Here is a 115343-nt window from a genome sequence, read left to right as displayed (position 1 = left end):
CAGGATCGCCACCGGGAATACGATGAAGGCAGCCTTGCCCTGGGTCGCCTGCTGGTAGCTCAGGTCGGTCCATTCGGTGACCATGCCGGCCGGCAACACCTGCCCGGCAATCTCGGTCAGCTTGTTCATCGCTTCGGCCGAGGACAGCATGCGCGGATCGGCTTCACCGGCCAGATCAGCTGCCGGGTAACCGTTGAAGCGCAGCACCGGGTCCGGGCCATAGGTTTCCTTGACGGTCACCATCGAACCGATCGGCACCATCTCGCCGCGATCATTGCGGGTACGCAGCTTGCCGATATCTTCCACGCTGTCACGGAACTGGCCATCTGCCTGTGCGATCACCTGCCAGGTGCGGCCAAACTGGTTGAAGTCGTTGACGTAGGCCGAACCCAGGTAGGTCTGCAGCGTGTCAAACAACTCGGTCAGCTGCACGCCCTGCGCCTTGGCCTTGACCCGGTCCACTTCCGCATCCAGCTGTGGCACGTTGGCCTGGTAACTGGTGATCGGATAGGCCATGCCCGGCGTCTGTGCGACGGCGCCCTGCATGCTCTGCACCGCGTTCTGCAAGGCGCCATAGCCGAGATTGCCGCGGTCCTCGATGAACATCTGGTAGCCGTTACCGTTGCCCAGACCAAGGATCGGCGGCGGCATCATTGCGAAGGCAAACCCTTCCTGCAGCCCGGCGATCTTCTGGTTGATCTCGGCATTGATCTGCGCAGCAGTACGGCCTTTGCGTTCGTTGAATGGCTTGAGCGGAATGAAGGCCACACCGGTGTTTGGTGTATTGGTGAACTGCAGCGCATTCAAGCCGGGGAACGAGATGGTGTGGGCGACGCCATCGGTTTCCTGGGCAATCTTGGCAACCTTGCGCAGCATTTCATCGGTACGCGCAATGGAGGAGCCTTCCGGCAGTTTCACACCGGCGATCAGGTACAGCTTGTCCTGGGTCGGAATGAAACCCGGCGGCACCAGCTTGAAGATCACGCCGGTGCCCACCAGCAGCACCGCATACACCACGAACACCGCACCGCGACGGCCGAGGATGCGCGATACGCCACGCTCATACTTCTCCGAGCTGGTCTTGAAGAAGCGGTTGAACGGACGGAACACCCAACCAAACAACTTGTCGATCAGACGGCTGGGCGCATCCTTGGCCGCACCATGCGGCTTGAGCAGACGCGCGGCAAGCGCCGGCGACAGGGTCAGCGAGTTGATCGCCGAGATCACCGTGGAAATGGCAATCGTCACCGCGAACTGCTTGTAGAACTGGCCGGTAACGCCGGACAGGAAGGCCATCGGAACGAACACCGCACACAGCACCAGCGCAATCGCGACGATGGGGCCGGACACTTCCTTCATTGCCTGATGCGCAGCGGCCGTTGGCGACAGGCCTTCCTCGATATTGCGCTCGACGTTCTCCACCACCACGATCGCGTCATCGACCACGATACCAATCGCCAGTACCAGGCCGAACAGACTCAGCGTATTGATCGAGAAGCCCAGCAGGTACAGCGCAGCGAAGGTACCGACCACCGACACCGGCACTGCGATCAGCGGAATGATCGACGCACGCCAGGTCTGCAGGAACAGGATCACCACCAGCACCACCAGCGCGATGGCCTCCAGCAAGGTGGTCACCACCGCCTTGATCGAGTCACGCACGAAGATGGTGGTGTCGTACACCGCCTCGTACTTCACGTCGCCCGGGAAGGTCTTCTGCAGCTCGTCCATGGTGCCGATCACGGAATCACGGATCTCCAGCGCATTGGCGCCCGGTGCCTGGAAGATGCCGATGCCGACCGCGTTCTTGCCATCCAGCTGCGAGCGCAAGGTGTAGTCGCCCGCGCCCAGTTCGATGCGGGCGACATCGGACAAGCGCACCGTTTCACCGTCAACACCGCTCTTGAGCACGATGTCACCGAACTCCTGTTCGCTGCGCAGACGGCCCTGCGCGTTGATCAAGGTCAGGAACTGGCTATTGGGCATCGGCTCGGCGCCCAACTGGCCGGCCGATACCTGCACGTTCTGTTCGCGCATCGCGCGCACCACGTCACTGGCAGTCAGTCCACGCGCGGCGACCTTGTCCGGGTCCAGCCATGCACGCATGGCGTAATCGCCGCCGCCGAAGATCTGCGCGTCACCAACACCCGGAATACGCGCCAGCCCGTCCTTGACGTGCAGGCGTGCGTAGTTGCGCAGGTACAAGGTGTCGTAGTTACCCTTGGGCGAAGTGAGATGCACGACCATCAGGAAGGTCGGCGACTGCTTCTGGGTGGTCACACCCTGGCGCCGCACGTCCTCGGGTAAACGCGCCTGCGCCTGGGCGACACGATTCTGCACCTTCACCGCTGCTTCATCCGGGTCGGTGCCCGGACGGAAAGTGACGGTCATCTGCAGCACGCCATCGGAACCGGCCACCGACTTGAGGTACATCATGCCCTCGACGCCGTTGATGGCCTCTTCCAATGGCGTAGCCACCGTCTCGGCGATCACCTTGGGATTGGCGCCCGGGTACACGGTACGCACCACCACCGACGGCGGCACCACTTCCGGGTACTCACCAACCGGCAGGAACGGAATGCTGACCAGGCCAGCGGCGAAGATCACGATCGACAACACCGCCGCGAAGATCGGCCTGTCGATGAAGAATCTGGAAAAATCCATGGGAAATCCTTGGAAAAGCTGGCGTCAGGCTGCAGCCGCCCTGCCCGCTCCCAACAGGAGCAGACACGCACGGACGGCAGCCACGCCGGCAAAGGTAGTTGGCGGCTTAGTTGATGCTGCTCACGGCCTGGGTGGCTGATGCCGCGACGCGCTGCATCGCCACCGGCTTGGCCTGCACCGGCATGCCTGGCATGAACACCTTCTGCACGCCGTCGACGATCACCTTGTCGCCAGCGGCCAGCCCCTGCTCGACGATGCGCAGGCCCTCGGCATTGCGACCAAGCTGCACATCACGACGCTGCGCCTTGTTGTCCTTGTCCAGCACGAACACGTACTTGCGGTCCTGGTCGGTCAGCACCGCCTTGTCGTCTACAAGTACCGCCTGGAACTGGCCACTGCCCAACAGCTGCACGCGAGCGAACAGGCCCGGAGTGAACTGGCGACCGGCGTTATCCAGCAGTGCCCGTACGCGGATGGTGCCGGTGCTGCGGGTGATCTGGTTGTCGAGGAAATCGACCTTGCCCTCATGCGGGTAGCCCTGCTCACCGCTCAAGCCGACCTTCACCGGCAAGGCCTGATCGCGTTCGCTGGGGCGCTCGCCATCGCGTGCCATCTGCGCGTAACGCAGATAGGTGGATTCGTCCGCATCAAAATAGACGTGCACGGTATCCAGCGACACCAGCGTAGTCAGCACGCTGGCGGCATCACCGGCGGTGACCAGGTTGCCAGCGGTCACCATCGCCCGGCCTGCACGGCCATCGATCGGTGCACGCACCTTGGTGAACTCCAGGTTGAGCCGTGCCGCATCCAAGGCCGCCTGTGCTGCCTGCACCTGCGCAGCGGCCTGATCGGCGCTGGCGCGGCGTTGTTCGGCGGTTTCGGCAGCAATGGCCTGTTGTTCGGCCAGTCGACGGGCGCGCTCGGACTCGCTGCGTGCCAGACCTGCCTGCGTGCGTGCGCGGTTCAATTCGGCCTGCGCACGATTGAACTCGGCCTGGTAGCTGCGCGCATCGATGGTGAACAGTACGTCGCCCTTCTTCACCTCATCGCCTTCGACGTAATTGACCTTGTCGATGTAGCCGGACACCCGTGGACGCAGCTCAACGCTCTGCACCGCCTCGATGCGACCGCTGAACTCATCCCACTGCGCGACCTGCTTGATCAGCACCGGCGCGACGCTTACTTCGGGTGCCGGCGGCGGCCCATTCTCGGCATGGCCGCCGCTGCAGGCGACCAGGACGGCCAGACTTAATGCCGACATGCCTGCCAAGGCAACGCGGCGCAGCGTGGGGGAGGGGGAGATACCTTTCATTTCGTGCTCCAAGGGGGAGGTGATCAGGGAATTGCAGGACTACAAAGCGGAGCGCGACAGCAACCAGGCACTCGTCCGCACATGCGCGGATTTGCGCAACGGCGCTCTGACCGGTCGGAACGATGTCGGTTGCAGCGGGATCACTGTCCCGTCCGCGGAAATTTTTGGACCATTGATGGGACAAAGCGACACAGAAGGCGCCGCAACACCGCCGCCCCAACCGAGCGGTCGGTTCCCTGGGCTTCCGCCCGCCGGTTGCCGACCAGGGACTCAAACTGCAATGGATTCAATCGATTGCCAGCCGACCTTGAAGGCAAAGCGTTGCGGTAACTGGGTTCACGGCGTGGCGCCGGCAGTGCCATGGGGGAGCGCATACGCATGACGGCAAGTCCAGAATGGGTACAGGCGTACAAGGTAGGCCTCAAATCCATACTTGATTAGTACGGATTGAAGGGAATAATCATCCCGTCGCCGGCACAATTCCGCTGCCGCAAGAGTCCTCTCCCATGGCCAACGATCTCAACGACACCCTGATCTTCGTCAAAGTGGTTGAACAAGGCAGCTTCACTGCGGCTGCGCGCCTGCTCGGCCAACCCAAGACTACGGTCAGCCGCAAGGTACAGGAGCTGGAAACGCGTCTTGGCGCGCGCCTGCTGCACCGGACCACGCGCCGCCTTGGCCTGACCGAGGCAGGGACCGTGTACTACGAACATTGCCAGCGCATCGCCCGCGAACTGGACCAGGCCGAAAGTGCGGTCAGTCAGCTGCAGTCCGGCCCACGCGGCTGGCTGCGTTTCACGGTGCCGTACTCAATTGGCACCTGCTGGATTGCCCCACTGCTGGGCCAGTTCCAGAGTGAGTACCCCGAGATCCGGGTCGACATGCACCTGGGCAACGAAACCCTGGACCTGATCGCCGGCGAAGTGGATCTGGCGCTGCGGGTTGGCCCCCTGCCCGACTCCAACCTGATCGCTCGCAAGCTCGGCAGTCTGCGCACCCAGGTATTCGCCAGCCCGGCCTATATCGCCGTGCACGGCGAACCCCAGCATCCGGACGAGTTGCAGTTCCATCGCACGCTTGCCATCCGCAAGGCCCACCACGGCCAGAACCAGCGCTTTACCTGGACCTTGGCTGAAAATGGCGGGGAAATGCGCGAATTTCCGGTCACTCCGCTGATCGTCGCAAATGACCCCTCGGCCCTCAACGCGGCCCTGGTAGCGGGTGAGGGCCTGATGCTGAGCAGCGATGTCATGGCCAAACCCTTTGTCGAGTCCGGCATGGTGCGGCAGATATTGCCCGGCTGGACCGGCCCGGACTATGACTTCAACGCAGTGTTTGCGGGCGGCCGCCTGGTCTCACCCAAGGTCCGCGCATTCATCGATTTCCTGGTCGCCAAGCTCAACTTCGACGCCAATTACATGATGCTGCAATGCCCCAACGCCAAGCGTCTGGCGGACATCGAGCAGGAATATCAGCAGCGCTCGAAGGGACACCCCAAGCTGCGCGTGGTTGAAGCGCTCAGCGCCTGAGCACCGCGCTAGGCACCAAACAGAAACGGCGGCCATGAAGGCCGCCGTTTCTGTTTGCATCTAGCGATGCAGCGCCGGTTCGTAGCCCGGGTAAGCGAAACGCACCCGGGACGCTGTCCAAGCATCAATACAAGATCAATAACCGCGGTAATACGGCCACAACGGCACGATCTGCACTTCCTTGCAGCCGTCATAGCGACTGCAGCTGCCGAAGTAACCCGGCCCGGAATAGCGCTGGCGCGCATCGCGGTTGTAAGGGCTGTTGTAGAAATCGGGACGGGAGAAATGACCGGAACCGTAGTAGCGGTAAGGTGTTTCGCCAATGCTCGACTCGGTGCGGAAGGTCTGCGCCAACACCTGCGCGCCATCGTTGCCGACATAGCCGTTCTCGTTGTCGTAGCGGACCAAACGGTAGTAAATGGTCTCGCCGCCCTGCTTGCGGCTGTGCAACTGCTCCATCTGCCCACCGCCGGCATCGGCATACGCCTTGCCGTTCTCAAACAGCACTTCGCTGGGATTGACGATTTCCTCCTCCAACGGAGGCGCCGCTCCCGCGCTCGCTGCTACTGCCAACAACATGGCGGCAACCGCCAGCTTGTTCCACGCCTTACCCATAATGCGCATGACCACCCTCCTTGATTGGGCACCTGCCGCTACCGGCAGCCCGCCGTGATTGCCCGGCCAACACCCCTGGCCGCGCCGTCATTGCTACCTGTTGCCATCACGGCGGCAGCATTGCCGACCTGCCCGCGATGACCGATTGGGACGAATCCGCGTTCATTATAGGTGCAAGCCGCCGCCCAAGCCGTGAAACCGGTTCGGTACTCAGCGCGCAGGCATGGCCTGTCGGTAACCGGCCAATGCCCTGCTGATCACCTGCCGGGCCTCGGCAGCGTCACCCCAGCCATTGAGCTGGATGTCTGCACCGCCAGGCAATTGCTTGTAGGTACGGAAGAAGGCTTCGATGCGCTGGACCTCGATTGCCGGCAGATCCTGCAGGGAGCGTACGTTGGCATAGCTTGGGTCAACTGCATCCACCGGCACACCGACGATCTTCTCGTCGGCCTGCCCCTTGTCGATCATGCGCAATACGCCCAGAGGACGGAAGCGCACGACCGCACCGGGTTGGATCGGGAAACGGGTCAACACCAGCGCATCCAACGGATCTCCATCGCCAGCCAGGGTCCGCGGCATCGAACCATAGTTGGCCGGATACGTGACCGGCATCGACAAAAAGCGATCCACCCGCAGCTCGCCGTGCTCGCCGAGCTCGTATTTGATCGCACCGCCGGCGGGGATCTCCACCGCCAGCAACGCTTCCTGCGGTGCATTGGCGGGCTGCGGCAAGGTGAAGGGGTGCAGCAGTTCACCCGCCGCCAACAACGGCGAAGCCATCGCCAGCAATACGCCGAATAGAACTGCCTGCATCGTCTTCATCTGCTCACTCCCAGCAACGGTCATCGCGGCCTTTGGGCGAGACTGCACGCGGGCAATCTCGCTGCGGGATGCGCCCTTCGGTGATCTCGCTGAACTGCTTGTCACCCGCGGCACTGCGGCTGATCCGGAATGCGTCATACAGCCGCCCCGTCGCCGTACGCGCCTCGTAGCGCAGGCCCTTGTCATCCAGCCGCAGCACCTGGAACAACTGCGTGTCCTCGGCGGTGGGCTTCATCGTCGCGCGCGCTTCCGGCGACAAGCGGTACTGCTTGGGACCGGCGACGGATGAGATGTACTGCGGCAACGCCGCAGCTGCATCGGCACGACGACCGTAGGTGTGATCATGGCCCTGCAGCACCAGATCGACCCTGTGCCGCTGCAGCACCGGGCGGATCTCGCTGGCAAGCACCGAGGTGTCGCGTTCGGCACGCAACGGATACAGCGGCTGATGCACGACCACGATGTTCCAGGGCTGCTGGCTGCTTTCCAGTACGCCGTCCAACCAGCCTGCCTGCGCTTTGGCGGTGCCCAGATCCAGCGCCGACGTGCCATCCAGCACCACCACGCGCAGTCCCTGGTAATCGAACCAATACGTCGTACTGGCAGCAGCAGCCGCGCCATTGCCCGGCAATGCGAAAGTGACCGGCCAATGCTTGCCCAGCACACGCCGTTCCTGCGGCGTGTCCTCGAACTCCTCGAAGTACTCGTGGTTCCCTGCGGCCGGTGCGACCGCCATGCCCGGCAGCAGCCAGCCACCGGCGGCAAACCACTCGCCCCATTCGTTGTCGTCCTCGCCATCACCGCCACTGACCAGATCACCTGCAAACAGCGTCAGCCGCGCATCCGGTGCGGTCTGCCAGCCCTGTCGTATGACCCGGCTGACATGACTGAGGTTCTTGTTCTGGGTATCACCGAAATACAGCACGGTCAGCGGCTGGCCAGCACCAGCAGCGGTACGGAAGTGCTGCCATGCACTCCAGGTGCCCTGCCCCTGCACCCGGTAGGCATACAGCGTGTCGGCCTGCAGGCCATCGATCAGCGCACGATGATGCTGGCTGCTGCCGTTTTCGGTCTGCAGCAGCTGGCTGCTCGCAGTGAGCTGTCGCACCTGCCCCATGTCCGGCGAGTCGCCAGCCACGGTGATTTCCAGCAACGCCGGCTGTGCCAGTGGCGCGGTGCGCCACGCTACCGCGAAACCGCCGCTGGCATCCTGTGCTGGCGACGCGACGATACGGTCAGGGAAGTCACTGGCCGCGTAGTGCCGGCTCCCCGCCGGCACCTGCGTATTGGGCTCGGCAGCTGGAGCGGCCCCCACCGCTCCAGCTGCGCCCATCAGCGCTGCGCTGATCAGCGCCAGCAGCGGCAGCCGCTGGCGACAACGTCCCCGCGCCATCACTGGCCACAGTCCTGCGGCAGCGACAACGCCTTGGCGATGTCACGCCAATCGAAGGCCACCACGCCTTGATCGTCGTGCACCGCGTACAACGCCCCCTGCGGGAAACGTGCCGACACCTGCTGGCTGTTCCAGATGCCGTCGGTATTGGCCACCGTATTGCCGTGGAACGAGCCCACCGGCGCCAGTGTCTTGCGATCGAACAGATGGAAGGTACTGCGCTGTTTGCCCTGCTCGGTGGTGATCCACCAGCCGCCATCACCGCAGGTACGCAGCATCACGCCTTCGGCCTGGGCCTTGAACAGGCCGCGACCAAAGGTCTCCCCTGTAAAGTCGCCTGCCAGGTTGTAGACCTTGAACTCGCTGGCATAGGTTTCGTCTTCTTCGGCGATCAGCAGGCGGTCATTGGCCGGGTCGCCCCAGATCGACTCGACCACACGCAGCGCACCCTTGGGCGAACTGTCGCCGATGCTGCGTATCAGCCTGGCCTGCACCGCGTCACCCTCGACCTTGACGTGATAGCGGCGTACACGCTCGTTCAAGCGATCAAGTGCCGGCAGGATGTCGTTGCCAGCAGCGTCCTCGCCATCGTCGTAGGAATCAGTGACGTACAAGTCATAGCCGCCCTGCACCGGATTGACCCACAGGCCATAAGGCTTGCGCAGATCATTGCCGGCGAACACGCCCAGCGGCTTGAAGTCCGGCAGCTGCAACACCTGCACGCGGTGGTTGTCGCGTTCGACGATGAACACCAGGTCATCCTGCACGGCAATGCCATTCGGGCGATCGAACTGCCCCAGCGCGGTGCCGGTGCTGCCGACGTCACGCAGATGCTTGCCGGTCTGGCCGTCGTACACCACCAGCTTGTCGGTGGCCTTGGCGGTAGCGATCAGCCACAACCGGCCATCAGCGCCGCGCCAGCTTGCCGGCGAATCAATATTGTCAGCCGGGGTCATCGGAGTCAGGAAGGCTTCGGCCACCAGGCTGGACGGGACGGCGGTCGCGCCCTCGGCGAGGTCGGCAGCAGTCGGCGGCGTGCTGGACTTCGGCACCGGCTGGCAGGCGCTCAGCACCAAGGCAACGGCGGTAGCGAGCAGCGCGGCCCTCACAGCGCCACCTTCACGCCGATCGCGTAGGTACGGCCGTATTCCTCGTTCTGCAGGGTGCGCGAGGACACGCCCTGGTACAGCTCGAGCGGCTCATCCAGCAGATTGGAAGCTTCCAGGTACAGGCTCACGTTCTTGCTCAGCTTGTAGTCGAAGCTGAAGTCGAGCTGGGTATGCGGCGCGACATAGATGTCGAATGCACGGCTGTCGCCGATGGTGTCCAGGTACTCGCTGCGATAGACACCGGCCAGGCGGGTACTGAGGCCGCCCCATTCATAGCCGATATGCGCGCTGTAGATGTTCTTGGACGCACGCGGCAAGTTGAAATCGTCGCGTTCACGTCCAGCGATACCCGGGTCGAAGTCGGTATCCAGCCAGGTGCCGCTGGCACCCACCAGCAGGCCCGACCAGGCGCCAGGCAGGAAGCTCAGCTGCTGCTGCCAGTTGAACTCGGCACCGAACACCTTGGCCTTGTCGCCATTGATGGAACGGGTCACATCGAAGCCCGGATACTCGGGATCATTGTCCGTCACCGTTTGCACGATGTAGCCATCGATGGACTTGTGGAACAGGCCGAGCGAAATGATGCCGCTCTCGCCCAGGTAACGCTCGAAGGAGAAATCCAGGTTGGTGGACTCGTACGGATCCAGGTTGGGATTGCCGATGCGCGCTTCCTCGTCGTCCCGGTTCACGGCCAGACGCGGCGAGACATCACCGAACGACGGGCGCGCCACGGTCTTGTTGAGCGAGCCGCGCAGCACCCAGTCGTTGTTGGTGTCGTAGCGCAGGTGCAGGCCTGGCAGCACGCTGGTATAGCTGTTGTTGGCGATGCGTGGGGTCACCGTGACGGTCTTGCCGTCACTGGCAACATCAACATCGTTGCCGGTGGCGTTGAACTGCGTGTTCTCCACGCGCACGCCGCCGATCACCCGCAGCGCACCGATATCCCAGGTACCCATCGCATAGGCCGAGAAGATGTCTTCATTGGCAACATAGTCCTCTTCCAGCGAGGTCATCCTGTTGCCAGCAACGTCGCCTGACTTCGCACTGTACTTGCTGCCATTGGCTGCCCACCAGGCGCGCATCGCCGCCGAACTCATGCCTTGGCCGAGACTGCCACCGCGATGATCCAGGGTCTTGCCATTCCAGCTGGAAAGATCAACCGCCGGGCCGCTGCGCAGCTCGACCTCATCCACGTTGACATCGCGCTCGCGCCAGCGCCCCAGCACGCCGAACTTGTAGCTGGCCTTGTCACCATCGAAACGGATATTGACCTGCGCACTGCGCTCGCTGTCGTCGATCTGCTTGGGCGAGAGCACCACGCGATCAAACACATAGTTGCCGTTGTCCATCCAGCCGCTGTCGCTCAGGCTCAAGCCGGGAATGCCGCTGTTCTGGTCCAGTGTTGCCGACAGGTCACCGCCGTCATAGTCAAACCGCGCTTCCATCTCGTCGTTCACGCGCTCACGGGTCTTGGTATAACCCACCTTGTAGTCGAGCACGGCAGCGCTCAGGCGGTTCTCGCCGCCCAGACTGACCGCGAGCGTGTTTTCTTCCTTGGTGCGATAGCGCATGCGCTTGCTGATGGCATCGGCCGGCAAGTCGTCCACCTGGTAGCGGCCGTCACCAAGGGCGGTGATTTCACCGTCGCCGAGACCGAAGATCGTGCGCTGGCGGGTTTCGGCATCGTCGAACCGGCTGTATAGCGTGCGCAGGTAGTAGCGGTTGGCATCATCGGGCCGCCAATCGAAATTCAGGTTGGCACCGGTGCGCTCACGCTCGATGGTGTACTTGCGGCGCTGGATCTCCACCGCTGCCAGATCATCATCGGCGCCGCCGTCGTAGTTGTCGTATTCGACTTCGGTGTTGTCGGATTCAAACGTGCGCTTCTGGTAGTTCACACCCAAGGCCACACCGAAGGTTTCCCCAAACACTTCGCTGTAGTTGAACGCGGCCTTCGGGCTGGTCTCGCCCGAAAGTTCCTGGTGGCTGCCTTCCAGCTTGCCCTTCAAGGAGCGACCATCACGGTCGAATGCCGACGCCGACTCCACCACCACCGCGCCACCGATGGCGTCCCCCGGCATGTCCGGTGTGGCCGACTTGATCACCCGCAAGCGTTCCGTGGACTCCGAAGGAATCACATCCAGCGGTGCTGCACGTGACGAATCCTCGGGCGTGCCAATGGCGATGCCATCGATGCTGACGCTGTTGAGGGCCGCATCCAGGCCGCGGATGACCACGAAACGTCCCTCGCCCTGATCGCGGGTGACGCTGACACCTGGCAGGCGCTGCAGCGACTCGGCGACATTCATGTCCGGGTAGTCGCCCATGGAGTCGGAGGCAACCGCATCCTGCACGCCATTGGCATCACGCTTGAGCTCCACCGCCCGGATCTGCGCTTCGCGCTGCGCACGGACTTCAATGCGCTCAAGGTCGATGGCCGCAGCCGCCCCACTGGCCAGCGTGGATGCACCATCGGCCGTGCTGGCCTGCTGCGCATATGCAGGTGCAATGGCCATGCAGGCCACCGCGCTCGTTACCGCCACCACCAAGACGCTCTTGCGCACTACTGCCCCCAATCTGTGTAAAAGATGGGTGTGCACGGTATGTCCGTCCGGTTACGCGACAGTTACAGTGACACAGCGGGAATGTTTCAGTCTGTTACCTGCCGGGTACAGCACGGGCAGGCACAACCAGGCGTGCAATGCGTCACCTGCTTGGCCCCCGCTGCAGCGGCACGATGGTTTGCCAATCGTTGCCCGGACGAGGCGGGCCGCAGGCGGCATTCCGCATTGCCTGACGCCGCAGTCACCTGATACGGATCACGCCAATCCTGCTGACGAAACCTTCCACCTGCATTTCGTAGACGCCATCTGCCTTTCGGGTGAGACATACCCTGGGGTCATCCTTCGACCCGGAAGAATGCCCTCCACGCACCTGCCGCCAGACCTGTCCATTGGCAAGTGCGAACTCGGTTTTCCCGCTCCATCCGTTGAACCTGCCCTTGATCACCGATTCGATACGGATGGCATTCTCGATACGGGCTGAAGCGGAACGCTCCACCGTGCGTATCCGCAGCACCTCGGCGCCCACCCCCATCTCATTGCTCGACGGGCATACGATCACCTCGCCCCGGGGCCTGTCCATGTAGCCGGGGCCAGCCGTGACTTCCCACACGCTACGATCGGCCAAGGCAATGATCTCGCCCTGGCGTCCATCCAGACGATCGGGTGCAAGCACGCTGGCCACATGGCACTCCCCGCCCCAACCCAGGCGTGGCAGCAACACCCCCACGACAGCCATCCATGTCATTGCCCGCATGTGTGCTCCTGTTGGACCGCGCGCGTCATCAGCGCTGTCGTACCGTGACCGTGGCAGACACGCCTTCAACCGACATCTCATGACCACCAGCCCGCCGCCTCAACGTTACCCGCGGAGAGCTGCCAAACGCGCGCTGCACGCGCCCGTCGGTCTGCTGCCAGATCTGCCCGTTCTCCAACAGGAACAAGGTTCTTCCCGTCCATCCTTCAAAGCGGCCTTTTATGCGGCTTTCAATGTCATGGGAGCCAGCAACCGACGCCGCACGGGAACTTCGCGCACTTGCCATGGAGTCAACATCCACGTCCGGGTACGCCATCGCATCGGGGGCCCGGACATAGCCGAACTCCGCGTCGTAACGGACCATCCGGTAGTACGCCCCGTCCTGCTGTCGACGCCGCAGCGGCTCCAGGCGACCATGCCCCAGATCGATGTACGCCACGCCGTTGCGAAAGATCACTTCGCCGGGGTTGACCACCTCCTGCTCCAATGGCGGCAGCACCGGCAGGGCGTTCCCATGCCCCGTCCACATTGCGAGCAGCAACACTGCCAGCCTGGCAATCCCCGGGTTGCACATGCGCCTGTTTTCCTTGGGCTCCCTCTTCGACTCCACAAGGTACACGCACCGGGGCGCTAAAATGGCAGCCCCCTCCTGCTCGATCACTCCCATGAAAATCGTCGAAGTCCGTCATCCCCTGGTCCAGCACAAGATCGGCCTGCTCCGCGACGCCTCCATGAGCACCAAGGATTTCCGTGAGGTGGTCAATGAACTGGGTACCTTGCTGGCCTACGAGGCCACCGCCAACCTGGAAACCGAGAGCCACACCATGGACGGCTGGGCCGGGCCGGTGCAGGTGCAGCGCATTGCCGGCGCCAAGATCACCGTGGTGCCTATCCTGCGTGCAGGCCTGGGCATGCTGACCGGCGTACTGTCGCTGATTCCCGCCGCGCGCGTAAGCGTTGTCGGCCTGCAACGCGACGAAGAAACCCTGCAGCCCGTACCCTACTTCGAGCGCCTGACCGGCCGCCTGGAAGAACGCGATGCATTGATCCTGGACCCGATGCTGGCCACCGGCGGCACCTTGATCGCCACCATCGACATGCTCAAGCGGGCCGGCGCCCGGCGCATCAAGGGCATCTTCCTGGTCGCCGCACCGGAAGGCCTGAAGGCACTGGAAGCCGTACATCCGGACGTGGAGGTATATACCGCCGCCATTGACGAGCGCCTCAACGAAAAGGGATACATCATGCCGGGCCTGGGCGACGCCGGTGACCGCATCTTTGGTACCCGGATCGGTTGACCCTCGCAACCTGCCCGTTGAAGATCGCCACGATCACCCTGCCCGAAAGGTGGATACGATGAAACGCGCACTTTTCCTGGCCCTGGCAGCGGCACTGGCAGTTGCCATGCCCACCGCCAGTGGCGCCGACAAGGTCACCACCACGCCCGTCCAGTTTGCCAAGGGCACGAGCAGTTTCAGCACCACCCACAGCCTGCAGGGCTACGACAGCGTGAACTACACGCTGGCTGCCAAAGCCGGGCAATCCATGCGGATAAGCCTGACCGGCAACAGCAACGTCGGTTTCAATATCTACGCCCCCGACGACATTCCCGGCGTTGCCACGGCTCTTGGCAGTGGCAGCGAGGGGCAGGACTGGCACGGCGTACTGTCCGCCTCCGGAACCTATACCGTGCAGGTGTATCAGGTGCGTGCGGCGGCCCGCCGCGGCAGCCGCGCGACCTATGCGATCAGCTTCGCGATTCACTGACGGCATTCCTGCGGGTGCTTGCCACGGCAATGCAGGCGTCATCACACGGGTGGAATGAAGGGCGGCTCAAGCGCCCTTCTCCGCTGCCAGATCACGGATCGCCCCGTATCTGCACATCAACGGCGCAGCCAACGTTCATCCGCGGGAGTGGGTGCCGCCAATACCTCCCGCGCCTGCTCATCCTGCAGCAGTTGCGCCCGCAGGAATGCGGTCCCCAGATCGCGAGCACGCTCGAACAGGAGTTCCGGTTCTCCGCCGATCAGATTGTGATCGCCGCCGGCAAGCACCACGCCGGTCTTGTCGCCGGCAGGCGCCGTTTCCACGGGATAGAGATGGTCCACCGGGTCACTGACGAAGCCCGGCACCAGGTCCTTGTCCCCCGTGACCAGCAACAGCGGCACTGCCAATGAGGCATACGACTGTTCGTTGATCAGGCCCGGAATGCGCCCCGGGGAGGAAAAACCAAGCACAGCCACGACCGATGGGTCACGCAACGGCCCAAGCCCGCTCAGGGCGCCGCCCAGCGCTGCCGAAATCAAGGTCCCCAGACTATGGCCGGTCGCGGCAACCGGCTTTCCCGGCCAATGTGCAGCCGCGTAAGTGCTGACCGCGCGCATGTCGGCAAACCGTTCGCTCAAACCCTGCTGCAGCGAGAAACGCTCACGCTCCGGATACTTCATCGAATCCACATGCAGCGGCGCCAACACCACGAATCCGGCATCCGCCCACGACCGCAGCAGGCGATCGTAGCGTTCGGGCCAGGCCCCATGTCCGGATGAGAACAACACGACGCCGCGCACCTGTGTCGGTTCCCAGATCGCCAGCGTGGTGGAGCGCTCGGCACTGACCTGTAGCGGCAGTACCTGGCTGGGAGCCGCCAGCGCGATAGCCGCCGGCCCCAACAGCATGAGCACGGCGAGTCCGGCACGTTGCAGCAGAGAATGAAGTTTCAAGACATTGCCCCGATCTGGATGATGGGACCAATGTCGGTTTTGAAGACTTCCGGAATCAGTGCCGGAAGTCAGTTTTTTCAGCTGCCGTTGGTCAGTTCAGGCGGCCAGGGTCCGCGCCTTCAACTCGCCGACTTCATGAGCGGTCGCAAAGCGCCCCTTCTCATCACGCACCACCTGCGCCATTGCGCACTGCGGATCATGGGTGAAGAACAAATGCACGTTGCGCGCCAGTTTGTCCTCAAGGAACGCCCGCTTCTCGTCGATCAACAACTCGGCATTGCGGTCATAGCCCATGGTGATCGGCACATGTACCCAGGAGCGCCCCGGGATCAGATCCGCGCAGAACACCACGCCGCCGCGCGGCTGGCCGTTGACCCGCTCGGGGCCGACGATCTCGGCCAGCATCAAGCCTGGCGTGTGACCGTCACTGAAGCTGAAACGCACCGATTCGCCCAGCGCTTTCGAATAGGCGCCGCTGACGATCTCAAGGCGTCCACTGGCTTCCAGCAACCCGCTCAATTCGGGAATGAAGCTGGCCCGATCACGCGGATGCGGATGCTTGGCCCGCTCCCAATGTTCCGCGCCGATCACGAAGGTCGCATTGGGAAACAACAGCTCCGGCTCGCGACCTTCCGACCACGGTGCCAGCAAGCCCCCTGCGTGATCGAAATGGAGATGACTCAGCACCACCACGTCGATGTCTTCATGCTCGAAGCCTGCTTCACGCAGCGAATCGATCAGCACATGGCGCGGCTCCTGTACACCGTAGCGCTCACGCAACTTGGGCTCGAAGAAAGCACCGATGCCGGTTTCGAACAATACGGTCTTGCCCCCCAACGGACTGGCCAGCAACGCCCGGCATGCCAGTTCAATGCGGTTGGCGTCATCGGCCGGCGCCCACCGTTCCCACAATGCCTTGGGGGCGTTGCCGAACATTGCACCGCCATCGAGTTTTTGCGAGTTACCGCGAATCGACCATAGTTTCATATGAAAAATTCTACCCGCAGCGCGTTAAATATTCGCAAGGAATCGGCGCCGGATAATTGACGGGCGGTCGATGCAGATAGGAAACGCGCTGTTATGTGATGTTTGGCGGCGGCGGGGCGCCGAAGGGCCGTGGTTTGGGTTTTTGTTTGGGTTTTTGTTTGGGTTTGGGTTTGGTCCTGCCCCTGCTCTCATGCCGTCATTCCCGCGAAGGCGGGAATCGCTCTTGCCCTTCGCCTTTCGATCTTCGCTCTTCGCCCGTTTAACTCAGCCCTCACCCGCCCGTTCCCCCAAGCGGAGAAGCAACTGCAAGAACCAGAGCAGGAGCGATTCCCGCCTTCGCGGGAATGACGACTGTAAAGCGAAGCCAAAGCGATTCCCGCCTTCGCGGGAATGACGACTGTAAAACGAAGCCAAAGCGATTCCCGCCTTCGCGGGAATGACGGCAAAGATCAAGAGCCAACGCCTTTCCCGCAGCCAAATAAAAACCCCGCCGAAGCGGGGTTTTCTGGTGTCCTCAGTCAGCCTTGCCCGACTTGCGAACCTCGGCACTACCCACCGGGTTGCGCGGATCGCTGCCGCCACTGAGCACATTGCTGCGCCGATCCCACTCCACCGTCTGCAGGTTGCCCCAGACATGGCTGGAACCGCGTCCGCCTTCGGCCGAGTCGCCCGGCAGTTCAACCTTGTGGCCCATCGCCTGCAGCTGCCTGGCGACCTCCGGCGAGAACGCGCCGGTTTCCGCCGAAATCTCATCCGGCAACCACTGGTGGTGATAGCGCGGCAAGGCGGCTACCTGCTGTGCGTCCAGACCGGCGTCATAGCCGAGGATGCCAAGCAGGACCATGGTGATGATGCGGCTGCCACCCGGCGTACCAATCACCACGACCTTGTCATCGTTTTCCATGAAGGTCGGCGTCATCGAGCTGAGCATGCGCTTGCCCGACTTCGGCGCATTGGCCTCGTAGCCCATCACGCCAAAGGCGTTGGGGGTACCCGGCTTGAGCGCGAAGTCGTCCATCTCGTTGTTCAGCAGCACGCCGGTGCCCGCCGGAATGAGGCCCGAGCCATACAGCAGGTTCACCGTCTGGGTGCCGCCAACGCGGTTGCCTTCGCTGTCGATGATGGAGAAATGCGTGGTCTCGTCGTCTTCCAGCGGCGTCGGGTTGCCCGACAGCAGGTCACTGGGGGTGGCCTTTTCCGGATGGATGGTGGCGCGCAGGCCCTGCGCGTAGTCGCGGCTGGTCAGCACCTTCTGCGGGATGTCGACGAAGTCCGGATCACCGAGGAAGAACGTACGGTCGCGATAGGCACGACGCATCGCCTCCACCACCAGGTGGGTGCTGTGTGCCTGATCCATCTTGGCCAGATCCCAGGGCTCCAGGATCTGCAGCATCGAGGCCAGCGCGATACCGCCGGAGGATGGCGGCGAGGCCGTGGTGATCTTCCAGCCACGGTAGTTGAACACGATCGGCTCACGGGTCTTGACCGTATAGCCGGCCAGTTCCTCGGCAGTCCAGCGGCCACCGGCCTGCTTCACGCCGGCCAGCAGCTTGCGCCCGGTCTCGCCGCGGTAGAAGCCATCAAAGCCGTTGGCGGCCAGCAGCTGCAGCGTATGCGCCAACTCCGGCTGCTTGAAGATATCGCCCTCGGCAATCGGCTTGCCGTTGCGCAGGTAGACCTCACGGGTCCCCGGGTAACGGTCCATGACTTCGCGGCGGGTGGCATAGCCACGGGCCATGCGTGCATACACCGGGAAACCATCGGTGGCCACGCGGATTGCCGGTGCCAATGATTCGCGCAGCGGCAGCTTGCCATGCTCGCGCGCCAGCTTCACCAGCGCTGCCGGCAGACCTGGGATACCGGCTGACCACGGGCCATTGACCGAACGGTCGCGGTCCAGCTCACCATTCTTGTCCAGGAACTGCTCGGGCGTTGCGGACTCGGGCGAGGTTTCACGCGCATCCAGCATCAGGTCCTTGCCGGTCTTGGCGTCGTGCAGCAGGAAGAACCCGCCACCGCCCAAACCCGAGCTGATCGGCTCGACCACGGCCAAGGTGGAGGAAACGGCTACCGCGGCATCGAACGCATTGCCGCCCTTGCCAAGGATTTCCATGCCGGCCTGGGTGGCCAGCGCGTGGCCACTGGCGATCGCCGCGCCATCGGGATGTGCGGCACGCGCCGGCGCGGTATCGGCTGCCCACGCAGCCGGTGGCAGCACCAGTGCGAACAGCAGCAGGGAACGGGCAACGAGTTTCATGCCGTTGGATTCTCCGATTGGTAAAACTCAGGGTGATCACGACGCAGGCCGGCCAGCTTGGCCAGCAACTGGTCTTCGGTTTCGACGATCTCCGGGTCCGGGTCGATGCATTCGACCGGGCACACCACCACGCATTGCGGCTCATCGAAATGACCGACACATTCGGTACAACGGGCCGGATCGATCACATAGATCGTCTCGCCCATTGCGATGGCCTGGTTGGGACAGGCGGGCTCGCAGACGTCGCAGTTGACGCAGAGCTCATTGATTTTGAGTGACATTGTTGCGGTGTTCCCGTCGGAGCGGGGCTTGCAACCGGCGACTGCCGGTTCATCGGTCCTGCTGTTCATGGCCTGCCAGGGGCAGCGCCGACAGCAAGCTTACCGGATACTGGTTTTGCCGGGGCCCAAGACATTGCTTCCACAGCGTTCTGCGTGTGTGAATGCCGGCTTTGTTGGGGCCGGGCCTGCGCAGCGTTGGTCTGTTTACGCCAGACGGGAGCTGGGGCAACGGCAAGAGCGACCCCCGCCTCCGCGGGGATGACGCGCTGGCAAAGGCGGAGCCGCTACGCGCCCCCGCGCCCGCTGGAACAGGGCTCAAGCCAGAGCAGACCTGCAACAGAAGCCAAAACCCGAGCCAGAGCAGTAGCTAGAGCAACAGCCAGAGCGATCCCCGCCTTCGCGGGGATGACGCGCTGGCAAAGGCGGAGCCGCTACGCGGCCCCGCGCCAGTGCGTCACTTGGCTTCGACGAAGATGTAGTCGGCGCCGGTCGGCTTGACGATGGTCTGCACGCGGGCGTTGTCAGCGGCATCGCCGATGAACACCACACGCACGCCCTTCATCGAGTCAGCCTGCACGTCCTTGAAACCGGTTTCGATCAGGTCGGCCATCTTGGCCGAGTTCGACGAACCGAAAGCCAGCATGTTGCCCGGCTGGATGCCACGGCCGATGGCGGTGGTGGCGCTCTCGACCTGGCGGTCGTACTTGGCGGCGAATTCCGGATCCGATGCCGGCGGCAGGTAATACAGGAACGGGCTTGCAGTGATGTTGCCCATGTTCTGCACCGCAACTGCCTGCAGGTACTTCTTCCAACCCGCGTCGTCATCCTTGGCCGGGGCGACCAGCGCCTGCTGCGCTTCGACTACCGGTGCTTCTTCTTTCTTGCAGGCCGTTACAGCCAGCACCATCGAGGCGGCAAGCAGCACGCGCATCGTGTTCTTCATGATCGTTCTCCCGTTGAAAAGTGGTGTTACTGAAAAGATTCACTGCCCGCGCGCTTCGCGGGCCTTGCGCAACGCCTCAAGCACAGTGGCCGGCACGAAACCGGAGACATCCCCGCCCAGCCGCGCGATTTCACGCACCAGCGAGGAGGAAATGAAGCTGTGCTGCTCGGAGGGGGTAAGGAACAGCGTCTCCACCTCCGGAATCAGGTGGCGGTTCATGCTCGCCATCTGGAATTCGTACTCAAAATCGGACACCGCACGCAGACCACGCAGCAGCACCCCGCCGTGCACCGAGCGCACGAAGTGGGCCAGCAAGGTGTCGAAGCCGACCACTTCCACGTTGTCGTGGTGTTGCAGCGCTTCCACCGCCAACGCCACACGCAGCTCCAGCGGCAGCGTCGGCCCCTTGGAGGGGCTCTGCGCCACGCCGACCACCACCTTCTCGAACAGCGGCGCGGCGCGGTTCACCAGGTCGATGTGACCATTGGTGATCGGGTCGAAAGTGCCCGGGTATACGGCGATGCGGCGATTGGCTGAAGTCATGCGGGTTCGGTCGCGTTCATGTCGCCGCGAAGTGTAGCAGCGGCCCGGCGGTAGAGGGCATAGGCCACCTCACGGGTGTTGCCCTCGCGCCATAGCTGCCATTCGGCAGGCAGCTGTAATGCCGCATCAACCGGCGCCTCAAGGTACAACCAGGCGTCGGCGGCCAGATGCCTGGGCAGGCGTGCGATCACCTGGTCCCACAAGCCGTCGGCAAAAGGAGGGTCCAGAAACACCAGATCGGCCTGCGCGGGCGGCGCACTGCTCAGCCATTGCAGGGCATCGCCGGCAATCACCTCGACCAGCTCCCCTGCCTCCAGCCTACCAACCACCCCGCGAAGGGCGGCCACCAGCCGTGGATCGCGCTCCACCAGCTGTGCCGACGCCGCACCGCGCGATACCGCCTCCAGCCCCAGCGCGCCGCTGCCGGCAAACAGGTCCAGGACACGTGCGCCCGGCAATTTGGGCATCAACCAGTTGAACAGGGTCTCGCGGACCCGGTCGCTGGTCGGACGCAGACCCGGCAATTCAGGCACCTGCAAACGGGTATTTCGCCATCGGCCACCGACGATGCGCACCTGGCCGGTGCCGACCGGCGCCTTGCCTCGGGCCGGACTCATCCGGCCCGCACCGGCAAAACCAAGGACAAAACGCGGCAAATCAAATACATCGGCAACCCGGGTTCACCAGCTTCAAGTGCTGCAGATGATAGACCAGCGCCCACCCCGGCCGCGCCTGACTTGAAATCGGCCCATTCACCCTTACCCAAGCTGCAGCCGTCGCGCAGCTGCGCGCCCCATCAGCAACGGAGCACCCGACCGATGACCAACCCGAATCACAAGGAAACCCGCGGTTTCCAGACCGAGGTGAAGCAGCTGCTGCACCTGATGATCCACTCGCTGTACTCGAACAAGGAAATCTTCCTGCGCGAGCTGGTGTCCAATGCCGCCGACGCCGCCGACAAGCTGCGTTTCGAAGCGCTGACCCAGCCCGAGCTGCTCGAAGGCGGCGCGCCGCTGCGCATCCGCATCGAGGCCGACCCGGCCGCGCGCACCCTGACCATCGACGACAACGGCATCGGCCTGAGCCGCGATGAGGCCATCGCCCACCTCGGCACCATCGCCAAGTCGGGCACCGCCGAGTTCCTGAAGAACCTGTCCGGTGACCAGAAGAAGGACTCCAACCTGATCGGCCAGTTCGGCGTGGGCTTCTATTCGGCCTTCATCGTGGCCGACCAGGTCGACGTCTACAGCCGCCGTGCCGGCCTGCCGGCCAGCGAGGGCGTGCATTGGTCGTCCAGGGGCGAAGGCGAGTTCGAGGTCGAGACCATCGACAAGCCCGAGCGCGGCACCCGCATCGTGCTGCACCTGAAGGAAGGCGAAGACAGCTATACCGATGGCTGGCAGCTGCGCAGCCTGATCAAGAAGTACTCCGACCACATCGGCCTGCCGATCGAGCTGCAGAAAGAACACCACGGCGACGACGCCGACAAGCCGGCCACGCCGGAGTGGGAGACCGTCAACCGCGCCAACGCACTGTGGACCCGCGCCAAGTCCGAGATCACGGACGAGGAGTACAAGGAGTTCTACAAGCACATCGCCCACGACCCCACCGATCCACTGGCCTGGACCCACAACAAGGTCGAGGGCAAGCTGGAGTACACCTCGCTGCTGTATACCCCCGGCCGCGCCCCGTTCGACCTGTACCACCGCGACGCGCCCAAGGGCCTGAAGCTCTATGTGCAGCGCGTGTTCGTCATGGACCAGGCCGAGCAGTTCCTGCCGCTGTACCTGCGCTTCATCAAGGGCGTGGTCGATTCCAACGACCTGCCGTTGAACGTGTCGCGTGAAATCCTGCAGTCCGGCCCGGTGATCGACTCGATGAAGTCGGCGCTGACCAAGCGTTCGCTGGACATGCTGGAGAAGCTGGCCAAGGACAAGCCGGAGGACTATGCGGGCTTCTGGAAGAACTTCGGCCAGGTGCTGAAGGAAGGCCCGGCCGAGGATTACGGCAACCGCGAGAAGGTCGCCGGCCTGCTGCGCTTCGCCTCCACCCATGACAGCAGCGGCGAGCAGAGTGTCGCGCTGGCCGATTACGTCGGTCGCATGATCGAAGGCCAGGACAAGCTCTATTACCTGACCGGCGAGAGCTACCAGCAGGTCAAGGACAGCCCGCACCTGGAGGTGTTCCGCAAGAAGGGCATCGAAGTGCTGCTGATGACCGACCGCATCGATGAGTGGCTGATGAGCTACCTCAACGAGTTCGATGGCAAGTCCTTTGTCGATATCGCCCGTGGCGACCTGGACCTGGGCAAGCTGGAGACCGAAGAGGACAAGAAGGCACAGGAAGAAGTCGCCAAGACCAAGGAAGGCCTGGCCACGCGCCTGAAGGCCGCGCTGGGCGAGGAAGTGGCCGAAGTCCGCGTCTCGCACCGCCTTACCGATTCGCCGGCGATCCTGGCCATCGGCGAGCAGGACCTGGGCCTGCAGATGCGCCAGATCCTGGAAGCCAGCGGCCAGAAGGTGCCGGACAGCAAGCCGGTATTCGAGTTCAACCCGGGCCACCCGCTGATCGAGAAGCTGGATGCCGAGCCCGACATGGACCGCTTCAACGACCTGGCCCACGTCCTGTTCGACCAGGCCGCGTTGGCCGCTGGCGACAGCCTGAAGGACCCGGCCGGCTACGTCCGCCGCTTGAACAAGCTGCTACTGGAACTGTCGGCCTGACGACCCGCACCCTCCCTTAGCGCAACGAAGGGAGGGCTGCCCTGTAGTGCCGAGCCATGCTCGGCAGGGGCTTTCCCGGCAACTCCTGTAGTGCCGAGCCATGCTCGGCAGAGGCTTTCCCGGCAATTCCTGTAGTGCCGAGCCATGCTCGGCAAAAGCTTTCCCGGCAATTCCTGTAGTGCCGAGCCATGCTCGGCAAAAGCTTTCCCGCTAAAGCCACAAAGCTGCCCTCCCCCCAACCCTTCTCCCGTGAACGGGAGAGGGGCTTCAATCAACAACGGCCCGTAGTGCCGAGCCATGCTCGGCAGAAGCTTTCCCGCTGAAGCCCAAAGCCGCCCTCACCCCAACCCCTCTCCCGTGAACGGGAGAGGGGCTTCAATCAACTGCCCTTGCGCTAGCCTCATGCCGGCCAAGTGACCGCCGGTGGTAACATAGACATCTGATTTCAGGCCTTTTTCCTCCATGTTCAGCTTTTTCCGCCGCAAAAAGACCGACGACGCCCAACAGTCCGCCAAGCCGTCCACGCTGAGCCCCGAGGAACTGGCCGCCGCCTTCCCACAAGCACCCTCGGCACAGGCCCCCCTGCCAGCAGAACCGTCGCCGGCCGAAGTACCCGTGGCAGCACCGGCAACTGAAGTTGCCGCCGCACCCGTAGCCACGCCTGAGCAGGCTGTCGAAGTCGAAGTCGAAGCCGCGCCTGTCGCCGCAGCGATGCCGGCCGCAGCCCCCATTGCCGCCGAATCACCCTCGCCTGCAATCTCGCCTGCGATTGTCGAACCTGTCGTCGTCGCCCTTGCCGCCCCGACACCTGCACCTGCAGCACCCGCACCCGCACCCGTTGTGGCCGAGATCAGCAACGCCAACGACTCCGACGCAGCGCTGATTCCAGCCAACGCCGCACCTGCTGCCCCGGCCGGCAAGCTCGGCTGGCGCGACCGCCTGCGCAACAGCAGCTTCGCGCGCAGCTTCGGCGGCCTGTTCTCGCGCAACCCCAAGCTCGACGACGACCTGCTCGACGAGATTGAAACCGCCCTGATCACCGCCGACGTCGGTGTGCCGGCCACCACCGCGCTGGTGGAAAACCTGCGCAAGCGGATGAAGTCGCGCGAGTTCGCCGACGCCAACGCCTTGCTGGCGGCACTGCGTGCCGACCTGATCGCACTACTGCAGCCGGTCGCCAAGCCGCTGGTCATCGACACCAATGCAAAACCATTCGTGATCCTTACCGTCGGCGTCAACGGCGTCGGCAAGACCACCACCATCGGCAAGCTGGCCAAGCGCTTCAAGGACCAGGGCCATAGCCTGATGCTGGCCGCCGGTGATACCTTCCGCGCCGCCGCCGTCGCCCAGCTGCAGATCTGGGGCGAGCGCAACGGTGTGGCCGTGGTCGCCCAGGGCCAGAACGCCGATGCCGCATCGGTCGCCTTTGATGCCCTGCAGGCCGGCAAGGCGCGCGGCACCAGCGTGCTGATCGCCGACACCGCCGGCCGCCTGCACACCCAGACCGGCCTGATGAACGAGCTGAGCAAGATCCGCCGCGTGCTGGGCAAGATCGACGAGACCGCGCCGCATGAAGTGCTGATGGTGATCGACGGCACCACCGGCCAGAACGCGCTCTCGCAGCTGCGCCAGTTCCACGCCGCTGCAGGTGTAACCGGCCTGGTGGTCACCAAGCTGGACGGCACCGCCAAGGGCGGCGTGGTATTCGCACTGGCCCGCGAGTTCGGCATCCCGATCCGCTTCGCCGGCATCGGCGAGCGCCCGGAAGACCTGCGCGTGTTTGATCCGGAAGCCTTCGTCGACGCGCTGCTGCCGCAAGCGCTGGGCGCTTGATCTGAAGCCCCTCTCCCGTTTACGGGAGAGGGGTTGGGGTGAGGGCAAGCTCTACAAGCAGAATCAAAAGCTCCCCTCATCCGCCCCTTTCGGGGCACCTTCTCCCGCAAGCGAGAGAAGGGAAACGCGCAATCGCAAGCCTTCGCGAGCCCATGCCCAACTTCCCCAGCCAACTCCTGACCTGGTTCGACCAGCACGGCCGCCACGATCTGCCCTGGCAGCATCCGCGCTCGCCCTACCGGGTGTGGCTGTCGGAAATCATGTTGCAGCAGACCCAGGTCGCCACGGTCATCCCGTACTTCCAGCGCTTCGTGCAGTCCTTCCCGACGCTGGCCGACCTTGCCGCTACCGACAACGATACGTTGATGGCGCATTGGGCCGGCCTGGGCTACTACGCGCGCGCGCGCAACCTGCATGCCGCAGCCAGACAATGCGTCGAGCTGCATGGCGGCGAACTGCCGCGCGATTTCGATGCCCTGCTTGCCCTGCCCGGCATTGGCCGCAGCACCGCCGGCGCCATCCTCAGCCAGGCCTGGAACGACCCGTTCGCGATCCTCGATGGCAACGTCAAGCGCGTCTTGACGCGCTATCACGGCATCAGCGGCTTTCCCGGCCTGCCCGCCATCGAGAAACAACTGTGGGCGCAGGCCCAGGCCCATGTCGCACAGGTACCGGCCGGGCGCATGGCCGACTACACCCAGGCGCAAATGGACTTCGGCGCCACCCTGTGCACGCGGGCAAAGCCCGCCTGCATCCTGTGCCCGCTGCAGAACAGTTGCGCCGCGCATGCGCAGGGTCTGGTCGATGCACTGCCAACCCCCAAACCCAGCAAGGTGCTACCCGAACGCGAGGCCAGTGCGCTGCTGCTGGAAGATGCACAAGGCCGCATCCTGTTGCTCAAGCGCCCTCCCACCGGCATATGGGCCTCGCTGTGGACCTTGCCGCAGGCCGAGACCGACACCGAACTACGCGAATGGTTTGGCGCCACGGTGAAGGGCGATTACGACAACGCCGACGAGCTGCCGCTGATCGTGCACACCTTCAGCCACTACCGCCTGCATCTGCAGCCACTGCACCTGCGCAAGGTCGCACTCAAGTCCAAGGTCGGTGACAATGCCGATCTACGCTGGGTAGCGCGTGACGAACTGGCCGCACTCGGCCTTCCCGCCCCCATCCGCAAACTGCTGGATCGTCATCCGGCGCATTGATTCGACAGGACCCCACCATGCCCCGCTCCGTCTTCTGCCAATACGAACAACGCGAAACCGAGGGTCTGGATTTCGTGCCCTATCCGGGCGAACTGGGCCAGCGCATTTTCGCCAACATCGGCAAGCAGGCCTGGGCCGCATGGCTGGCGCACCAGACCATGCTGATCAACGAGAACAGGCTGTCGCCGCGCGACCCCAAGCACCGCGCCTTCCTCGAGGAAGAGCTGGTGAAGTATCTGTTCGCCGGCGGCGCGGAAAAGCCGGCCGGCTACGTCGCGCCGGAAGCGGAATAAAGCCGGACCCCTGTAGTGCCGAGCCATGCTCGGCAGGGGCATTCCCCGCGCCCCTGTAGTGCCGAGCCATGCTCGGCAAGGGCTTTACCGGCGGCGGTTGATCCGTGCATGAAGGCCCCTGCCGAGCATGGCTCGGCACCACAGGGGGGCTTCAATTCGTTTCGCGGCCCTGATCTGCGGCACGCTCGGAAATCTTGGCTTCACGCAGCTCCTTTTCAGAGGAGCGCAAGGCCTTCACGTCCAGCGGCTGGATGCTTTCGATCCGGCATGGCACATGGGCCATCGGCCCGGCACCATGCACGATGACGCGGTCAAACCGTGCCGACACCTGCCCCAACATATTGGTCACGGTGATCGCCGGCGAAAACGACAGGTCCGTACACGGCCCGCTCAGATTCAACAGCCAGGCTTCATTCGGGCGTGTCCATACCGCCAACGCGCTATCACCGAGCTCGGTCCAGCCGTTGAGCGAGCCGAAATACCGGAAGCTGTTGACCGGCTCACCAGCATGCGCGCGATACAGCTCAAGGCGCTCGGCGCTGGTCAATTTGCCGGTGGTCGCACACCCGCCAAGAACAACGGCAAGCAACGTCGCAACAAGTACTTTCTTCATGGCAGCAATCCTCTTTGAAGGAAACAACCTGGTTCCATGACCGCAAGCACCAACCAGAGCATGGTAGTCCCTTGGCGATCAGGGGACTACATCCGCCAAATACCGCCTAGACCCCACTGCTGGCCAGTTCATGCAACCGCCCCTGGCGCAACTCCAACACACGGTCCAGCTTGCGCGCCAGACTGCGGTCATGAGTGACCAGAACCAGGCTGGTGCGGTGGACGCGGTTCAACTCAAGCATCAGATCGAACACGGTCGCGGCGGTCTTGTCGTCCAGATTGCCGGTGGGCTCGTCGCCAAGCACGCAGCCTGGCTGGTTGACCAGGGCACGCGCGACCGCGGTACGTTGACGTTCGCCTCCGGACAGCTCGCCCGGCTTGTGATCCAGGCGGTGGCCCAGCCCAACCGATTCCAGCAGCGCCTTGGCGCGGACGCTGGCACCGGCCGGGTCACTGCCTCCCAGCATCACCGGAATCATCACATTCTCAAGCGCGGTGAATTCCGGCAGCAGGTGATGAAACTGGTAGACGAAGCCCAGTGAGCTGTTGCGCAGCTTGCCGCGCGCGGCATCAGACAGCGCCGACATCCGCTGACCGGCGACATAGACCTCGCCGGCAGTGGGAATATCCAAGCCGCCCAACAGGTGCAGCAAGGTGCTCTTGCCTGCGCCCGAGGCGCCCACGATGGCCACGGTTTCGCCCGCGGCCACGTTCAAATCCAGGCCGTCGAACACCGGCGTGTGCATCTTGCCTTCGGCGTAGGTCTTGCCCAGTCCCTCGGCGCGGATTACCGATTCCATCAATGCGTTCTCATTCATAGCGCAGCGCCTCCGCCGGCTGGGTGCGGGCTGCGCGCCACGCCGGGTACAGGGTCGCGGCAAAGCTCATCAGCAGCGCCACCACGGTGATCACCACGATGTCGCCGGTCTGCATGTCGGTCGGCAGGCCGGTGATGTAGTACACATCTTCCGGCAGCAGCTTGATGTTGAAGATGCTCTCGATCAGGCCAAGGATGCGTTCCAGATTGAGGGTCAAGGTGATGCCGCTGATCACGCCGACAATGGTGCCGAACACACCGATCAAGGTGCCCTGCACCATGAACACCTGCATCACTCCGCCCGGCGTCAGGCCCAGGGTACGCAGGATGGCGATATCAGCCTGCTTGTCGGTGACCAGCATCACCTGCGAGGACACCAGGTTGAATGCGCCCATCGCTACGATCAGCGACAGCAGGATGCCCATCACCGTCTTTTCCATGCGCAGCGAGTGGTAGAGATTTGCGTTCTCCTGCGTCCAGTCACTCACCCGGTAGTAACCGTTCAGGTTGACCGCCAGATCGCGGGCCACGGTATAGGCCTGGTCCATGTCGTGCATTTTCAGGCGCACGCCGGTAACACCGTCCATGCGCAGCACCCGCTCCATGTCCTGCATGTTGGTGAAGGCGACGCCGCGGTCGACTTCATTGGAGCCGGCCTCGAAGATGCCGCTGACCTTGAAGCGCTTGACCCGCGGCATGGCGCCCATCGGCGTGCCCTGCACCTCGGCCAGCGTCGCCACGACACTGTCGCCGACATCCACGCCCAACCAGATCGCCAGCTCCTTGCCGACCACCATGTTGAATTCGCCGGGCTGCAGGCTGTCCAGCTTGCCCTTGGTCATCTTCTCGGCCAGCACCGAGACCTTGGATTCCTGCGCCGGGTCAACGCCCTGGATGATCGCGCCCTGCACCCGCAGGCCGCTCAACATGCCCTGGATCTCGATATACGGCGCGGCACCGGCCACGCGCGGATCCTTGGTCGCCACGTCGATGGCGTGCTGCCAATTGGCCATCGGCTCGCCGTCGGCGCTGACCGTGGCATGGGCCGACATCTGCAGCAGGCGGTCGCGGATCTCCTTCTGGAAGCCACTCATCACCGCCAACGTGGTGATCAGCACCATCACCCCGAGCGCGATGCCGAGGATGGACGCCATGGAGATGAAGGAAATGAAGCCGTTGCGGCGCTTGGCGCGCAGATAGCGCAATCCGATTGCGACAGGTAAGGGTTTGAACATGCGTGTCTGCCCGTGAACTGGCAGCTATGGTGCCACTCCCGGCGGCTGGCGGGAAACGCCATGTGCCTTTACGGCCAGTCGCAGTTCACGTCGCCGCGCACGCGGCAAGGTATCCGGCCAGAACAGCAGCTGCCGGCACCGCCGGCCCGATCGCCAGCGCAACACCAGCAGCGGCCCCCGCTCCAGCAACTCGACCCGCTCCATCGGCATTCCATCGACGCTGGGCACTGCCGGCGGCGACGGTATCAGCAGTTTGCATCCGGGCCTGCGCGACTCCGTCCGCGCCTGCATCAGCCCCACAGCGAACACGCACGCGGCCGACGGCCAGGCCAGCGCGGGCGGCAGATCACAGTTCAACAGGGAAACGGCGGCGAGCGCCGCCAGGCCTGACAACGCGCCGGTCAACCAGCGCGACGGGCGCCACTCATACCGGAAGGGAGCGGATGTAACTGATGAGCGCTGCCTGCGACGCATCCGGACAGGCCTCGTAGCCCATGGACCAGCGCCACAACTTATCGTCTTCGGTCTCCAGCAACTGCAGGAAAACCTCGCGTTCGGCGGCAGGTGCATCCAGCCAGCGGCGGTCAAGATAACGGCCGAACAGCTGATCAAGCTCACGCATGCCGCGCCGGCAGCGCCAGCGCAGCTTCTTCAACAGGATTTCGTCTTCGGTCTGCATGGCTCTGAGCTCAAGCCCCTCTCCCGTTTACGGGAGAGGGGTTGGGGTGAGGGCAGCTCCTGGAGGAATTCATCCAGACCGCCACTCAACATTCAACAAAGGCAGCGTCAAAAGCTCCCCTCATCCGCCCCTTCGGGGCACCTTCTCCCGCACGCGGGAGAAGGGAGAACAACTGCACATCAAGAGCTGGAACCCCAGCTTGCGCCGGGGCAAGCCCGCATCAAGCGCGGCGCGCCATCATCAGCTTCTTGATCTCGGCAATTGCCAGTGCCGGGTTCAGGCCCTTCGGGCAAGTGCGTGCGCAGTTCATGATGGTGTGGCAGCGGTACAGTTTGAACGGATCTTCCAGATCGTCCAGGCGTGCGCCGGTGTCTTCATCGCGCGAATCGATGATCCAGCGATAGGCCTGCAGCAGGATCGCCGGGCCCAGGTAACGCTCGCCGTTCCACCAGTAGCTCGGGCAGCTGGTCGAGCAGCAGGCGCACAGGATGCACTCGTATAGGCCGTCCAGCTTCTTGCGGTCGTCCGGCGACTGCAGGCGTTCGCGGTCTGCCGGTGCCGGGGTCTGGGTGCGGATCCACGGCTTGATCGAGGCGTACTGCGCGTAGAAGTGGGTCAGGTCCGGAACCAGGTCCTTGACCACGTCCATGTGCGGCAGCGGGTAGATCGGCACCTCGGCCTTGCCGCAATCGGCGATGGCGCGGGTGCAGGCCAGGGTGTTGGTGCCGTCGATGTTCATCGCGCACGAACCGCAGATGCCCTCGCGGCAGGAACGACGGAAGGTCAGGGTCGGATCAATCTCGTTCTTGATCTTGATCAGCGCGTCCAGAACCATCGGGCCGCACGCATCGAGATCGATCTCGTAGGTGTCGGTGCGCGGATTCTGGTTGTCGTCGGGGCTCCAGCGGTAGATCTTGAAGGTACGCGTGTTCTTCGCACCGCTCTTGGCGGGGAAGTGCTTGCCCTTGGTCAACCGGGAGTTCTTCGGGAGTGCAAATTCAGCCATGTTCGTAAGTTCCCCGGATCAGTAGACGCGCGGCTTCGGCGGCACCACGGACACGTCATCGCTGAGCGTGTACATGTGCACCGGGCGGTAATCGAAGCTGCACTTGCCCTTGTCGTCGACAGTGACCAGCGTGTGCTTCTGCCAGTTGACGTCGTCGCGGTCCGGGTAGTCCTCGTGCGCGTGGGCGCCACGGCTTTCCTTGCGCTGCTCGGCCGAGTTGATGGTCGCCACCGCGTTGAGCAGCAGGTTGTTCAGCTCGTAGGTTTCGATCAGGTCCGAGTTCCAGACCAGCGAGCGGTCGGAAACCTTGACATCCTGGAACGAGTCGAACACTTCGGCCATCTTCTGGCAGCCTTCTTCCAGCGACTTGCTGGTGCGGAACACCGCTGCATCGTTCTGCATGGTGCGCTGCATGCGGTCACGGATGACCGAGGTCGGCGTATCGCCATTGGCATGACGCAGCTTGTCCAGCAGGCCCAGCGCCTTGTCGCAGGCGTCGGACGGCAGGGTCTTGTGCGGCGCACCCGGCTTGATCGTCTCGGCGCAGCGGTTGGCCACGGCGCGACCGAACACCACCAGGTCGAGCAGCGAGTTGGAACCCAGACGGTTTGCACCGTGCACGGACACGCAGGCCGCTTCGCCGATGGCGTACAGGCCCGGCACCACCGCATCGGGGTTGTCGCCGACCTTGCGCACCACTTCACCGTGGTAGTTGGTCGGGATGCCGCCCATGTTGTAGTGGACGGTCGGGATGACCGGGATCGGCTGCTTGTGCACGTCCACGCCCGCAAAGATGCGCGCGCTTTCGGCGATACCCGGCAGCTTCTCGTCGATCACGCCCGGGCCCAGGTGGGTCAGGTCGAGCAGGATGTGATCCTTGTGCTCGCCGACGCCGCGGCCTTCGCGGATTTCGATGGTCATCGAACGCGACACCACGTCACGCGATGCCAGATCCTTGTAATGCGGTGCGTAGCGCTCCATGAAGCGCTCGCCACTGCTGTTGCGCAGGATGCCGCCCTCGCCTCGCACACCTTCGGTGATCAGGCAGCCGGCGCCATAGATGCCGGTCGGGTGGAACTGCACGAATTCCATGTCCTGCAGCGGCAGGCCGGCACGGGCCACCAGGCCGCCGCCGTCACCGGTACAGGTGTGCGCCGAGGTGGCGCTGAAGTAGGCACGGCCGTAGCCGCCGGTTGCCAGCACCACACCCTGCGAACGGAACAGGTGCAGGGTGCCTTCGGCCATGTCCAGGGCGAGCACGCCGCGGCAGACGCCTTCGTCGTCGAAAATCAGGTCGAGTGCGAAGTACTCGATCATGAACTGCGCGTTGTGCGCCAGCGACTGCTGGTACAGGGTGTGCAGGATGGCGTGGCCGGTACGGTCGGCGGCAGCGCAGGTACGCTGCGCGGACGGGCCTTCACCGTACTTGGTGGTCATGCCACCGAACGGACGCTGGTAGATCTTGCCTTCTTCGGTACGCGAGAACGGAACGCCGTAGTGTTCCAGCTCGATGATGGCCGGGATGGCCTCACGGCACATGTACTCGATGGCGTCCTGGTCGCCCAGCCAGTCCGAGCCCTTGATGGTGTCGTAGAAGTGGTAGCGCCAATCGTCCTCGCCCATGTTGGCCAGCGCGGCGGAAATACCGCCCTGCGCTGCCACGGTGTGCGAGCGGGTCGGGAAGACCTTGGTGATGCAGACGGTCTGCAGGCCCTTCTGTGCCAGGCCAAACGTTGCACGCAGGCCAGCGCCACCGGCGCCGACGACGACCATGTCGACCTTGTGTTCAGTAATGTTGTAAGCGGACATGTATCAGTTCCCAAACGCGATGCGGGCGACCGCAAAGATGCTGACGATGGCGCCGAGCACGGCGACGAACTTGACCGTGGTCTGCAAGGCCAGGGCCATCAGCGAGTTGTGGATGTAGTCCTCCAGGACCACCTGCAGGCCAAGCTGGGCGTGCCAGAACATGGCGACCAGGAAGCCGCCCAGCAGGATCGCGTTCCACGGCTTGGAAATGGTTTCCACAGCGGTAACGTAATCGGCACCCATCAGGCTCAGCACCAGGCACAGGAACCAGATGGTCAGTGCGACCAGGGCGGTTGCAGTCAGGCGCTGGTGAACGAAGTGCTCGGTGCCGGACTTGGCGCTGCCAAGCCCACGCGCGTTCTTCAACGGGGTACGGTACTTGCTCATGCGCCAGCTCCCATGCAGACGTAGGCCCAGATCAGCGCGGTCAGCACCAGCGAGGCGATCACCGACATCCAGCTGCTGCGAATGAAGGTGGCCTTGGCGTAGCCGATGGCGAAGTCCTGCACGATATGACGAATGCCATTGCACAGGTGGTAGGCGAAGCACCAGCTCCAACCGAACAGGATCACCTTGCCGTACCAGGCACCGGCATGGGTGGTGAAGCAGTTCCAGGACTCAGGGCCCATCATCAGGGCGAACAAGCCGCCTGCGATGATCAGGGAACCGACAGTCAGAATGATGCCGGTTACTCGATGCAGGATCGAGGTGGCCATCTGGATCTGCCAGCGATACACCTGCAGGTGCGGAGAAAGGGGGCGGGGTCTGTTCGCCATTCGCTGACTCGTATCTCGGCTGGGCGGCTCAATGCCGCGTTGGCTCAACGCTGCTCAGAAATCGATGCAGCGCCCGTTTTTCTCCCAATCGCCATACCGCACCGGATCAAGTCCGCCGCGGCCGCCTATTTCCTGGGGCACCGGAGTCACCTCGGGAAGCGGCTGCTTCGCGGGGACCAACGGGGCTTCAGCTTCGGGCTCGGGAGTGGGGGTTGTTTGGCCTATCATTAGTGGTCTCGCAACGCACAAATTTTAGTCCTCAGTCACGTGTCTGACAACCTCGCCCCTGCTTTCACCGGTTTCCGCACACTTTCCAAGGCTCAGATCGTGAGCCTTGCGGGAGCCGATGCGGTCGCTTTCGCCCAAGCTCAGTTCGCCAATGACGTGCCCTCGCTGGCCGACGGTCACTGGCAATGGAGCGCCTGGCTGACCGCCAAAGGCCGCGTGCTGTCTATCTTTCAGCTGCTACGGGTGGACGCACAGACCCTGCTGCTGATCTGCCACGACGGCGGTGCCGAGGCCATGGCCGAGCAGTTGCGACGTTTTGTATTCCGCCGCAAGGTCGTCATCAGCCATGCCAGCGCGCTGGCAGTGAACGCGGCGCTGGATGTGCCCGCCGCGGCGCATGGCGCGCAATTGGCGCAGCTGGCCGATGCGGTCATCGAGCTGGATGTGGGTAGTGCGGAGGTTCCACGCACCCTGCAGATCAGCAGCGTGGCCGCTGCCGTCGACGACACGGCTGAATTGGCCTGGCGCCAGTCCGACCTGCGTTTCGGCCTGCCGCGCCTGGATGATGCCCAGCGCGAGCAGTGGACGCCGCAACAGCTCGGACTGGACCGACTGAACGCCTATAGCGTCAAGAAAGGCTGCTATCCCGGCCAGGAAATCGTTGCCCGCACCCACTTCCTGGGCAAGGCCAAACGCTCGCTGGCACTACTGGAATGCGCATCATTCGCAAATTCTGGTGCCGCGGTCCAACATGGCGAAAGCAACATCGGCACCATTGCAAGCGTGGCTGGCCCGCTTGCACTGGCTGTACTGCCCCTGGAATTGCCGGAAGGGCAGCTTCTGGTCAATGGCGAGGCCGCCAGCATCCAGCCGCTGCTGGAAGGCCTGGCCCGCTGAGACCCTGTAGTGCCGAGCCATGCTCGGCTGAGGCTTTACCGGTAGAGCCTCTACCGAGCATGGCTCGGCACTACAGGGCATTTCCGGTAGAGCCTCTGCCGAGCATGGCTCGGCACTACATGGCATTCCCGGTAGAGCCTCTACCGAGCATGGCTCGGCACTACATGGCATTTCCGGTAGAGCCCCTGCCGAGCATGGTTCGGCACTACATGGCATTCCCGGTAGAGCCCCTGCCGAGCATGGCTCGGCACTACATGGCATTCCCGGCAGAGCCCCTGCCGAGCATGGCTCGGCACTACCGGTCAGGTTCCGGCTTCGATGCGATTGCCACTGGCCACTTCAAAAAAATGCAGCTTCGGTGCGCTCACCTCAACTGCGATCTCCTGCCCAACCTGCGGCAGCTGCTGCGGCGGCACCCGCATGACCAGCGCCTGCTCGCCATAGCGCAGATTGACGAAAATCTCGTTGCCTACCGGCTCCAACCCTTCGATGCGCGCCTTGAATGCCGCCGCACCACTGCCCGGCTGCAGATGCTCAGGCCGCACGCCTACAACCAACGGCTTGCCAATCCACTCCGCGCCCAGCGCGACAGCGCCCAACGCCACTTCGCCGCCCTCGTCCAGCCGCAGCACCGCAGCACCCGCGGCATTGCGTTGCACCTGCCCACGCAACATGTTCATCGCGGGGCTCCCGAGAAAACCCGCAACAAACAGATTGACCGGCCTGTCATACAGCGCCATCGGCGTGTCTATCTGCTGGATCACGCCCTCGTTGAGCACGACGATGCGCTGCCCCAGCGTCATCGCCTCGACCTGGTCATGGGTGACATAGATCATCGTGGTACCGAGCTTGCGATGCAGTTGCGCGATCTCGGTGCGCACCGAATGACGCAGTTTCGCATCCAGATTGGATAGCGGTTCGTCCAGCAGGAACACCTCCGGCTCGCGTACCAGCGCACGGCCAAGTGCAACGCGCTGGCGCTGACCACCTGACATCGCGCGCGGCAGTTTGTCCAGCATCGATGTCAGGCCTAGCGAATCGGCGGCATCCTGTACACGACGCTGCACCTCGGCCTTGTCATGCCCACGCAGCTTCAAGCCGAAGCCCAGGTTCTCTGCAACAGTCATATGCGGGTAGAGCGCGTAGTTCTGGAACACCATCGCGATGTCCCGATCCTTCGGCGCGACGTCATTCACCACCCGCTCGCCGATGCGCAGGCTACCGGCCGTGATCTCCTCCAGCCCCGCCACCATTCGCAGCAGTGTGGACTTGCCACAGCCCGATGGCCCCACCAGCACCATCAACTCACCATCGGCGATGTCGAAACTGGCGCCGGCCACGGCCACCTGACCGTTGTCATACACCTTGCGCACACTGTCGAATTGAACCTTGGCCATCACTACCTCGTCGCGAGTCGAAACCTGGCGCTGCAGAACACTTGCGTTACAGCAAGAGAACAGTTTCCTGCAATCGTATACATCCGAAACATTGTGCACGGTAAGCATATTCATATGGCACCATCGCAGTCGCTCTTACATGGCACCTGCGCTCCGCTGCACGGACCCGCTTCCGCCTTCTTGGCATGCTGCATTGCACAAGCCCAGGTTGCCCACGCCCGCCCCCTCGCGCCGATGGACGCGGACGTCCCCATCGCGGCGCAGGCCTTGAAGACGAACAATTGACAACGATGTCATCCGCACCCGAAACTCGCGCAATGCACGACACCCTCTTCCTGTTCGGTGCCACAGGCGATCTGGCCCAGCGTTATCTGTTCCCGTCCCTGCTACGCCTGCTTGGCGACGGCCTACTTCCTGAAGATTTCCGCGTCCGTGCGCTGGCCTTGTCGCCGCATGACACCGAGAAGTTCCGCGACATCCTGCGCCCACGGCTGGAAGCCGCGATGCCCCATGCCAGCCAGGAGGACATCGGCAACCTGCTCAACCGCATCGACTATCGCTCGGTGGACCTGCGCAATGCCGAATCGGTCGCCGAGGCGGTCAAGGACCTGGTGCACCGCAAGTGCGTGAGTTATCTGGCGATCCCGCCGGGCCTGTACATCTCCACCTGCGAAGGCCTGGCACTGGGCGGCGCGCTGGCTGCACCCAACCGCCTGATGCTGGAGAAGCCGATCGGCTCGGACAGCGACAGTGCCGAGGAGATCCTGCAGTCCATCGGCCAGCTGATCGACGAAGACCGCGTGTTCCGCCTGGATCACTACCTGGGCAAGGCGGCGGTGCAGAACCTGATGGCACTGCGCTTCGGCAACACCTTGCTGGAAGCGGTGTGGAACCGTAACTACATCGCCTCGGTGCACATCCTCGTCGCCGAGAGCGACGGCGTGGATGGCCGCGACTCCTATTACTCACGTTCCGGCGCCCTGCGCGACATGGTGCAGAGCCATATCCTGCAGCTGCTGTGCCTGGTCGCGATGGAGCCGCCGGCATCGCTGGAAGCCGATCGCATCCGCGACGAGAAGGTGAAGGTGCTGCGCGCCCTGCGACCGCTCGACGCCAAGCACGCGGCCAAGGACAGCGTGCGCGGTCGCTACACCGCCGGCACCATCAACGGCCAGCCCGCGCAGGCCTACCAGCCGCCGGAAGGCAGTGAAGCGGAAACCTTTGTCGGCGTCACCGCACATATCGACAACTGGCGCTGGGCCGGTGTGCCCTTCCATCTGGTTACCGGCAAGCGCCTGCCCGAGCGCACGACCCGCATCGAGGTCAACCTCAAGCCGGTAACGCATTGGTTGTTCGAGCGCCCCGACCGCAAGAACGCAACCCCCAACCGCCTGACCTTCCAGTTGCAGCCGCAGGAGAACATCCAGCTCGGCCTGATGAGCTCGCTGGCCGGCCCGGAATGGGGCGCACTGGAACTGCAGCCGCTGGAGCTGGAACTGTCGGTTCCCACCGGCCTGCACCGTCGCATCGCCTACGAACGCCTGTTCCTGGATGCGTTCAACGGCAACCACGCCCTGTTTGTGCGCGATGACGAAGTACGCGCGGCCTGGGCCTGGATCGACAGCGTCAGCGACGCCTGGAAGGCTGCCGACCTGCCGATGCAGCCCTACCCCGCCGGTGGCTGGGGCCCGCAGCTGGCGCAGGATTTCCTACCCGAATCCATCGCCGCCGACGCCGGTCCGGAGCAGGGGCTGTGAGCCCCAGCGCTGACCTGATACTGGTAGCGGATATTGGTGGCACCAACGCGCGCTTCGCCTTGGCCGACCGTTCCGCCACCACGCCGCTGGATCAGGGCAGCATCGACGAGTATCCGGTGGCGCAGTTCGCGTCACTGGCCGATGCCGCCGCGCATTACCTGCAGCAGCGTGGTGCGAGCGCCACCAGCGGCGTGTTCGCGGTCGCTGGCCGCGTGGATGGAGACGAAGCGCGCATCACCAATCACCCGTGGGTCATCTCGCGTGCGCGTACTGCCGAGCAGCTCGGCTTCGGGCAGCTGCACCTGATCAACGACTTCGTCGCCCAGGCCATGTCGATCGCCCTGCTCGGCGTTGACGATGTGGTGCAGGTTGGCGGTGCCGGTTGGCAACCCGCCGCCGAAGGCGAATCACGCAACTACTGCGTGCTTGGCCCCGGCACCGGCCTTGGGGTTGGCGGTCTGGTGGTACGCGATGGTCGCAACTACCCACTGGCCACCGAAGGCGGCCATGCCAGTTTTGCGCCGAACTCCCCCGAGCAGATCCGCATCCTGGAGATCCTCTCGGCACAGTTCGGCCGTGTCTCCAACGAGCGCCTGGTCTGCGGCCCCGGCCTGGTCAATATCCATCGTGCGATCTGCGAGATCGCCGGCACCGACCCGGGCCTGCTGCAGCCGGCCGACGTCAGTGCCCGCGCTGCCGACGGCGATGCATTGGCAAGCCGTGCGGTTGAAGTGTTTCTTGAAATTTTCGGCGCCGTCGCCGGTGACGCAGTACTGGTGCAAGGCGCCTGGGACGGCGTGTTTCTCACCGGCGGACTGGTTCCGCGCCTGTTGCAGCAGCTGCAGCATTCCGGCTTCCGCCAACGCTTTGAGAGCAAGGGCCGGTTCGCCGCGACGATGTCGCAGATCCCCTCGATGGCCATCATCCACCCCTGCCCCGGGCTGCTGGGTGCCGCCGCTTATGCGCTGGACATGCAGCGCGCAACCCCAGGAGTGTCCGCATGAACGCCGCTGTTTCCGACCGCATCACACTTGTCCGCCACGCTGACGAAGAGGCCTGGACCGAAAGTGTCGCCAAGGAAATGGCAGCGCTGTTGAGCGCGGAAATCGCGCAACGCGGGCGCGCCCGCATGTTGCTGTCCGGCGGCACCACCCCGGCTCCCATCTACGAAACCTTGTCCGACCAGGGCCTGGAATGGGCACGGGTCGAGGTGGGCCTGGCCGATGAGCGCTGGCTCTCCCCGCAGGACAAGGACAGCAACGCCTGGCTGGTGCGCGACAGCTTCCTGCGCCATGCCGAAGGCGCGCATTTCGACCCGCTGGTGCGCGTTGGCCTGCCCATCGCCGAGTGCGTGCATACCGCCAATCTGCTTGCCACCCATTCGCAGCCGGCTTGCCTGGTGGTGCTGGGCATGGGCAATGACGGTCATACCGCGTCGCTGTTTCCCGGCTCGGCGGACCTAGCACAGGCACTGCAGAGCAAACATCCCTATGCTGCTTTGGATGCGACCGGCTGTCCCGTCGCCAAGCATTGGCCACTGCGTATCACCCTGACCCCGCATGGCCTGGCTTCGGTCAACCAGCGCCTGCTGCTGCTACGTGGCAAGCAGAAGCTCGATGTGCTCAACGCCGCGCTCGCCTCCGGCGATGTCCTTGCCTACCCGATCCTTGCCGCAATCAATGCGCCCGGCAACAAGCTGCGCGTGCATTGGGCACCGTGACCCGGCGAATGCGGACTCGGGAATTGGGAATGGATAGCCCAGGTTGTTCCCCATCACCAGCGGCCTGATCCGACCGCAAACCCATCGTCCGAGCACTACCAGCAACCTCCCCCCATTCCCAGCCATAAAGCCATGCATCCTAAAATCCAAGCCATCACCGATCGCATCCGCCAGCGCAGCGCCCCGTCGCGCGCGGCTTATCTGGCCGGGATTGATGCCGCGCTGCGCGAAGGTCCGTTCCGCGCACGCCTGAGCTGCGGTAACCTGGCCCATGCCTTTGCCGCCTGCGGCCCGACCGACAAGGACCGCCTGCGCGGTGACGTGACGCCCAACCTCGGCATCATCACCTCGTACAACGACATGCTGTCGGCGCACCAGCCGTTCGAGCATTACCCGGAGTTGATCCGCAATGCCGCACGCGAGCTCGGCGCTACCGCCCAAGTTGCCGGCGCGGTACCGGCGATGTGCGACGGCGTCACCCAGGGCCGTGGTGGCATGGAGCTGTCGCTGTTCTCGCGCGACGTGATTGCACAGGCAACGGCAATTGGCCTCAGCCACGACATGTTCGACGCCACCATCTATCTGGGCGTCTGCGACAAGATCGTGCCCGGCCTGTTGATCGGCGCCCTCGCCTTTGGTCACCTGCCGGCGGTGTTCGTGCCGGCCGGACCGATGACACCGGGCATCCCGAACAAGAAGAAAGCCGAAGTCCGCGAGCGCTACGCCGCCGGCGAAGCCAGCCGCGAAGAACTGCTGGAAGCCGAATCCGCCTCGTACCACGCGCCGGGCACCTGCACCTTCTATGGCACCGCCAACTCCAACCAGGTGCTGCTGGAAGCGATGGGCGTGCAGCTGCCGGGCGCCTCGTTCGTCAACCCGGAACTGCCGCTGCGCGACGCCCTCACCCGCGCCGCCACTGCACGCGCACTGGAAATCAGTGCACTGGGCAATGATTTCCGCCCGTTTGGCCATCTGATCGACGAACGCGCCATCGTCAACGCCGTGGTCGCCTTGATGGCCACCGGCGGCTCGACCAACCACACCATCCACTGGATCGCCGTCGCCCGTGCCGCAGGCATCGTGCTCACCTGGGACGACATGGACGAGCTCTCGCAGATCGTGCCGCTGTTGGCCCGCGTCTACCCGAACGGCGAAGCCGACGTGAACCGCTTTGCCGCTGCCGGTGGCCCGGGTTTCGTGTTCCGCGAACTGATGGACGCCGGCCTGATGCATGCCGATGCGACCACGATTGCAGAAGGCGGCATGCGCGCCTTCGCCCAGGAGCCGCGCCTCACCGACGGCAAGGTCAGTTACGTGCCCGCCGCTGAGGTCAGCGGTGACGAGGAGGTGGTGCGCCCCGCCTCCAATCCGTTCGAGGCCCAGGGCGGCCTGCGCCTGCTGCGCGGCAATATCGGCCGCTCGCTGATAAAGCTGTCGGCAGTGAAGCCGCAGTACCGCACCATCGAGGCGCCGGCCGTGGTCGTCGATGCGCCGCAGATCCTGAACAAGCTACACGCTGCCGGCGCGCTGCCGCAGGACTTCGTCGCCGTGGTGCGCTACCAGGGCCCACGCTCCAACGGCATGCCGGAACTGCATTCGCTGGCGCCGTTGCTGGGCCTGCTGCAGAACCAGGGGCGTCGTGTTGCACTGGTCACCGATGGCCGCCTGTCGGGCGCCTCCGGCAAGATCCCCGCCGCCATCCACGTCACCCCCGAAGCAGCACGCGGCGGCCCGATCGCACGCATCCGCGAAGGCGACCTCATTCGCCTGAACGGTGAAGCCGGCACGCTGGAAGTACTGGTCGATGCCGACGAATGGGCTGCGCGCGGCGTTGCCGCCAACACCGCGCCGGCCGGCTCGGACATGGGCCGCAACCTGTTCGCGATGAACCGCCGCATCGTCGGTCCTGCCGATCAGGGGGCGATCTCCATTTCCTGCGGCCCGGCCCGTCCCGATGGCAGCCTGTGGGACTACGACGCCGAATACGAGCTTGGCCACGACCACGCCGCAGCCGCTGCCCCCCACGAAGCCAACGACGCCTGAGATCCAGGATTCGCGAAGACTTTTATCAAAGAGGACTCCATGAACATCGCCCAATACCAGGACCGCGCCGAGCAGCTCTTGAGCGCCGCCGGCATCCTGCCAGTCGTTACCGTGCACACCCTCGACCAGGCGCGCGCGGTCAGCGCCGCCCTGCTCGAAGGCGGCCTGCCCGCGATTGAACTGACCCTGCGCACGCCGGTAGCAATGGAAGCGCTGGCCATGCTCAAGCGCGAACTGCCGGATGTGGTGGTTGGCGCAGGTACTGTATTGACCGTCGAGCAGATGCAGCGCTCGATCGACGCCGGTGCTGATTTCATCGTCACCCCGGGTACGCCCGCGCACATGGCCGACGCCTTGGCTGCCGCGCCGTTGCCGGTGGTTCCAGGCGCGGCCTCGCCGACCGAGTTGCTGGAACTGGTCGCGCGCGGCTTCCGCATCTGCAAGCTGTTCCCGGCCACGGCCGTCGGTGGCCTGGCAATGATCAAGGGCGTTGCCGGTCCGATCCCGGAGCTTAAGCTCTGCCCCACCGGCGGCATCACCGAAGCCACCGCAGGCGATTACCTGTCGCAGAAGAACGTGGTCTGCATCGGTGGCTCGTGGATGGTGCAGGACAGCTGGATCCGCAACGGTCAATGGGACGAAGTGAAGAAGTCCGCCGCCGCTGCCGCCGCCATCGTCAAGCAGGCCCGCGCTGGCTGACACAAAGCAGCTTCTTTTGTAGGAGCGGCGTAAGCCGCGAAGCCGACAGCATCGAAACCACCTGCATCCACTTCCCCAGGTTCCGACCAGCAAGCGGGTACCGTGCCAGGCGTGATCTGCACGCAGCATCAGCTTCGCGGCTTACGCCGCTCCTACAAGCATTTTCCCGGAAAGCCCCTGCCGAGCATGGCTCGGCACCACATCATTGCTCCCGACCTTTGGCCGCAAGCCAACGGGGGCGTGTTGGTTTCTTTTTTCAGACCCGACGGAAGTTCTTCCTCTCCCTCTCGTCGACTGGCCTGCGCCTCGGTATTCGAGGCGCAGTTTTTATTCCTCAACGCTTGCTGCGTTCACTGCGACGCAACTCGGCGGGAATTTCGATCTCGACTTTCGCAGGCAGGCTGCCGACATGCAGCTCATTGCCCAGCCACTGTGCCGGTTCGCCATTGATCGTCGCCTCTCCAGGCGAGCCCTCATAAGGCCATTGCAGCAACAGCCCAGCCGCTGGCAGGCGCAATCCTTCCGACACCTGCAAGGTCAGCTGCTTGTCACTGCGCTGCAGCGTGTAGCTCAACATCCCGTGCGAGGTATTCAAATCCTCTATGGCGATGCCCTTGCCGGTCAGCCAGCTGGCGGGCACGCCCGCAGCGAGCACGATCGGGCCGTCGACATCACGCTCGTACGCGAACATATCCAATGCCGAACGCACGAAATCCGAAGCCACCCAGGCATGCGGCAGGTCACCGACAAAGAACGGCTGGCGCGGCGTCGATGACACCACTTCGGCCCACTGGTTCCATGCCGGCGGCGCACGGTCCTTGAAGAAGAACTCGGTGGCTTCCCAGGCCCGTGCACGCCAGCCCAGGCGCACGAAGGCGCTCACGTTGCGCCACTCGTAGGGCGTGTAGTCCTTCCATTGCCGCTTGCCGTCTCGGCGTTCGACGAAGTTCTGCCAGTAACGCTCGAAGGTATTGTCCAGGGCGGGCTGCGGCAACCTGCCCTGCTCCCCCCCTGGCGCCAACGCGATCGTGGTGGAGGTGGCGTCGAAGTCACCCAGCTCCACCGAGCCGGGCAGATAGTCGATCTTGTGTGCCGCCATTGCCGCCCGCAGTGAATCATCCAGGTCCTGGCGGAACTGGTCACGCGACGCAGCCATGGTCAGCGCTTCGCTTTCCAGACCCAAAGCAGCGGCCATGTCGGCTGCGTCCTTGTAACCGCGCAGCGCCCAGAAGTTGTCCCAGTACGAATGCACCGGCTTGGCCGAATAGCCTTCGTGGCTGATTGAAGCCGGCATCATGCCGTAGAAGCCGGCATTGCGCGCACGGTTCTCCTCGGTACGCTCGCTCAGCCGCAGCTGCTCCATGTAGTTCCAGGCCTTCTGCACATGCGGCCACATCTGCTGCAGGAAGGCTGCGTCACCAGTGTGCCGCCAGTACTCCGCAATGGTGTAGATCAGCTCGCCATGACTGTCGTTCTCCGGCACCGGGTCGCTGCCGCGTGCATCCACGCAGCATGGCACCATGCCGCTCTCGAACTGATATGGCGCATACCAATCCACGTACTGGCGCACCGCATCGGCGCGCCCCATCCGCAACAGGCCTTCGGAAATCATCGCGCCATCGCGGATCCAGCTGCGCGCATAGGAACGTGTACCGGGCTGCAGGCTGGGTCCAACCCGTGAGATCAGCAAATGGGCGAGCGCGGTCCGCAGCGTATTTGCCAACGGCTGACCCGCCTCGGGCACGCGCAGCTTGAGCTGGTCGAGCTTCTGCCGCCACATCGTAGCGACCTGTTGCTGCGCCTTGTCGGCATCGAACCTGGCCGGCATCTGCCAACTGCCAGTCTGTGGCAGCACCAGCACTACTTCGCGACGCTGGCCCGGCTCCAGTTTCCAGTTGTAGACCAAAGCACCCGAAGCCAAGCCGGTGGCGTCGCGAACCTCCTGCGTGGTTGGCAAGTTCTTGTCAGCCAGATGGGTGACATCCAGCTTGCTGTCGAAACTGCTGGCAAAGCCCGTATCTGCCGGAAGCGAGGTATACACGCGCGGCTGGCCATTGACGCTTATCTGCCCGGTCCGCACGGCCAGATTGTCGATACGACTGACGCCACCGATCGTGTTGAGAAACTGGCTGGGTGGATTGACCTGGAACGGCCGCACCGCCAGCGCCAACCGGTACTCGTGCGCGACCTTGTCCGTATTGCGCAGCTCGTAACGCGCCACCAGCTGCGCCTGCTCCGGCCGGCCCTGCACGAAACCGCTCACGTTCAAACCAAATTGATCGTGCTGCCAGGCCACCGCCGGCATCGGCAGATACCCGTCCTGCAGACTCTGGCTGGACTTCACCTCCGCCCACCCGAGCACCTTGCCATCGAGCACGACGAACGGCTCGATGCTGAAGCCACCCTTCACCGCCTCCAGTGCGCCGTCCTCGCTGATCAGCGCCTGCTCGCGGCCGCCATCCAGGCCCAGAATGGTCCAGTACGGCTGCTCCCCACTGAAGCCACGCGGCAAGGAACCGCGCGGCAGATCAGCGGCGATAGAGCGGATGAAATCATTCGGTGTATTGGCAAACGATAAAGGCTTGAGGCTGATATCGCGGATGCCATAACGCCAGTTCGGCCCATCAACCAGATCGAAGCGCAGGTAGCGCGCCTCGGTTTCCGGCAATGCCAACCAATCCCTGCCGCCGCTGCCGCTGGTGACTTCACGCAGCGTCTTCCAGTCGCGGCCATCCGTGGACGAACGCACCACGTAGCGCGACGCTTCCAGGCCCGGTGCCCATTGCACCACCGCCCCGCCGAACTCGCGCACCTTGCCCAGGTCCAGGCTGACTGTCTGCTGCTTTACGCCGCCACTGATCCACAGCGTATCGGGCTTGCCATCAGCGATGCGCTGCTGCAGGGCGGTGGCGGTATCGGCGATCACCGTGGTGGTCAATGCCGAGTTGTCTTCCTTCGGCAGCGGCTGCAGGGTCAGTTGGTCAAAGCAGACCGTGCCGCGGCCGCCGACCTTGCTGTAGATGGTGAACTCCACTGCCGCACTGCGGCGCAGGGTCTTGTCCTGGTCAGGCCCCCAGGCTTTCTCGATATGTCGCTTGCGGTAGCTGATGCGGGTCCAGTTCTTCGGGAAGGTGAAACCTGGCCGATTCACCCACCAGACATTGTCGCCACTTGCATCGACCAGCTTGAACTGCAGGTCGTTGGCCGGCGAGTCACCGCGCAGGTCGAAAGACAGCTGGTAATTTTCCGGCCAGGTCACATCCAGCGGACGGCGGATACCGACGTAGCCGGAAACCTCATGGAAGTCATAGTCCAGGCACAGCGCGCGGCCGTTGTTGCCGGCAACCGGGCGCAAGGAGCCACTGACCTGCGGCGAGGTGATCAGCTGCCACGCAGCAATATCGTCGAACTTGGCCAACACGGCAGCGCTGGCCGGTTGCACCCACGCCAGTAGCAAACACAGCAGACCGAACGCGTAACGCATATTCATCACCAGAATCCTGATTCACCACCGGCAACAGCAGCCGGATTTTCGCAAAGATCAACGCCATTCGCGGCGGTATGTTTCGTACGGAAGTGCAGCGCTACGGCCCGGTGGCAGCTCGTTCCGCATCAACCCTTGACGCTGCCCAGCAACAGACCCTGGATGTAGTAGCGCTGCAGCACCAGGAACAACAACAGCACCGGCAGCACCGTCACCACGGCACCGGCCATCATCATTTCCACGTCCATGATGTGCTCGCGCGACAGGCTGGCCAGCGCCACCGGCAAGGTGTAGTGCTCCTGGTCGGTCAGCACGATCAGCGGCCACATGAAATCGTTCCACGCCCCCATGAAGGTGAAGATCGCCAGCGTCACCAGCACTGGCTTGAGCATCGGCAGCACGATCTGGAAGAAGATCCGCGCCTCGCTGGCACCGTCGATACGCGCCGCTTCCAGCAGTTCGTCGGGAATCGAGCGTGCGTACTGGCGCACCAGGAAGATACCGAACACGCTGGCCAGTGCAGGAACCACCACGCCACCAAAGGTGTTCACCAAGCCCATCTGCTTCATCAGCAGGAACAACGGCAGCATCGCTACCTGCGCAGGGATGACCAACGCAGCCAGCAGCATCTGGAACAGCCGCTCGCGGCCGGCAAAGCGCAGCTTGGCAAAGGCATAGCCGGCCAGGGTATTGAACAGCAGCGACCCCAGGGTGATTGCAATCGACACCAACAGGCTGTTGACGAAGTTGTTGCCCATGCCAGTGCGGGCGAACAGCGCCTGGTAGTTGGCCAACGTGGTGTGCGCCGGCAGCAACGGCGGCGGAAACTGCGATGCCTGCCCGCTGGGCATGAACGACACCGACAGCATCCACGCCAAGGGTGCCAGGCTGATCACAGCCAACAGCAGCAGGCCGCCGTTCACCCACCACGCGTGCCAACGCGACTGCCCGATCTCCCGGCTTGTACCTACCCGGCTCATACCAGTTCCCTGCGTTTACCGAAGCGCAACATCAACGTGGTCACCGCCAGGATGATCAGGAACAACAGGAAGGCCACGGCCGAGGCCCGGCCAAGGTTCCACCACTTGAAGCCTTCCTCGAACATGAAATACAGCACGCTCACCGTGCTTTGCAGCGGGTCCCCGCGGGTCATCACATAGGGCTCGGCGAACAACTGGAAGTAACCGGACACGGTTATCACACCAACCACCAGCAGCACCGGCCCCAGCATTGGCAGGGTGATATGCAGGAACTGCTGCCAGCGCGAGGCACCGTCGATGCGCGCCGCCTCGTACAGGTCCTTCGGGATCGCCTGCAGGCCGGCCAGGAAGATCACCATGTTGTAGCCGAAGTTCTTCCACACCGCGAAGCCGATGATGGTCGGCATCGCCCAGTTCGGGTCGCCCAGCCAATCGATCGGATTGATACCCATCTGGCCCAGCCCCCAGTTCACCAGCCCGTAGCGGGTGTGGAACAGGTAGCGCCAGATCACCGCCACCGCCACCAGCGTGGTCACCACCGGCGCGAACAATGCGGTGCGGAACAGCGCCTTGAAGCGCGCGGCCGGGGCATTGAGCAACAGCGCCGCCCCCAGCGAAACGGCTATCGACAAGGGCACCCCGGCCACCACGAAGTACGCGGTATTGCCCAGCGACTTCCAGAACATCGGTGTCTGCAGCAGGTCGATGTAGTTACCCAGACCATTGAAGCGCAGGTTGTGCGGGTCAGCCAGGGCATAGAGATCGAAGTCGGTCAGGCTCAAGGCCAGCGCCGACAACACGGGCAAACCAAAGAACACACCGATCACGATCAGCGCCGGTGCGGCAAAGATCCAGCCAGCCAGCGAGCCGCGCCTCATGGTGCCGCCTTCGCGGCTGCATCGGTCTGCTGCTCGACGATCCAACGGCGCTTGGCGAGGATGTCGTCCACCTGCTGATCCAATTGTTCGACCGCCTTGTCCTGCGGCAAACCACCACGCACCACCTGCTCGGTCACCACCCGCATCTGCTGGGCGATGCGCTCCCACTCCAGAACCTTGGGTGTGGGTTTGACGCGCTCCAGCTGGTCGGCGAATGCGGCGGTCAGTGGATCATCCTGCAGCTCCGGCGACTGCCAGGCGCTGCGGCGCGGCGGCAGGTCACCGATGATCTTGTAGAAGCGCTGCTGGATCGCCGGCCGCGACAGGAACTCGATCAGCTTCCACGCCGCCTCTTTCTTCTGCGAGGAACGGAACACCACCAGACTGGTGCCACCGGCAATGCCCGCGCCAAGCCCGTCAGGACCAGGCAACGGCGTGGCGCCCCACTCACCTTCCAGGCCAGGTGGCTGGCGCTGACGGAACTCGCGGATATTCCACGGGCCCGACAGATAGAACGCGGTGAAGCCACGGAAGAACTCATCCCAGACGTTGGAAATCTGGGTCTCGGACATCTTCGGCGCCCAGCCCTGCTCGAACATGTTGTCGTAGAAGGCCAGCGTGCGGCGGAAACCGGGACTGCGGAAGTTGCCGCGGGTATCGCCATCGCGCAGCAGCGAATCCTCCTGCTGCAGCGCGAATGACAGTTGTGGCTCGAATTCGTTCAAGGGCATCAGCACCGGATAGCCACGCGTGCCCATGATCTTCTTCAGCGCCGCGTTCGCCTGTTCCCATTCGGCCCAGGTCTTCGGTGGCTGTGTGTAACCGGCCTGGCGCAGCAGGTCCTTGCGATAGAACAGCAGGCGCGTATCCACGTACCACGGGATACCAACCAGCTGACCATCGACGATATTGGTGTCCCAGATACCGGCGAAGTAGTCGGACTGATCGATGACGGTGGAGGTATCGACCAGTGGCTGCAGCGGCGTCAATGACTGCAGGGTCGCGAATTCGGCGATCCAGGTATTGCCCAGCTGGCAGACATCGGGAAGTCCGTCAGCCGCATACGCCGTCAACAGCTTCTCGTGCGCTGCGGTCCACGGAATGTTCTGCACATCAACACGGATTCCCGGATTCTCCGCCTCGAACTCGCGCACCAGTTCGCCGACCACTTCCGCTTCGCGGCCCATCGCCCAGAACCGCAAGGTCGTTTCCTGTGCAGGCTTGGCGCAGCCTGCCAGCACCAGCAGTGACAGCAGTGACAGCGCGCGGATCATTGCCTGCGCTTCACTGCTTCTTGCCCATCGGCGCCGCCGGCTGTTGGCTGGCGGCCTTCTGTTCTGCCGCTGCCGCCGCGCGCGACTCGGCAATACCCGCGGCCCGTGCAGATGCGGCCTGTTCGTCCTTCTGCAGCGGCTGGAAGCTGTCCTCCGGCGCCAACCAGCCGCCGGTAAAGCCAGCCCGTTCCAAGCCTTTGCGGATGTAGGGATTCTTCTTCATCACCTCCCATACGAACTCATCGCGGTAGTTGGCGATGCCGGCCAGGATCGGCCCTTGGTCGATGGCGATGTAGTCGCTGGCCACCCAACCACGCTCGGGAATCAGGCGCCCGGTCTTGAGCGGAATGTCGTAACCGAAGCTGGGATTGAAGGAATCCAGGAAACCGTAGCTGGAGTACAGGTAGTCGCCATAGCGCTTATGCATTTCCACCGTGGCCGGGATGACGACCTCCGGCGCGAACGGCAACGAGGAGATCGCTGCCGATGGCACGATGGTGCCATCGTCGAAGTTCTCGCGCAGGCCCGCGCCGCGCGCCGAGTAATGGCGGAACTGGCGCTGCTCGCCCTTGTACTCCTGGGTGGTGTTCTGCGGTCCATCACCTGCGGTCAGACCCCAGACATTGGCGCTGTAATCCTTCCACTGCATCGGGTTCTCGATCGCGTACTCGCGCTGGGCCAGGGTGGCGCGGCGACTATTGAGGAAATAGTCGATGCCGCGCTCGCGCATGTACGGGTCCTGGATATCGCGGAAGTCGATCCAGACATGACTGTATTGGTGGCCGAACAGTGGCCCGAACGACAGGTACTCCTGCCCTTGGTACACCCCCCAATCGTTGTCATAGGTACGCGACCACACCGTCCATGCGTCGGGCTCAACCGGATGCGTCGGTGAACCCAGGGCCAGCACGTACAGCATCATCGCTTCGTTGTAGCCCATCCAGTTGTGCTGGATGAAACCGCTTTCCGGGAACCAGCCCATCGACACCAAGGGCTTGTTGCGTTGCAGCCACTGCCAGTCCACGCGCTTGTAGATCGTGTCGGCAATCTGCCGGATCTCCTTTTCGCGCGGATCGTCCTGATCGTAATAACTCTGCGCAAACAGCACGCCCATCAGCAACAGCGCGGTATCCACGCTGGAAAGCTCCACCCAGCTGTCATAGCGGCGGCCTTGCTGCATGTCCAGGAAGTGGTAATAGAAACCCTTGTAGCCGCCCTTGCCGGTGCGCTGCGGACCACTGGGCAGGTCACGGAAGAACTTCAACGTCACCAGGGTGCGCTCCACCGCCTGGTTGCGACTGACCCAACCGTTCTCGATGCCGATCGGATACGAGGTCAACGCAAATCCCACCGAAGCGATGCTGGCGAACGGCCGCGACGGATAACGGTCCGGCGTCAGCCCGTTCTGTTCGTTGGTGGTGTCCCAGAAAAACTGGAAGGTACGGCGCTCGATGTCGTCGAACAACGGCGGCAGTTCCGGTTTCATCGGCCGCGGCGGCAGATCCGCCTCGATCAGGATCACCTGCGGCAATACCTTGGGCATCGGCGGCTCCGGCGCCTTGCCACAGCCTCCCAACAACGCCAGCCCGATACCGGCGAGAACACAGGCCAACAATTGCGGGGTACGTGACTTGCTCAAGGCGACATCCATCTTGAAAACATTGCACCACGTTCACGTGGCGAAGGCTTGCTGCATATAGGAAACGTCCCGGCCAAGCATGTGCCAGCCGGGACGATGACGCTTACCAGTCCAGGCCAAACGACAGCTTGAAGGTGCGGGTCGCGTACTGATCCCAGCTGTTGACCACGCCATTGTTCCAGTTGATGCCGTAACCACCCCAGTTGGTCCAGTTGAAGACGTTGATGACATCGGCACGGACCTTGAGCTTCAGGTCGGTGCCGGTATCCCAGGTTTTGGTCAGCGACATGTCGAACTGCTTGAACGCGCTGCCGCTCGCCTCCCAGCTGTGCGGGCGCTCGTAGCCGCCATAGGCCGCGGTACCGTCGATATCCCAGCGCTTGATCTTGCTGGCCAGGGTCAGCTTGCCGGACGCACTCATGCCCCACGGCAGATCGGTGAAGCCGCTGACCACCAAGCGGTGCTTCGGTGCCCAGGCGCCGTCGAACCAGCCACCCTGCTGGAAGTACCAGCCGTAGACCGGATCCTTTTCGTGGATGTTCTGCTTGGCATCGGTATAGGTGTAGGCAAGGTTGATGTTCCACGGACTTTCAGCCGTATACGGCTTGTCCAGGCTCAGCAGCAATGCGGTGTTCTTCGATTCGAAGCCATTGGTCGCCACGATCAGCGAGCCGAGGCCCGGCAGGCCGGGGGCACTCCAGGGGCTCCCATTGGGACCATAGGCAGCACCATCTGCATAGCGATTGCCACGCGAGATCAGCAGGCCATCCTTGTACCGGGTGTGCTGGAGGGTGGCCGAGCTGTTCCAGTCCTGCCCGATCATGTTGAAGCTGCTGCGGATGCCCAGGCTGAACTGGTCGGAGTACGGCGTCTTCAACTTGTTGTCGAACATCCACACTTCGCGACCGGCCTCGGTCGAATCGATCAACGACATCAGGTAATCGCGGTCAAGCAGCTGTGGGCTCCACTCCAGGCAGTCACCGCCTACCACGCAGGCATGACCCGGCGAGTTGATCTTGAAACGACGGGTCGGGAAGGTTGCCTTGCTGCGCTCCAGCTGCAGGTAATCGAACAGGTTACGGTCATAGGAACGACCGACGCCGCCGAACAGCACCAGGCGCTCATCACCACTCAGGTCATAGGAGAAACCAAGGCGCGGCTGGATGGCGTTCTTGAACGGCTTGCGGTTGTTTCCGGTGCTGATGTAACGGTTGACGTCGATACCGCCCAGCGCAAGCGTCTGCGCGTAAGTCTGCCCGGCTGCGGCATTGGGGTCCTGGCTCGCCAACGAGGCCAGCACATCCGGCGCGGTGGCGAAATCCAGGTACGACGGAGTCTTTTCATAATCCCAACGCAGGCCGAGGTTCAAGGTCAGGCGCTCGGTGACATCCCAGTCGTCCTGGATGTAGATGCCGAACTGCTTGTTCTTGGAAGTGACCGAGCCGCCATCGGTGCCGCCGGCCGGACTGCCAAAGCGCACGAAGTACGGAACGACGCCGCCCTGGTTGATGTCGTAGTAGAACTGCGGGTTGTAGGGTTGCTGTTCGATGGTGTCCAGATCGACCTGCTTGTACTTCACGCCGAACTTCAGCGTGTGCCCTTCCCAACCGAAGAAAGTGGTGTCGTTCTGGAACGACCAGCCCTTCTGGCCCTTGTCCTGCAGGCCACCTTCGCCGGCGCCGATGCGATAGATCTGCTTGCCGTCATCGCCACTGCCATCGGTCAGCACGGCACCGTTGCCGAAATTCACCGGTGCCTTGGTCCAGAACGCCTTTTCATAGGTGAGGTGCGAATCGCTGAGCCAGTTGGTGCTGGAGTACTGCCAGCGCAGGTCGTAGCGATCCTCGGTTACGCCGGTATCGGTGCCGTAGCTGCGTGCACTCTGCCCACCCACGTTGCCGATCTCGCTTTCCTCGCGGCGCTTGTAGGTGAATTCGAGCAGGTTGGCATCGTTCACCGACCAATCCAGCTTGCCGAAGTACAGGTCTTCCTTGAACGGCGTTGCGGTGGCACCAAGCTGGTCACGCCAGGCCTGCGGCAGATCGCCGGGCGAACGGCCCTCACCGGGCTTCAGATCCTGCGGCGCGTTGTATTCCTTGGCCTCATAGGTGACGAAAAAGTGCGCCTTGTCCTGCACGATGGGGCCACCGAAGCTGGCACCGTACTGTTTTTCACCGGAACGGGTCTTGCCGACGCCGTTCTTCTCGCTCTCGCGCGGCTCGCGCCAAGCCTGGTTGGTGTAGTCCCAGAAGAACGAGCCCTTGAACTCATTGGTACCGGACTTGGTCACCGCGGTCACCGCCGCCGAACTGATCTGGTCGTACTCGGCCTTGTAGTTCGAGGTGATGACCTTGTACTCGCCGATGGCCAGCTGCGGGAACGGATTACCGCGGCTGGCATCCTGACCGGTGATACCGCCCTGGGTGACGTAGTTCTTCTGTCCGACGCCATCGATGTAGACGTTGACGTTGTTGGCGCTCTGCACGCCACCACGCAACTTGGTCGAACCGTTGGCAGGGTTCTGCTCGAACGCCATGCCCGGCACGGTGTCGGCGAACGCCAGGAAGTTGCGCGTGCCCTGCGGCAGCGCCTGGATCTGCTGCGGCGTGATGTAAGTGGCGATTTCCGAGGTCTTGGTCTCGATCGGTGCCTGCGCGGTTACCTGCACCGCATCCAGCGTGGTTGCCGCCCCGCCACCGGTTTCGGCGACGCCGCCCACGCCCAGGTTGACCGTCGCGGTCTGCCCGACCTGCACGGTGATGTTCTGGCTGCTGCTCTTGCCGCCGGCATTGACGTCGACCTTGTAGGTACCCGGCGGCAGGCCGGCCAGCGAGTAGCTGCCATTGCCACTGCTCTGCACGCTGCGGCTCAAGCCGGTAGCGATGTTGGTCGCAGTGATCTGTGCCTGTGCGGCGGGGGCCGAGTCAGCCATGACCTGGCCACGGATGGTGGCACCGGTGCTCTGCGCGAATGCGGGTGCAGCGCCCAGCAGCAGGCAGGCAGTCAGCGCGCTGCTGAGCAGCTTGCGTGCGGGGGTGGGTTTGCGAGCATTGTTGTTCATTCTTTACCTCTCCCGAAGCGGCGGCATAGGCCGCAAGGAACGTTTTTGTGGGGAACCGTCCCGGTCTATCGCCGGGTCAAGGAAGGTCGCACACGGCAGTGGAGTCGCGTACGACCAAGGTTGGGACCAGGGTTACGGCTGGCACTGTCTGCGCCTGCCCGCTATCGATCATCTGCACCAGGTGCAGCATCGCCCGCTCGCCCAACTCGGCGATGCTGACCTGCATCGTTGTCAACGCGGGGTGAACAAAACGCGCCAGGGGTATGTCATCAAAGCCTGCCAGCGCCACTTGTGCGGGCACGTTTACGCCTGCCTGCGAGAACGCGTACAGGCAACCCAGGGCCATCATGTCGTTGGCGGCAAACACCGCATCGGGCAGTGCCGGGGCTGCCAACAGCGCCAATCCGGCCTGATGCCCGGAGGCTTCGTCGAAATTGCCGGGCAGTTCGATGGCCTCCACCTCGCCATCGAAAGCCGCCATCGCCTCACGGAAACCAAGCAGGCGCTGCTGCGCATCGTGGTTGTGTACGGGCCCGGCAATGAAAGCGATGCGGCGATGGCCGGTTTCCAACAGATACCGGGTCATGCTCAGTGCGCCGGCATGGTCGTCGATGCTGAACACCGGATACTGCGCCTCGGCCAACGGCGTGTTGATCAACACCGTCGGCAGCGCAGGGGGCAGGTTGTCGACCAGGAAATCGGAGTCACCTGCGTAAGGCGACAGGACCAGCAGGCCATCAACGCGTCCACGCATGGCCTGTAGCACCGAGCCTTGTTGTTGCTGGTCGCCGTGATAGCTGGACACCAGCAGATGCCGGCGATGGGCGCTGGCCACGCCATCGATGCCGCGCATCAGCTCGGAAAAGAACTCGCCGTAGAGGTCGGGAAGTACCACACCGACTGTCTGGGTAGTGCGGCTACTGAGGCTGCGAGCGGCCGCATGCGGGGTATAGCGCAGCCGGCTGGCCACTTCCAGCACCAGCTTGCGCACCGGTGCGGCGACGTTGTCATGGCCATTGAGGGCGCGCGACACGGTCGCGACGGAGACGTTTGCCTCACGGGCAACATCCTTTATCGTGATTGCCGACTTCACCACTGGCCTACCCTCCGCAGTACAGGGTCGGGCGGACTGTAAACGTTTTCAAACGCGTTTGTAAACAGTTCGTTAGTTCAATTTGACGCTTCCGGACAACGGCTGTCCTGCCGGCTTCGGCAGGCACCCCGCAGCGCCCCTGGCCGTTCAGCCGGCGCCCCCGCGCTCCTGCGGCGTCAGCGCCTTGATCGACAGTGCGTGGATGTCGGTCTCCATCATGTCACCGAGCGCAGCATAGACCGCGCGGTGGCGTGCCAACGGCAGCTTGCCGGCAAAGGCATCGCTGACCACCGTGACATTGAAGTGCCCCCGCCCATCACGGGCACCGGCATGACCGGCATGACGGTGGCTGTCGTCCTCAACCTCCAGCTGCTGCGGTGCCAGGGCGGCCTGCAACGCCGCACGGATCCGCTCGACCCGGTTCATGGCAGCACCTTGCGGAAGGGGCGCACATCCACGCGCAGATAGACCCCGGCAGCCACATAGGGATCGGCATCCGCCCAGGCGCGCGCCGCCGCCAGGTCCTCGAAGCTGGCAATCACCACGCTGCCGCTGAAACCGGCCGGACCCGGGTCTTCGGCGTCAATCGCAGGACAAGGACCAGCCAAAAGCAGCCGCCCCTGGTCAACCAATGTCTGCAGCCGCGCCAGATGCGCCGCCCGTGCCTGCAGCCGCGCAGCCAGCACATCCTCTCCGTCATAGCCTTCAATCACGTACCACACTGGCCTTTCTCCGCTTGTCTGCTGAATGGAAGGATGCCAAGTCTAGCGTCACAAGGCTGGACACCGCCCTGCCCGGGCGATTACTCTTTAGTCCATTGCACGCAGCCGGCCAGTAGCCGCTCGGTGCGGTGGCGGGCCCAGACCCTGCCACCCAACCACCGAAGCACATCACTTCCCGGACCGCGTAGACGACCTCCTCGTTATGACGTTGCCGCTGATCCTGCGGCGCGCCTTGTTGTTCATGTGTGGAAGCGCGCCGAACAAGCGCGAGTAGCTCGCTATACAGGTGCTGGAACCCTTCCGGGCGGGAACCCGGGCGCGTCCAGCTCGCAATACCCCGAATGTCGACCTGATGACTTCCGAACTCGCGCACGACGCGAACCCGCCAGCGCCGCATCCCCTACCTCAGCAGCAGGAAATGCCGCTGGCGATGGTGCATGGCCAGCCGGTACTGCAGATCCCCCAGGATCTGTACATCCCGCCGGATGCACTGGAAGTCATCCTCGACGCCTTCGAGGGCCCGCTGGATCTATTGCTCTACCTGATCCGCCGGCAGAACCTGGACATCCTGGATATCCCGGTCGCCGAGATCACCAAGCAGTACGTGGAATACATCAACGTCATGCAGGAGCTGCGCTTCGAGCTGGCGGCCGAATACCTGGTGATGGCAGCCATCCTTGCTGAAGTGAAGTCGCGGATGTTGCTGCCGCGCCCACCCAGCATTGAAGGCGAGGAAGCAGACCCGCGCGCCGAGCTGGTGCGCCGCCTGCAGGAGTACGAACGTTTCAAGCAGGCCGCCGAGGATATCGACGCCCTGCCGCGGCAGGACCGCGACACCAGCCTGGCGCACGCCTTCGTGCCGGAGCGGGTGCTGGTCAAGACGCCGCCGCCGGTGGAACTGAAGGAAATGCTGTTGGCGCTGCACGACGTACTCAAGCGCGCCGAGCTCTTCAGCGGCCACGCGATCAAGCGCGAGGCATTGAGCGTGCGGCAACGCATGGGCGATGTGCTCGGCCTGCTGGAAGGCGACCGGTTTTATCGCTTTGAAAGCCTGTTCACCGCAGAGGAGGGCAAGCTCGGCGTCCTGGTCACCTTCCTCGCGATTCTGGAGCTGGCCAAGGAACAACTGCTGGATCTCGTGCAGGAAGCCCCGCTCGCCCCGATTTACGTGAAGTCCCTGGCCACTGGCAACACCAACGCACCGCTGCAGTTTTCCAGCGAGTTCGATGACGCTGATACCCCCGCCTGAGCAACCGACCCAACGCATGGATCAACCGCTGATCAACCGTATTGTCGAAGGTGCCCTGCTTGCCTCCAGCCAGCCGGTGACCTTGGCGCAGCTGCAGGGCCTGTTTCCCGAGGATGAACCGGCGCCGCCGGGCAGCATCGAACGGGCACTGGAACTGCTGCGCGAAGGCTGTGCCGGGCGCGGGGTGGAACTGGTCGAAGTGGCCTCGGGCTACCGCTACCAGATCACCAGCGAGGTGCATGGCTGGGTGTCCCGGCTGTGGACCGAGCGCAAGACCCGCTACACCCGCGCCACCCTGGAAACCCTGGCCCTGATCGCCTACCGCCAGCCCATCACCCGCGGCGAGATTGAACAGGTACGCGGCGTGGCGGTGAGCAGCAACATCATCCAGGCACTGGAAGAACGCGAGTGGATCCGGGTCATCGGCCACCGCGACGTCCCGGGCAAGCCGGCGCTGTTCGGCACCACCAAGGGCTTCCTGGATTATTTCGGGCTCAAGCGCCTGGACGAACTGCCGCCGCTGTCCGAACTGCGCGATATCGGCGAGCTGGAACCGCAATTGCCGCTGGATGGCGACGGCCAACCCGCAGCCCCGCTGACCGCAGCCGCCGCCGCGCCGCAAGGCCTGGATGCCGCCAACGACAGCGATCCGATACCCGCATCCGAATCCAAGGATTCGGGCGCAACCACACCCCATACCGCCCTCACCGGCGAACCCGACGCCGCGCCGGGAGAGCGCGCGGCGGAAGTGGAACAAACTGAAAACAACGCCGTCGCGACGACGACCGTGGCTGTTGACGTAGCCGATTCCGAACCAGAGGCCGACGCGGAAAACGCCGGCCGGAGCCAAACAGATGAGTGACACCCCCCGTAAACCTTCGTTGAACAAGCTCTCGCTCAAGCGTGAAGCCGCCACCGAACAACAGCCCAAGCTCGAAGAGCGCCTGCACAAGGTGCTGGCACAGGCCGGCCTGGGCTCGCGCCGCGCACTGGAACAGCGCATCGCCGACGGCCTGGTCAAGGTCAACGGCGAAGTCGCACAGACCGGCATGTCGATCAAGAGCGGCGACAAGATCGACCTTGACGGTCGCAGCTTCGTCGCCAGCGCGCTGACCGACCCGTCGCGCGTGCTGATCTACAACAAGCCTGAAGGCGAAGTCACCACGCGTGACGACCCCGAAGGTCGCCCGACCGTATTCGAAGCGCTGCCGCCGTTGAAGGGCGCACGCTGGATCGCGATCGGCCGTCTCGACATCAACACCACCGGCCTGCTGCTGGCTACCACCGACGGCGAGCTCGCCAACGCGATGATGCACCCGTCGTTCGAGGTCGAGCGCGAGTACGTGGTGCGCGTGCGCGCGCCGGAAGGCGAGGAGAAGGTCTCCGACGCCATCATCGAGCGCCTTGGCCGCGGCGTGCTGCTGGAAGACGGCGGCGCGAAGTTCGACGAGATCGAGCGCATTGGCGGCACCGATTCGCATGACTGGTTCCGCGTGGTCGTCAAGGAAGGCCGCAATCGCGAAGTGCGCCGCCTGTGGGAATCGCAGGGCTGCCAGGTCAGCCGCCTGAAGCGTACCCGCTACGGCAAGATCGAACTGCCGCGCGAGTTGCTGCGCGGCCAGTCCTCCGAATTGAGCACCCAGCAGGTTGACGCGTTGCGCGCCCAGCTCAAGCTGGAAGAAGGCACGCCTTCGGCCCTGACCCTGCAGCCGGTGATCGGCCAGCGCAAGGCTGCCAAGACCACCCTGCGCGTCTCGCGCGAAGGCGGCCGCGGCAACGCCTACGTCAACGGCCACAACAGCGCCGATGAAGGCCGCGAACTGCGCCGCTTCGACAACGTACGCGAAGACCGTGGCGGCCGTGGCCGCGGCGGCAAGAGCGGCGGCGGCTTCAAGGGCGGCCTGACGGTCAGCGGCGAAGCTGCTGCCAAGCAGTCGCAGAAGCCGTTCAAGCAGCGCAAGCCCGCCGGTGACCGCAGCCTGCCGGACGGCAACCCGGCCGCGTTCCGCACCTGGTATGTGCCGGACGGTGTCAGCACCGGTCCGAGCGGCCACCGCAATGCAGGTCCGGGCGCAGCACGCGGCCCGGGCGGCAATCGTGGTCCCGGTCGCGGTCCGGCCGCCGATGGTCAGGCCCGCCCCTACGGCAAGCCGCGTCCGGGCGGTGCCCCGGGTGCCAGCCGCGGCGGCCCCGGCCAGGGTCGTCCGCAGGGCGCAGGCGGTCAGGGCGCAGGCCAGGGTCAGCGCAAGCATCCCTACGGCCATCCGGGCAATGCACCGAGCTTCCCCTCCGATCACGCCACCCCGAGCTACAGCCCGTACGGCGCACGCCCGGCCGGCGGCCGCCCGAGTGGTGGCAACCGCGGCCCTGGCGGTCCCGGCGGCCGCCCCTCGGGTGGTCCGCGTCCGGGCGGTAACCGTCCCGGCGGCGCAGGTCGTCCGGGTGGCGGTCGTCCCGGTGGTGGCAACCGCGGTCCGCGCGGCGCCTGATCTGCGGCTCAACTGACGCGCTTCACCGCGCAACGCAGGTAAACAACGCCCGGTGCACCCAGCACCGGGCGTTTTGCGTTCTGGAGCAGCCGGCCAACGACAGGTGAACCGGTAGAGGTAAAATTACCAAAAATGGGAAATTTGGTATATTTTCCACCCATACAACTGGATGCCGCCATGGACCTGTCCCTGAATCTGTTGGATCTGGAAAAGACGCCCGCCAGCGACGTCAAGGCAAAAGGCTGGCCGGACCTGATGCGCAAGGTCGCCAGGCTTGGTGCCGTGGTGGTTACCAACCACAACCATCCGCAGGCGGTGGTGGTTTCCGCCGAGGAATACCAGCGCCTGGTCACCCAAGCTGCCGGCGTCACCGAGGCGGCACAACGCGCACAGTCGCTCAAGCAGTTGCAGGCCGAATTTGATGCCCATCTTGCTGTGCTTGATGACGGCAAGGCCTTGGACAAGGCCTTGAGCCGCCCGGCACGTCGCGGCCTGAAAATCATCCCTGGCAAATCGCGCTGACCGATGGCGCGCATCCTGGTATTGGCCGGCGTCAATGGCGCCGGCAAGAGTTCGCTGCTGGGCATGATGCTGGCGCACGACGGTGCCACCTGGTTCAACCCGGACGCCTTTACCCGGCAACTGGTCGAACGCGACTGGCCACTGGCGGAAGCCAACGCCTGCGCGTGGCAGGAAGGCACCCGACGCCTGCGCGATGCGATGCAATCCAATCGCGACTACGCCTTCGAAACCACACTCGGCGCCAGCACCATTCCCCGGTTGTTGCGCGAAGCCTGCGAGCAGCATGAAGTAACCGTCTGGTTCTGCGGCCTGGATAGCGTAGACCTGCATCTGCAACGTGTTGCCGAGCGCGTTGCTGCCGGTGGCCACGACATACCGGAGGACAAGATCCGCCAGCGCTACGACAGCTCGCGTATCAATCTGATTGAACTACTCCCACACCTGACCACATTGCACGTCTACGACAACAGCCGGCCACCCGATGCCGATGGCCTGGTGGAACCCTTGGTGGTCCTGGAAGTGGATAGGGGGCGGATCCTCTGCCCGGTCAGCCAGGAAGAGTTTGCACAGGTGCCCGAATGGGCCAAGCCGATAGTGTGGGCTGCGCTCAAGGCATTTCCAGCAGCTGCGGAAGATTGAGGCGCAAGGCCAGAAGCTTGGTGACGTGCCCTGCGCTGTGCATGGCTTGAACCGCAACCCTTGCACGTCCATCGCCCCGCATGCAGGGGGAGCGGGAGCGACAGATCGGTAGTTTGCGACGGGGGCGGAGCCTATCGGCTGCACACGCTCCCTCACTGCAAGAGCTCCCCTCATCCGCCCCTTTCGGGGCACCTTCTCCCGCCAGCGGGAGAAGGAAGCAGCGCACAAGCACCACTCTTGCCCAGCGACTTCTGTGCCTGCTTCAACGGTATCAGTCGCTCGGCTTTGGCCGCTGATTCGGCCTTGGACTTTGCCTCGGCCTTGGACGTTGCCTCGGCCTTGGACGTTGCCTCGGCCTTGGACGTTGCCTCGGCCTTGGACGTTGCCTCGGCCTTGGACTTTGCTTCGGCCTTGGACTTCGCCTCGGCCTTGGACTTTGCTTCTATGCTTTCCCTTCTCCCGCAAGCGGGAGAAGGTGCCCCGCAGGGGCGGATGAGGGCAGGCTTCTGCTCTGCCGCCAGCCACCCTCGATCCAGGAAATCAGCGCCGTTCGATCACGAACTTGCCGAAACCAATGCCAAGGCTCCAGCCACGCCCGGTTCCGGCCAACGCCAACGAGATGTCACCCTTGGTCATTGCCTGCGCATCCGTGGCCCGCGAAGCGCTGGCGTGCACCTCGGCCGCTGCATAGGTGCCCAACAAATCGTTGAGCGTATAAGCCCCGGTAAAGCGGCCGCGACCATCGGTGATGGTGGTGCGCCCCACGGTCAGGCCGCCGCCCTTGGCGGTGATCTTGACCGGGATGCTGGCACCGTTGTCACAGGTAATCGTGCCGGTACCGCTGGAAGTCTTGTAGAACGCCGACCAACCGCTCAGGTTGTAGCGCAATTCACAGTCGATATTGCCTGCTGCCTGCGCCGCCGGGACCATTCCCAAGCCGAGCAACGCCATCATCGCCATCTTCTTCATCGCGCATCCTCTGCTTGATTGAGCCCGCTCCGAGCCTGACAGCCAGCCCGCCCATTGCAAAGAGCGGACGGGCACGGCGCGCGGCCAGCGTTCAGCGAACCACCACCGGACCAGCCAGGGTGAACGTATCGGCATCCAGCATCGCCGGGAAGCGCTCGCGATGCGTCGCCAGCGCCTGCGCCGAGATCGTCGTGGTGACCACCTGCTCACGCTCACGAATCTCCAGCTGCGGCTGGCCGAGGAAATCGATCACCGCGCTGTCGCCGGAATAATGCAGACCATTGCCGTCCACGCCAATGCGGTTCACCACCGCCACATAACAGAGGTTCTCAATCGCCCGGGCACGCGCCAGCGTCTGCCACGCATAGGCACGCGCCGACGGCCAGTTGGCGACGAAGATCTGCAGGTCGAAATCCATCTGCCCTGCCCGCTCCACATCAAAGCGGTTGCGGCAGAACACCGGGAAACGCAGGTCGTAGCAGATCTGCGGATTGATCCGCCACCCCTTCCATTCCACGCACAAGCGCCCGTTGCCGGCGGCATAACGCTTGTGCTCGCCGCCAAAGCGGAACAGGTGGCGCTTGTCGTAGTAGTGCAGTTCGCCATCAGGCGTAGCCCACAGCAGGCGGTTATAGACGCTTCCATCAACCCGCAGTTGCACGCTGCCGGTCACTACCGCACCCAGCGCGCGCGCCTGTTCGGCGATCCATGCAACAGTCGGGCCGTCCATGTCTTCGGCCTGGTCAATGGCGTCGTTGGAGAAGCCACTGGTAAAGGTCTCCGGCAGGATCACCAGATCGGTGTTTCCCGCCAGCGGCGCCAACAGCGCACCGTAATAGTCGCGGTTACCCGCAGGGTCGTGCCAGCGGGTGTCACCCTGCACCAGGGAAATACGCAGGTCCTGCATTGTCGTCATCGTCCTGAAAGCCATGAAGAAAGAACAGCGCTGGTCGCCATGGCCGCGCCCAGTACCGGCACCCACCATTGCAGCCGCGCGATCCAACGATTGACCGGCAGGCACCGCTCGATATCATCAAGCAACGCCAGATATTCACGGGTATAGCGACCAAAGCTGCCACGAAACGCCAGGCGCCCCTCATCCACCGACACGCCACGCGCATGCAGGCCGGGCTGAACCACGGAAAGGAAAAAATAGCCCTTCACCGCAACCGCAAGCAGGAACGTGCCGAACGCCACGAGGAAAACGACCAAACCGGTATCCATGGTGGTTTCAAACATCAGAGCGCGCGCAGGCGCTCGATGGCTGCATCCAGCGTCGCATCGTTCTTGGCGAAACACAGCCGCACCAGACGCTGGCCGGCCGGCGGGATTTCGTAGAACGGCGACAACGGAATCGCGGTAACGCCCTTCTCGATGGTCAGCCAGCGCACGAACTCATGGTCCGGCAAGTCACTGATCGCCGAATAATCCACCAACTGGAAGTAGCCGCCCGGCACCGGCAACGGCTTCAACCGCGTACCCAGCAACTGCTCGCGGAAGCGATCACGCTTGGCCTGGTAAAAAGCGCCCAGCTCCAGGTGATGCTCGGGCTCATCGCGGATCATCGCGGCAAAACCGTATTGCGCCGGGCTGTAGGTGGTGAAGGTGTTGTACTGGTGGACCTTGCGGAACTCGGCGGTCATTGCCGGCGGCGCGATGGCGTAGCCAATCTTCCAGCCGGTGCAGTGGTAGGTCTTGCCGAAGCTCGAGATGACGAACGCCCGTTCGCGCAGTTCCGGGTAACGCAATGCCGACTCGTGACGCGCGCCGTCGTAAATGATGTGTTCGTACACTTCATCGGAGATCAGGTAGATGTCAGTGCCGCGCAGCACGTCGGCCAGCGCCTGCATGTCATCGGCAGTCAACATCGCGCCGGATGGGTTGTGCGGCGTGTTGACCATCAACATGCGCGTCTTCGGGGTGATTGCCGCGCGTACGCGGTCCCAATCCACTGCGAAGGTCTGCGGGTCCAGCGGCACGTGTACAGCGCGCGCGCCAGCCAGGTCGATCGCCGGCTCGTAGCAGTCATAGGCCGGGTCCAGCACGATGACTTCCTCACCGGCCCGTACCACGGCATGGATGGCATTGAAGATCGCCTCGGTGCCGCCGGAGGTGACGGTGATCTCGCTGTCGGGATCCACCTGCGCGCCATAGCAGTCCAGCGCCTTCTGCGCGATCGCCTGCCGCAACGGCGCAACACCGGTCATCGGCGCGTACTGGTTCAGGCCCTCACGCATGGCCTTGGCGGTTTCGTCGATCAAGCGCTGCGGGGCGGAAAAGTCCGGAAATCCCTGGCCAAGATTGACCGCGCCGTGTTCGGCGGCCAGCTGCGACATCACGGTGAAGATGGTGGTGCCCACCTTGGGCAACTTGGTCTGCGGATGCATGGATAGGTACGTGCCGGGGGAGAAAACCCCGAGTGTACGCAAAGCCAGCGCTCCCGGCTGCCAATCAGCAGCTCAAACCGTGCCTGCACGGTGCGGGGCAACGACGGCCCGGCGCTATACTGCGCGCCCCGATGCGCTGCCCAGCCTGCGCCACCTCCCAAGGACGGAAGCGCCCGATCCGATGATTGAAACCGCGAACATCCCGCCGCTGCTGGCCGCACGCGACCTGCGTTTCACCCGCAATGACGATCCGGTATTCGGCCCGCTGGACCTGCATGTCGACGCAGGCGAAGCGCTGCTGGTGCAAGGAAGCAATGGCGCCGGCAAAACCACCCTGCTGCGTGTCCTGGCCGGGCTGCTGCGTCCGGAGCAAGGCCGCATCGAGATCGACGGACGGCCGGCGAGCAGTACCGACCGCTCCCGCTACATCGCCTACCTGAGCCATCTGAGCGCACTCAAGCAAGACCTTGGCACCCTGGAAAACCTGCATTTCCTGTGCGGCCTGCAAGGCCGCCGAGCGCGGCAGATGCCAGGCAACGCCTTGGCCATCGTTGGCCTCGCCGGATATGAGGACACCCTGGTACGGCAATTGTCCGCCGGGCAGAAAAAGCGCCTGTCGCTGGCCCGCATCTGGCTGTCGCCCGCCCCGATCTGGCTGCTGGATGAGCCCTACGCCAATCTCGACCTGGACGGGATCAACCTGGTCAACCGGATGATTTCCGCGCACCTGCGCAGCGGTGGCGGCGCCCTGGTAACCACGCACGGGGCCTATGCGGCACCACCGGTGCGCAACCGCACGCTCACCCTGGCCAGCCCTGCAGCACAGGAGGACGCGGCATGAGCCTGCCCGGTCCGCAGCCAACCCTGCTCTCCGCTGCCCGCGCCTTGCTCGCCCGTGACCTGAAGCTGCTGTGGCGCCGGCGGGGCGATGCCGCGCAGCCAATCCTGTTCGCACTATTGGTGGTTGCCCTGTTCGCCCTGGCCCTGGGGGCCGCGCCCAAACAACTGCAAAGCGTTGCCTCGGCGGTGCTTTGGCTGTCCATCCTGCTGGCCGGACTGCTCTCGCTGGACACCTTGTTCCGCAGCGACGCCGAAGATGGTTCGCTTGAGCAATGGCTGTTATCGCCGGTGCCACTGGCCTGGTTGGTGGCGGTGCGCGTGTTCTCGCATTGGCTGACTACTGCATTCCCGCTGGTACTGGTCAGCCCCTTGCTGGCCGAGCTGATGCATCTGCCGCGTGCGCAGTTGCCCGTGCTGCTTGCGGCACTGGCACTGGGCACCCCCTTGCTGAGCCTGCTGGGTGCCGTGGTCGCTGCGCTGACCGTAGGCATGCGCAGGGCCGGCATCCTGCTGGCGCTGCTGGTGCTGCCGCTCTACGTACCGGTACTGGTCTTCGGGGCCGGCGCGGTCGCGGCAGCCGCACAGGGCTTCGATGCCAGTGGCGCACTGCTGATGCTGGCGGCCGGCTTGCTGGTCAGCGCGGTGCTCGCCCCGCTGACCGCGGCAGCCGCAATCCGCATCGCCAACTCCTGAGCGCAAAACAGCGCTATTCTTGACGGTGACTTCACAAATCACACCAAGCACATGGCTGAGCGGCCCCACACGGAAGTCCCGAGCGTAGACAAGCCTACCTTGCCCCCCCGTCCCGTGGTCGAGCTGCAACGCCGCGGTGAACTGCGCGTGGAGAAGTTCCTGGCGGCCGCCACCGAAGTCTTCAATGAAAAGGGCTATCAGGCCGCGCGCCTGGCCGACATCGTCAAACGCGCTGGCGGCTCGATGGCGACGCTGTACCGTGCCTTCGGCGACAAGGAAGGCCTGATCCATGCGTTGATGGAGCAGAGCATCAACGACTTCGGCCGCAGCCTGGATACCTTGCTGCAGTCTCCGTTGCCGCCTACCGAGGCTTTGGAAGAGGCCGCCAGCCAGATGGCCGAGGAAGTCCTCTCGCCCGCCCGCCTGGCCTGCCATCGCGTGGTCATTTCCGAGGGCATGAACCAACCGGGGTTGCGTGATTGGTTCCATGCCCATGGCGTGGCCCCCATGGAGGTGCGGCTCAGCCAATACTTCGCCCGCGAAACCGCGGCCGGGCGGATGTACATCGAGAACCCCGAGCAAGCCGCACACTTCTTCTACATGGTGGTGATCGGCGGCTTGATCCTGCGCTCGGTCAATGGCCGCGTGATTGCCAGCGACCTGCCCCGCGCGCAGGAGCAGGCCCGCGCGGCGGTGCGCCTGTTCATGGCCGGGGCCCTGCCGCGAAGCTGAGCCACCTATTCCGCGTCCGGCGCCGTCGAAGGGCTGGCACGCCAGCCCTGCCACGCTGTCGCCAAGCGAATCATCTGGCAACTTGGCCCCCTGCAAACACCTCGCAGGCGATTGCAGCATTACCTCTTCCACGGGGCAGCCCCCGCCGCGCGGCGCTGGGACGTGCGGAGAAACCCTCTTCTTCAACGAACTCCTGGCTACCCGCCCGTTGCCTGAATTTGCGGTATCTTGCGCTAGTCTGAAAACAGCAACGGTGGTGCAAGCCGCACCACCCAGCCGGCCGGGCCGCCAATTGCGGCCCGGTCATCGTCTTCCTCAGCGAGCGAGCGGATGTTCAAAGGTTTAGTTGGTTGGTTTCACAAGCTGGGCTCCCCGCCCTACTTCGACACCTTCGCCGCCCGTTGGTCCACCTGGTGTTACATCGCCGCACTACCGCTGTTCGGCTTCGGCCTTTGGCAGGCCTTGGCAGTGGTGCCTGCCGACTACCAGCAAGGCGACAGCTTCCGCATCCTCTACATCCACGTCCCGTCGGCGTGGATGAGCCTGTTCGTATTCGGGTTGATGGCGTTCTACAGCGCCATCGCGCTGATCTGGCGGATCAAGCTCTGCGAGATACTGGCCATGGCCTGCGCGCCCATCGGCGCCGCATTCACCCTGATCACCCTGCTCACCGGCAGCATCTGGGGCAAGCCGATGTGGGGCACCTGGTGGGATTGGGACCCGCGCCTGACCACCGAACTGATCCTGTTGTTCATGTACCTGGGCGTGATGGGCCTGTACGGCGCCATCGATGATCGCCGCGCCGCCGCCCGCGCCGCTGGCCTGCTGGCGATTGTCGGGGTGGTGATGCTGCCGATCATCCGTTACTCGGTGGTGTGGTGGAACTCGCTGCACCAGGGCCAGACCATCCGCGTGTTCGGCGAGTCCAGCATGGACAGCAGCATGATCCTGCCGCTGTGGATCATGGTGCTGGCCACCAAGTTCTGGTTCGTCGGCTCACTGTTGGCGCGCGCCCGCGCCGACAACCTGCGGCGCGAAGTCGGCAAGGCCTGGCTGCGCGAGAAGCTGGAGAAATCGGCATGACCTACTTCAAGTACGTGGCGCTGGCCTATGCCGTGTTCTTCGTCGTGCTGGCCTGGGATTTCATCGTGCCGCGCCTGCAGATCCGCCAGCAGTTGCGCGAGGCGCGTGCGCGCCTCACCCGCGCCAGCCGCGGCAGCGCAGCAGCCGTTGATGAGGAACTGAGCCGATGAGCCCGACCCAGCGTCGCCGGTTGCTGCTGGTCCTGCTGGTCGTGCTGGTTGCCGGCGCAGCGGTGGCCCTGGTCAGCACTGCCTTGCAGCGCAACATCGCTTATCTGTACACGCCAGCCGAGGTCAAGGCCGGCCAGGTCGCACCGGACGCACGTTTCCGGCTCGGCGGCATGGTTGCGAAGGGCTCGTTCAAACGCGAACCCGGCGCGCTGCTCGCACGCTTCGAGGTCACCGACGGCGACGCGGTGCTGCCCGTCACCTACGACCGCATCCTGCCCGACCTGTTCCGCGAAGGCCAGACGGTAGTCGCCACCGGACGCATGGCCAACGGCGTATTCGTCGCCGAAGACGTGCTGGCCAAACACGACGAGACCTATATGCCCAAGGAGCTGGCCGACAAGATGGGCGTGGCGCACGACAAGCATCAGGTCCCGGTCACCACCCCAACGACGGAAACGCCCTGAGTGCTTGGTGAAATCGGACAGGTATTGCTGATCCTCGCCCTGCTGGCAGCCCTGCTGCAAAGCGTCCTGCCGCTGATCGGCGCCCAACGCGGCATCCCGGCACTCACCGCGATTGCACGCCCGGCAGCGCTGCTGCAGCTGACCATGGTGCTCGCCGCCTTCGTGGTGCTGACGATTGCCTTTGTGCGCCAGGACTTCTCGCTGCGCTATGTCGCCGACAACTCCAACTCGCTGTTGCCGATGATCTACCGCTACTCGGCGGTATGGGGTGCGCACGAAGGCTCGTTGCTGATGTGGTCGCTGGTGTTGGCGCTTTGGACCGCAGCGGTTGCGGCGTTCTCGCGACAGTTGCCGCCCGAGGTGATGGCGCGGGTGTTGGCGGTGATGGGCATGATCAGCGTTGGCTTCCTCGCCTTCCTGCTGTTCACCTCCAATCCGTTCGCGCGCCTGCTGCCAGCGCCTAGTGAAGGCCACGACCTCAATCCGCTGCTGCAGGACCCGGGCCTGATCATCCACCCGCCCCTGCTGTATCTGGGCTACGTCGGCTTCGCGGTGCCGTTCGCCTTCGCCATTGCGGCACTGATTGATGGCCGCATCGACGTGCGTTGGTTGCGCTGGACCCGGCCGTGGACCAACGCGGCCTGGGGCTTCCTGACCATCGGCATCGCGCTGGGCAGCTGGTGGGCGTACTACGAGCTGGGCTGGGGCGGTTGGTGGTTCTGGGACCCGGTGGAGAACGCCAGCTTCATGCCATGGCTGGTTGGCGCGGCCCTGCTGCATTCGCAGGCGGCCACCGAAAAACGCGGCGTTTTTGTCGGCTGGACCTTGCTGTTGGCGATCGCGGCGTTTGCGCTGTCCCTGCTCGGCACTTTCCTGGTGCGCTCGGGCGTGCTGACCAGCGTGCACTCGTTTGCCGCCGATCCCTCGCGCGGCCTGTTCATCCTGATCTTCCTGGGCGTCGTGGTCGGCGGCTCGCTGCTGCTCTATGCAATCCGTGCACCCGGCATGGGTGGAAACAGCGCCGACCCGCGTCGGGCGTTCACACTCAACTCCCGCGAAAGCCTGCTGCTGGCCAACAACCTGCTACTCAGCTGCGCCTGCGCCATGGTGCTGCTCGGCACCTTGTATCCACTGCTGGCCGATGCGCTGGATCTGGGCAAGGTCTCGGTGGGGCCGCCGTACTTCGGCACGCTGTTCGTGGTGTTGATGGCACCGATGATCGTGCTGCTGCCGTTTGGCCCGCTCAGCCGCTGGCAGCGCGAGCAAGGCTTGCGCACGCTGGCGCTGTTGGCGCCATGGGCCGGTTTGGCGATTGTGCTGGGCATCATTGGCTGGTGGATGGCACCACAGGGCAAGTTCAAGACCGGCATCGGTATTGCCGGGGCTGCATGGGTAGCTGGCGGTACCGGCTATTACCTGTGGATGCGCCTGCGCAAAAGTGGCCGGCCCAATGCCGAAACCTGGGGAATGCTGATCGCCCACTTCGGCGTGGCCGTCTTCCTGGTCGGCGCCTTGTTGGTGGAAGCGCTGCATGTGCAGCATGAAGTGGCGCTGGCACCGGGCAAATCCATCGACGCCGGCGGGTATACGCTACTGTTCGAAGGCGTGGATGCCAGCGATGGGCCGAACTATCACTCCGACCGCGGGCACCTGCAGGTGTTGCGTGGCGACACGCTGATTACCCGCCTGCACCCGGAAAAACGCATGTACGCCAGCGGCGGCCAGCCGATGACCGAAGCTGGCATCCATCCCACCCTGGGTGGCGATATCTACGTGGCGCTGGGAGAATCACTGGGCGATGGCTCCTGGGCCGTACGCGTACAGATCAAACCTTTTGTCCGCTGGATCTGGTTGGGCGCGGCGCTGATGGCGCTGGGCGGTTTCATCACCGCCGTCGACCGCCGTTTCCGCAGGCTGCCTGAGAAATCGAAATGAATAGTCCTGCACCCGAATCCAACACCAAGCATCGCCTGCCGCCGGTCGCCATCGTCCTCGGGGCATTGTTCTTCCTCGGCCTGATGGGCTTGATGCTGTACGGCGTCAGCCGCTCCGGCAAACCCGACCGCGACAGCCTGCCCTCGGCGCTGATCAACAAGCCCGCCCCCGCCTTCTCCCTGCCGGTGCTGCATGACCCCAGCGTGCATGTCACCGACAAGCAGCTGCGTGGCGCCCCCTACCTGCTCAATGTCTGGGGCAGCTGGTGCCCGACCTGCCGCGATGAGCACCCCATCCTCACCCGCTTCGCCGAGACCAAGCGCGTGCGCGTGATCGGCTACAACTGGAAGGACGAGCCCAGCGAAGCATTGCGCTGGCTGGAGCAGTTGGGCAACCCCTACATGGTGGTGCTGGCCGACCAGGAAGGCCGCACCGCCCTGGACTGGGGCATTGCTGCCGCACCGGAAACCTTCCTGGTCGATGGCAGCGGCATCGTGCGCTGGAAGTACAGCGGCGCCATTACCCAGCAGGTGATGGACGAACAGCTGATTCCGGCACTGGAAAAAGTCGAAGCCGCCGCCGGTGGCAAACACGGTGCACCGGACCTCGGGGCCGCCCGATGAAAGCCTGGGCTGTGGTCCTGCTATGGCTGTGCCTGGTGTTCGCCGCCAGCGCGCAGCCAGCCGGCGACCCCAGCCCACTGCAATACCGCGACCGCGCCGAGGAAGTGCGCTTCCACGCACTCACCGCCGAACTGCGCTGCGTGCAATGCCAGAATCAATCACTGGCTGACTCCAACGCGCAGATCGCCCACGACCTGCGCCGCGAAGTGCTCAAGCTGATGCACGAAGGCCGCAGCGATGCCGAGATCAAGCAGTTCCTGGTCGACCGTTACGGCGAGTTCGTGCTGTACCGTCCGCAGCTGGAAGCCGGCACCGCCCTGCTCTGGTTCGGCCCCGGCCTGTTGTTGCTGGCCGGCGCCGTGCTGTTGATCGTGCATGTACGGCGGCGTGGCCGCACCGTCCCTGTTGCCAGCAATGACGACGCCAGCCAGGAAGAACGCGAATGGTGAATCCCGGGTTCATGGCAGGTGCTGCAGTGCTGGCGGTAGTGGCAACCGGCGTCACCTTGTGGCCACTGTGGCGCGCCGGCAAACGGCGGATCTGGGGCAGCCTGGTTGCGATGGCGATGGTCGCCACGCTGGGCCTGTACCAGTTGCTGGGAACCCCGGCGGCGATGCAGCCGCAACCTGAACCCGCGGCCGCGCCGCAGACCATCGAAGAAGGCATCGCCCAGCTGCAGGATGCCTTGAAGCAGAACCCCGAGCGCGTTGACGGCTGGGTGCTGCTGGCCCGCTCGCAGCTGGAGATCGGCAAGGTCGCCGATGCCGCTGCGGCCTACCAGCGCGCCGTGCAGCTGGCGCCGGAAGAACCCGGCCTGCTGCTCGAAGCCGCACAGACCCGCGCCCAGGCCGATCCCAAATTCCTGTTCGACGACACCGCCCAACAGTGGCTTGCCCGCGCCCGCCAGATCGCACCGGACAACGAGCGGGTGATCTGGCTCACCGGCATCGTGCAGCGTCAGCAAGGCCAGAACGAACAGGCCGCGCAGACCTGGGAAAGCCTGCTGCCAAGGTTGGAGCCCGCCGCCGCAAACGCGCTGAAGGCGCAGATCGATATCGCCCGTGGCAAGGCGCCGACCTCCGCGCAGGTTGGCACAGCAACAACAACGGCAGCAGCAAGCACTGCCGGCGGCGGCATCACCATAACGGTTACCCTGGCCCCTGCCTTGGCCGAACGCGCCGCTGCCGGCAAGGAAACCATGTTCGTCATCGCCCGCATCCCTGGTGGCCCACCAATGCCGGTCGCCGTCGAGCGCCACCCTGCGCAGGCAGCGCCACTGACCGTCACCCTTGACGACGACGACAGCCCGATGCCCACGCAGAAGCTGTCGGCGCTACAGGAAGTGGAAGTGTTCGCCCGCCTGTCCGCCAGTGGCAATGCGATGCGCGGCGAAGGCGACGTCGAGTCGGTACCGATCAAGGTCAAATTGCCGACTGACAAGCCGTTGGCGATCATGCTGGGTCAGTAACCCGCTGCAAGCTGTCTTGTGGGAGCGGCGTAAGCCGCGAAGCGAGCATATCCAGCAGATGACAGAGATGCGATGTGCTTGGGCAACTTTAGCTTCGCGGCTTACGCCGCTCCTACAAACAACCCACTCTGGCCGGCACCGACAGCACTGCGGCCGTGGCCGTTCAAGTACCGCCCCGTAGCCCGGGTAAGCGCAGCGCACCCGGGGGAACTCGGCACCACGCGTGAAGCTCACGCCCTTCGCCGCATTTAAAGCGAATTTCACCGTCTTCGGCCGACCTTGCCTCCCGGGTGCGCTGCGCTTACCCGGACTACAGGGCTGGTTCGGCACGCAGCCCCGGCACGCTCCGCTGGCGCGCCCACCTCGCCGGAATAGCGTGATAACCACTGGTTATCATCCATGCGAAGATGCGCCCGGCATCCCCGTTAAAATTGGCAGATGACTGAATTCACCCCCGTCGGCAGCCGCTTCCATGCGCTGTCTTCCCCATTCCCGATGAAGCGCGGTGGCAGCCTTGTCGGCGCCCACGTCGCCTACGAAACCTGGGGCAATCTGGCCGCCGATGCCAGCAACGCCATCTTGATCGTCACCGGCCTGTCGCCGGATGCGCACGCCGCCAGCAATGCCGACAACCCCGCCAACGGCTGGTGGGAGCCGATGCTTGGCCCCGGCAAGCCAATTGATACCGACCGCTGGTTCGTCATCTGCGTGAACTCGCTGGGCAGCTGCAAGGGCTCTACCGGCCCGGCCTCGTTGGACCCGGCCACCGGCAAGACCTACCGGCTGTCCTTCCCCGAGTTGTCGATTGAAGACGTGGCCAACGCCGCCGCCGAAGTCGTGCGCGCACTTGGCATCACCCAACTGGCCTGCCTGATCGGCAACTCGATGGGCGGCATGACCGCACTGGCGGTGTTGCTGCAGCACCCGGGCATCGCCCGCAGCCACATCAACATCTCCGGCAGCGCCCGCGCCCTGCCGTTCTCGATCGCCATCCGTTCGCTGCAGCGCGAGGCCATCCGCCTCGATCCAGCCTGGAACAACGGCGATTACGACGAAGCGCATTACCCGGAATCGGGCATGCGCATGGCGCGAAAACTCGGCGTCATCACCTATCGCTCGGCGCTGGAATGGGATGGCCGCTTCGGCCGCGTGCGGCTGGACTCGGACCAGACCGCCGAAGACCCGTTCGGCCTGGAATTCCAGGTCGAGAGCTATCTGGAAGGCCACGCCCGCCGCTTCGTGCGCCACTTCGACCCGAACTGTTATCTCTACCTCGGTCGATCCATGGACTGGTTCGACCTGGCCGAATACGCCGATGGCGACGTATTGGCAGGGCTGGCGAAGATCCAGGTTGAGCGCGCGTTGGCCATCGGCGCCAACACCGACATCCTGTTCCCGGTGGAACAGCAGCAGCAAATCGCCGACGGCCTGCGCGCAGGTGGCGCCGACGCGCAGTTCATTGGTATGGATTCACCACAAGGCCATGACGCCTTCCTGGTGGATTACGACCGCTTCGGCCCTGCCGTGGCACAGTTCCTGCGGACACTTCCGACAGCCACGTAAACACCGCCCCGAACTCGGATGCAGGTGGCCGCTGATGGCCCCCTGCCCACTGCGCACAGCACCCTGAAGCCTCCGACAACCGGAGGTCAGCCATGTCGCGCCTGTTGCTGTTTCTGCTGCTCTTGCTCTGCGGTTCGCTCGCCGCCGCACCCGCCGCCGCGCCACCGTTGATGCTGGCCAGCAGTTGGCAGGACGGGCCGGATGTATCCCTCTATCTGGTCAGCGAGAAACTCGACGGCGTGCGCGCACGCTGGGACGGTCACGCGCTCTGGACCCGCGCCGGTCACCGCATACCGACGCCGGCATGGTTTACCCAGGGCTGGCCCAAGCAGGCGATCGACGGCGAATTATGGATGGCACGCGGTCAGTTCGAAGCCACCAGCGGGCTCATCCGCAGCAGCCCAGCCGATGAGCAGCAGTGGCGCAAGCTCCGTTTCATGGCCTTCGATCTACCCCATGCCACCGCTGGCTTCGCCCGGCGCCATGCCCAGCTCAGCCGGATCATCGCCAATCAAGCCAACCCCTATCTGCTCGCCATAGAGCAACGCCGTCTGCCAGATACCGAAAGCCTGCACCGACACCTGCGCAGCATCGTCCAGGCTGGCGGCGAAGGCCTGATGCTGCATCACCAGGACAACCGCTACAGCGACGGCCGTAGCGCTGGCTTGTTCAAACTCAAACCGTACGACGATGCCGAAGCACGCGTGATCGGCCATGTACCAGGCAAGGGCAAGTATGCCGGCATGGTCGGCGCGCTGCTCGTGCGTGCCGACAGCGGTGCACAGTTCCGCCTCGGCAGCGGCCTGAGTGATGCGCAGCGTGCCGATCCACCGCCGATCGGCAGTCAGGTGACCTATCGCTACAACGGCCTGACCGTGCACGGCCTGCCCCGCTTTCCGCGTTTCCTGCGGGTACGAGATGATCGCTGATCAAAGCAATCATTCCTTGTAGGACCGGCGTAAGCCGCGAAGCACATACATCATCAGATGGCACACGCACATGGGGTCTCAGCATTGCCAGCTTCGCGGCTTACGCCGTTCCCACAAAAGCAGACCCGGTGCAGGGCTTCACAGCCGCTCATGTTTGCGCTGCAATGGCGGCAACAAACAAGGGCAAGCTCGATGCGCTATCAAGGCCGGCTGCAGGATTGGAACGATGACAAGGGCTTCGGATTCGTGATTCCGAACGGCGGTGGTGACCGCGCCTTCGTCCATATCAAAGCCTTCGAGCAGCGCACGCAACGTCCGACTGACGGCATGCTGATCAGCTATGCGCTGCGCAGGGACGAACGCGGCCGCTTCAATGCCATCGCGGTGCGCTCGGCAAGCGCCACCAAAACCGTCACTTCCAAGCCAAAGCGTCCTCCGTTTACCGCGCGCCTGCCGCACGTCCTGCTGGGTGCATGCGCCCTGCTCTGCATACTGGGACTATGGATTGCCAAGTTGATACCCGAATGGACCTTGCCGGTGATTGGCGGGATGAGCGTCTTAGCGCTGGGCTTCTATCTCCACGACAAGGGCGCAGCTGCACGCGGTGAGCAGCGCACGCCCGAAAACACCTTGCACCTGATCTCCCTGCTCGGGGGCTGGCCGGGCGCGCTGATCGGCCAGGGGCTGTTCCGCCACAAGACCAGCAAGTCCAGTTTCCAGGCCATGTTCTGGCTGACGGTCGTGCTCAATGTCACCGCAATCTGGCTCCTTGCCAGTGGCAGACTAAGCCTTCCCCACTAAGCACGCAGCCGCAATGCCAGCGCAGCCCGGCTAAGCGCAGCGCACCCGGGAACTCCGGCCGAGCCACCAAAAGCAGCCACAGCATCCTCAGGCTTGAAGGTGCAACGCTTTCTCTGGGCCAGGAGTCGCTGACCATGCCAAAGGATTCCGCGACTTCCAGCCCAAGGACCGATCATGGCCTGGCTGAGTAGCCGAGCCGTGCAGATGGCGGTCGCTTATCATCTGCGCTCCCCAGCTCCAGCACGGCATCATGGATCGAGCCATTTTGAAATCCGCACTCCGCCTCGCTTACCTGCATCTTGTCGCCCTCAGCGCCGTCCTCCTCGCTGCGATGCCGAACGCGCTGGCGCAAACCGCACGCAAGCCGTCGTCCTATGAGGTCAGACAGGGCACCACCGCAGCTGCCATCGACAATGCCCAAGCCCCGGCGCAGTTGGCGCGCATCGCCAGCCGTGACGATTTCATGCGCCTGGCGCGGATTTACAACCCCGGCACGGCGCTGGAAATGCCGCACCTGATCTTCACCATCGACCGCCGTGACCCGGCCCGTATCTATTACATCAATACGCCACGCTACGAACTGCACGAGAACTTCGTGCGCCGCGAACGGCTGCTGCCACAACTGGACAAGGCCACCCTCAACGCGCAGTACAAGGACCCGCAGCGGCGTTTCCTGTTCGGCACCGTAAGCTGGCAGCGCGATCTGCCCGGCTATACCTACGAGTTCTGGGAAGGCGACCAGCTGACACCGGCACTGCTCAGGCAGACCGATCAGCTGGTACGGGGATCGTTCTACGAGGCGATCCGCTTCAAGACCAATTCCACGTTGCACGAACAGACCGCCCGCTCCGCCGGCCTGCCCTTCACCACCCAGGAAGCACTGCTGCGCGAGCAATCCTTCCTGCCCTTGAACACGGGTATCGCCAGTGGCCGCCTGCGCATAGTCCGCTCGATCGAACAGGCAAGCGACCTGTCGCCGCAGGACATCGTGGTACTGGACGAGGTTCCGATCTCGCTGCCACCGGTTGCCGGCCTTGTTACCCAGCGCCCATCGACGCTGTTGTCGCACGTCAACCTGCTGGCCAAGGGGTGGCGTATCCCCAACGTCTATGTCCGCGACGCGCAGGCTGCATTGCGCGTCTACGACGGACAATGGATCGAGCTGGAAGTCACAAACAACGATTACAAGGTGCGACCAGCCCTGCGCCCAACCCGCACGCCTCCCGGAACCACGCAAGCCGGGGTGCGCAATCTGCCGCGGCCCGACCTGTCGGTCACCACGCTGAAGCCGCTTTCGGCATTGCGCGCCAGGGACAGCAATCATTGCGGCGTCAAAGCGGCGAATCTGGGCACCCTCAGATCCGCGCTGCCGCCTTCGGCCCGCGTTCCCGACGGATTCTGCGTTCCCTTCTCGCAGTACCAATCGGCGATGCAGAAGCTGCGCATAAACGAGCGACTGGCCGCACTACAGCAGCAGCCGGGTTTCGCCACCGATGCCAATGTCCGCCGCACTGCCCTCACCGCACTGCGTGCCGAGATCGCCAACGCCGTGCCGGACCCTGCGCTGGCGCGCAGCCTGCAATCGCAGTGGCAGAGCCAGCTGCAGGGCCGTGGCGTATTCGTGCGCAGCTCCTCCAACTCCGAGGACCTGCCCAACTTCAGCGGCGCCGGCCTGTACACGACGGTGCCCAATGTCGTCGGCACCGATGCGCTGGTGCGGGCCGTGCAGACGGTATGGGCGTCGGTCTACAACTTCGAGGCCTACGAAGCACGCCGCGCTGCTGGTTTGGGCCAGGACGCAGTGGCGATGGCGGTACTGGTGCAGCTGGCCGCGCCCTCGGACAGTTCCGGGGTGATGATCACCCGCGATCCATTTGATGCAGCACGTCGCCATATCACCTATATCTCGGCCAAGCGCGGCCTCGGCATCCGCGTGGTGGAAGGCAAGCGGCAGGCCGAGCAGGTGATGTACTCGAACTGGTCCAAGGCCGTGCAGGTGCTCAGCCGTTCCGCGGAGGACACCCAACTGGTCGCCAATGCCAGCGGCGGTGTCCGCGAAGTGGCGCTGACCGGCTCCCGCCAGGTGTTGACCGATGCCCTGATCGCGAGGCTGGCAGCGGTTGGCAGCCGCACCAAGCAGGCGTTGGGCGGAGTTGATCAGGACATCGAATGGGCAGTGGTTGGCGATGACATACTCATCCTGCAGTCGCGCCCCTACGTGGATGGAAGCAGCCGCTAGGGACTGCCCCATCCTCTCCATCGCCCAGTACCAGCCGATTCGGACGTGCCCGTGGACAAGATCGATCTCAAGCGCCAGCTGAAGCAGCTCTACCAGCCCTCGGCCAAGGCCATTGCCGAGGTCGACGTGCCTGCCTTCAACTTCCTGATGATCGATGGCGCTGGCAATCCGAACACCGCGCAGGAGTACGGGGATGCCGTGGAAGCGCTGTTCTCCGTCGCCTACACCATCAAGTTCGCACTCAGGAAAGCCGGGCGGATGGACTACGCCGTGATGCCGCTGGAGGGACTGTGGTGGGCCGATGACATGGCGGCGTTCCAGCGCGATGAGAAGCAGCGGTGGCTGTGGACCATGATGATCATGCAACCTTCGGAGGTGTGCCGGCAGGACGTGGAGTCCGCGGTCAACGCCTTGCAGAAGAAGTCTCTGCCTGGCCTGTCAAAGCTGCGCTTCGAGACATTTCACGAAGGACGATGTGCGCAGCTGCTGCATGTCGGCCCCTTCACCGATGAAGGACCGGCGATCCAGCGCCTGCATGCTTTCATCGGCGAGCGATCCGCATTGCGCGGCAAGCACCATGAGATCTACCTGAGCGACATCAGAAGAGCAGCACCGGAGAAGTGGAAAACCATCATCCGTCAGCCCATGCAATGAATCGCAACGATGTCCAACCCCGCCCTCAGCCCGAGTAACAGGAGCCCAGCATGACCTTCTGGCTTGTCGCAACAGCAGCCAGCATCGGCCTGGGCTTGGCGGCCGGCGCCGTGTGCCGGCGAACCTGGCTTGCCGTGCTGTTCGCCGCCCTGCTCGGCGGCCTGCTCGCCCCCTATATTGGCCTGCGCTTTGTATGGGATGTGACCGGCCATCGCGATGCACAGGATGGCCTGGCCTTCCTGTTCGGGCCGATGATCACCGTACCTGTTGCCAGCCTTGTCGCCTATGGTTTCAAGCGCTTGCGTAGAAACAAACGCAGCTGACGACGCACGCTTGTTCGTCGCAACCCGGAGGTTTCCAAAGCCGGGCATAGCCCGGCTCAAAGCTCGCTATTGCTGAGTCAAGCGCCCCTGCTGCAACCGGTACTCGCGCTGCACCACACCTTCAGGCAGTCGATCATGGGTGATCATCAACAGGCTGCGCTGCCCCAGCGCCGCCGCCAGATCGAGCAGCAGCGCATGCGCGGTATCCACGTCCAGGCCTTCGGTCGGCTCGTCCAGCACCATGATTGGCGCGTTGCGCAGCAAGGCACGCGCCAAGGCCAAACGCCGCGCCTGACCCGCAGACATGGTGGCACCGTTCTCACCCACCCATGCGGCGAGCCCGCCTTGTTGCTGCGCCCAATCGCTCAAGCGCACCTGCGCCAGTACCGCCCACAAGGCGTCGTCGCCGGCCTGCGGATCACCCAAGCGCAGATTCTCCGCAATGCTGCCGGCAAATACCGGTGCCCCTTGTGGCAACCAGGCAATCTGCCGATACCAATCATCCTGGGCGAACTCACGCAGATCGACACCACCGAAGCGCACTGCCCCCTGCTGCGGGTCCCATAGCCGCAGCAGCAGGGCGGACAAGGTCGTCTTGCCGCAGCCGCTGTCGCCACGGATGGCGATGCGCTCACCCGGCGCCAGCTGCAGATCCACGCCATCCAGCAGACGCCGCGTCTCGCCAGGCCAGGAAAACACCACCTGCTCGAACACAACCGCGGCGGCATCCGCAGCCACGGCGCGGGACTGGGCCGGGTCCTGCACGGCTGGCGCCTGATCAACAATCTGCCGCAGACGCGTGCCGGCGACCCGCGCCGACTGCAGGGCCTGCCAGGCAATGCCACTGCCTGCTGCGACCTCCAGCAGGGCAACGGTGAGGAACACCAGCGTTGCGGCGAATGGCGCCTCCACCTTGCCAGCCTGGAACGCCGTCAAGGCCAACCACAGCATCGCCAACAGGCCAAGCCCAGCCAGTGCCGAATGCAGCACGTTGCCACCGATAAGACGGCCACGACGTCGTTGATCGCTGCGCGCCAACTGCTGCGCCGCTGCATCCACACGCAGCGCCCAATCATCGCGGGCATCCAGGGCGGTGAGATCAGCCGCGCCTTCCAGGCCTTCAAACGCCAAAGTACGCAGGCTGGCGCGCTGCTGCGCGCGCTCGGCCTCGACCGCGTCGCCACGGCGCACCGCGAACACCGGAACGCCAATTCCCACCAACACCGCGAGCACCAGTAACAACAGTGCCGCCGGCCAGTAAATGAATCCGGCCGCGACCACACTCGCCAGGGCGGCGCCCGCCAAGGCCAGCAAGGGACTGATCGCCCGCACCATCAAGCCGTCGACTTCGCCGATATCGGTGATCAGCCGTGCCAGCAACTCACCGGTACGACTGCTTCCCAATCGGGCAGGCGCCAACGGCAATGCACGCTGGAAGAACCACACGCGCAGGTCACGCGCAATCCGCAAGGTCGCATCGTGGCCTACGAGCTTTTCGAAGTAGCGCGAGACGATGCGCGCCATCGTCAAGGCGCGGATACCGGCCGACGGCGAGAAGAAGTTGAAAGTGCCGCCCATGCCCAAGGCACCGGCCAACGCTGCGGCGGTGAGGAAGCCACCGGACAAACCCAGCAGGCCAATCCCGGCCAGCATGGTGGTGAACAGCAGCACCGTCGCCAACGCCAGCCGCCAGCGGTGGCGCTTGAATACATCACGCATCGTCTGCGGGCTCATGCGCGCGCTCCCTGCACTGCAACCTGCACGCTGCCCTGCAGATCGACGATCTTGTCGGCCCAGCGCATCGCCGCCTCGCTATGGGTGGCCATCAGCACCGTGCGACCACGCGTATGCGCGGCCAGGGCCTGCAGCAGGTCCCCCTCGGTCTGCGGATCAAGGAAGGCGGTGGGTTCGTCGAGCAGGAACAGATCCGGCTCCAGCAGCAATAGCCGCGCCAGTCCAATCCGCCGCGCTTCACCGCCAGACAGACCAAAGCCACGCTCACCGATCACCGTATTCAAGCCCAAGGGCAGATGCTGGGCAAAGCGCATCACCTGGGCCACTTCAGCCACCGCCTGCAGGCGCGCAGCGCTTACTGCCGGGTCGGCCATGCGCAGGTTGTCGGCAATCGAGCCGTGGAACAGATAGGGACGCTGGCCTGCGTAGCCGATGCGCACGCCGTCCCGAAGCACGATGCGACCTTCGCGCGGCGGCAGCCAGCCGGCCAGGGCTTCCAGCAAGGTGCTTTTTCCACTGCCACTGGGGCCGATCAGGGCCAGGCGCTGACCGTCGCCGATCTCCAGCGAAAAATCCTTCAACACATCGTGGGTGGCGCCTTGGGGGCGCAGCACGACATTGCGCACCGACACCAGCGGCGCGTGCAACTGCGCCGGCTCCGTCGCTACCAGGGACGCAGCGACGGAAGTTGCCGCAGCAGCATCCTGATCGTCAGCCAGCAGGCGCTCGACTTCGGCCGCTGCCGCCAACGCATTGGCACGGTCGTGGTAGTGCGCGGCCAGGCGCCGCAGCGGCGCGTAGAACTCCGGCGCCAGCAGCAGGCAGAACATGCCGGTGCCCAAGGTCGGCACCACCGAGTGCAAGGACATCAACCCCAGATAGCTCAAACCCAGGTACAGGGCCACCATCGCCACGCTGACCGAGGCGAAGAATTCCAGCACGGTGGAGGACAGGAAGGCGATGCGCAGCACCTTCATGGTGCGTTCGCGCACGCCATCAGCGGCGGCGGCAACCCCTTCCAGCTCGGCCCGACCCCGCCCGTACAGGCGCAGCAGGCCCAGACCCTTGATGCGATCGGCAAAGTGGCCACTCATCCGCGCCAGCTCCCCGAGCTGGGCGCGGCCGGCGGCCTCGGCGCCCCAGCCCACCAGCATCATGAAGAACGGCACCAGCGGCGCGGTGAAGATGAAGATCAGCGCCACCACCCAGTCCACATAGGCCACGGCGGCGGCAATCAGCAGCGGCACCACCACCACTTCCACCCGCACCGGCTGGAATCCGGCGTAATAGCCCTCGATGGCATCGCCATGCGACAGCAGCAGCTCGCCCAGTTCACCCGTGCGCTGGCGGCGCAGCCACAGCGGTCCGCGTGCCAGCAAACGCCGGTAGACCTGCTCGCGCAGGGCCAGTTTGGCGCTGTCGGCGACCTTGCCGGCGGCGGTCTGCGCGACCCCGCCGAGCAGGCTGCGCAGCACCAGCACCGCCGCCAATATCCAGAAACCGTGAATTACCTGTACCCAATTCAGTCCTTCCACGACTATGCTCTGGATCAACCAGGCAATGGCCCCAGCCTGCACGATCAGCAGCGCACCTGAAGTACAGACGGCCAAGGCCGCCAAACGCTGCTGTGACCGGGCCCCGGACGCCAGCGCCGCCAGCCACTGCTGCTGTACGCGGCGTTGCTGCTGCACCGCGTTGGAATGTGGAACTTCGCTCAAGACTGACAACTCAGGTGAAGGAGATCTACGTGATTGTAAGCAAGCCGTACCCCGCCTGCCGGCCCTGCACGATCGGCGTTGGACAGCCAGCCCACATTGATCCAGATCAAGGCATTGGCAGGCCTGAACGGGGAGTATCGCTGCCATAGAACCCCTCCCAGCCACTCCATGACGCCCAATTCCCACGAGGTAGCCAGGCCATGATCGACTCAACAGTCGTAGAACTGTCACGTCTACAGTTCGCGCTGACCGCGATGTACCACTTCATTTTCGTCCCGCTCACGCTGGGGCTCTCTTTCATGATCGCGATCATGGAGAGCGTCTATGTGATGACCGGCAAGGATGTCTGGCGCCGCATGACCCTGTTCTGGGGCGTGCTGTTCGGCATCAACTTCGCCATGGGTGTGGGTACCGGTATCGTGATGGAGTTCCAGTTCGGCATGAACTGGTCCTATTACAGCCACTATGTGGGTGACATCTTCGGCGCACCGCTGGCCATCGAGGGCCTGATGGCGTTCTTCCTGGAGGCGACCTTCATCGGTCTGTTCTTCTTCGGCTGGGGCCGCCTGTCCAAGGTGCAGCATTTGACCGTGACCTGGTTGATGGCGCTGGGCACCAACCTGTCGGCACTGTGGATCCTGATCGCCAACGGCTGGATGCAGTACCCCGTGGGTGCGGTGTTCAACCCGGAAACGATGCGCATGGAGGTGGTGGATTTCGCCGCCGTGCTGCTGAACCCGGTGGCCCAGGCCAAGTTCGTGCATACCGTCTCGGCCGGTTATGTGGCTGGCGCGATGTTCGTGATGTCGATCTCGGCGTTCTTCATGCTGCGCGGCAAGCATCGCGAAATTGCCCGTCGCTCGTTCGCGGTGGCCTCGGCCTTCGGCCTGCTGGCATCGATCTCGGTTGCCGTGCTGGGTGATGAGTCCGGTTACGCCACGGCCGAAAACCAGAAGATGAAGCTGGCTGCCATCGAAGGCATGTGGCATACCCATCCGGCTCCGGCACCGTTCACTGCATTCGGTATCCCGAACCAGCAGGAACAGCGCAACGACTTCGAAGTGCAGATCCCGTACGTGATGGGCCTGATCGCCACCCGCTCGCTGGATGAGGAGATCCCGGGCATCCTGGACCTGGTCAAGCAGGCCGAAGGTCGCGTCAAGGGGGGGCAGATCGCCTACGCCGCACTGGAACGCATCCGCGCCGACAAGAACGACGTTGAAGCCCGCGAGGTCTTTGACCGTCATTGGCAGGATCTGGGCCACGGCCTGCTGCTGAAGCGTTACCGCGACGACATCGAGAACGCCACCCCCGAGCAGATTGCACAGGCTGCGCTGGATACGGTGCCGACGGTTGGCCCGCTGTTCTGGACCTTCCGCGTCATGGTCGGCCTCGGCATCTACATGATTGGCTTCTTCGCCCTGGCCTTCTACTACTCCTGCCGCAACAACTTCGAGGACAAGCGCACCTTCCTGCGGGTTGCCCTGTGGTCGCTGCCGGCACCGTGGATCGCCATCGAATGCGGTTGGTTCATCGCCGAGTACGGCCGCCAGCCGTGGGCTGTTGATGGTGTGCTGCCGACGTTCTATGCCGCCTCGGGCCTGGCCGTCTACGAAATCCTGGCAACGCTGGTCGGCTTCACCGCGCTGTACACGGTGCTGCTGGTCATCGAAGTCAAGCTGATGCTCAAGGCCATCCGCAAGGGCCCGGACGACATCCTGCCCTCGCTGCAGCAGTCGGCCGTCGCAACCAACCACGCCAATGCCGCCGGCAACGGCCAGGCATAAGGCAGGAGAACACACATGGAATTCATTCTTCTGGACTACACGACGCTACGCGTGATCTGGTGGCTGCTGCTGGGCGTGCTGCTGATCGGCTTTGCGGTGATGGACGGTTTCGACCTCGGCGTTGGCACCTTGCTGCCGTTCGTGGCCAAGACCGATGAAGAGCGCCGCCTGGTGATCAACACCATCGGCCCGGTTTGGGAAGGCAACCAGGTGTGGCTGGTGCTCGGTGGCGGCGCGATCTTCGCCGCCTGGCCGCCGCTGTATGCGGTGAGCTTCTCCGGCTTCTACCTGGCGATGTTCCTGATCCTGTTCGCCCTGATCCTGCGCCCGGTCGGCTTCAAGTACCGCGGCAAGATGCCCAGCCAGCGCTGGCGCAACAACTGGGACAAGGCGCTGTTCATCGGCGGCTTCATCCCGGCGCTGATCATGGGCGTGGCGGTTGGCAACGTGCTGCTTGGCGTGCCGTACCACTTCGATGACACCCAGCGCGTGTTCTACACCGGCAACCTGCTCGGCCTGTTGACCCCGTTCGCCCTGCTGGCTGGCCTGGTCAGTGTGGCGATGCTGGTGTCGCACGGTGCAGCCATGCTGGTGCTCAAGACCAGCGGTCCGGTCGCTGAGCGTTCGGCAAAGATCGGCAGCATCGCCGCCATCGCCTCGTTCGTACTGTTCGCCCTTGCCGGTGCCTGGGTTGCCTTCGGCCTGCCGGGTTACCAGATCACCTCGCAGGTGGTTACCGATGGTGCCAGCAACCCGCTGTTGAAGACGGCTGAGTTCTCGCAGGCCGGCGGCTGGCTGCACAACTACAGCACCATGCCGGCCACGATCCTGGCGCCGGTGGTGGGCCTGCTGGGTGCACTGGCCAGTGCGGTGTTGTTGCGCAAGCGCCGTGGCGGCCTGGCCTTCATCGCCTCCGGTGCCTCCATTGCCGGCATCATCTTCACCGTTGGCTTTGCGATCTTCCCGTTCCTGCTGCCTTCCTCCACCCAGCCAGGCTCCAGCCTGACGGTGTGGGACGGCTCCTCCAGCCACCTGACCCTGTGGGTGATGCTGCTGGCCACCGTGATCTTCCTGCCGATCATCATCGCCTACACCACCTGGGTGTACCGCGTACTGAAGGGCAAGACCACGCTGGAAGAAATGGGTGAAAACCCGAACGCCTACTGATCCGCAACGACAACATCAAGGAGACAACTCATGTGGTATTTCGCTTGGATTCTGGGTGCTGGCCTCGCTGCGACGGTCGCCATCCTAAACGGCATGTGGTTTGAAGCGCGCGAAGCAAACAAGATCGATGCAAAGCGCTGAAAAACTGCGTGAAGGTATTGCCAAAACGCCGGACTGAGCGTATCTTTCCGGCTCCCTTCGCGGGGTGTAGCTCAGTCTGGTAGAGCGCTACGTTCGGGACGTAGAGGTCGCAGGTTCGAATCCTGTCTCCCCGACCAAAGGGTCGAAACTAGCCTGGAACAACGGCAACGTTGTCCAGGCTTTTTATTCGCCGGTACATGATTACCGGCAGCCAACGCACCCCGCCTTGCAGGCAGCGCTGGCTGAACAAAAGAACTTGCAGGGCACGAGGTTCACCGCTATCATAGGCGGCTCCTTCGGGGTGTAGCTCAGTCTGGTAGAGCGCTACGTTCGGGACGTAGAGGTCGCAGGTTCGAATCCTGTCTCCCCGACCAATTTGACAAAAGCCGGCCTCTGGTCGGCTTTTGTTTTTGGTGGGTTTCAAACGACGCCACCCACCGCGTCGGAGTAAGCAATGTCCACGTCCGCCCAGCCTCTTCCCCGGCACCCCCTGCTCAAGGGCCGCCTGCTGGCATTCATCGCCATCGTGCTGGTCTCGGCCAACCTGCGCAGCGCGGTCACCTCGCTGACGCCACTGCTGGACCGGCTTGGCCACATCTTCGATTTCGGCAGCACCATGACCGGTGTGCTCGGCATGATGCCGACCGCCGCCTTCGCCGTGTTCGGCCTGGCCACGCCACGTATCACCCGCGCCATCGGCCTGGAGCGCACGGCAGTACTGACCATGGTGCTGGCTACCATCGGCCTGCTGTTGCGCGCCTTCTCCGGCAATGTCGGCATGCTGCTGCTGGGCTCAGCCATCGCCCTGGCCGGCATGGGCATGGGCAACGTGGTGGTGCCGCCGCTGGTAAAGCGCTATTTCGCCGACCGCGTCGGCACCTTGAGCACCATCTACATCACCGTATTGCAGGCCGGCACCATGGTGCCTGCGCTGCTGGCGGTACCGGTGGCTGATCAGTTCGATTGGCGCATCTCGCTGGGCATGTGGTCACTGCTGTCGCTGGCCGCGTTGCTGCCGTGGATCCTGCTGGCACGCAGCGCCCCACGCGCGGAAGCAACAACCACCACCAACGCCGAGCACGCCGCTGGCCGCGTCTGGAAGACGCAACTCGGCTGGGGCATGGCGCTGATGTTCGGCATGACCTCGCTGGGTACGTATTCCCTGTTCACCTGGTTGCCGAAGGTGATGGTGGAAGCCGGCGCCAGTGAATCCTTCGGCGGCGTGATGGTGGCGGTGTATTCGGCCATCGGCCTGCTGCCCTCGCTGCTGGTGCCCGCCCTGGCGGTGCGCATGCGCAACCCGTTCCCGATCGCGGTGATGGTGTTCGTGCTGAACATGATCGCCTTCGCCGGCCTGCTGTGGGCACCGATGAGCGCACCCTTGCTGTGGGCGGTGATCGCCGGCCTGGGCCCGTCCACCTTCCCGCTCGGCCTTACCCTGATCAACCTGCGCACCCGCAGCCAGGCCGGCTCGGCGGCGCTGTCCGGCTTCATGCAGGGCGTGGGTTACAGCCTGGCCAGCCTGGGCCCGCTGCTGTTTGGCTGGCTGCATGGCCTGAGCAACGGCTGGACCTGGTCGTTCGCCTTCCTCGCCGTATGTTCCGGCGTGCTGCTGACCGGCGCCTGGTTTGCCTGCAAACCACAGCAATTGGAAGACCACTGGAAGTGAGCTGCCGTTGATACAGGAAAGCCGCCGATGTGAATCGGCGGCTTTTTCGTATTCGCGCAAGCAACGTAGCCCGGGTAAGCGCAGCGCACCCGGGGATTGCAACGATCGAAGGCCTGCAGCTACCAACGCCATGTGCTCCCGGGTGCGCTGCGCTTACCCGGGCTACGAGGCCACGATGGCGGTCCTCTACTGTTACTTCAGCGGATGCCTGACCTGGCCTTCGCCGCGCACCACGAAGCGCTCCACCGTGAGTGCCTCCAGCCCCATCGGCCCGTAGGAATGCAGGCGCGTGGTGGAAATGCCGATCTCCGCGCCCAGCCCCAGTTCGCCGCCGTCGGAGAAGCGCGAAGAAGCATTGACCATGACCACCGCCGAGCGCAGTGTACGCACGAAGGCTTCGCCATGGGCGGGATCGCCGGTGGCGATCACCTCGGTATGGTCGGAGGTATAGGCCTGGATATGGGCGATGGCCGCCTGCATGTCCGGCACCACGCGGATAGCCAGGATCAGGTCCAGGTATTCGGCCGCGTAGTCCTCCTCGGTGGCCGCGGCGATGCCGGGCAGCAGCGCCTGGCTGGCTGCATCACCGCGCAGTTCGACACCCCTCTCGCGCAGCGCGGCCGCGGCCAGCGGCAGGAAGCGTGGCGCGATGGCCTCATGCACCAGCAAGGTCTCCAGCGAATTGCAGGCCGCCGGGCGCGAGGTTTTGCCATCCACCAGCAGGTCCACTGCCAACTGCAGGTCAGCGCTGTCATCGACAAACAGGTGGCAGACGCCCTTGTAATGCTTGATTACCGGCACGCGCGCGTGTTCGGCGACAAAGCGGATCAGCCCTTCGCCGCCGCGCGGAATAGCCAGGTCGATAAGGTCGTTGAGCTGCAGCAGCTCCAACATGGTCTCGCGGCGCAGGTCTTCGACCAGCGTGAGTGCCGCATCAGGCAAGCCGGCCTCGCGCAACGCACGCTTGAGGCTGGCAGCAATCGCCGTATTGGAATGGATGGCCTCCGAGCCACCGCGCAGGATCACGCCGTTGCCGGCCTTGATGCACAGCGCTGCGGCATCGGCAGTCACGTTCGGGCGTGCCTCGTAGATCATCGCGATCACGCCCAACGGCACCCGTACCTTCTGCACACGGATGCCATTGGGGCGGTCGTAGTCCCGGGTCACCTCGCCCACCGGATCCGGCAAGGCAGCGACTTCGCGCAGCGCATCGGCCACACCGCGCAGACGTTCCGGGTTCAAGGCCAGCCGATCCAGCATCGCCGAGCCCACCCCCTTGTCGCGTGCCGCCTGCAGGTCACGCGCGTTGGCGGCGAGGATGCTGCCTGCATCGGCTTCCAGCGCAGCAGCCATCGACTTCAGCAGCGCGCTGCGGGCCTGACTGGAAAGCAGGCCCAGTTGCTGCGCGGCATCGCGGCACTGCAATGCAAGGGTGCGGATATCACTCATGTTCTGTCCTGCCGATGATCAAAGGAAAACTCACAGCAACACCAGGTCGTCGCGGTGGACCACGTTGTCGCCGTAGTTGTAGCCAAGGATGGATTCGATCTCACGGGTGTGGTGCTGGCTGATGCGGCGGATATCGACTGCCGAGTACTGGCTGACGCCGCGCGCCACCTGTTGCTGGCCCCGCGCATCGAACAGCCGCACCTCCACCATGTCACCACGGCGGAACTCGCCCTCCGCACCCACCACGCCCCCTGGCAGCAGCGAGGCGCCCTTGTCACGCAATGCGCGTGCCGCGCCGGCGTCGATCAGGATCGCACCCGGCTCCAGCGGCGCATGTTTCAGCCAATACTTGCGCGCGGCAATACGTGACTGCCCGGCATGCAGGCGGGTGCCGTACAAGCGCCCCTGTGCCAACCCGCGCACCACGTCGGCGCTGCGGCCATTGAACAGGAAGGTGTCGATGCCGGCTGCGCCAGCCTTGGCAGCGGCCTGCAGTTTGGTCTGCATGCCGCCGGTGCCTACCGCGCTGCCGCTGCCGCCGGCCATTGCAAGGACGTCCGGGGTCAATTCGGCGACCTCGTTGATCGGTTGCGCATCGGGATTGCTGCGCGGGTCGGCGGTGTACAACCCGTCGATGTCGGTGGCGATGAACAAGGCATCGGCATCGACCAGTGCAGCGACGATGGCGGCGAGGTTGTCGTTGTCACCAAGCTTGAGCTCATCCACCGATACGGTGTCGTTCTCGTTGATCACCGGCAAGGCGCCCAGTGCCAGCAACTCATTGAGCGTTGCGCGCGCATTGAGATAGCGGCGGCGGTTGCGCAGGTCGTCGTGGGTCAGCAGCACCTGCGCCACCGGGCGCTCGAAGAAGCGCTGCCACAAGGCGATCAGCTGCGCCTGCCCCAGCGCAGCCAGCGCCTGCCGCGCGGCCATGGCTGCACCGGCCTCGGCAGCCTTGGGAACGATGGCGCGGCCTGCAGCAACTGCGCCGGAGGAGACGATCACCACTTCGCGCCCGGCCAGCACATTGGCCGACACGAACTGCGCCAGCCCGAGCGCGAAGCGCGGGGTCAAGCCGCCACCATCGGCCGCCAGCAGACTACTGCCGACCTTGAGGACGGCGCGGCGCCATTGCGGCAGTGTTTGTTCGGTGAACGGAGAGAACGACGTCTGGATCATGGGATCAGCGGGTGTTCCACTCGTGGATGGTCAGCTCGGAGCTGCCCTGGATGGCCAAAGGGTCGCTGGCGACGATGGCCTTGGCGGCTTCGAGGGTGTCGACGTTCTTCAGCACGTAGGCGCCGCCGGTACCGTCGCTGAAGCCACCGGTCAGGTGCAGCTGGTCCTTGCCGCTGAGTGCATCGAGAAAGGCTTTGTGCGGCGCAATTACCGCGTCGTCGAACGACGGCTTCCGCATTGCCAATACCAGGTAGAGCTTCATTGAATTCTCCTTTAGCTGCGTATGACACCACGCCGAAGCGGAAGGTGGTGCGATTGCTTTCGCATGGAACTTGCTTTGGCTTTGGCTTTGGCTTTGGCTTTGGCTTAAGCCCCTCTCCCGCCTGCGGGAGAGGGGTTGGGGTGAGGGCAAGCTTCTAGCTAAGCGAAAAATCAAAAGCCCCCCCCTCATCCGCCCTTTGGGCACCTTCTCCCGCAGGCGGGAGAAGGGACAGCCACAGCCAAAGCCAAAGCCACAGCCACAGCCACAGCCAAAGCCACAGCCAAAGCCAAAGCCACAGCAAGAGCCGGGCAAAACCAATACGGGCGCCATCCGGCGCCCGCATCAGAACATCAGCCCTGCAACGCGCTCCAGCGCGCACCAAGCTCTTCCAGTCGTAGATCCGCGGCCGCACCGGGCGACACGCGTGCCGCCAGGCTGCCCTCGGGTGTACGCCCCTGCCCTGCCGTATCCGATGCCGCCGCTGCGGCCTTGTACGCATCACGGAACGGCACACCCGCCACTGCGGCTTCCACCGCAACGTCGGTCGCATACATGCCCGAATCAATCGCTGCGCGGATGTTGTCATCGCGCCAATCCAGATTCGACAACAAGGCCGGCAGCAGTTCCAGCGCGGCAAGGCCACGGCCAAAGCCGTGCACGATGGCGCCCTTGGAGTTCTGCAGGTCACGCTGGTAGCCGGACGGCAGCGACAGCAGCTGCTCGATCTCGGTACGCGCGGCGGCAACGCTGGCATGGGTGGCACGCATCAACTCGATCACATCCGGGTTGCGCTTGTTCGGCATGATCGAGCTGCCGGTGGTGTACTGCGCCGGCAGCGCCACGAAGGCGAACTCACCGGTGGTGAACAGCGACAGGTCCCAGGCGATACGACGCAGGTCCAGTGTCGCCCCACCCAAGGCTTCCAATGCGGCCAGCTCGAACTTGCCGCGCGAAAGCTGCGCGTAGATCGGGCTGATCTGCATGCGCGAGAATGCCAGCGCCCTGGTGGTGTGCTCGCGGTCCAGCGGCAGGTTGACGCCATAACCAGCTGCCGTACCCAGCGGGTTGGTGTCGATCAGCGCGCGGGTGTCACGGGCACGAATGGCATTGTCGATGAAGGCCTCGGCCCAGCCGGCCCACCACATGCCCGCCGAGGACACCACGGCGCGCTGGATATGCGTGTAGCCCGGCAGCGGCTGCAGCGTTTCGGCCGCAGCACGATCCAAGGCGACCTTGGCAACTTCGGCGCTGATCTGCGCCACACGCTCCAGCTTGTCCTTCAGCCACAGACGCGTGGCGACCAGGATCTGATCGTTGCGGCTGCGGCCGGTATGGATCTTGCGGCCGGCATCGCCAAGACGCTCGGTCAGGCGTGCCTCGATGGCCGAATGGCAATCCTCGTACTGCTCGTCCAGCACGAAGCTGCCACTGCGGAAATCCTCGGCCAGGATGGCCAGCTCGCGCTTGAGCGCGCCCAACTCGTCGGCGCTGAGGATGCCGATGTGCTGCAGGCCCTCGGCGTGTGCGGTGCTGGCCTGGATGTCGTGCAGGAAAAACTCACGGTCCAGGATGACGTCGTCACCGGCCAGGAAGGTCTGGATCTTCGCATCAACCGCAACGCCGGGCTTCTGCCAAAGCAAATTTGTCATGTCGATCTCTCTCAATGCAGCCATGTAGGCGCGGCGTAAGCCGCGAAGCGGACAACCTCTCAGCCGCCGCTGCCCACCAGAATCAGTACGGAACCGCCATCAGCTCATCCAGCCCCAACGCCCGGTTGAGGTTCTGCAATGCCTGGGTAGCCGCGCCCTTGAGCAGGTTGTCGATGGTCGCCACCACTACCACGCGCTTGTTGCCCGGCGCCATGGTGAAGCCACCGATCTGTACACCATGCTTGCCGGCAATGCGGCTGACCCACGGCGCCTCATCCACTATTTCAACCAAAGGCTCGTTGGCATAGCGCTGCGCGTACAGCGCGACGATCTCTTCGCGGCTGCGCGGCTGCTGCAGCCACAGGTTGACGGTCATGGTAATGCCGCGGAAATGCGGGGCCACATGCGGCATGAACTCCACCGGCACGCCGAGCTGGGTCGACACCTCGCGCTCATGCACGTGGTTGGTCAAGGCGTAAGGCATCAGGTTGTCGCGCAGCAGCTCGGGGTTGTTCTTGTCCGACGGCGTGGTGCCGGCACCGGACCAGCCGGAGACGCCAAAGCAGGTCGGCGGACCGGCGAGCTGGCTCAGCAGCGGCGCGATCGCCAGCTGCATGGCAGTGGCATAGCAGCCCGGGTTGCTGATGCGCTTCTGCCCGGCATAGCGCGCGCGGGTCAGTTCCGGCAGGCCGTAATACCAGCTGTTGTCGAAACGGTAGTCGGCCGACAGGTCGACGATCACCGTGTCCGGTGCCGCCGCATCCAGCGCCGCCACGAACGGTTCGCCCTTGCCGTTGGGCAGGGCCAGCACCACCGCGTCCACGCCCTTGGCCGCCACCGCGTCCGGGCCGAGGCTTTCATAGCGCAGCTCGCCGGTATAGGCGCTGTTGTGGTCGGCCACGCGCTGCCCGTCCAGCTCGCGCGAGGACACGAAGGCCAGCTCGATGCGCGGATGTGCGGCCAGCAGGCGGATCAGTTCGGCACCGGTGTAACCGCGTGCGCCAACAATGCCTACCGAGAATTTCTTGTCAGTCATGAATGCGAATCCAGAAGGAATTGCAGGTGGGCTTTCACCGCCGGCCATTCCGTATCAATGATGGAGAACACCACGGTATCGCGGCGCGATCCGTCGGCATGACGCTTGTGGCTGCGCAGCACACCATCCTGCTTCGCACCGAGGCGGGCAATGGCGTTGCGCGAAGCCTGATTGAACCAGCTGGTCTCGAAGCCCACGCTGATGCAACCCAGGGTTTCAAAGGCGTGATGCAACAACAGCAACTTTGCTTCGGTGTTCAAACCGCTGCGCTGCACGCGCGGGTGGTACCAGGTGTAGCCGATGTTCAGACGCGGCACATCGGCTTCCAGCGCATAGAAACGCGTGCTGCCAACCACCTCGCCACCGGCATCGCGGACCACGAAAGCCAGCACCCTGCCCTGCGACTGCGCTTCCAGTGCGGCAACCACGTAGTGACCGGCGTGCTCGGGCGTGGGCACATTGGTGTACCAGCAGCGCGCCAACTCGCCTTCACCCAGGGCACGCTGCAGCGCCGGCACATGCGCCAGCTGCAGCGGCTCCAGGGTCACGTGCCGCCCCTTCAGGACTGGCACCTGACCCCAGTGTCCGGCAGCGGCAAGATCCATGCTCATCCCTGCAGGCTCGGTTTGCGCTCGCCGCAGTGCGCGACGTAGCCCTTGATACTGTCGAAGTCGTTGGCGCCGAACCAGAACACCTTCCAGTGGTCCAGCTTGTAGCAGCCGTCGGACTCGGAATAGTAGAAATGGTTGACCGGGTTGCCGTTGCGCGAGCGCCAGAACAGCTGCGGGGTTTCCTCCAGCATCACGTTCCACACCGCGCGCCCCAGCCCTTCGCCCTGGGCGTCGTCGAGCACGGCGAACTTGTCCAGATAAACGCCCTCGGCCTCGTTGGTGAGGATCACCGCGGTGCGGTAGTTCTCGCTGACATAGGCGCGCAGCAGCTTGGTCTTCTCGAAGTAGTCCGGCACCAGGGTGCGGCCGAAGCTGGATTCGATCAGCGACTTCAAGCGCGTGGTATCCAACTGGTCCCACGATGTCGCCTTCAGCACCTTCTCGCCGCGCCGCACCAGGGTGCCCGAGCCCTTGTGGGTGAACAGTTCCTTGGCCAGGTCGGCCGGGCGCGTGATCGACACCGAGGATTCTTCCGGCAGCTTGTCCAGCAGGTCCTTGATCTGCTCGATCTTGACCCGCATGCCGCCGTGGATCCACGGTTGCTGCATCAGCTGGTCATACTCGGTGGACAGGTTGATCGAGTCGATCAGCTTGCCTTCCTCGTCGAGCAGGCCGCCGGTGCCGGTCAGGAAGATGATCTTGTACGGCTGCAGTTCCTGCACCAGCTCGTTGGCGGCGAAGTCTGCATTGACGTTGAGGATCTGCCCGCTCGGGGTTTCGCCCAGGCTGGTGATCACCGGGATGGAGCCGGCACGCAGGCTGGCTTCGATGGGGGCCAAGTTGACGCGCTTCACCTCACCGACCAGGCCGTAGGTGTCGACGTCCAGGTACTCGGCTTCGAATACGCCACCGGTGATCGAGGTGGCACGCGCACCGTTCTGCTGCAGGGCTTCAACCAGTTTCAGGTTGGACTGCTGAAATACCTTGCGCACGATCGCCAGCGCTTCCGGCGAGGTCACGCGCAGGCCATCGATGGTCTGCTTCTCGATGCCGGCAGCGGACAATTCGGCATCGAGCTGCGGGCCGGCACCGTGCAGCACGATCGGGGTCAAGCCAACTTCCTGCAGGAAGGACAGCGACGAGGTCAGCGCTTCCAGATCGTCGCGCAATACCGCGCCACCGACCTTGACCACGGCAAAGCGCTTGGCATCAAGCTGCGAGAAGCGCTTGAGGTACTGGCTGATCTCCTTCGCGCTGGCCATGCTCGAAAGCAGGCGGACGATGGTCTGGCGGGTCTGGCGGTGCGGCTGCATGGCTGGGGACATTACTTGTATCTACATGGCGACGTTATGCGTCGCGGAAAGGAGCCGGCGGCAGGCCACCGGGCCACGTGCGGCTCAGGCGCCGCGTTGCAGGATCTGCAGCACCGATTCGGCGTAGCGCTGCAACTGCTCCAGCGTCACGAACTCGTCGGCGGTGTGGGCTTGGGCGATATCGCCCGGGCCATACACCATGGTGGTGTAGCCACCGGCCGAGAACAGCGAGGCCTCGGTCCAGAAATCCACAGCATTGCCGATTGGCAGGCCGAGCTCGTCGGCGATGTCGCGCGCAGCCAGACGGCGTTCCTCGGCGCGGGCGATATCACCGGAGGGCAGGCTGGGGCCACGGAAGGTTTCTTCAAAGTGCGCAGCCTGCGGCTCGGCAAAGCCGGCGAAGGTGGCCAGCAATGCGTCGATATCCATCGATGGCAGCGGGCGGAAGCCAAAGCGCAGTTCGGCCTCGGGCGCGATCATGTTCGCCTTGATGCCACCTTCGACGCGACCAATGTTGAAGCGCAGGCCGGTCAGGCCGCCAAAACGCGCATGCGCCAGCGACTCGACGTGCTCCAGCGCCTTGCCACCCCAGCGCATCGCCTGATGCAGCGCGCTGGCGGACGGATCCTGCTTGCCCGAGGCGTGGCCGGCGCGGCCCTGGAACTTCATCAGCACCGAGCTGATGCCACGGTGCGCCAGCACGGCTTCGCTCATGGTCGGCTCGGCGACGATCACCGCTTCGTAGGGGATGCCACGCGCCAGGAAGGCGGCGATGCAGCGCGGATCGTTGGCTTCTTCGTCACTGGAGAACAGGAAGGCGGCGTCGCCGTCGCTCAGGTTGGCAGCGGCCACCAGCGCAGCGGCAGCGCCCTTGATGTCGCAGACGCCGAGGCCGACCACGCGGTCGTCCAGGCGACGCATCACATGCGGATCGGCCGACCAGTGCGGGGAGTCCGGCACGGTGTCCAGATGCACGTTGAACAGGTATTTCGGCGTGCCGCGCACCGCGTAGAAGCTGACCGCACCGGCGCCGTGGTCGATCACCTCGACATTGAAGCCCGGCAGGTTGTCGCGCAGGTAATCAAAGATGCCACCGGTGGTGATGGCACGCGGCGGATTGCGGGTGTCGTAGGACACCAGCTTTTCCAGGTGGTCGAGGGTGGATTGGAGCAGCTTGGTCATGGTTGCAGGCAGGTCATCACAGCAATGATCGGGGGAGCATCCCTTCTCCCGCTTGCGGGGGAAGGTGCCCGAAGGGCGGATGGGGGGAGCTTTTGATTTGCCTTCTGCCTTGTGAGCGAACAACGACAGAAGCAAAAGCTGCCCTCACCCCAACCCCTCTCCCGCAGGCGGGAGAGGGGCTTCAAGCGGCGAGCGTCATGCGCTTAGCGGTTGACCTGCGCGTACAGCGTCGAGCTCATGCCGAACAGCTTGATGAAGCCTTCGGCTTCTTCCACGCCCCAGTCGGCCGACTGCGCGTAGGTCGCGCCCTTGGCGTTGAGGATGTGCTCCGAACGCACGGCCACTGCGTCAACGCGGCCACCACGGGTTTCCAGCACCACTTCGCCGGTCACCTTGGACTGCGAGGACTTCAGGAAGGCTTCGATGTCGGCCTTCAGCGGGTCGTGGTAGAAGCCTTCGTACACCAGCTCCACCCACTTGCGCGCCACTTCCGGCTTGAAGCGGTTCTGCTGCTTGGTCAGCACCGCATCTTCCAGCGCACGATGCGCGGCCAGCAGCGAAACCAGGCCCGGTGCTTCGAACACGATGCGGCCCTTCAGGCCGATCACGGTGTCGCCGGTGTAGACGCCGCGGCCCACGCCGTACTGCGCGAACAGCTTGTTGAGCTTGGCCAGGATCTGCTCGCCCGGCAGTGCCTTGCCGTCCAGCGCGACGGCTTCGCCCTCGACGAACTTCAGGGTCACGGTCAGCGGTTCCACCGGCCATGCGCTGCGCGGTGCGCACCAGCCGCGGGCGCCCTCGCCCGGGGCTTCCCACTTGTCGATCTCGCCACCGGACATGGTCAGGCCCAGCAGGTTCTCGTTGATGGTGTAGGCCTGCTGCTTGGCGCGCACGCCGAAGCCACGCGCTTCCAGGTACTTCTGCTCGTAGGCGCGGGTCTGGGTGTGTTCCTTCTGGATTTCACGGATCGGCGCAACGATCTGGTAGTCGCCCTGAGCCTTCACTGCCAGGTCGAAACGCACCTGGTCGTTGCCCATGCCGGTGCAGCCGTGGGCGATGATGTTGGTGCCCAGTTCGGCGGCGCGCTTGAGCGCGGCGTCAACGATCAGGTAACGGTCGGAAACCAGCAGCGGGTACTGGCCCTGGTAGCCCTCGCCTGCCCATACGAACGGCTTGACGAAACCATTCCAGATGGCCGGGCCGCCGTCGACGGTGACGTGGCTGGTGACGCCCAGTTCGGCCGCACGCTTTTCGATGAAGTCACGCTCGTCGGCATCCACGCCGCCGGTGTCGGCAAACACGGTGTGCACGTTGTAGCCGCGCTCCTGCAGGTAAGGCACGCAGAAGCTGGTGTCGAGGCCGCCGGAGAAGGCGAGAACGATGTCTTTGCTCATGGGGAAGGAATCTCTGCTTTGGTTCTTGAGCCCCTCCCCCGCCGGGGGAGGGGTTGGGGAGGGGGTAGGCGTATATGAGGATGCATCTGGAGTGAGGAGCTTTGCCCTCACCCCAACCCCTCTCCCGGAGGGAGAGGGGCTAGAGCGTTACTTGCCGATTACTGCCGCCATGATCGCCTTCTGCACATGCAGGCGATTCTCGGCCTCGTTGATGGCAATGCACTGCGGCGAATCCATCACGCCGTCGGTGGCCTTCACATTGCGGCGCAGCGGCAGGCAGTGGCTGAACACGCCGTTGTTGGTCAGTGCCATCTTGGCTTCGTCAACGATGAAGTGCTTGTACTGGTCGCGGATCGGCTTTTCCGGCTCCCAGTTGCCGAAGAACGGCAGCGCGCCCCAGCTCTTGGCGTAAACCACGTCGGCGCCGGCATAGGCGCTCTGGATGTCGTGGCTGACCTGCAGCGAACCGCCGCTCTCGGCGACGTTCTGCTCGGCCCAGCCCATGTAGCGCTCGTCCAGGATGTAATCCGGGGTCGGGCACAGCAGGGTCACGTCCATGCCCATGCGAGTTGCAATGGTCAGCGCCGAGTTGGCCACGGCGGTGTTCAGCGGCTTGGGGTGGTAAGTCCAGGTCAACACGTACTTCTTGCCGCGCAGGTCGCTGGTGCCGAAGTGCTCCTGCAGCGCCAGGATATGCGCCAGCTCCTGGCAGGGATGGGTGATGGTCTCCATGTTGATGACCGGCACCGGCGAGTACTTGGCGAAGCTCTTCAGCACCTGGTCCTCGCGGTCCTTGCTCCAGTCCACGAACTTCGGGAACGCGCGCACGCCGATCAGGTCGACGTAGCGCCCCAGCACCTTGGCCACTTCGGCAATGTGCTCTTCGGTATCACCGTCCATCACCGTGCCGAGGTTGAACTCGATCGGCCATGCGTCCTTGCCCGGCTGCAGCACCACGGCGTGGCCGCCCAGCTGGAACGCCCCCAGCTCGAAGCTGGTGCGGGTGCGCATGGACGGGTTGAAGAACACCAGGGCGATCGACTTGCCCTTCAGGTCGTCACCCAGCTTGTTCTGCTTGAACAAGGCTGCCTGGGTGAGCAGCGCGTCAAGTTCGGCGCGGCTCCAGTCCTGGGTGTTCAAAAAGTGCTTCAGAGACATCGATCCATCCTTTATTGCGGAGATCCACCGTTGCCGGTGGGCGGATGCGCATGCGCGCGGCTCATTGCGTTTGAAACTTTTGCCAAACCAGAAACGAAAAAACCCAGCCTGGGCTGGGTTTTCCGAACAGACAGCACGAAGCTCCGGTCACCCAGCGAATATGTGGGATTCCGGTCGGCGGGCACGGGACGTCATGCCGGAGGCCATCCGGGCGGTGCTGGATTCGTGCTGGAAGCTGGTGGCTTTCATCGTCGGGCATACTCGCACGCGGGTCAGGCCGGCGCAAGTGTCGCGGTGCAACATCAGGGAACGCTGGTCGCCGCTGGCGGTGCCTGGCCGATATCCGGGGTGATCGACACCCTCAACTTGAGCCGGTTACCCGGGTCTTCGGGCAGACGCGAGCGGAACTTGATGCCCTTGTAGACGTAGTCCACGTCATAGGCGATAGGCCGGCGGAACTCACGGCCTACCTCGACAATCTTGCACTCGGGGGTCAGCAACGCGGAGGACGCACTGGAACCCTGCGGAGCAAGCGCCATTTCCTCTTCCTGCTCCTGCCCTTCGCGTTGGCTGAACATGCCGCGCACCGAATCCCAGAAGCGGCGGAACCCACCCTTGTCCTCTTCGCCCTTGACCTGCACCGGTGCCAGCGTGCGGGTGGACACCGGCTCGCAGTGTTCCTCGGTACGGCTGGCACGCAGGGTCTGGAACACCGGCTCGACATTGAGCACCTGAGCGTAGTCGTAGCGCACGTTTTCCATGATCACCACGCGATTGCGCTGCTCCGGTTCCTGCGCAAATGCGGGCACAGCGGCGCCAGCCAGAAGGCAGATCATCGACAGCAATGGAGCAGGTTTCATCAAGATATCGGCTGGAGCATTGGGCGCGGGTGGCGGGTACTAGTGTAGGCAGCACAGCTGCCCCGGGCCTGAACATTACCCATCCGTACGCGTATTGCCCAGCCCGGGGGTGCCCGACCCGGCCCGGACCGCTAGAATTGGCAGGTTCGCTCACCCCCGGATTGCCATGACCCTGCGCCTGCACAACAACCTGACGCGGCAGCTGGAGCCGTTTGCTCCGCTCGACCCCGCCGCCCCCACCCTGTATGTGTGCGGCCCCACGGTCTACAACTATGTACATATCGGCAATGCGCGCGGCCCGGTGGTGTTCGGGGTGCTGGCCGACCTGCTGCGTCGCCGCTACGGAAAACTGCGCTACGCGCGCAACATCACCGACGTTGACGACAAGATCAACGCCGCGGCCAAGGACCAGGGCGTGCCGATCTCGACCATCACCGACCGTTTTGCCGCCGCCTACCGCGAGGACATGGCCGCGCTGGGCGTGGTACCGCCGGATATCGAGCCGGAGGCCACCGCGCACATGCCGCAGATCATCACGATGATCGAGCAGCTGATCAGCACCGGCCACGCCTATGCTGCCGAGGGCCATGTGCTGTTCTCGGTCGCCAGCTTCGCCGACTACGGCAAACTCTCGCGGCGCGACCCGGAGGAAATGCTGGCCGGCGCCCGCGTCGAGGTCGCCCCGTACAAGCGTGATGCCGGCGATTTCGTGCTGTGGAAGCCCTCCAGCGACGACCTGCCGGGCTGGGACTCGCCCTGGGGCCGTGGCCGCCCGGGCTGGCATATCGAGTGCTCGGCAATGGCCGCCGCCCACCTGGGCCCGACCATCGACATCCATGCCGGCGGCGTCGACCTGCAGTTCCCGCACCATGAGAACGAGATCGCGCAAAGCGTCTGCGCCCACGGCGGGCAGACCTTCGCCCGCTTCTGGCTGCACAACGGCATGCTCAACTTCGACGGCGGCAAGATGAGCAAGTCGATCGGCAATATCCAGCGTGTGCACGACCTGGTCCGCCAGCATCCGCCGGAAGCGCTGCGCTATGCGCTGTTGTCGGCGCATTACCGGCAGCCGCTGGAGTGGTCCGATGCGCTGATCGAGCAGTCGGTGCGCACCCTGGACCGGCTGTACGGCACGCTGCGTGATCTGGCCGATGTGGAGGCTGTTGCCAGCATTCCGGCCAGCGTCGAAGCCGCGCTGGACGACGACCTCAACACCCCGCTGGCCCTGGCCGAAGTGGCGCGCATTGCCAGCGAGGCGCGCAAGGCCGAGTCCGGCGACGACAAGCAGCGCCTGAAGCGCGAGCTGCTGGGCGCCGGCCTGGCCTTGGGGCTGCTGCAGCAGGCGCCGGCCGACTGGTTCGGGCGCGGTGCCGCCGAGGGCGACGACGCACGCATCCAGGCCCTGATCGACGAGCGTATCGCCGCCAAGCAGGCACGCGACTTCGCCCGCGCCGACGCCATCCGCGACCAGCTGGCGGCGGAGAACATCGTGCTGGAAGACACGCCGCAGGGCGTGCGCTGGAAGCGCGGGTAAGGCTTCCCCTCACCCCAACCCCTCTCCCGTGAACGGGAGAGGGGCTTAAGCGGAAGCTGCAATTGCATACATAGCGCCGGCTCGCGGCGCACTGAGCCCCTCTCCCTCCGGGAGAGGGGTTGGGGTGAGGGAGAGTCCTCCCAGCACCCCACCCAAAGCCCCTCACCACCAAGGCGAGCGGCCAAGCACAGGACCCACAATGACCAACTCCCCCTTCCCGCTCGAACCCACCGCCGCCGACGCCCAGGCCGCCATTGCCGAGGAATTCTCTTTCTTCGGTGACTGGTCCGAACGCTACCAGTACCTGATCGACCTCGGCCGCAAGCTGCCCACCTTCCCGGAAGAGTGGAAGACCGAAGAACACCGCCTGCTCGGCTGCCAGTCCATGGTCTGGATCGTGCCCGAAGGCGATGCCGACAAACTGGTCTTCCACGCCATCAGCGACTCGGCGATTGTCTCGGGCCTGATCTATCTGGCACTGCGCGTGTACTCGGGCCGCTCGGCCGCTGAGATCCTCGCCACCGATCCGGACTATGTGTCCGCCATCGGCCTGGCAAAGCACCTGTCGCCGACCCGCAGCAACGGCCTGGCCGCGATGCTGGCCTTCATCCGCGACACCGCCCAAGCCCGCCAGTGAGCCCCCCCGGCTCCATCGGCGAGCTGCTGCGCCAACCCGGCTACACCCGGCTGCTGCTGTACCGCATCGCCGGCATGCTGTCCTACCAGATCGTCGCGGTCACGGTCGGCTGGCATATCTATGAAGTCACCCGCAATCCGTTCTCGCTGGGCCTGATCGGCCTGGCCGAAGTGCTGCCGTATTTCTGCGTGGCGCCGTTTGCCGGCTACCTGGTCGATCACCTGCCACGCCGCAAGCTGGGCATGACCGCCTGCCTGGGCCTGATCGCCACCGCCTTGATGCTGGTCGCCGTCGCCAGCGGCTGGCTGCCGGTCAAGGGCGTGTGGCCGATCTACCTGGCCGTCGCGCTGACCGGCATGGTCCGCGCCTTCCTCTCGCCGGTCTACAACGCCTTGTTTGCACGCGTGCTCAAGCGTGAGCAGTTCGCGCGCGGCGCCGGCTTTGGCACGGTGGTGTTCCAGGCCGGCATGGTGCTCGGCCCCGCGCTGGGCGGCGTATTGGTGGCCGTAGGCGGCAAGGGCCTGTCCTACGGCGTGGCCGCGGCAATGGCGGTGCTGGCACTGGTCGCCCTCGCCTCGCTCAAGGTCAGCGAACCGGCACCCCCACAGACTCGCGCGCCGATCTTTGCCAGCATCGCCGAGGGTGCACGCTTCGTGTTGTCCAACCAGATCATGCTGGGCGCGATGGCGCTGGACATGTTCTCGGTACTGCTGGGCGGCGTGGTGGCGATGCTGCCAGCCTTCATCCAGGACATCCTGCATTACGGCCCGGAAGGCCTGGGCATCCTGCGCGCGGCACCGGCCCTGGGCTCGATTGCGGTCGGCCTGTGGCTGGCCCGGCACCCGCTGCGCCGCAACGCCGGGCGCGTGCTGTTGTTCGCCGTCGCCGGCTTCGGCCTGTGCGTGATCGCCTTCGGGCTGTCGCGCAGCTTCTGGCTCTCGGCCGCCATCCTGGTGTTCTACGGCGCCTGCGATGGCGTCTCGGTGGTGGTGCGCTCGACCATCATGCAGTTGGTGACGCCCGATGAGATGCGCGGTCGGGTGTCCTCCATCAACGGCATTTTCATCAGCTCCTCCAACGAGCTGGGCGCGTTCTACGGCGGCAGCATGGCGCGCCTGCTGGGGCTGGTGACCGCCGTGGTGATCGGCGGTTGTGCGGTGCTCGGCGTTGCGGCCATCACTGCATGGAAAGCACCGCAGCTGCGCAGGCTGGACAACCTTCAGGACCTGTAGGCAGGAGAGCGCCGGGGCTGCGAGGCTCCGGCGCTTTCCCTCACAACGACGTTCGGATCACGGTGCGTATTCGCGCTCCTGGGCCCTCTCGAATGCCTGCTGCACACGGATGTCGCGTGAAGAAGCGCCAACGCGCAGGCTGTAGCTGCCGCGATCGGCGACCCAGCGCCCGCGGCCACTGTCGAACGAGGCCAGATCCTTGCCCTCGATCTCGAACTGCAGCACCTGCGATTGCCCTGGCTGCAGCAGCGTCGTCTTGCCGAACGCGCGCAATTCCTGGGCCGGCTTCTGCAGCGTGCCACCCGGCGCACTGACATAGACCTGCGCCACTTCCTGGCCGGCAACACTCCCGGTATTGGTAATCCTCACGCTTGCCCGTACTGGCCCATCAGCGCTGGCATCCACCGTCAATGCGTCGTAGTCGAACGTGGTGTAGGACAGACCGAAACCAAACGGGTACGCCACCTCCACCTGACGTCTGTCAAAGTGCCGGTAGCCAACCCAGATACCATCGCTGTACTCCACTTCGGCGGCGCGTGCGATCTTGCTGAAGGGAAACTTCGCATTCGGATCCGGCCCCAACAGCTCCTTGCCCGGGAAACCCTGGCTGGCAGGATAGTCACTCAAGTGCAATGCGAATGTATCGGCCAGCTTGCCGGAAGGGTTCACAGCCCCGGACAACACATCGGCCATCGCATTGCCGGCCTCCTGGCCGGGCAACCAGGCCAGCAGGATCGCATCGACAAGCCCGCTCCAACTGGCGGTTTCTACCACACCTGCGATATTCAGTACGACAACCACCTTCTTGCCCTGGGCATGGAACGCCTTGGCCGTGCGCTCCAGCAGCTGCCGCTCGGCCGCAGTCAAAAGGAAATCACCTTCGACAGCACGATCCACCGATTCTCCCGAGCCACGGCCAATGCTCACCACCGCCACTTCCTGCTCCCGCGCCAGCCGCTGCAACCGCGCTTCCTCTACCGCCAGCTCGGGAATAAGCGGGGTGACCTGGTACCACTCCGCCTTTGGCAGCTTGGCCAGCTCCTTGTCGATGTAGGGGACATACAACTTCTCCAGCTCATCGGCATTGCGGTAGCCCGCATTCGCCATTCCACGCTGCAGATCGACCGAATACGCCTTGTTCACATCACCGCTGCCCGTGCCACCGGTAATGACCTGATAGCTGCCATGCCCGAGCAGCGCCACCCGCGAAGCAGGCGGCAGTGGCAAAACAGCCCCTTCATTCTTCAACAACACCATGCTTTGCGCGCCCGCACTGCGCGACAGTTCCGCGCTCGCTTTCAAGTCCGGCGCATCCGAATGCGGCAACTGCTTGAAGGCACGGCTGCGCATTGCCAGTTCCAGTACCCGCGCCACATTGCGATCCAATACGGCCTGGTCCAATTTGCCGGTTTCAACCGCGCCCTGAATGGCCCTGCGTTGCTTGCCGGTGCCCGGCATCAGCAGTTCGTTGCCCGCCTGCATCTGCGCGACCGCGTCCTGGCCACCAAACCAGTCCGTCATCACCAGCCCCTGGTATCCCCACTGCGAGCGCAGCACATCCGTCAGCAACCAAGCGTTCTCCGAGGCGTATGAACCGTTGAGCTTGTTGTAGGCGGACATGACCGTCCACGGCTGGCCTTTGCGAGCGGTGATTTCAAAGCCCTTGAGGTATAGCTCACGCAACGCCCGCTCATCCACCTTGACGTTGATGGTGTTGCGATTCCATTCCTGGTTGTTCACCGCAAAGTGCTTCATCGATGCCCCCACTCCTCTTTCCTGCAGCCCTCTCACCAAGGCTGCAGCTGTCTCGCCGCTGACCAACGGGTCTTCGGAGTAGTACTCGAAATTGCGCCCACCCAGGGGATAGCGATGGATGTTCTGCCCCGGTGCCAATACGACATCCACGCCATAAGCGGCGGCCTCATCGCCCATTGCCGCACCGACCCGCTGGACCAGAGACAGATCCCAGCTGCTTGCCAGCGCCGTGCCAATCGGGAATGCAGTTGCGTGGAAGGTCCGACCCGGCGCGTCCTTGCGCGTGGCGGAAATACGCACGCCTGCGGGCCCATCCGCAAATACCAGCGACGGAATACCCAGCCGCGGTACCGCGACCGTCGCTCCCGCCGCGCCGTCCACCTTGTTCTCGATGGAGCCGACCACCGGCGCCTGCATATCGTCAGGCAGTCCCGGGAACACCATGCCCTGGCCGGTGACCAGCTCCACTTTTTCCTGCAGGGTCATGGCTGCGAGAACCTGCTCCAACGGCGCCTGCCCGAGCTGCGGGGGGCCGCCAGCCACGGCCAACGGGGTCAACAACGGGCTCACGGCCAGGCCAATCAGCCAAGGCTCGAGCCCGTGCATGCTGCGCTTCATCACCATGTCGAACACTCCGGTTTCGGCCCCTGTCTGGAAGGGGCACTAGGGGCTGGGAACTAGCGCGCCCTTGTACGGAACGCGCCTGAGTGCGATCGCGCCTGACAGCAGGCAGCGCGCCGGCGGGGATACCCCTTGGCGAGGTTGCTGTCCTGCAACGGCACGAACATCCGGCCAGCTATCGCGGCCGGGGACGATCTAGAACGAGAACGTCAGCTGGCTTTGCAGGGTCATAGCATCCGGGTGTTGCTGGGTGATCACCGGATTGCGCGTATAGCTCAAGGTATTGACCCAATAGATGCCACGTAGCGCCCGCAAGGCATAAGACACCGAAGCGGTGCTGCTGAAACGCACAGGCTCCATACCCATCGAGCCAAGGTAGTTCTGCGCATCCTTGCTGATCTTGTTGTACGTATAGCCGATGGAAATCATGTCACCCGGACGCTTGGCGAAAGGCGCCAGGCTGTACAGCGTGGCCGCATAGTCCGCGGTGAAGATGTTGTGCTCCGGCGCCGCATAATTGGTCTTCAGATTGAAATACCACCCGCGGTAAGGCATCGATATATCAGGCTGGGTGAATTGATGATCGGCAATCAGATAGAACGCACGGTTGCTGCCCTTCGCACCAGCTTTGCTGAAATCCTGGTAAAGCGTGCGGTTGTATAGCGTGCCCTGACGTATCCAGGTCATGCGGCTATCGGCACTGGAGGCCACGCGGTAGCCGATTTCGTTCACGTAGATGGGCTTGGTGTCCTCCACGCTCCACTTCAGCCCTGTCGGATTGGCTTTGCTGTCAGCCAGAAATCCATCGGGGTGCTGTGAGCGGGCGACACCGAAATGGTCATAGAAACGGCCGTTCTTCGAGTACAGCCGCACGTCGACACCGGGTACCGGCTTGAACGCTGCCATGCCGGCAAGATTCGGAATGATGCTGGTGGGCCCCAACGCCGAGGAGGCGGTGCTGGCCCCCAGAAACAGGCCGATGAACTGCCCGAGCATGCCGTAGTAGCCGTACTGCAGACGCACGCGCCCGTCCTTGAACTCCTGCTCCACCGACAACTGCGAAACCGCAGCGTCATCATTCATGCCCGCATCGCGGTACGTGGTGCGCCAACTGTTCGCCTCGAAGGTCAATTGCGACTTCCTGCCCCACCAACCCAGCCGCGACAGGTCATAGGTGGTGATGGTGACCAAGGTGCCGCTGAAGCTGGGTCGCTGCCCGTTGTACACCTGTGGGCGCGCCTCCTGCCCCCCGCAGATCATAGGTTTCCGCAGCACTATAGAAACCCATGAACATCCAACCGTTGTCGTACAGCTTCGGCCGCAGGCCCAATAGATCCGGGGACAGTGTTTCGCAGGTGGTGATGATGGGGGATTCCGAACCCCGACTTACGAAAGCATCGTAGTCACGACAACCCGGAACCGCAGCCTGCGTTGATGCAGGTTCGCCGGACGGCGGATCCTGCAGGTCGGCAACGGACAACCCGTCCGGCAGTGGTGCGCCGGCAGCGCCCTCGGTCGGCTGCGCGTTTGCAGCCGACGTGGCTGCGCCAAGAAAAACAAACGACAGCAGCGTGCTGAAGATGCTGCCCCTCCCGTTACGACAGTACGTGCGCATTGCTTCTCTCTCCCAGGGTGATGAAGAGCGGTCAGCGTCGCGACATCAGCCGACCGCACGGACACAGCAACTCGGCATGCACTGCGTGGGCGATTTCTCCCCTGCTGGCATTCCGGCATCGGCGTTCCGGCACGTTCTTCCTCGGCTGGAGTCGACCGCTCCGCTGCCATCGCGCTGGCAATGCGATGACTAGACCCGACTCAAAGCAGCCCCTTCCGGAGGGTGTTGCGGCTCTACCCGCACTGACCGTTACGGCGACGCGGCGGCAGTAAACCTATCACTCGGTAGGTTTGTCAAAAACTGTGACGTGGGTACAGATCGATGGACGACAACGCCTGCCGTCGCGCCAGATACACTCCCGCTCATGCCATCGCCGGATCGCACTTTGCCAACCTCACCCCAGAACTCGACCATCGCCCGCGCACGCCGTCGTTCGCCCAAGGGCGAGCAACGACGTCAGCAGATTCTTGATGCGGCAATGCACGTATTCGCACGTACCGGCTTCAGCAACGCCTCCTTCGCCGAGGTTGCAAACCAGGTCGGCCTGACCCTGCCTGGCCTGCTGCATCATTTCCCCAGCAAGACGGAGATGCTGCTGGCGGTGCTTGAGGTGCGCGACCAGCGCAGCCCACGCCTGCCGGATTACCCGCACGATTACACGCTGAAGGAAGCGGCAGCGGGCCCGCCGCTTCCCTGGTCGCGGGTGCTGGAGCAACTGCGTCTGGTCAATCGCGCCAATGCCGAGCTCCCCGGCGTGATCAAGGCGTTTTCGCTACTCAACGCCGAAAGCCTGAGCGAGGATCATCCTGCACAGGACTGGTTCCATCGCCGTTCCGGCTTGATGCTCCAGTACATCGCCCACAGCCTGCGTCATGCCCAGCAGTGCGGTGAGGTAACGCCGACGGCGGATCCGGACCAGATCGCCGCCGAACTGATTGCGATGATGGATGGCCTGCAACTTCTGTGGCTGCGTCATCCGGGAAAGATCGACCTCGACAGGTATTTCGAAGACTATCTGCAACGGCTGCAGCAGTCGCTGCAGGTCACCTGAGCTCACCGCGGCAGCGCTTCAGCGTGCTCGCGCCCATTCGGCATACAAGCCCTGCTCGCCCTCGGGGCGCAGCACACCGAGCCCCGACCCAGGCGCCTGCGGCCCCAACGCCAGACGCGCGTAAACCGCTGCCGTGGACAGGCCGAATGGCTCTCCTTCCTCGTTCGAATAGGCGAACCATGCCTGCTCGATGCCACACAGATACATGGCAGCCAGGCACATCGGACAGGGGTGGCCACTGGCATAGACCACACATCCGTCCAGACGTGGCGATGCCAGCACCGCACTGGCATGGCGAATGGCGCGCATCTCCGCATGATCGGTGGGATCGTGGCTTGCATGGATGCTGTTGGCCGCTTCGGCCAATACCTGGCCATCCTTGACCAGCACCGCGCCGAACGGGCGCCCGCCTTCGGCGATATTGGCCCGTGCCAGCGCAACAGCACGGCGCATGAAGTCTTGTTGAGTGGACATGACGTCTCCGGAAAAGGAAAACCCCGCCTTGGCGGGGTTTCCGTGGATCAATGACGGCGCGGGTATCAGTCGCCCTGCTGCTTCTGCAGGTGTTCCCAACGTTCCTGCGCATCAATCGTACGCTCGGCGGTCAGGCGCGCCTCCAGGCGGTCGAGGCCGATGTCTTCGCCGGTATCGACGCAGAAACCGTAGTCGCCGGCTTCCAGGCGCTTGAGCGTGCTGTCGATCTTGCCGATCAGCTTGCGGTAGCGGTCGCGGGTGCGCAGTTCCAGCGAGTTCTCCGTTTCGCGGGTGGCACGTTCGGCCTCATCGCCGATGTCACGTACTTCGTCGCGCAGGTTTTCGATGGTCTGCTTCGATTCCTCGACCAGGTCCGCGCGCCAGTTGAGCAGGCGCTGGCGGAAGTACTCCTGCTGCAGCGTGCTCATGTACTCCTCATCCGCGCTCGGCTTGTAGCCGGCCGGCAGGATCGGACGGCCAGTGGCCTCGTCGATGTCGTACTCGACGACCTTGTACTTGCTGCGCGGTGCCGGGGCGGTCGAACGCGCGGTTACGGCGACTGCAACCTTGCCGACCGGACGGACGGCAACAGGAGCGGTGGATTTGACGGGAGCTTTGACGTTGGATTTCGAAACAGGCACGGGATTCTTGGATTGCGGGGTCTTGGCTGCGGCAGCCGGCTTGGCAGCAACCGGCGCAGGTGCCGGAGCTGGGGCCGTCTTGGCGACTTCGACCGGGACAGACTTGGCCGCCGCCGGCTTTGCAGCTGGCTTCGGTACGGACTTGACCACGGGTTTGACAGGTGTCTTCTGCGTCTTGGCAGCCACTGGTTCGGCTACCTTTTTAACCACCGGCTTGGCAGTTGGCTTGGCGGCCTTGGCAACCGGCGCAGCCGCCTTCTTGGCAACTGGCGCGGCAACCGGCTTGGTCACCTTTTTAACTGCGGCCTTCTTGGCAACGGGGGTCGCCTTTTTAGCGACTACCGTCTTAACCGCAGCCTTCTTGGCGGCGGGTTTGCTGGCAGGCGCTGCTGGCTTGACCGGCGTTTTCTTTGCAACCGCCTTGGTGGCGGGTGCCTTCTTCGCGGCCGGCTTGGCAGCCTTGGCCACCGGCTTGCTTGCAACCGGCTTGGACACCGCCTTCTTGACTACGGGCTTGGCGGTTTTCTTGGCGACCTTGACGGCCTTTTTTGCAGGTTTTTTAGCAGCCACGAAACGCTCTTCCTTGTTTCCCCCGGGGCCCGGGAAAGCGGGCCTTTATAGCCTACCCGACCAGCAGCAGCAACCGCGCCGGGCACCGTATGTGAACGGATGCCCGGCCCGTGCAGTTCGGGTCCGGTGGCGTCACCGGACCGTTTCGCGCAGTTCGGAACGTAACCAGGCGCGTCATCGCCCCTGGCTGGCAGCGGAAAGCACGTCGTCTTTACCGGTGCCATCCCGCATCCTGCGACAAATCCTGCTCGCTTGCCAAGTGGCTTATCATTAAGCAGTGATCGGCCGACTCCTCATTGCCGTACTGCGCTGCTACAAGCGCTTCATCAGCCCCCTGCTTGGGCCGCGCTGTCGTTTCTACCCCAGCTGCTCGGAATACTCCATGGACGCGATCCGTATACACGGTCCGCTACGGGGGTGTTGGCTTACCCTGCGCCGGCTGGGGCGCTGCCATCCGTTCCATCCGGGCGGACTGGATCCGGTCCCGGAGCGCGCCGATTCCCCCTCTTGCCGCTGCACAGGAAAACACTGACATGTCCTCCACCCTTATCCGCAATGCCCGCATGGTCAACGAAGGCCGCACCTTCGACGGCGACCTGCGCATCGAGAACGACCGTATCGCGCAGATCGGCAGCGGCCTGATCCCGCGCGACGGCGAGCAGGTGGTGGATGCGGGCGGGCGCTGGCTGCTGCCCGGGATGATCGATGACCAGGTGCACTTCCGCGAACCAGGCCTGACCCACAAGGGCGATATCGCCAGCGAATCGGCGGCCGCCGTGGCCGGCGGCCTGACCAGTTTCATGGACATGCCCAACACCAACCCGCCAACCCTGGACTCGACCATCCTGGAAGCCAAGTATGAACTGGCCAAGGGCCGCGCCTGGGCCAATTACGGTTTCTACCACGGCGCCAGCAACGACAACCTTGAAGCGATCCGCGTGCTCGACCCGAAGAAGGCCCCGGGCGTGAAGGTGTTCATGGGGGCCTCCACCGGCAACATGCTGGTCGACAACCCGGAAACCCTGGACGCGATCTTCCGCGAATGCCCTACCCCGATCATCACGCACTGTGAAGACACGCCGATGATCGATGCCAACATGAAGGCGTTTCAGGAAAAATACGGCGACGCGCTGACCCCGGACATGCATCCGGATATCCGCTCGCGCGAGGCCTGCATCAAGTCCACCCGCCTGGCGATGTCGCTGGCGAAGAAGCACGGCACCCGCCTGCACGTGCTGCACATCTCCACCGCCGATGAGCTGGCGCTGTTCGAGAAGGGCCCGCTGATCCGCGCCGATGGCAGCCGCAAGCAGATCACCGCCGAGACCTGCGTGCACTTCCTGCATTTCGCGCGCCCGGATTACGCCACCAAGGGCAACCTGATCAAGTGCAACCCGGCGATCAAGGAAGTATCCGACCGTGAGGCCATCACCGCCGCGCTGGCCGATGACGTGCTCGACGTGCTGGCCACCGACCACGCCCCGCACACCTGGGAAGAAAAGCAGAAGCCCTACGCCCAGGCCCCGTCCGGCCTGCCGCTGGTGCAGTACGCGCTGGTCGCCGCGCTGGAGCGCGTGCACGAAGGCAAGCTGACCCGCGAACAGGTGGTGCAGAAGTTCGCCCACGCTCCGGCACAGCTGTTCGACGTCGAAGAACGTGGCTTCCTGCGCGAGGGTTACTTCGCCGACCTGGTACTGGTCGAGGACGTGCCGTTCACGGTCAAGCGCGAGGACGTGCTGTCCAAGTGCGGCTGGTCGCCGTTCGAGGGCACCACCTTCCGCTCGCGCATCGCCTCCACCTGGGTCAACGGCCAACAGGTATGGGACGGCAGCAAGCTGGTGGGCGCACCGGCCGGCCAGCGCATGACCTACGACCGTTGATGCGTTCGGTCCTGATGATGGGTGCGCTGCTGCTTGCACCGCCCCTGCTCACCGCCCTGCCCGCGCAGGCGCAGGATGGCATCGGCAACCTGCTCGACAACCGGGTCGTGCTCCCTGCCAGTGCCTCGCAGGGCGCGATGGTGATCGGCAAGGTACCGGCGGGCAGCACGGTCCGCTATGCGGGTCGGCAGCTAAGGGTCAGCAGCTACGGCAGCGTTGTATTCGGCATCGGCCGTGACGAGAAAGGCCCGCTGCAGGTACAGGTGCAGCGCCCCGATGGCGGCAGCGAGAGCGTTTCGATTGCGGTGACTGCGCGCGACTGGCCGGTGGAACGGGTCAACGGCGTACCGCCAAAGACGGTGAATCCGCCGCCGGCAATCGCCGAGCGCATTGCCCGTGAACAGGCCCAGGTGACCGAATCGCGCAAGCGCGACGACAACCGCACCGACTTCACCCAGACCTTCATCTGGCCGGTACAGGGGCGCATCAGTGGCCGCTTCGGCAATGCGCGGGTTTACAACGGGCAGCCGGGCAGCGGCCATTCCGGCATGGACATCGCCGTGCCCACCGGCACCCCGGTAAAGGCGCCGGCGGCCGGCGTGGTGACATTTGCGGGCCCGGATCTGTACCTGACTGGCGGTACGTTGGTGCTGGACCACGGCTTCGGCATCAGCTCCAACTTCCTGCACCTGTCACGGATCGACGTGAAGGTCGGCGACAGGATCGAGCAGGGGCAGAACATCGCCGCAGTGGGCGCAACCGGCCGCGCAACCGGCCCGCACCTGCACTGGGGCATGAACTGGTTCGACACCCGCATCGACCCGTTGCTGGTGCTGGAGCGCGGCAAATAGAGCAAAGCGACTGTAGTGCCGAGCCATGCTCGGCAAAAGCTTCACCTGTAGTGCCGAGCCATGCTCGGCAAAAGCTTCACCTGTAGTGCCGAGCCATGCTCGGCAGAGGCCTTACCGGTAGAGCCCCAGCCGAGCATGGCTCGGCTCTACAGGCACACCCCAACCACGCTTGTGGGAGCGGCGTAAGCCGCGAAGCTCGTAGAGCAACAGCGCAAAGCTGCCCTCATCCGTCCTTCGGGCACCTTCTCCCGCAAGCGGGAGAAGGGAGAGGCTCCGGCAATTTGTGCTCTACCGGCTCAGCCCCGCGCCGCCCACCAGCTGCGCCAAAGCAGGCCCGCCGGGCTCGGCTGGTACTCACCGCCACGAATGCGCGCCTGCTGGCGCCCACGCGCCAGCACCGCATAGACACGGCGCGGGCGCGGACCGGCCACGCGCGACTGCCAGGCCGCCTGCAAGGCCTTGTCCCATTCCATCTCATTGCTGAAGGCCTGCGGCACCGCCGCGGCATTTTCCTGCAGCCGCAGCGCCAGCATCTGCGTGGTCAGCGCCTCGGCAGCCGCCGGTGAAGGCTTGCTGCCAAACATCGCCGCCTCCACCGCCGCAGCCGCAGTCGCGTACTGCGCCAACACCTTGCGCGCCTGGGCACCATCGGCCACGCGATCACGCGCATCGATCAAGCTCGGCAAGGCATCAGCCAACTGCGACCACGGCGCCCGCACCGGCTCCAGCAAGCGACCCAGCGGGTGCCGGGAGCGCTGGCTGTCCCAACTACGCAACTCTTCGCCCCACCAGGCCAGCTTGGCATCCTGCGGCGTGGTGTCGCCGCTGGCATTGAGCATGTCATCGAATTCCTGCAGCAGCGCAAACCACGCCACGCTGCGGGCACGATCGGCCTCGTCGACAAAACGCTCCACGAAGGCCCATTCCGGCCAACGCTCCCGCCACTTGTCCAGGAAGCTGTCCAGCGCACTGCTCACATCAAACCTCTTTGTTGAATCAGGCCGAAGCCGGTTGGGTAGCTGGCCATGCGGCGGGCTGCCAGAGTTGTTGCGGTTGCTCGTACTGGCAGTCGGCCTGCCAGCTTTGCGGGTCGTCCGTATCCAGGCGGTAACCCCACAGCGCGGCCACCGACGGCATGCCGGCCGCGCGCGCGGCGATGATGTCGCGCTCGTCGTCGCCCACGTAGACGCAGGCACTGGCGGCGATGTCGATCCGCTGTGCGGCGACCTCCAGCGGCAAGGGGTGCGGCTTGCGCTCGGCCAGGGTGTCACCACCGATCAGCACCGCACAACGCTGCTCCCAGCCGAGCTGCGGCAGGATCAGGCGGGCCAGGTACTCCGGCTTGTTGGTCACGATGCCCCAAGTGGTGCCTGCCTCTTCCAGAGCCCGCAGCATGGTCTCAACGCCATCGAAGAGCGTCGCGTACTGGCCGATCAGCGCCTCGTAGATTTCGAGGAACTCCGGCACCAGCGCGTGCCGTTCGGCCTCGGCCATCTGCGGGAAGGCGACCGTCAGCATCGCCCGCGCGCCCTTGGATACCGCCGGCCGCAGCTGCTCCAGCGTAACCTCGCCCATGCCGCGTGCCTGCAGCATGCGGTTGGCGGTGACGACGAAATCCGGCGCGCTGTCCAGCAAGGTGCCGTCCAGGTCGAACAGCACCGCGGCCGGGAACGAGGTGCGGGTCATGCCTGTTCCGGCTTGACCGCGTAGGCCAGGTAATTGATGTCGGTGCGGCTGCTCAGGCGGGCGCGGTTGCGCCACGGCTCGTAGGCCATGCCGCTGACATCCTGCAGCGAGAGGTCGGCGGCACGCAGCCACGCGCCCAGCTCGGCCGGCTTGATGAATTCCTGGTAGTGGTGCGTGCCCTTGGGCAGCAGCCGGGCGATGTACTCGGCGCCGACAATGGCGACCGCAAATGCTGCCGGGGTGCGGTTGATGGTGGACAGGAACAGCTTGCCGCCCGGACGCAGCAGACGATGGCAGGCAGCGATGATGGCGCCCGGATCAGGCACGTGCTCCAGCATCTCCATGCAGGTCACCACGTCGTAGCTGCCCGGCTGTTCTGCGGCCAGGTCCTCGGCTGCCTGCACCCGGTAATCAACGCTGACGCCGGATTCCAGACCGTGCAAACGCGCGACCTTCACCAGCTCCGGGGCCAGATCGATGGCGGTCACCTGCGCCCCTTCCTTTGCCAGCGCTTCGCTGAGCAGGCCGCCGCCGCAGCCGATATCCAGCACTTTGGCACCGCGCAGGCTGGCGCGGTCGGCCACGTACTTCAGACGCACCGGGTTCAGCGCATGCAGCGGCTTCTGCGGGCCGTCGGCGTCCCACCAGCGGGTGGCCAAGGCGGCGAACTTGTCCAGTTCGGCCTGATCGAAATTGGTGGAAGTGGAAGCTGCGCTCATATCGGTTTCCTCGTGCGGCCGCGTGGGGCGGCCGGTTGCGCACTCAGGCGCGGATGGTACGGATGCGGTCGCGCCACTGGCGCGCATTGGCGGTGATCGCGGCGATGTCCATGTCGACCAGCTGACGCTGGACCAGCTTGGGCTTGCCGGCAATCCACACGTCGCTGACCTGATGGCGGCCGGCGGCATACACCAGCTGCGACAACACATGATGCAGCGGCTGGGTTTCCAGCGCAGACAGGTCCACGCAGGCCAGATCGGCCTGTTTGCCGACCTCGATCGAACCGATGCGGTCGCCGAAGCCCAAGGCACGGGCGCCACCCAGCGTCGATGCGCGCAGGGTGGTGGCCGCATCCAGCGCGGTCGCATCGTTGGCCACGGCCTTGGCGAGGATGGCGGCGGTGCGGTTTTCGCTGAACATGTCCAGGTCGTTGTTGCTGGCGCAGCCATCGGTGCCGATGGCCAGGTTGACCCCGGCGCGCACCAGCGCGCAGGCCGGGCAGAAGCCCGAGGCCAGCTTCAGGTTCGACTCCGGGCAATGCACCACGCTGACGCCGCGCTCGGCGCACAGGTGGATCTCGGCCTCGGTCAGCTGGGTCATGTGCACGGCGATCAGGCGGTCATTGACCAGACCCAGGCGGTCCAACCGCGCCAGCGGGCGCTGCCCGTGCAGGGCGATGGAATCGCTGATTTCCTGCGCAGTCTCGTGCGTGTGCAGGTGCACCGGGATATCCAGCTGGTCGGACAGCATCCGCACCCGCTCGAAATTGGCATCGTTCACCGTATACGGCGCATGTGGCGCGAACGCGGTGCCGATCAGCGGGTCGCCACGCCAGGCATCGTGCAGCTCAGTGGCGCGGGCGAAGTACTCGTCGTCGGTCCTGGCCCAGGCGCTGGGGAAATCGATCACCACCGAACCCACCAGCGCGCGGAAGCCGTGCTGCTTGTAGACAGCGGCCTGCACGTCGGCGAAGAAATAGTTCTCGTTGGCGCAGGTGGTGCCACCGCGCAGCATCTCGGCGATGGCCAGGGTGGTGCCGTCGGCGACGAACTCCGGGCCGATCACCGCCGCTTCCACCGGCCAGATGTGCTCGCGCAACCAGGTCATCAGCGGCAGGTCATCGGCGATGCCGCGCAGCAGCGTCATCGGGTTATGGGTGTGGGCATTGACCAGGCCGGGGATCAGCGCCGCTTCCGGGCGCGATACGACCTGCTTGGCGGTGAAACGTGCGCGGGCCTCGGCACGTGGCAGCACCGCGACGATAACGCCGTTGCTGATGGCTACCGCGTGGTCCTCAAGCACCACCGCATGCGGTTCTACCGGCACCACGTAACCGGCTTCGATCAACAGATCGCACTGCTGGGGTTGGATATCACTCACGCCGGTTCACCTCTGGATCTGTTGCTGTATTCATCCAGCCAAGGCTGGATGCGAAAAAGGCTCCGGGCTTCCGAAAGGTCGCCCGAAGCCCAATGTTACCTGCGCCCCATCCCTGCCTTGGCGGGGATGGCGCAATGACAAAAGCAACTGCCGGAGCCAGAGCGATCCCCGCCTGCGCGGGGATGACGTAATGGCAAAGGCGTTTGCCGGAGCCAGAGCGATCCCCGCCTGCGCGGGGATGACGTAATGGCAAAGGCGT

The 115343-nt window shown here is 64.3% G+C and carries 105 protein-coding genes, 2 tRNA genes and 1 pseudogene (1 of these 108 cut by a window edge); 47 read left to right on the top strand and 61 right to left on the bottom strand.

Features of this window, described 5'->3' with window-relative positions; translation table 11 throughout:
• Both RT131_RS02020 and RT131_RS02015 read right to left on the bottom strand, forming a co-directional pair.
• Positions 1 to 2664 carry the 5' portion of a multidrug efflux RND transporter permease subunit gene (locus tag RT131_RS02020; protein ID WP_313169782.1) on the bottom strand. 507 nt of this gene lie to the left of the window's left edge, so 2664 of the gene's 3171 nt are visible here — the first part of the coding sequence; its start codon is at positions 2662 to 2664; its stop codon lies off the left edge, out of view.
• A gap of 106 nt (positions 2665 to 2770) precedes the next feature.
• Positions 2771 to 3925, bottom strand: coding sequence for an efflux RND transporter periplasmic adaptor subunit (locus RT131_RS02015; protein ID WP_313170216.1), 1155 nt, complete (start codon positions 3923 to 3925; stop codon positions 2771 to 2773).
• A 557-nt stretch (positions 3926 to 4482) separates the two neighbouring features.
• Here RT131_RS02015 and RT131_RS02010 point away from each other — a divergent pair.
• Positions 4483 to 5430: pseudogene (locus tag RT131_RS02010) on the top strand (LysR family transcriptional regulator); the annotation flags it as partial.
• A gap of 210 nt (positions 5431 to 5640) precedes the next feature.
• Here RT131_RS02010 and RT131_RS02005 read toward each other — a convergent pair.
• The 7 genes from RT131_RS02005 to RT131_RS01975 all read right to left on the bottom strand — a co-directional run bounded on the left by RT131_RS02005 (position 5641) and on the right by RT131_RS01975 (position 13429).
• Positions 5641 to 6120, bottom strand: a complete 480-nt coding sequence (locus RT131_RS02005) for a hypothetical protein (protein ID WP_313170214.1) — start codon at positions 6118 to 6120, stop codon at positions 5641 to 5643.
• Positions 6121 to 6330: 210 nt separating this feature from the next.
• A complete protein-coding gene (locus tag RT131_RS02000; protein WP_313169780.1) occupies positions 6331 to 6942 on the bottom strand; it encodes an inorganic diphosphatase in 612 nt (203 codons plus the stop codon).
• 4 nt (positions 6943 to 6946) lie between these two features.
• Complete coding sequence (locus RT131_RS01995) at positions 6947 to 8275, bottom strand: FN3 domain-containing metallophosphoesterase family protein (protein WP_313170213.1); 1329 nt, start codon at positions 8273 to 8275, stop codon at positions 6947 to 6949.
• Positions 8276 to 8334: 59 nt separating this feature from the next.
• Positions 8335 to 9444 carry a phytase gene (locus tag RT131_RS01990; RefSeq protein WP_313169778.1) on the bottom strand — a complete coding sequence of 370 codons (1110 nt, stop codon included), beginning with the start codon at positions 9442 to 9444 and terminating at the stop codon, positions 8335 to 8337.
• Positions 9441 to 11960 carry a TonB-dependent receptor gene (locus RT131_RS01985; RefSeq protein WP_313170211.1) on the bottom strand — a complete coding sequence of 840 codons (2520 nt, stop codon included), beginning with the start codon at positions 11958 to 11960 and terminating at the stop codon, positions 9441 to 9443. Before RT131_RS01985 ends, RT131_RS01990 begins: the two co-directional genes overlap by 4 nt.
• Before the next feature lie 289 nt (positions 11961 to 12249).
• The gene (locus RT131_RS01980) at positions 12250 to 12762 is read right to left on the bottom strand and encodes a hypothetical protein (RefSeq protein ID WP_313169776.1); all 513 of its coding nucleotides are present in this window, start codon (positions 12760 to 12762) and stop codon (positions 12250 to 12252) included.
• A 28-nt stretch (positions 12763 to 12790) separates the two neighbouring features.
• A complete protein-coding gene (locus RT131_RS01975; protein ID WP_313169775.1) occupies positions 12791 to 13429 on the bottom strand; it encodes a hypothetical protein in 639 nt (212 codons plus the stop codon).
• Here RT131_RS01975 and upp point away from each other — a divergent pair.
• Positions 13428 to 14060 carry a uracil phosphoribosyltransferase gene (gene upp / locus RT131_RS01970; RefSeq protein WP_313169773.1) on the top strand — a complete coding sequence of 211 codons (633 nt, stop codon included), beginning with the start codon at positions 13428 to 13430 and terminating at the stop codon, positions 14058 to 14060. The genes RT131_RS01975 and upp overlap by 2 nt on opposite strands.
• A gap of 58 nt (positions 14061 to 14118) precedes the next feature.
• A complete protein-coding gene (locus RT131_RS01965) occupies positions 14119 to 14529 on the top strand; it encodes a g-type lysozyme inhibitor (protein ID WP_313169771.1) in 411 nt (136 codons plus the stop codon).
• Between the two features lie 116 nt (positions 14530 to 14645).
• Here the strand turns inward: RT131_RS01965 and RT131_RS01960 are convergent, their stop codons facing one another.
• From RT131_RS01960 to rsmD, 7 genes are all read right to left on the bottom strand, one after another.
• Positions 14646 to 15482, bottom strand: coding sequence for an alpha/beta hydrolase (locus RT131_RS01960; protein WP_313169769.1), 837 nt, complete (start codon positions 15480 to 15482; stop codon positions 14646 to 14648).
• A gap of 96 nt (positions 15483 to 15578) precedes the next feature.
• Positions 15579 to 16469 (bottom strand): MBL fold metallo-hydrolase, encoded by an 891-nt coding sequence (locus RT131_RS01955; protein WP_313169767.1) that lies wholly within the window; start codon positions 16467 to 16469, stop codon positions 15579 to 15581.
• A gap of 514 nt (positions 16470 to 16983) precedes the next feature.
• Positions 16984 to 18726, bottom strand: coding sequence for a gamma-glutamyltransferase (ggt, locus tag RT131_RS01950; protein WP_313169766.1), 1743 nt, complete (start codon positions 18724 to 18726; stop codon positions 16984 to 16986).
• Positions 18723 to 19007, bottom strand: a complete 285-nt coding sequence (locus RT131_RS01945; protein WP_313169765.1) for a YfhL family 4Fe-4S dicluster ferredoxin — start codon at positions 19005 to 19007, stop codon at positions 18723 to 18725. The genes ggt and RT131_RS01945 overlap by 4 nt, the downstream gene beginning before the upstream one ends.
• A gap of 454 nt (positions 19008 to 19461) precedes the next feature.
• Positions 19462 to 19950 carry a hypothetical protein gene (locus RT131_RS01940; protein WP_057629976.1) on the bottom strand — a complete coding sequence of 163 codons (489 nt, stop codon included), beginning with the start codon at positions 19948 to 19950 and terminating at the stop codon, positions 19462 to 19464.
• Positions 19951 to 19989: 39 nt separating this feature from the next.
• Positions 19990 to 20493: a pantetheine-phosphate adenylyltransferase gene (coaD, locus tag RT131_RS01935; protein ID WP_282268816.1), complete on the bottom strand. Its 504-nt coding sequence runs from the start codon at positions 20491 to 20493 to the stop codon at positions 19990 to 19992.
• Positions 20490 to 21110 (bottom strand): 16S rRNA (guanine(966)-N(2))-methyltransferase RsmD, encoded by a 621-nt coding sequence (rsmD, locus tag RT131_RS01930; protein WP_313169762.1) that lies wholly within the window; start codon positions 21108 to 21110, stop codon positions 20490 to 20492. The genes coaD and rsmD overlap by 4 nt, the downstream gene beginning before the upstream one ends.
• 201 nt (positions 21111 to 21311) lie before the next feature.
• On the opposite strand from rsmD, the gene htpG reads away from it, so the two are divergent.
• The 4 genes from htpG to RT131_RS01910 all read left to right on the top strand — a co-directional run bounded on the left by htpG (position 21312) and on the right by RT131_RS01910 (position 26550).
• On the top strand, positions 21312 to 23216 hold the full coding sequence (htpG, locus tag RT131_RS01925) for a molecular chaperone HtpG (protein WP_313169760.1): 1905 nt from the start codon (positions 21312 to 21314) through the stop codon (positions 23214 to 23216).
• Between the two features lie 462 nt (positions 23217 to 23678).
• Entirely contained in the window at positions 23679 to 25049 is a 1371-nt protein-coding gene (ftsY, locus tag RT131_RS01920) for a signal recognition particle-docking protein FtsY (protein ID WP_313169758.1), read from the top strand.
• A 152-nt stretch (positions 25050 to 25201) separates the two neighbouring features.
• A complete protein-coding gene (gene mutY, locus RT131_RS01915) occupies positions 25202 to 26257 on the top strand; it encodes an A/G-specific adenine glycosylase (RefSeq protein ID WP_313169756.1) in 1056 nt (351 codons plus the stop codon).
• A gap of 17 nt (positions 26258 to 26274) precedes the next feature.
• The gene (locus RT131_RS01910) at positions 26275 to 26550 is read left to right on the top strand and encodes an oxidative damage protection protein (protein ID WP_312369868.1); all 276 of its coding nucleotides are present in this window, start codon (positions 26275 to 26277) and stop codon (positions 26548 to 26550) included.
• A gap of 151 nt (positions 26551 to 26701) precedes the next feature.
• Here the strand turns inward: RT131_RS01910 and RT131_RS01905 are convergent, their stop codons facing one another.
• From RT131_RS01905 to RT131_RS01860, 10 genes are all read right to left on the bottom strand, one after another.
• Positions 26702 to 27163, bottom strand: a complete 462-nt coding sequence (locus RT131_RS01905; RefSeq protein WP_313169754.1) for a DUF6491 family protein — start codon at positions 27161 to 27163, stop codon at positions 26702 to 26704.
• Between the two features lie 106 nt (positions 27164 to 27269).
• Entirely contained in the window at positions 27270 to 27980 is a 711-nt protein-coding gene (gene lolD / locus RT131_RS01900) for a lipoprotein-releasing ABC transporter ATP-binding protein LolD (RefSeq protein WP_313169752.1), read from the bottom strand.
• Positions 27973 to 29214, bottom strand: coding sequence for a lipoprotein-releasing ABC transporter permease subunit (locus tag RT131_RS01895; protein ID WP_313169750.1), 1242 nt, complete (start codon positions 29212 to 29214; stop codon positions 27973 to 27975). Before RT131_RS01895 ends, lolD begins: the two co-directional genes overlap by 8 nt.
• A 24-nt stretch (positions 29215 to 29238) precedes the next feature.
• Positions 29239 to 29619 (bottom strand): hypothetical protein, encoded by a 381-nt coding sequence (locus RT131_RS01890; RefSeq protein ID WP_313169748.1) that lies wholly within the window; start codon positions 29617 to 29619, stop codon positions 29239 to 29241.
• A gap of 19 nt (positions 29620 to 29638) precedes the next feature.
• A complete protein-coding gene (locus tag RT131_RS01885) occupies positions 29639 to 29893 on the bottom strand; it encodes a succinate dehydrogenase assembly factor 2 (RefSeq protein ID WP_313169746.1) in 255 nt (84 codons plus the stop codon).
• 220 nt (positions 29894 to 30113) lie between these two features.
• Entirely contained in the window at positions 30114 to 30899 is a 786-nt protein-coding gene (locus tag RT131_RS01880; RefSeq protein ID WP_313169744.1) for a succinate dehydrogenase iron-sulfur subunit, read from the bottom strand.
• Positions 30900 to 30917: 18 nt separating this feature from the next.
• A complete protein-coding gene (sdhA, locus tag RT131_RS01875; protein WP_313169742.1) occupies positions 30918 to 32708 on the bottom strand; it encodes a succinate dehydrogenase flavoprotein subunit in 1791 nt (596 codons plus the stop codon).
• 3 nt (positions 32709 to 32711) lie between these two features.
• The gene (gene sdhD, locus RT131_RS01870; protein WP_303746727.1) at positions 32712 to 33095 is read right to left on the bottom strand and encodes a succinate dehydrogenase, hydrophobic membrane anchor protein; all 384 of its coding nucleotides are present in this window, start codon (positions 33093 to 33095) and stop codon (positions 32712 to 32714) included.
• Complete coding sequence (gene sdhC, locus RT131_RS01865; protein ID WP_313169738.1) at positions 33092 to 33484, bottom strand: succinate dehydrogenase, cytochrome b556 subunit; 393 nt, start codon at positions 33482 to 33484, stop codon at positions 33092 to 33094. The genes sdhD and sdhC overlap by 4 nt, the downstream gene beginning before the upstream one ends.
• 54 nt (positions 33485 to 33538) lie before the next feature.
• Positions 33539 to 33712, bottom strand: a complete 174-nt coding sequence (locus RT131_RS01860) for a DUF1674 domain-containing protein (RefSeq protein ID WP_313169736.1) — start codon at positions 33710 to 33712, stop codon at positions 33539 to 33541.
• A 39-nt stretch (positions 33713 to 33751) separates the two neighbouring features.
• On the opposite strand from RT131_RS01860, the gene RT131_RS01855 reads away from it, so the two are divergent.
• On the top strand, positions 33752 to 34609 hold the full coding sequence (locus tag RT131_RS01855; RefSeq protein ID WP_313169734.1) for a folate-binding protein: 858 nt from the start codon (positions 33752 to 33754) through the stop codon (positions 34607 to 34609).
• Positions 34610 to 34911: 302 nt separating this feature from the next.
• Here the strand turns inward: RT131_RS01855 and ugpC are convergent, their stop codons facing one another.
• Positions 34912 to 36006, bottom strand: a complete 1095-nt coding sequence (gene ugpC / locus RT131_RS01850; RefSeq protein ID WP_313169733.1) for a sn-glycerol-3-phosphate ABC transporter ATP-binding protein UgpC — start codon at positions 36004 to 36006, stop codon at positions 34912 to 34914.
• A gap of 317 nt (positions 36007 to 36323) precedes the next feature.
• On the opposite strand from ugpC, the gene zwf reads away from it, so the two are divergent.
• From zwf to eda, 5 genes are all read left to right on the top strand, one after another.
• Positions 36324 to 37763: a glucose-6-phosphate dehydrogenase gene (zwf, locus tag RT131_RS01845; RefSeq protein ID WP_313169731.1), complete on the top strand. Its 1440-nt coding sequence runs from the start codon at positions 36324 to 36326 to the stop codon at positions 37761 to 37763.
• Positions 37760 to 38767, top strand: a complete 1008-nt coding sequence (glk, locus tag RT131_RS01840) for a glucokinase (RefSeq protein ID WP_313169730.1) — start codon at positions 37760 to 37762, stop codon at positions 38765 to 38767. Before zwf ends, glk begins: the two co-directional genes overlap by 4 nt.
• Positions 38764 to 39483, top strand: a complete 720-nt coding sequence (gene pgl, locus RT131_RS01835; protein ID WP_313169729.1) for a 6-phosphogluconolactonase — start codon at positions 38764 to 38766, stop codon at positions 39481 to 39483. The genes glk and pgl overlap by 4 nt, the downstream gene beginning before the upstream one ends.
• A 132-nt stretch (positions 39484 to 39615) precedes the next feature.
• Entirely contained in the window at positions 39616 to 41526 is a 1911-nt protein-coding gene (gene edd / locus RT131_RS01830; protein ID WP_313169727.1) for a phosphogluconate dehydratase, read from the top strand.
• 39 nt (positions 41527 to 41565) lie between these two features.
• Positions 41566 to 42225: a bifunctional 4-hydroxy-2-oxoglutarate aldolase/2-dehydro-3-deoxy-phosphogluconate aldolase gene (eda, locus tag RT131_RS01825; RefSeq protein ID WP_296250452.1), complete on the top strand. Its 660-nt coding sequence runs from the start codon at positions 41566 to 41568 to the stop codon at positions 42223 to 42225.
• Positions 42226 to 42559: 334 nt separating this feature from the next.
• On the opposite strand, the gene RT131_RS01820 is transcribed toward eda, so the two are convergent.
• From RT131_RS01820 to RT131_RS01780, 9 genes are all read right to left on the bottom strand, one after another.
• Positions 42560 to 45709 carry a discoidin domain-containing protein gene (locus RT131_RS01820; RefSeq protein ID WP_313170209.1) on the bottom strand — a complete coding sequence of 1050 codons (3150 nt, stop codon included), beginning with the start codon at positions 45707 to 45709 and terminating at the stop codon, positions 42560 to 42562.
• Between the two features lie 128 nt (positions 45710 to 45837).
• On the bottom strand, positions 45838 to 46689 hold the full coding sequence (locus tag RT131_RS01815) for a carbohydrate ABC transporter permease (protein ID WP_313169724.1): 852 nt from the start codon (positions 46687 to 46689) through the stop codon (positions 45838 to 45840).
• Positions 46686 to 47567, bottom strand: a complete 882-nt coding sequence (locus RT131_RS01810; protein WP_313169722.1) for a sugar ABC transporter permease — start codon at positions 47565 to 47567, stop codon at positions 46686 to 46688. Before RT131_RS01810 ends, RT131_RS01815 begins: the two co-directional genes overlap by 4 nt.
• Positions 47564 to 48841 (bottom strand): sugar ABC transporter substrate-binding protein, encoded by a 1278-nt coding sequence (locus RT131_RS01805; RefSeq protein WP_313169721.1) that lies wholly within the window; start codon positions 48839 to 48841, stop codon positions 47564 to 47566. Before RT131_RS01805 ends, RT131_RS01810 begins: the two co-directional genes overlap by 4 nt.
• A gap of 10 nt (positions 48842 to 48851) precedes the next feature.
• A complete protein-coding gene (locus tag RT131_RS01800) occupies positions 48852 to 50384 on the bottom strand; it encodes a glucoamylase family protein (protein WP_313170207.1) in 1533 nt (510 codons plus the stop codon).
• 199 nt (positions 50385 to 50583) lie between these two features.
• On the bottom strand, positions 50584 to 53541 hold the full coding sequence (locus RT131_RS01795; RefSeq protein WP_313169719.1) for a TonB-dependent receptor: 2958 nt from the start codon (positions 53539 to 53541) through the stop codon (positions 50584 to 50586).
• Positions 53542 to 53617: 76 nt separating this feature from the next.
• Positions 53618 to 54637 carry a LacI family DNA-binding transcriptional regulator gene (locus RT131_RS01790; protein WP_313169717.1) on the bottom strand — a complete coding sequence of 340 codons (1020 nt, stop codon included), beginning with the start codon at positions 54635 to 54637 and terminating at the stop codon, positions 53618 to 53620.
• A gap of 144 nt (positions 54638 to 54781) precedes the next feature.
• Positions 54782 to 55060, bottom strand: coding sequence for a BolA family protein (locus tag RT131_RS01785; RefSeq protein ID WP_313169715.1), 279 nt, complete (start codon positions 55058 to 55060; stop codon positions 54782 to 54784).
• Positions 55057 to 55356: a YciI family protein gene (locus RT131_RS01780; protein ID WP_313169713.1), complete on the bottom strand. Its 300-nt coding sequence runs from the start codon at positions 55354 to 55356 to the stop codon at positions 55057 to 55059. The genes RT131_RS01785 and RT131_RS01780 overlap by 4 nt, the downstream gene beginning before the upstream one ends.
• Before the next feature lie 352 nt (positions 55357 to 55708).
• Here RT131_RS01780 and RT131_RS01775 point away from each other — a divergent pair, with 352 nt between their 5' ends.
• The 5 genes from RT131_RS01775 to RT131_RS01755 all read left to right on the top strand — a co-directional run bounded on the left by RT131_RS01775 (position 55709) and on the right by RT131_RS01755 (position 60255).
• On the top strand, positions 55709 to 56605 hold the full coding sequence (locus RT131_RS01775) for a ScpA family protein (RefSeq protein WP_313169711.1): 897 nt from the start codon (positions 55709 to 55711) through the stop codon (positions 56603 to 56605).
• A gap of 16 nt (positions 56606 to 56621) precedes the next feature.
• Entirely contained in the window at positions 56622 to 57467 is an 846-nt protein-coding gene (gene scpB / locus RT131_RS01770; RefSeq protein ID WP_313169709.1) for an SMC-Scp complex subunit ScpB, read from the top strand.
• Positions 57460 to 59094, top strand: a complete 1635-nt coding sequence (locus tag RT131_RS01765) for a pseudouridine synthase (RefSeq protein WP_313169707.1) — start codon at positions 57460 to 57462, stop codon at positions 59092 to 59094. The genes scpB and RT131_RS01765 overlap by 8 nt, the downstream gene beginning before the upstream one ends.
• A gap of 177 nt (positions 59095 to 59271) precedes the next feature.
• A complete protein-coding gene (locus tag RT131_RS01760; protein ID WP_313169705.1) occupies positions 59272 to 59616 on the top strand; it encodes a type II toxin-antitoxin system prevent-host-death family antitoxin in 345 nt (114 codons plus the stop codon).
• 3 nt (positions 59617 to 59619) lie between these two features.
• Positions 59620 to 60255 carry a hypothetical protein gene (locus RT131_RS01755; protein ID WP_313169703.1) on the top strand — a complete coding sequence of 212 codons (636 nt, stop codon included), beginning with the start codon at positions 59620 to 59622 and terminating at the stop codon, positions 60253 to 60255.
• A 540-nt stretch (positions 60256 to 60795) separates the two neighbouring features.
• On the opposite strand, the gene RT131_RS01750 is transcribed toward RT131_RS01755, so the two are convergent.
• The 4 genes from RT131_RS01750 to RT131_RS01735 form a co-directional block, all read right to left on the bottom strand.
• Positions 60796 to 61224 (bottom strand): hypothetical protein, encoded by a 429-nt coding sequence (locus tag RT131_RS01750; protein ID WP_313169701.1) that lies wholly within the window; start codon positions 61222 to 61224, stop codon positions 60796 to 60798.
• Positions 61225 to 61315: 91 nt separating this feature from the next.
• Positions 61316 to 62131 carry an amidohydrolase gene (locus RT131_RS01745; protein ID WP_313170206.1) on the bottom strand — a complete coding sequence of 272 codons (816 nt, stop codon included), beginning with the start codon at positions 62129 to 62131 and terminating at the stop codon, positions 61316 to 61318.
• Between the two features lie 5 nt (positions 62132 to 62136).
• Positions 62137 to 62463, bottom strand: coding sequence for a hypothetical protein (locus tag RT131_RS01740; protein WP_313169699.1), 327 nt, complete (start codon positions 62461 to 62463; stop codon positions 62137 to 62139).
• Positions 62463 to 63611 (bottom strand): pyridoxal phosphate-dependent aminotransferase, encoded by a 1149-nt coding sequence (locus RT131_RS01735; RefSeq protein WP_313169697.1) that lies wholly within the window; start codon positions 63609 to 63611, stop codon positions 62463 to 62465. Before RT131_RS01735 ends, RT131_RS01740 begins: the two co-directional genes overlap by 1 nt.
• Positions 63612 to 63792: 181 nt before the next feature.
• Between RT131_RS01735 and ccmA the strand changes: the two genes are divergently transcribed.
• From ccmA to RT131_RS01655, 16 genes are all read left to right on the top strand, one after another.
• On the top strand, positions 63793 to 64452 hold the full coding sequence (gene ccmA / locus RT131_RS01730) for a heme ABC exporter ATP-binding protein CcmA (RefSeq protein ID WP_313169696.1): 660 nt from the start codon (positions 63793 to 63795) through the stop codon (positions 64450 to 64452).
• Complete coding sequence (ccmB, locus tag RT131_RS01725; protein ID WP_313169694.1) at positions 64449 to 65144, top strand: heme exporter protein CcmB; 696 nt, start codon at positions 64449 to 64451, stop codon at positions 65142 to 65144. The genes ccmA and ccmB overlap by 4 nt, the downstream gene beginning before the upstream one ends.
• 99 nt (positions 65145 to 65243) lie before the next feature.
• A complete protein-coding gene (locus RT131_RS01720; protein ID WP_313169693.1) occupies positions 65244 to 65876 on the top strand; it encodes a TetR/AcrR family transcriptional regulator in 633 nt (210 codons plus the stop codon).
• Positions 65877 to 66206: 330 nt separating this feature from the next.
• The gene (gene ccmC, locus RT131_RS01715) at positions 66207 to 66959 is read left to right on the top strand and encodes a heme ABC transporter permease CcmC (RefSeq protein WP_313169691.1); all 753 of its coding nucleotides are present in this window, start codon (positions 66207 to 66209) and stop codon (positions 66957 to 66959) included.
• Positions 66956 to 67129 carry a heme exporter protein CcmD gene (gene ccmD / locus RT131_RS01710; RefSeq protein WP_313169690.1) on the top strand — a complete coding sequence of 58 codons (174 nt, stop codon included), beginning with the start codon at positions 66956 to 66958 and terminating at the stop codon, positions 67127 to 67129. The genes ccmC and ccmD overlap by 4 nt, the downstream gene beginning before the upstream one ends.
• Entirely contained in the window at positions 67126 to 67593 is a 468-nt protein-coding gene (gene ccmE / locus RT131_RS01705; RefSeq protein WP_313169688.1) for a cytochrome c maturation protein CcmE, read from the top strand. The genes ccmD and ccmE overlap by 4 nt, the downstream gene beginning before the upstream one ends.
• Complete coding sequence (locus RT131_RS01700) at positions 67594 to 69528, top strand: heme lyase CcmF/NrfE family subunit (protein ID WP_313169686.1); 1935 nt, start codon at positions 67594 to 67596, stop codon at positions 69526 to 69528.
• Positions 69525 to 70151, top strand: a complete 627-nt coding sequence (locus RT131_RS01695; RefSeq protein WP_313169684.1) for a DsbE family thiol:disulfide interchange protein — start codon at positions 69525 to 69527, stop codon at positions 70149 to 70151. The genes RT131_RS01700 and RT131_RS01695 overlap by 4 nt, the downstream gene beginning before the upstream one ends.
• The gene (locus RT131_RS01690) at positions 70148 to 70600 is read left to right on the top strand and encodes a cytochrome c-type biogenesis protein (protein ID WP_313169682.1); all 453 of its coding nucleotides are present in this window, start codon (positions 70148 to 70150) and stop codon (positions 70598 to 70600) included. The genes RT131_RS01695 and RT131_RS01690 overlap by 4 nt, the downstream gene beginning before the upstream one ends.
• On the top strand, positions 70594 to 71619 hold the full coding sequence (locus RT131_RS01685) for a tetratricopeptide repeat protein (RefSeq protein WP_313169680.1): 1026 nt from the start codon (positions 70594 to 70596) through the stop codon (positions 71617 to 71619). The genes RT131_RS01690 and RT131_RS01685 overlap by 7 nt, the downstream gene beginning before the upstream one ends.
• Before the next feature lie 438 nt (positions 71620 to 72057).
• Positions 72058 to 73182, top strand: a complete 1125-nt coding sequence (locus RT131_RS01680) for a homoserine O-acetyltransferase (protein ID WP_313169678.1) — start codon at positions 72058 to 72060, stop codon at positions 73180 to 73182.
• A gap of 92 nt (positions 73183 to 73274) precedes the next feature.
• Positions 73275 to 74111, top strand: a complete 837-nt coding sequence (locus RT131_RS01675) for a DNA ligase (protein WP_313169676.1) — start codon at positions 73275 to 73277, stop codon at positions 74109 to 74111.
• A 150-nt stretch (positions 74112 to 74261) separates the two neighbouring features.
• Entirely contained in the window at positions 74262 to 74912 is a 651-nt protein-coding gene (locus RT131_RS01670) for a cold shock and DUF1294 domain-containing protein (protein ID WP_313169674.1), read from the top strand.
• Between the two features lie 250 nt (positions 74913 to 75162).
• Positions 75163 to 77151 carry a PEP/pyruvate-binding domain-containing protein gene (locus tag RT131_RS01665; RefSeq protein WP_313169672.1) on the top strand — a complete coding sequence of 663 codons (1989 nt, stop codon included), beginning with the start codon at positions 75163 to 75165 and terminating at the stop codon, positions 77149 to 77151.
• Positions 77152 to 77202: 51 nt separating this feature from the next.
• The gene (locus RT131_RS01660; protein WP_313169671.1) at positions 77203 to 77805 is read left to right on the top strand and encodes a GyrI-like domain-containing protein; all 603 of its coding nucleotides are present in this window, start codon (positions 77203 to 77205) and stop codon (positions 77803 to 77805) included.
• Positions 77806 to 77855: 50 nt separating this feature from the next.
• Positions 77856 to 78128, top strand: a complete 273-nt coding sequence (locus RT131_RS01655) for a hypothetical protein (protein WP_313169669.1) — start codon at positions 77856 to 77858, stop codon at positions 78126 to 78128.
• Between the two features lie 66 nt (positions 78129 to 78194).
• Here RT131_RS01655 and cydC read toward each other — a convergent pair whose 3' ends face one another.
• The gene (gene cydC / locus RT131_RS01650) at positions 78195 to 79862 is read right to left on the bottom strand and encodes a thiol reductant ABC exporter subunit CydC (RefSeq protein ID WP_313169667.1); all 1668 of its coding nucleotides are present in this window, start codon (positions 79860 to 79862) and stop codon (positions 78195 to 78197) included.
• On the bottom strand, positions 79859 to 81580 hold the full coding sequence (gene cydD, locus RT131_RS01645) for a thiol reductant ABC exporter subunit CydD (protein WP_313169665.1): 1722 nt from the start codon (positions 81578 to 81580) through the stop codon (positions 79859 to 79861). The genes cydC and cydD overlap by 4 nt, the downstream gene beginning before the upstream one ends.
• Before the next feature lie 200 nt (positions 81581 to 81780).
• On the opposite strand from cydD, the gene RT131_RS01640 reads away from it, so the two are divergent.
• The 6 genes from RT131_RS01640 (at position 81781) to RT131_RS01615 (ending at position 86344) form a co-directional block, all read left to right on the top strand.
• The gene (locus RT131_RS01640) at positions 81781 to 83367 is read left to right on the top strand and encodes a cytochrome ubiquinol oxidase subunit I (RefSeq protein ID WP_313169663.1); all 1587 of its coding nucleotides are present in this window, start codon (positions 81781 to 81783) and stop codon (positions 83365 to 83367) included.
• Between the two features lie 15 nt (positions 83368 to 83382).
• Positions 83383 to 84534, top strand: a complete 1152-nt coding sequence (gene cydB / locus RT131_RS01635; protein WP_313169661.1) for a cytochrome d ubiquinol oxidase subunit II — start codon at positions 83383 to 83385, stop codon at positions 84532 to 84534.
• 30 nt (positions 84535 to 84564) lie between these two features.
• Positions 84565 to 84675, top strand: coding sequence for a cytochrome bd-I oxidase subunit CydX (gene cydX / locus RT131_RS01630; protein WP_282269734.1), 111 nt, complete (start codon positions 84565 to 84567; stop codon positions 84673 to 84675).
• 60 nt (positions 84676 to 84735) lie between these two features.
• Positions 84736 to 84812, top strand: a tRNA-Pro gene (locus RT131_RS01625).
• Positions 84813 to 84972: 160 nt separating this feature from the next.
• Positions 84973 to 85049: transfer RNA gene (locus tag RT131_RS01620), tRNA-Pro, on the top strand.
• Positions 85050 to 85129: 80 nt separating this feature from the next.
• Positions 85130 to 86344, top strand: a complete 1215-nt coding sequence (locus RT131_RS01615; protein WP_313169659.1) for an MFS transporter — start codon at positions 85130 to 85132, stop codon at positions 86342 to 86344.
• A 192-nt stretch (positions 86345 to 86536) separates the two neighbouring features.
• Here the strand turns inward: RT131_RS01615 and RT131_RS01610 are convergent, their stop codons facing one another.
• The 11 genes from RT131_RS01610 to RT131_RS01560 all read right to left on the bottom strand — a co-directional run bounded on the left by RT131_RS01610 (position 86537) and on the right by RT131_RS01560 (position 98437).
• Entirely contained in the window at positions 86537 to 87793 is a 1257-nt protein-coding gene (locus tag RT131_RS01610; RefSeq protein ID WP_313169657.1) for a glutamate-5-semialdehyde dehydrogenase, read from the bottom strand.
• 30 nt (positions 87794 to 87823) lie between these two features.
• Positions 87824 to 88972 carry a glutamate 5-kinase gene (gene proB, locus RT131_RS01605; protein WP_313169655.1) on the bottom strand — a complete coding sequence of 383 codons (1149 nt, stop codon included), beginning with the start codon at positions 88970 to 88972 and terminating at the stop codon, positions 87824 to 87826.
• A gap of 4 nt (positions 88973 to 88976) precedes the next feature.
• Positions 88977 to 89234 (bottom strand): YciI family protein, encoded by a 258-nt coding sequence (locus RT131_RS01600; protein ID WP_313169654.1) that lies wholly within the window; start codon positions 89232 to 89234, stop codon positions 88977 to 88979.
• A gap of 350 nt (positions 89235 to 89584) precedes the next feature.
• A complete protein-coding gene (locus RT131_RS01595) occupies positions 89585 to 90883 on the bottom strand; it encodes an argininosuccinate lyase (RefSeq protein ID WP_313169653.1) in 1299 nt (432 codons plus the stop codon).
• 82 nt (positions 90884 to 90965) lie between these two features.
• Positions 90966 to 91919: an N-acetyl-gamma-glutamyl-phosphate reductase gene (gene argC, locus RT131_RS01590; protein WP_313169651.1), complete on the bottom strand. Its 954-nt coding sequence runs from the start codon at positions 91917 to 91919 to the stop codon at positions 90966 to 90968.
• Positions 91916 to 92524, bottom strand: coding sequence for a GNAT family N-acetyltransferase (locus tag RT131_RS01585; protein WP_313170204.1), 609 nt, complete (start codon positions 92522 to 92524; stop codon positions 91916 to 91918). The genes argC and RT131_RS01585 overlap by 4 nt, the downstream gene beginning before the upstream one ends.
• 2 nt (positions 92525 to 92526) lie before the next feature.
• On the bottom strand, positions 92527 to 93855 hold the full coding sequence (locus tag RT131_RS01580) for an acetylglutamate kinase (RefSeq protein ID WP_313169649.1): 1329 nt from the start codon (positions 93853 to 93855) through the stop codon (positions 92527 to 92529).
• A gap of 72 nt (positions 93856 to 93927) precedes the next feature.
• On the bottom strand, positions 93928 to 95025 hold the full coding sequence (locus RT131_RS01575; RefSeq protein WP_312371734.1) for an acetylornithine deacetylase: 1098 nt from the start codon (positions 95023 to 95025) through the stop codon (positions 93928 to 93930).
• A 203-nt stretch (positions 95026 to 95228) separates the two neighbouring features.
• Positions 95229 to 96419 carry an argininosuccinate synthase gene (locus RT131_RS01570; RefSeq protein ID WP_313169647.1) on the bottom strand — a complete coding sequence of 397 codons (1191 nt, stop codon included), beginning with the start codon at positions 96417 to 96419 and terminating at the stop codon, positions 95229 to 95231.
• 147 nt (positions 96420 to 96566) lie between these two features.
• Positions 96567 to 97577, bottom strand: a complete 1011-nt coding sequence (locus RT131_RS01565; RefSeq protein WP_293713989.1) for an N-acetylornithine carbamoyltransferase — start codon at positions 97575 to 97577, stop codon at positions 96567 to 96569.
• Positions 97578 to 97879: 302 nt separating this feature from the next.
• Positions 97880 to 98437: a hypothetical protein gene (locus RT131_RS01560; RefSeq protein ID WP_313169645.1), complete on the bottom strand. Its 558-nt coding sequence runs from the start codon at positions 98435 to 98437 to the stop codon at positions 97880 to 97882.
• A 166-nt stretch (positions 98438 to 98603) separates the two neighbouring features.
• Between RT131_RS01560 and cysS the strand changes: the two genes are divergently transcribed.
• The 3 genes from cysS to RT131_RS01545 all read left to right on the top strand — a co-directional run bounded on the left by cysS (position 98604) and on the right by RT131_RS01545 (position 101840).
• Positions 98604 to 99971, top strand: a complete 1368-nt coding sequence (cysS, locus tag RT131_RS01555) for a cysteine--tRNA ligase (RefSeq protein ID WP_313169643.1) — start codon at positions 98604 to 98606, stop codon at positions 99969 to 99971.
• Between the two features lie 199 nt (positions 99972 to 100170).
• Complete coding sequence (locus RT131_RS01550; protein WP_293713995.1) at positions 100171 to 100608, top strand: SufE family protein; 438 nt, start codon at positions 100171 to 100173, stop codon at positions 100606 to 100608.
• Positions 100605 to 101840 (top strand): MFS transporter, encoded by a 1236-nt coding sequence (locus tag RT131_RS01545; protein WP_313169641.1) that lies wholly within the window; start codon positions 100605 to 100607, stop codon positions 101838 to 101840. Before RT131_RS01550 ends, RT131_RS01545 begins: the two co-directional genes overlap by 4 nt.
• Positions 101841 to 101897: 57 nt before the next feature.
• Here the strand turns inward: RT131_RS01545 and RT131_RS01540 are convergent, their stop codons facing one another.
• Both RT131_RS01540 and RT131_RS01535 read right to left on the bottom strand, forming a co-directional pair.
• A complete protein-coding gene (locus RT131_RS01540; RefSeq protein WP_313169639.1) occupies positions 101898 to 104219 on the bottom strand; it encodes a glycoside hydrolase family 3 C-terminal domain-containing protein in 2322 nt (773 codons plus the stop codon).
• Positions 104220 to 104411: 192 nt separating this feature from the next.
• Positions 104412 to 105443, bottom strand: coding sequence for a carbohydrate porin (locus tag RT131_RS01535; protein ID WP_313169638.1), 1032 nt, complete (start codon positions 105441 to 105443; stop codon positions 104412 to 104414).
• A 773-nt stretch (positions 105444 to 106216) separates the two neighbouring features.
• On the opposite strand from RT131_RS01535, the gene RT131_RS01530 reads away from it, so the two are divergent.
• Positions 106217 to 106882, top strand: coding sequence for a TetR/AcrR family transcriptional regulator (locus RT131_RS01530; RefSeq protein WP_313169637.1), 666 nt, complete (start codon positions 106217 to 106219; stop codon positions 106880 to 106882).
• 18 nt (positions 106883 to 106900) lie between these two features.
• On the opposite strand, the gene RT131_RS01525 is transcribed toward RT131_RS01530, so the two are convergent.
• Together RT131_RS01525 and dksA are read right to left on the bottom strand one after the other, a co-directional pair.
• Positions 106901 to 107356, bottom strand: a complete 456-nt coding sequence (locus RT131_RS01525) for a nucleoside deaminase (RefSeq protein ID WP_313169635.1) — start codon at positions 107354 to 107356, stop codon at positions 106901 to 106903.
• Positions 107357 to 107421: 65 nt separating this feature from the next.
• Positions 107422 to 108567, bottom strand: coding sequence for an RNA polymerase-binding protein DksA (gene dksA, locus RT131_RS01520; protein WP_313169633.1), 1146 nt, complete (start codon positions 108565 to 108567; stop codon positions 107422 to 107424).
• Positions 108568 to 108844: 277 nt separating this feature from the next.
• On the opposite strand from dksA, the gene yidD reads away from it, so the two are divergent.
• From yidD to RT131_RS01505, 3 genes are read left to right on the top strand one after another with little or no spacing between them, the layout of a single operon-like run.
• On the top strand, positions 108845 to 109099 hold the full coding sequence (gene yidD / locus RT131_RS01515; RefSeq protein WP_083491069.1) for a membrane protein insertion efficiency factor YidD: 255 nt from the start codon (positions 108845 to 108847) through the stop codon (positions 109097 to 109099).
• A 1-nt stretch (position 109100) separates the two neighbouring features.
• On the top strand, positions 109101 to 110447 hold the full coding sequence (locus RT131_RS01510) for a dihydroorotase (protein ID WP_313169630.1): 1347 nt from the start codon (positions 109101 to 109103) through the stop codon (positions 110445 to 110447).
• Positions 110447 to 111298: a peptidoglycan DD-metalloendopeptidase family protein gene (locus RT131_RS01505; RefSeq protein WP_313169629.1), complete on the top strand. Its 852-nt coding sequence runs from the start codon at positions 110447 to 110449 to the stop codon at positions 111296 to 111298. Before RT131_RS01510 ends, RT131_RS01505 begins: the two co-directional genes overlap by 1 nt.
• 296 nt (positions 111299 to 111594) lie before the next feature.
• Here RT131_RS01505 and RT131_RS01500 read toward each other — a convergent pair whose 3' ends face one another.
• From RT131_RS01500 to RT131_RS01485, 4 genes are read right to left on the bottom strand one after another with little or no spacing between them, the layout of a single operon-like run.
• Positions 111595 to 112275, bottom strand: coding sequence for a phytoene/squalene synthase family protein (locus RT131_RS01500; RefSeq protein WP_313169628.1), 681 nt, complete (start codon positions 112273 to 112275; stop codon positions 111595 to 111597).
• Positions 112276 to 112294: 19 nt separating this feature from the next.
• Positions 112295 to 112984, bottom strand: a complete 690-nt coding sequence (locus tag RT131_RS01495; RefSeq protein ID WP_313169626.1) for a phosphoglycolate phosphatase — start codon at positions 112982 to 112984, stop codon at positions 112295 to 112297.
• Positions 112981 to 113703 carry a bifunctional 2-polyprenyl-6-hydroxyphenol methylase/3-demethylubiquinol 3-O-methyltransferase UbiG gene (gene ubiG / locus RT131_RS01490; RefSeq protein WP_313169624.1) on the bottom strand — a complete coding sequence of 241 codons (723 nt, stop codon included), beginning with the start codon at positions 113701 to 113703 and terminating at the stop codon, positions 112981 to 112983. Before ubiG ends, RT131_RS01495 begins: the two co-directional genes overlap by 4 nt.
• Positions 113704 to 113746: 43 nt before the next feature.
• Positions 113747 to 115084 (bottom strand): TRZ/ATZ family hydrolase, encoded by a 1338-nt coding sequence (locus RT131_RS01485; protein WP_313169623.1) that lies wholly within the window; start codon positions 115082 to 115084, stop codon positions 113747 to 113749.
• Between the last annotated feature and the right edge of the window lie 259 nt (positions 115085 to 115343).

Source organism: Stenotrophomonas sp., from assembly GCF_032066555.1.
In the GTDB taxonomy this organism is placed as follows: Bacteria; Pseudomonadota; Gammaproteobacteria; order Xanthomonadales; family Xanthomonadaceae; genus Stenotrophomonas.
This window is presented reverse-complemented; position numbering and strand designations above follow the sequence as displayed.

Coding starts and splice junctions, on each gene's coding strand:
- RT131_RS01810 (WP_313169722.1), bottom strand. CDS start 47,567: ATGAGGCGCGGCTCGCTGGCTGGCTGGATCTTTGCCGCACCGGCGCTG.
- RT131_RS01495 (WP_313169626.1), bottom strand. CDS start 112,984: ATGACCCGCACCTCGTTCCCGGCCGCGGTGCTGTTCGACCTGGACGGC.
- RT131_RS01885 (WP_313169746.1), bottom strand. CDS start 29,893: ATGCAGACCGAAGACGAAATCCTGTTGAAGAAGCTGCGCTGGCGCTGC.
- RT131_RS01560 (WP_313169645.1), bottom strand. CDS start 98,437: ATGAAACCTGCTCCATTGCTGTCGATGATCTGCCTTCTGGCTGGCGCC.
- upp (WP_313169773.1), top strand. CDS start 13,428: ATGAAAATCGTCGAAGTCCGTCATCCCCTGGTCCAGCACAAGATCGGC.
- RT131_RS01510 (WP_313169630.1), top strand. CDS start 109,101: ATGTCCTCCACCCTTATCCGCAATGCCCGCATGGTCAACGAAGGCCGC.
- RT131_RS01585 (WP_313170204.1), bottom strand. CDS start 92,524: ATGGATCTTGCCGCTGCCGGACACTGGGGTCAGGTGCCAGTCCTGAAG.
- ccmE (WP_313169688.1), top strand. CDS start 67,126: ATGAGCCCGACCCAGCGTCGCCGGTTGCTGCTGGTCCTGCTGGTCGTG.
- RT131_RS01965 (WP_313169771.1), top strand. CDS start 14,119: ATGAAACGCGCACTTTTCCTGGCCCTGGCAGCGGCACTGGCAGTTGCC.
- RT131_RS01740 (WP_313169699.1), bottom strand. CDS start 62,463: ATGTTTGAAACCACCATGGATACCGGTTTGGTCGTTTTCCTCGTGGCG.
- RT131_RS01505 (WP_313169629.1), top strand. CDS start 110,447: ATGCGTTCGGTCCTGATGATGGGTGCGCTGCTGCTTGCACCGCCCCTG.
- sdhD (WP_303746727.1), bottom strand. CDS start 33,095: ATGAGCAAGTACCGTACCCCGTTGAAGAACGCGCGTGGGCTTGGCAGC.
- RT131_RS01775 (WP_313169711.1), top strand. CDS start 55,709: ATGACTTCCGAACTCGCGCACGACGCGAACCCGCCAGCGCCGCATCCC.
- sdhA (WP_313169742.1), bottom strand. CDS start 32,708: ATGTCCGCTTACAACATTACTGAACACAAGGTCGACATGGTCGTCGTC.
- cydB (WP_313169661.1), top strand. CDS start 83,383: ATGGAATTCATTCTTCTGGACTACACGACGCTACGCGTGATCTGGTGG.
- RT131_RS01665 (WP_313169672.1), top strand. CDS start 75,163: ATGGATCGAGCCATTTTGAAATCCGCACTCCGCCTCGCTTACCTGCAT.
- RT131_RS01795 (WP_313169719.1), bottom strand. CDS start 53,541: ATGAACAACAATGCTCGCAAACCCACCCCCGCACGCAAGCTGCTCAGC.
- RT131_RS01640 (WP_313169663.1), top strand. CDS start 81,781: ATGATCGACTCAACAGTCGTAGAACTGTCACGTCTACAGTTCGCGCTG.
- RT131_RS01565 (WP_293713989.1), bottom strand. CDS start 97,577: ATGTCTCTGAAGCACTTTTTGAACACCCAGGACTGGAGCCGCGCCGAA.
- edd (WP_313169727.1), top strand. CDS start 39,616: ATGCATCCTAAAATCCAAGCCATCACCGATCGCATCCGCCAGCGCAGC.
- RT131_RS01880 (WP_313169744.1), bottom strand. CDS start 30,899: ATGGCTGAATTTGCACTCCCGAAGAACTCCCGGTTGACCAAGGGCAAG.
- RT131_RS01735 (WP_313169697.1), bottom strand. CDS start 63,611: ATGCATCCGCAGACCAAGTTGCCCAAGGTGGGCACCACCATCTTCACC.
- cydX (WP_282269734.1), top strand. CDS start 84,565: ATGTGGTATTTCGCTTGGATTCTGGGTGCTGGCCTCGCTGCGACGGTC.
- RT131_RS01820 (WP_313170209.1), bottom strand. CDS start 45,709: ATGCGTTACGCGTTCGGTCTGCTGTGTTTGCTACTGGCGTGGGTGCAA.
- RT131_RS01765 (WP_313169707.1), top strand. CDS start 57,460: ATGAGTGACACCCCCCGTAAACCTTCGTTGAACAAGCTCTCGCTCAAG.
- RT131_RS01655 (WP_313169669.1), top strand. CDS start 77,856: ATGACCTTCTGGCTTGTCGCAACAGCAGCCAGCATCGGCCTGGGCTTG.
- RT131_RS01680 (WP_313169678.1), top strand. CDS start 72,058: ATGACTGAATTCACCCCCGTCGGCAGCCGCTTCCATGCGCTGTCTTCC.
- RT131_RS02000 (WP_313169780.1), bottom strand. CDS start 6,942: ATGAAGACGATGCAGGCAGTTCTATTCGGCGTATTGCTGGCGATGGCT.
- ccmA (WP_313169696.1), top strand. CDS start 63,793: ATGATTGAAACCGCGAACATCCCGCCGCTGCTGGCCGCACGCGACCTG.
- RT131_RS01940 (WP_057629976.1), bottom strand. CDS start 19,950: ATGAAGAACACGATGCGCGTGCTGCTTGCCGCCTCGATGGTGCTGGCT.
- RT131_RS01580 (WP_313169649.1), bottom strand. CDS start 93,855: ATGTCCCCAGCCATGCAGCCGCACCGCCAGACCCGCCAGACCATCGTC.
- RT131_RS01690 (WP_313169682.1), top strand. CDS start 70,148: ATGAAAGCCTGGGCTGTGGTCCTGCTATGGCTGTGCCTGGTGTTCGCC.
- cysS (WP_313169643.1), top strand. CDS start 98,604: ATGACCCTGCGCCTGCACAACAACCTGACGCGGCAGCTGGAGCCGTTT.
- RT131_RS01685 (WP_313169680.1), top strand. CDS start 70,594: ATGGTGAATCCCGGGTTCATGGCAGGTGCTGCAGTGCTGGCGGTAGTG.
- RT131_RS01805 (WP_313169721.1), bottom strand. CDS start 48,841: ATGATCCGCGCGCTGTCACTGCTGTCACTGCTGGTGCTGGCAGGCTGC.
- ubiG (WP_313169624.1), bottom strand. CDS start 113,703: ATGAGCGCAGCTTCCACTTCCACCAATTTCGATCAGGCCGAACTGGAC.
- proB (WP_313169655.1), bottom strand. CDS start 88,972: ATGATCCAGACGTCGTTCTCTCCGTTCACCGAACAAACACTGCCGCAA.
- coaD (WP_282268816.1), bottom strand. CDS start 20,493: ATGACTTCAGCCAATCGCCGCATCGCCGTATACCCGGGCACTTTCGAC.
- RT131_RS01570 (WP_313169647.1), bottom strand. CDS start 96,419: ATGAGCAAAGACATCGTTCTCGCCTTCTCCGGCGGCCTCGACACCAGC.
- RT131_RS01945 (WP_313169765.1), bottom strand. CDS start 19,007: ATGTCACTCAAAATCAATGAGCTCTGCGTCAACTGCGACGTCTGCGAG.
- ftsY (WP_313169758.1), top strand. CDS start 23,679: ATGTTCAGCTTTTTCCGCCGCAAAAAGACCGACGACGCCCAACAGTCC.
- ugpC (WP_313169733.1), bottom strand. CDS start 36,006: ATGGCCAAGGTTCAATTCGACAGTGTGCGCAAGGTGTATGACAACGGT.
- RT131_RS02005 (WP_313170214.1), bottom strand. CDS start 6,120: ATGGGTAAGGCGTGGAACAAGCTGGCGGTTGCCGCCATGTTGTTGGCA.
- mutY (WP_313169756.1), top strand. CDS start 25,202: ATGCCCAACTTCCCCAGCCAACTCCTGACCTGGTTCGACCAGCACGGC.
- RT131_RS01755 (WP_313169703.1), top strand. CDS start 59,620: ATGGCGCGCATCCTGGTATTGGCCGGCGTCAATGGCGCCGGCAAGAGT.
- RT131_RS01695 (WP_313169684.1), top strand. CDS start 69,525: ATGAATAGTCCTGCACCCGAATCCAACACCAAGCATCGCCTGCCGCCG.
- ggt (WP_313169766.1), bottom strand. CDS start 18,726: ATGAAACTCGTTGCCCGTTCCCTGCTGCTGTTCGCACTGGTGCTGCCA.
- pgl (WP_313169729.1), top strand. CDS start 38,764: ATGAACGCCGCTGTTTCCGACCGCATCACACTTGTCCGCCACGCTGAC.
- RT131_RS01910 (WP_312369868.1), top strand. CDS start 26,275: ATGCCCCGCTCCGTCTTCTGCCAATACGAACAACGCGAAACCGAGGGT.
- RT131_RS01800 (WP_313170207.1), bottom strand. CDS start 50,384: ATGCCCAAGGTATTGCCGCAGGTGATCCTGATCGAGGCGGATCTGCCG.
- RT131_RS01980 (WP_313169776.1), bottom strand. CDS start 12,762: ATGCGGGCAATGACATGGATGGCTGTCGTGGGGGTGTTGCTGCCACGC.
- RT131_RS02015 (WP_313170216.1), bottom strand. CDS start 3,925: ATGTCGGCATTAAGTCTGGCCGTCCTGGTCGCCTGCAGCGGCGGCCAT.
- argC (WP_313169651.1), bottom strand. CDS start 91,919: ATGACTGACAAGAAATTCTCGGTAGGCATTGTTGGCGCACGCGGTTAC.
- RT131_RS01550 (WP_293713995.1), top strand. CDS start 100,171: ATGACCAACTCCCCCTTCCCGCTCGAACCCACCGCCGCCGACGCCCAG.
- rsmD (WP_313169762.1), bottom strand. CDS start 21,110: ATGAGTCCGGCCCGAGGCAAGGCGCCGGTCGGCACCGGCCAGGTGCGC.
- RT131_RS01985 (WP_313170211.1), bottom strand. CDS start 11,960: ATGGCCATTGCACCTGCATATGCGCAGCAGGCCAGCACGGCCGATGGT.
- RT131_RS01670 (WP_313169674.1), top strand. CDS start 74,262: ATGTTTGCGCTGCAATGGCGGCAACAAACAAGGGCAAGCTCGATGCGC.
- scpB (WP_313169709.1), top strand. CDS start 56,622: ATGGATCAACCGCTGATCAACCGTATTGTCGAAGGTGCCCTGCTTGCC.
- RT131_RS01895 (WP_313169750.1), bottom strand. CDS start 29,214: ATGTTCAAACCCTTACCTGTCGCAATCGGATTGCGCTATCTGCGCGCC.
- RT131_RS01760 (WP_313169705.1), top strand. CDS start 59,272: ATGGACCTGTCCCTGAATCTGTTGGATCTGGAAAAGACGCCCGCCAGC.
- RT131_RS01595 (WP_313169653.1), bottom strand. CDS start 90,883: ATGACAAATTTGCTTTGGCAGAAGCCCGGCGTTGCGGTTGATGCGAAG.
- RT131_RS01750 (WP_313169701.1), bottom strand. CDS start 61,224: ATGAAGAAGATGGCGATGATGGCGTTGCTCGGCTTGGGAATGGTCCCG.
- zwf (WP_313169731.1), top strand. CDS start 36,324: ATGCACGACACCCTCTTCCTGTTCGGTGCCACAGGCGATCTGGCCCAG.
- RT131_RS01675 (WP_313169676.1), top strand. CDS start 73,275: ATGTCGCGCCTGTTGCTGTTTCTGCTGCTCTTGCTCTGCGGTTCGCTC.
- RT131_RS01785 (WP_313169715.1), bottom strand. CDS start 55,060: ATGAACCGGGTCGAGCGGATCCGTGCGGCGTTGCAGGCCGCCCTGGCA.
- ccmD (WP_313169690.1), top strand. CDS start 66,956: ATGACCTACTTCAAGTACGTGGCGCTGGCCTATGCCGTGTTCTTCGTC.
- RT131_RS01525 (WP_313169635.1), bottom strand. CDS start 107,356: ATGTCCACTCAACAAGACTTCATGCGCCGTGCTGTTGCGCTGGCACGG.
- RT131_RS01610 (WP_313169657.1), bottom strand. CDS start 87,793: ATGAGTGATATCCGCACCCTTGCATTGCAGTGCCGCGATGCCGCGCAG.
- RT131_RS01975 (WP_313169775.1), bottom strand. CDS start 13,429: ATGGGAGTGATCGAGCAGGAGGGGGCTGCCATTTTAGCGCCCCGGTGC.
- RT131_RS01575 (WP_312371734.1), bottom strand. CDS start 95,025: ATGACCAAGCTGCTCCAATCCACCCTCGACCACCTGGAAAAGCTGGTG.
- eda (WP_296250452.1), top strand. CDS start 41,566: ATGAACATCGCCCAATACCAGGACCGCGCCGAGCAGCTCTTGAGCGCC.
- RT131_RS01540 (WP_313169639.1), bottom strand. CDS start 104,219: ATGGTGATGAAGCGCAGCATGCACGGGCTCGAGCCTTGGCTGATTGGC.
- RT131_RS01745 (WP_313170206.1), bottom strand. CDS start 62,131: ATGCAGGACCTGCGTATTTCCCTGGTGCAGGGTGACACCCGCTGGCAC.
- sdhC (WP_313169738.1), bottom strand. CDS start 33,484: ATGGCGAACAGACCCCGCCCCCTTTCTCCGCACCTGCAGGTGTATCGC.
- RT131_RS01615 (WP_313169659.1), top strand. CDS start 85,130: ATGTCCACGTCCGCCCAGCCTCTTCCCCGGCACCCCCTGCTCAAGGGC.
- ccmC (WP_313169691.1), top strand. CDS start 66,207: ATGTTCAAAGGTTTAGTTGGTTGGTTTCACAAGCTGGGCTCCCCGCCC.
- lolD (WP_313169752.1), bottom strand. CDS start 27,980: ATGAATGAGAACGCATTGATGGAATCGGTAATCCGCGCCGAGGGACTG.
- RT131_RS01995 (WP_313170213.1), bottom strand. CDS start 8,275: ATGGGCGCAGCTGGAGCGGTGGGGGCCGCTCCAGCTGCCGAGCCCAAT.
- RT131_RS01815 (WP_313169724.1), bottom strand. CDS start 46,689: ATGAGCCGGGTAGGTACAAGCCGGGAGATCGGGCAGTCGCGTTGGCAC.
- RT131_RS01955 (WP_313169767.1), bottom strand. CDS start 16,469: ATGAAACTATGGTCGATTCGCGGTAACTCGCAAAAACTCGATGGCGGT.
- cydC (WP_313169667.1), bottom strand. CDS start 79,862: ATGAGCCCGCAGACGATGCGTGATGTATTCAAGCGCCACCGCTGGCGG.
- RT131_RS01600 (WP_313169654.1), bottom strand. CDS start 89,234: ATGAAGCTCTACCTGGTATTGGCAATGCGGAAGCCGTCGTTCGACGAC.
- htpG (WP_313169760.1), top strand. CDS start 21,312: ATGACCAACCCGAATCACAAGGAAACCCGCGGTTTCCAGACCGAGGTG.
- RT131_RS01905 (WP_313169754.1), bottom strand. CDS start 27,163: ATGAAGAAAGTACTTGTTGCGACGTTGCTTGCCGTTGTTCTTGGCGGG.
- ccmB (WP_313169694.1), top strand. CDS start 64,449: ATGAGCCTGCCCGGTCCGCAGCCAACCCTGCTCTCCGCTGCCCGCGCC.
- RT131_RS01860 (WP_313169736.1), bottom strand. CDS start 33,712: ATGATAGGCCAAACAACCCCCACTCCCGAGCCCGAAGCTGAAGCCCCG.